Raw genomic sequence first — 110,816 nt, forward strand, 5'->3', positions numbered from 1 at the left:
CCGCCTGCCCGGACGGTAGCCGCCGATCCGCCCGCCCCGGCCCCGGATGCGCATTACCGAAGCATTACCGAGTGCTGACGTCCCCGGGCGAACCGGCCCGCCGGCCCACCCGAGCGGCCTACCGTGGCCGGCATGCGGATACTGGTCACCGGCGCCGCCGGGTTCGTCGGATCGCACGTCGTCGACCTGCTGGTCGACGGGGGACACGAGGTGGTCGGGCTGGACGCCCTGCTGCCCCAGGCGCACGGTGGCGCGCCGCCCGACCGGGCGCGCGGGCACCGGCTGGTCGTCGGCGACGTCCGTGACCCCGACCAGCTGGACCGGCTGCTGCCCGGGGTGGACGCGGTCTGCCACCAGGCGGCAATGGTGGGGCACGGCCTCGACCCGTCGGACGCCCCCGACTACGCCAGCCACAACGACTACGGCACGGCGGTGCTGCTCGCCGCGATGCACCGCGCCGGGGTGACCCGGCTGGTGCTGGCCAGCTCGATGGTGGTCTACGGCGAGGGCCGCTACCGCTGCGCCCGGCACGGCGTGGTCCGGCCCGCGCCCCGCCGGCCCGCCGACCTGGCCGCCGGGCGGTACGACCCGACCTGCCCGGACTGCGCCGGCCCGCTCACCCCGGACCGGGTGCCCGAGGACGCCCCGCTGGAGCCGCGCAGCACGTACGCGGCCAGCAAGCTGGCCCAGGAGCACCTGGCCGCCGCGTGGGCCCGGCAGACCGGGGGCGGGGTGTGGGCGCTGCGGTACCACAACGTCTACGGCCCGCGGATGCCCCGTGACACCCCGTACGCCGGGGTCGCCTCGATCTTCCGCTCGGCGCTGGCCGACGGGCGACCGCCCCGGGTCTACGAGGACGGCCGGCAGCGCCGCGACTTCGTCCACGTCACCGACGTGGCCCGGGCGAACCTGTTGGCGCTGACCGCGCCGACCCCGGCCGGGCTGGTGCCGGTGAACGTCTGCTCCGGCGAGCCGCACACCGTCGGTGAGCTGGCCGGGGCGCTGGCCCGGGCGATGGGCGGCCCGGCGCCGGAGGTGGTCGGCGGCGCCCGGGCGGCGGACGTCCGGCACGTGACCGCCGACCCGCGCCGGGCACGCGACCTGCTCGGCTACCGCGCCCGGGTGGGTTTCGGAGACGGGGTGCGCCGGTTCGCCACCGACCCGCTGCGCGAACCCGCCACCGTCGCGGCTGACCCGGCCGGGTCGCCCGGCAGACCCCGGCCACGCGTCGGCGGTTGATCCCGGCCGTGCGTCCCGGCTGACCCGGCCGCGCGTCCCCGCCGACGCCGGCCCGGCCGGTGCCGCGCGGAGGCGGCGGCGGTCAGGAGACGGTGAGCAGCAGGTGGTTGACCGCGAGCGCGGTGAGCGCCTGCCCGAGCAGCCACCACCGCCGGGCCGGCCCGGGCAGGTGCGCGGCGGCCACCAGCAGCCAGACCACGAACGGCAGCCAGATCCGCTCCACCTCGGCCTTGCTCATCCCGGACAGGTCCGCGGCCGTCACCGCCAGCGCCGCCGCCGCGGGCAGCAGCACCGTCGGCCCGAGCGCACCCACCCGTCCGGCCGCGGGCCACCACCGGTCGCCGGTTGCCGGTCGCTCGGCCGCCCGCCAGCGCGCGCGTCCCGCCGCCACCGCCCGGCGCAGCGCCGGCCCCAGCACCGGCCCGGCGGCCAGCAGCAGCGCCGCCAGGTTCGCCCACACCCAGTAGCCGTACGGGCGCTCGGCCGCCCAGCCCTGGTAGTAGCGGACCACCACCCGGTCGTACCCGGCCCACCAGTGGAACCCGGCGAGGCTGAACACCGCCACCACGGCCGCCACTCCCGCCGAGGCGGCCAGCAACGCGGCCCACCGGCGGGCCGGGCGCAGCGCCAGCACCACCAGCGCCAGCGGCGCGACCAGCACGAACCCGTACGACAGGTAGAGGGCGAAGCCGAGCAGCAGCCCGCCGGCCAGCGCCGCCCCGGGGCCGCGTACCGCCAGCAGGGCCAGGCCGGCGGCGACCACGGCGGCGAAGATGCCGTCCCCGGAGGCGCCCACCCACACCGCGCCGGGCAGCAGCACCAAAAACGGCAGCACCGCCCGGGCGGCGGCAGCGGCACCCAGCGCCCGCAACGCCACCGGCACGGAGACGGCGACCGTCGCTCCGACCAGCACGCAGGCCAGCGCGGCGGCGGTGCCACCGCCCAGGCCGACCCGGTCCAGCCCGACGAAGACCAGCAGCGCGCCCGGCGGATGCCCGGCGGTGTGCGTCGACCACGAGTCGGGCTGGAAGTCGAGGATCCGGTCGGTGAAGCCGGCCAGGGTGGCCCGGACGTCGACCACGCCCGGCACCTCGTGCAGGTATTCCGCCTGCACGGTGAGCCGCCGGGTCAGCCCCCGCGACCAGCCGTCCACCAGCGCCAGCGACAGCGTCCAGGCCACCGAGGCCAGCCAGCCGGCGCCCAGCAGCGCACCCCAGCGGGCGGTGCCGGACCAGCGCAGTCCCGGCCCGAGCACCAGCAGCACCACCACCACCGCGGCCGGGGTGCCCCAGCCCAGGTGCGGCCACCAGCTGGCGTAGAGCGGCGCGGCGTCGGCGTACAGGCCCGTCCCGCGCCGGTTCAGCACCACCCCGACCACCACGGCGGCGGCCAGCAACGCCGCCTCGACGCCCAGCACGACGAGGTCGCCCCGGTCGCGCGCCGGCCGGGCCGCGTCGGCGGGGGAGCGGGGAAGCAGGGCACCAGATCTCATGACGAGGCGGACAGTACGGCCCGACCGGCACCCACGTCAGCGGAATCACCGGTCCGTCACCGGTCGGTAAGAACTGCCGGCTCGGTAAGCGTTCCGTAAGGCCGAACGCCGCCCCGCCGGCCCCGCCGCGCCCTAGCGTCGGCCCCATGCCGACACACATCGACGTGGTGCTGCCGTGCCTCGACGAGGCCGCCGCCCTGCCCGGCGTGCTGGCCGCGCTGCCGCCCGGCTACCGGGCGCTGGTGGTGGACAACGGGTCCCGCGACGGCTCACCCGAGGTGGCCGCCCGCCATGGCGCCCGGGTGGTCCGCGAACCCCGCCGGGGATACGGCGCCGCCGTACACACCGGGATCGAGGCGGCCGACACCGAGCTGGTCTGCGTCCTCGACGCCGACGGGTCCTTCGACCCCCGGCAACTGCCCGCCCTGGTCGCCCCGGTCGCCGGGGGCGCCGCCGACCTGTCCGTGGGCCGCCGCCGACCGGTACGCCCCGGCGTCTGGCCCTGGCACGCCCGGGCCGGTACAGCGCTGGTCGCCGCGCTGCTGCGGCACCGCGGCGTGCCGCTGCGCGACCTCAGCCCGATCCGGGTGGCCCGCCGCGAGGCGCTGCTCGCCCTCGGCGTCACCGACCGTGCCTTCGGGTACCCCCTCGAACTGCTCATCCGGGCCGCCGCGGCGGGCTGGCGGATCCACGAGACCGACGTCCGCTACGCCCCGCGCGCGGCCGGCACCCGGTCCAAGGTCTCCGGCTCGGTACGCGGCACCCTGCGCGCCACCCGCGACTTCGCCGTGGTGCTGCGCACCGTGGACGGCCCCCGGTGACCGTGCTGCTGGTGCTCGCCAAGGCACCCGTGCCCGGGCGGGTGAAGACCCGGCTCTGCCCGCCGGCCACCGGAGAGCAGGCGGCCCGGATCGCCGCCGCCGCGCTGCGCGACACCCTCGACGCGGTCCGCGCCACCCCCGGGGTGGTCCCGGTGCTGGCCCTCGCCGGCCGGTTCGACGACGCCGTCGACGGGGCCGCCCTGACCGCCGCCACCGCCGGCTGGCCGATCCTGCCGCAGCGCGGCCCGGACCTGGCCGCGCGGCTGGCCCACGCGCACGCCGACGTGGCGGCCGGATACCCGGGGGCGCCGGTGTTCCAGATCGGCATGGACACCCCGCAGCTCACCCCCGCCCGGCTGGCCGCCGCGGTGCGCCGCCTCGCCGGCACCGACGCGGTGCTGGGCCGGGCCACCGACGGCGGCTGGTGGGGGCTGGGGCTGCGCGACCCGGGGCACGCCGCCGCGTTGCGTACCGTGCCCACGTCCACCCCGCAGACCTGCCGGCTCACCTGGGCCGCGCTGCGCGGACGCGGACTGCGGGTGGCGCCGCTGCCGGTGCTGCGCGACGTGGACGTCTGGGCCGACGCGCTGGCGGTGGCCGCCACCGTGCCGGCCGGCCGGTTCGCCCGGGCGGTGGCCGAGGCGCGTCCGGGCACCGCCCGGCGCAGCCTCGCCGGAGAACGGCGATGACCGGCGCGGCCTTCGGCACCGCGCTGCGCGACCGCCGGCCCGGCCCGTGCTGGCTGGTGCACCCGGACGGGCACCGCCGCCGGCTGCCGGTGGAGCGGTGGCACGGGCCGGCCGAGGCCGCCGTCGCGGCCCTCGTCGCCCGGTGCGCCGGCCCCACCCTGGACCTGGGCTGCGGTCCGGGCCGGTTCGTCGGCGCGCTCACCCGGGCCGGGGTGACCGCCCTCGGCGTCGACATCTCGGCCCGCGCCGTCGCGCTGACCCGGGCCCGCGGCGCGGCCGCGATCCGCGCCGACCTGCACGACCCGCTGCCCGCCCAGGGCCGGTGGGCGCACGTCGTGCTGCTGGACGGCAACATCGGCATCGGCGGCGATCCGGTCGCGCTGCTGCGCCGCTGCCGGGCGCTGCTGCGGGCCCGGGGCACCGTCCTGGTCGAACTCGACAGGCCCGGCGCGGGCGCCTGGCAGGGCGTGGTGCACGTGCGCTCCGGCCCGCGCCGGGGACCGGACTTCCGCTGGGCCGGGCTGGACACCCGTAGCGTGCACCGGCCGGCGCAGGCCGCCGGGCTCGACGTCCGGGAGGTGTTCCCGGTCGGTCACCGCTGGTTCGCCGAGCTGGCCCGCGCCTGACCGGCGGCGGGTCAGGCGGCCACCGGCAGCCGCACCAGGAACCGGCACCCGTCGTCGACGTTTGCCACCTCCACCCGCCCGCCGTGCGCCTCGACCAGCCCGCGCACGATGGCCAGCCCGAGCCCGCCGGAACCCGCCACCCCGCCGTCGCCCGACCGTGGGGTACGCGCCGGCTCGCCGCGGAACGCCACGTCGAAGAGCCGGGGCAGGTCGGCGTCGGGGATGCCGCCGCAGGTGTCCACCACCGCGAACCAGGCGTCGGCGCCGTCGCGGCCGGCGTCGATCCGGACCGTGCCGTCGTCGGGCGTGTAGCGGACGGCGTTGAGCAGCAGGTTGGCCACCACCCGGGCCAGTTCCCGCTCGCTGGCGGTCACCGTCGGCCAGCCCGACTCGGCGGCGACCAGCCGGATCCGGCGGGCCGCGGCCAGCGGCGCGGTGCCGGCGAGCGCGTCGGAGACCACGTCGCCCAGCGGCACCGGCGCCAGCGACAACCGCAGCGCGCCCGCGTTGATCCGGGACAGCTCGAACAGGTCGTCGACCAGCCGGGTCATCCGGTCGGTCTCCACCCGGATCCGCCGGTGGTACTCCTCGACGGTCCGCCGGTCGGCGACCACCCCGTCCTCCAGCGCCTCCGCCATCGCGCGCAGCCCGGCCAGCGGCGTACGCAGGTCGTGCGACACCCAGGCGACCAGGTCGCGGCGGCCCTTCTCGATCCGCCGTTCCCGTTCCCGGGCCTGGGCCGCCCACACCGCCGCCGCGGCGAGCCGGCGGCCGAACAGCCACCCCACGCCGAGGCTGACCACCGCCGCGGCGGCCACCGTGATCAGCACGACCTCCAGGTCGTGCGCGGACAGGAACATCGCCTCGGCGACCACCACCACCCCGGCGGCGACCGCGGCCACCGTGCCGGCCAGCAGCACCGCGATGTGCACGGTGATCGACCGCCCGCGCAACAGCCGCAACGCCGCCGCCGCGAGCACCCCGACGCAGCAGGCCGCGCCCAGCGCCACCGCGAAGATCAGCGCGAGGTCACGCATCGGTCGGCTCGTACCGGTAGCCGACGCCCCACACCGTCACGATCCGCCGCGGGTCGGCCGGGTCCGCCTCGATCTTCTCCCGCAGCCGCCGCACGTGCACCGTCACGGTGGACTGGTCGCCGAAGCGCCACCCCCAGACCCGGTCCAACAGCTCCGCCCGGTGGAACGCCCGCCCCGGGTGGCGCAGCAGGAAGGCCAGCAGGTCGAACTCGCGCAGGGTCAGCGCCAGCTCCCGGCCGTGCAGCCGGGCCACCCGGGCGCCGGTCTCCACCACCAGCCCGCCGTCGGCCAGCACCGCCGGGGCCGCCGGGGTCGGCTCCCCGCCGGCCCGGCGCAGCACCGACCGGACCCGCAGCACCAGCTCGCGCGGGGAGAACGGCTTGCTCAGGTAGTCGTCCGCGCCCAGTTGCAGGCCGAGGATCCGGTCGGCCTCGTCGCCCCGCGCGGTCAACATCACGATGGGTACGGCGTCCGGGCGTTGCCGCAACCGACGGCACACCTCCAGCCCGTCCAGGAGTGGCAGCATCACGTCCAGCACCACCAGCTGCGGGGGCGCCGCCTCGACCGCGGCCAGCGCGGCCACCCCGTCGCCGACGTGCTCGACCCGGTAGCCGGCGTGTTCCAGGTAGCGGCAGACCACATCGCTGACCGTCCGGTCGTCGTCGACGACCAGCACCCGTTGCGCCACACGTACCTCCTCGTGCCGCCAGGGTAGTCGCGGCCGGGCCGGCGGTCGGGCCCGCAAATCTTGCGATGTCCTTACCGTCGGCCGTACGGCCGTGCCGCCGACGGCCGCGCCGGCCGGCGGCGTAGGCTGACCCGGTGGATCAAGAGGACCGCATCGCCCTGTTCCTCGACTACGAGAACCTCGCCCTCGGCGCCCGCGACCACCTCGGTGGCGCGGCCTTCAACCTGCGCCCGATCGCCGACGCCCTCGCCGAGCGGGGGCGGGTCGTGGTCCGCCGCGCGTACGCCGACTGGTCGTACTTCGACGAGGACCGGCGGATGCTCACCCGCTCGCACGTCGAGCTGATCGAGATACCGCAGCGGATGGGCGCCTCCCGCAAGAACGCCGCCGACATCAAGATGGCCGTCGACGCCATCGAGCTGGCCTTCGAGCGGGACTACATCTCCACCTTCGTGATCGGCACCGGCGACAGCGACTTCACCCCGCTGGTGCACAAGCTGCGCGAGCTGAACAAGCGGGTGATCGGGGTGGGGGTGGAGCAGTCCACCTCGGCGTTGCTGCCGCCGGCCTGCGACGAGTTCCTCTACTACGACCGCCTGGAGGGCGTCGACGTGCCGCCGGCGCGGGAGCGGCGGGCCCGGCCGGCGCGCGGCGCGCAGCAGGTGGAGCGGGAGCCCGAGGCGCCGGCCGCCGAGGAGCAGCCGGCGCGGGACGTGGACAGCCTCGCCGTGCTGGTCGCCCAGACCGTGGCCGGCCTGCAGGACAGCTCCGGTGGCGAGGTCACCGCCTCCACCCTCAAGCGCGCGCTGCGCCGCAAGGATCCGACGTTCAGCGAGGCCGACTACGGCTTCCGGACCTTCGGCGAGCTGCTGCGCCACCTGGCCGGGCGCAACGTGGTCGAGCTGGGGGAGGGCCCGGCGAAGGGCGACCCGGAGGTCACCCTGCCCGAGCACGGCGACCGGGAGGCCGCCTTCGCGCTGCTGCGTTCGGTGGTGCAGGACCTGGCCGGCGCCGGCGGCACGGTGGCGCTGTCCGGCCTGAAGAACCAGCTGCGGCGGGCCCGGCCGGACTTCAGCGAGAAGAAGCTCGGCTACCGCGGCTTCCTCCAGTTCTGCCGGGCGGCGGCCACCGCCGGGGTGGTCGACCTGCGGTGGAGCGACGAGGCCGACGACTACCTGCTGTCCGTGCCGGGCTGAGGCGGCCGGCCGGCTGCTGGACACCTGAACCGGCGGCCCGTCCGCCGTTGACTTCGAGCGCACTGGAACCCCTACCGTCGGCCTCCACGGACGCGGCACGACCGTCGCGCCCGGATCGAGGGGACACGCATGCGCTACCGCACGTTGGGCGGCACCGGGATCGAGGTCAGCACGTACTGCCTCGGCGCCATGATGTTCGGCTCCGTCGGCAACCCGGACCACGACGAGTGCGGGCGGATCATCCACGCCGCGCTGGACCACGGGGTGAACGTCGTCGACACCGCCGACATGTACTCGGCGGGCGAGTCCGAGACCATCGTCGGCAAGGCCCTGCGCGGGCGCCGGGACGAGGTGGTGCTCGCCACCAAGGTGCACTTCCCGATGGGGGAGGGGCCCAACCGGGGCGGCAACTCCCGCCGGTGGATCGTCCGGGCGGTGGAGGAGAGCCTGCGCCGGCTGGGCACCGACTGGATCGACCTCTACCAGGTGCACCGGCCGGACGAGCGCACCGACATCGAGGAGACCCTCGGGGCGCTGACCGACCTGGTCCGGGCCGGCAAGATCCGGGCGTTCGGCTGCTCGACCTTTCCGGCCGCCGAGATCGTCGAGGCGCAGCACGTGGCCGAGCGGCGCGGACTCGGCCGGTTCCGCACCGAGCAGCCCCCGTACTCGCTGGTGGCCCGGGGCATCGAGGCGTCGGTGCTGCCGGTCTGCCAGCGGTACCGGATGGGCGTGCTGGTGTGGAGCCCGCTGGCCTCGGGCTTCCTCACCGGCCGGTACCGGCGGGACCGCCCGGTGGATCTGACCAGCGGGCGGCCGGCGCTCACCCCGGGCCGGTTCGACCCGGCGCTGCCGCACAACGCGGCCAAGCTCGACGCGGTGGAGCAGCTGGTCGCCCTCGCCGACGACCTCGGCCACACCCTGCCCGAGCTGGCCCTGGCGTTCACCACCGCGCATCCGGCGGTGACCTCCACCATCATCGGGCCGCGCACCATGGACCAGCTCGACGGGCTGCTCAAGGCCGCCAGCGTCGCCCTGGACGACGCGACCCTGGACCGGATCGACGAGATCGTCCCACCGGGCACCGACCTGTACCCGCCGGACGGCGCGTGGCGGCCGCCGGCGCTCGCCGACGCCACCCGCCGACGCCGTCCGCCGGGCGACCGCGCGGCGGCCTGAGCCCGCGCCGGCCGGCCTGAGCGTCCGGCGGGCCGGCCCTGACGGCCGAGGTCAACCGGCCCAATGAGCAGGAAGAACCCGTCCGACAGAGGTGGTGGCCGGGGCCGGGGGTGGTGCACCATGGGCTTCCACTGGCCCCGCAGCTCGCACCCGGATAGGTAGCCTCACCATGGTCTTGTCCCGTCGCCTCGTCCTCGCCGTCGGCGCCGCCGCAGTCGCCGTCGGGGTGGGCTCGTTCGCCGCCGTCCAACTCACCGGCGGCGAGCCCGAACAGCCGCCCCGGCCGGCGGCGGCGGACCGGATCGTCCAGCCGGGCGCGCCCGGGCAGTCCGGACGGTCGCTGTCGCCCGAGGAGCTGGCGAGCATCGCGCCGCCGGAGCACAAGGCGGCCGACCGGCGGTTCTTCCAGCAGATGATCCCGCACCACGCCCAGGCGCTGGAGATGACCGGGCTGCTGGCCGGCCGGACCACCAACCCGGACGTCACCCTGCTCGCCAAGCGGATCGAGGCCTCCCAGACCGAGGAGATCACGCTGATGAAGCAGTGGCTGACCGAGCGCGGCGAGCCGACGCCGGCCGCCCACGCCGGGCACGACCGGCCCATGCCGGGGATGCTCACCGAAGAGCAGTTCGCGCAGCTCAAGGCGGCGCGCGGCGCCGCCTTCGACCGGCTGTTCCTGGAGTCGATGATCCGTCACCACGAGGGTGCGCTGACGATGGTGCGCGAGCTGTACGCCTCCGGCGGCGGGGTCGAACCGGCGAGCGACCGGTTCGCCCGGGACGTGGACGCCGACCAGAGCATCGAGATCCAGCGGATGCGGGGCATGCTGGCCGAGATGCGCTGACCCGCTTCGACGACGAAGGAGCGCCCCGGCTCGGGTACGAGCCGGGGCGCCCCTGTTTCTCGGGGTGACTCAGCGGATCACAGGGAGGCCGCCAGGTCGCTGATCGCCTGCTTGAGCTTCTGGTGCTCGGCAGCCTTCAGCTTGTTGCCGATCGCCTGGAGCTGCGCCTTCGCGGCCGAGGTCTGGCCGTTGGCCTGGAACCGCTCGGCCCGGGCCAGGAAGTCGTCGACCTGAGACTTCAGCGGGTGACCGATGGCGTTGGCCCGGACGAGCTGGTCGTAGTGGGCACGCGCCACCGCGAAGCTCGGCGTCCAGGTGACCTTCGGCTGGTGCTGCGCGTTGAACTCGGGCAGCTGGACCTGCGCGGCGGCCGCGATCTCCGCCGCCGACAGCTCAGCGCTCGGCTTCAGCCCGAACACGTCGAGACCGCGGACGATCTCGTTGCCGTAGATCTTGCCGTTGTACCAGTACACCGACCAGAACCCGCCGAGCACCAGTCGCGTCGGGTCGACCGGGCCCCGGTCGAAGTACGCGATCTCGTGCGGGTTGGTCGAGTCGGTGAAGTCGAACACCGACAGCCCGCCCTGGTACCAGGCCTGGACCATGATGTCGCGGCCGGGGACCGGGATGAGCGAGCCGTTGTGCGCGACGCAGTTCTCCTGCAGCGACTGGGGCACCGGCAGCTTGTAGTAGCTGGCGAACTTCATCTTCCGGTCGACGATGTCGAAGATGGCGTTGGCGCCCCACTCCGGCGCGTCGGTGTCGCGGCAGCGAGCCCCGCTACCGCCACCCCACTCGTCGGTGAAGATCACCTTGGTGCCGTCGTTGTTGAACGTCGCCGAGTGCCAGTAGGCGAAGTTCGGGTCGGCGACCTCGTCGATCCGCACCGGGTTGGCGGGGTCCGAGATGTCGATCAGGATGCCGTTGCCCTGGCAGGCGCCGGCGGCCAGGCCGATCTCGGGGTACGCGGTGATGTCGTGGCAGGCGTTGGTGTTCGGCGAGGGCGACCACGTCGAACCGGACGGGTGCCGGGGGTTCACCGGCCCGTTCTGCAGGCCGTCGACCCGGCCGGTGGCCGGGTCCTGGAACAGCCGCGGCTGGTTGACCACGGCCGCCTGCTGCGGTGCCGCGAGCGGCACCTTGATCACGTCGATCCGCCACCGCGACGGGTTCGCCGCGGTCGCCGCGTCGTTGTTGCAGCCCTCCAGCGTCGTCGCCGGCCGCACGGACGTGGTGCCCGAGACGTAGACGTAGACGTTGGCGGGGTCCTTCGGGTCGGTCACCACCGTGTGCGTGTGCGAGCCGCGGCAGAGCTGGACCGCCGAGACCTGCACCGGGTTGCGCACGTCGGAGATGTCGAACACCCGCACGCCCTGGAACCGCGTGCCGACACTGGAGTTCGTGCCGCAGTCGAGGCGGCCCCGGGTCTCTTCCACGGACATGAAGAGCAGGTTGCCGTAGACCGAGACGTCGCCCTGCCCACCCGGGCACACCACGCTGGTGACGAGCTGCGGGTCGTCCGGCTGGGAGACGTCGACGATGTTGAAACCGTTGTAGTTGCCCAGGATGGCGTACTTGCCGCCGAACGCGAGGTCCGACGAGTAGTAGCTACCGTTTCCGGGGTTGGTCGGGTCGACGAAGCCGGCCGGCCGGTCGCGGTGCGCCAGCAGGTCCAGGTTGCTGCTCGCGCTCTGCGCGTCGAGCCAACCCCCGCCGAGGCCGACCCGGGGGTCGGTGTCGGCGGACGCCGTCGCGCCGGGCAGCAGGGCCGCCACCAGGACACCGGCGGCGGCCAGGCCGAGTGCTCGTAATCCCTTGCCTGACCTGTGGTTCGGTCGTTTTATCATGTAGTGCGCCTTTCCTCCGAGGCACCGGCATTGAGCTGCTCATATTCTGCGGTGACGAGTGCCACTCGGGTAACGACCGACCGGTGGCCCGTCATCGGTCAACCGGATGATGATCACGACGAATGGCTGGTCGAGACCACCGCGAAACCATCGATATCGGCGCATCACGCGCCGATGGCTTCCTTTGTGGTTCTTCCCGGCCTTTCGCATCTGACAGCCGCCTGCCTCGGCCGGACACACCCCGACACAATCCCGGCTCGGGCGGCCGACCGTCAGCCGGCCCGCTCCCGCAGCCACTCCAGGGCCGCCTCGGCCGAGTCGAGGATCGAGATGTGCCCGTCGTCCGGGCGCCGCCACCACGACGCCCCCGGAATGTGCTCGGCGAGCCAGCGGCCGTGCGCGGCGGGCACCATCCCGTCCCGGCCGCCGTGCATCAGCAGCACCGGCACCCGGAGGAGGGCCGGGTCGAAACCCCACCGCCCCACGTACGCCAGGTCGTCGTCGATCAGCCCGCCGGGGCCGTTCTCGACCGCCGGGCCGACCACCCCGCCCAGCCACGCCCACGCGCCGTCCAGGGCGGCCAGGTCGGCCTCGGTGAACTCCGGGTCGTAGTCGTGACCCGACTGCTCGAACCGTTCCTTGGCCGCGCGACCGGCCAGCGCGGCGCGCAGCGACGCCTGCCCGGACGGGATCATGCCGGCGAACCAGTCCAGCCCGGCCACCCCGTACGGCGCCAGGCCGGCGCCGCTGACCACCGCCACCACCCGGTCCGGCAACAGCGCCCCGGCGGCCAGCGCGTGCGGGCCGCCACCGGAGTGCCCCACCGCGGCGAACCGGTCGATGCCGAGCGCGTCGGCGACCGCGGCCGAGTATTCGGCGGCGGAGGCCACGTCCCGCCCCGGCCGCCGGGTGGACCCGCCGTAACCGGGCCGGTCGTAGGAGACCCAGCGCAGGCCGAGCCGGTCGGCCGCGGCGAACAACGGCGCCGGCGGGGCACCGATGTTCGGCGTGCCGTGGTGCCAGAACACGGCGAGCCGGTCGGCGCCGCCGGTGTCGTAGACGTGCAGGGTGGCGCCGTCGGGCAGCCGCAGGTCGGACTCGGTGGTCATCGGAGCAGGGTATTACCGCTGCGCCGTCGGCGAGGGTGGGGCGCTGCCGCCCTGCGGCGCCTCGGCCGCCATCAGCCGCGCGATCTCCGCCCGGTCGGCCGCCGACGGCAGTCCCCACTCCGGCCGGTAGCCGTACACCTCGCGCAGCGGGGTGGAGCCGGTGCGTCCCTGGAGGATCTCCACGGCCGAGGTGTCGATCAGCCCGGGATGCTCGACCCCGCAGGCCTCGGCGACCTTGACCAGATCGCGGCGCAGCGTCTTCAGGTAGTTGGCCGCCCGGACCGACTTCAGCCCCGGGTCCAGCCCCCGGGCCAGCCAGGCGCGCTGGGTCGCCACCCCGGTCGGACAGGTGTCGGTGTGGCACTTCTGGGCCTGGATGCAGCCGATCGCCAGCATCGCCTCCCGGCCCACGTTGACCAGGTCGCACCCGAGCGCGAACGCCACGATCGCGTTGTCCGGCAGGCCGAGCTTGCCGCCGCCGGCGAAGACCACCCGCTCGTGCAGCTCCCGCTCGGCGAACGTCCGGTACACCCGGGCGAAGCCCTGCTGGAAGGGGAGCGACACCGAGTCGGTGAAGATCAGCGGCGCGGCGCCGGTGCCGCCCTCGCCGCCGTCGACCGTCACGAAGTCGACCCCGCGGTCGGTGTCCCGCATCAGGTCGGCCAGCTCGGACCAGAAGCCCAGGTCGCCGACGGCGGACTTGATGCCCACCGGCAGCCCGGTCTCGGCGGCGAGCAGCTCCACGAAGTCCAGCAGGCTGTCGCAGTCGTCGAACTCGGCGTGCCGGGACGGGCTCACGCAGTCCCGCCCGCGCGGTATGCCCCGGGTGGCGGCGATCTCGGCGGACACCTTCGCCCCGGGCAGCAGCCCGCCGAGGCTGGGCTTGGCGCCCTGGCTGAGCTTGATCTCCAGGGCCCGCACCGGCGCGCCGGCCACCAGCTCCTTGAGTCGCGGCAGGCTGAACCGGCCGTGTTCGTCGCGGCAGCCGAAGTATGCGGTGCCGAGCTGGAACACCAGCTCCCCGCCGTTGCGGTGGTACGGCGACAGCCCACCCTCACCGGTGTTCTGCAGGCACCCGGCCAGGGCGGCGCCCCGGTTGAGCGCCTCGACCGCCCGGCCGGACAGCGAGCCGAAACTCATCCCGGAGATGTTGACCACCGACTCGGGACGGAACGCCTTGGCCCGGCCGCGGGCGCCGCCGAGCACCTTGGCGCAGGGCAGCCGCACCTCCTGCCCGGCGGTCGGGGCGGACGGCGGCACGGCCCGGCCGAACGTGCGGTGCTTGATGATCGGATAGCCGGCGGTGTACTCGATGTCGTTGTCCGTGCCGAAGCCGAAGTAGTTGTTCTCCTGCTTCGCCGAGGCGTACACCCAGCGGCGCTGGTCCCGGGTGAACGGCCGCTCCTCGTCGTTGGCCGCCACGATGTACTGCCGCAGCTCCGGCCCGATCGACTCCAGCAGGTAGCGGGCCCGGCCGAGCACCGGGAAGTTGCGGCGCAGCGCGTGGTCGCGCTGGGTCAGGTCGCGCGCGGCGAGGGCGGCGAGCGCGGCGGCGGCGAGCGGTACGGCACGGCGGGCCCAGGTCATGCCGTCAGTCTCCCCGTGATCGTCCGGGTCCGCACGGCGCGCCGGCGCGGTGCATGGTCGCCCGGCCCCGGGGGTACCAGGAACGACCGTGAACACGAACACCGGGACGGACGGCCGGGTCGGCCGGGTGGCCGTCGTCGCGCACCGCCGCAAGGTCCTCGGCGGCGGCCTGGCCGAACTGCGCGCCACCCTCGCCGACGCCGGCGTGGACAAGCCCCTCTGGTACGAGGTGCCCAAGAGCCGCAAGGCGCCGAAGAAGGTGCGCCGGGCGCTGCGCGAGGGCGCCGACCTGGTCTTCGTCTGGGGCGGGGACGGCATGGTGCAACGCTGCGCCGACGCGCTGGCCGGCTCCGGCACGGCGATGGCGATCCTGCCCGCCGGCACCGCCAACCTGTTCGCCACCAACCTGGACATCCCGCCCGACCTGACCGAGGCGGTGCGGATCGGCCTGCACGGCCGGCGGCGCGCCCTCGACCTCGGCCGGATCAACGGCGAGCACTTCGCGGTGATGGCCGGCGCCGGCTTCGACGGCGAGATGATCGCCGAGGCGGACCGGGAGATGAAGGGCCGGCTGGGCCGCCTCGCGTACGTCTGGACCGGGCTGCGGCACGTCGGCGGCCGTCCGGTGCACACCCGGATCCGGGTGGACGGCGCCGACTGGTTCGACGGCGAGGCCACCTGCGTGCTGTTCGGCAACGTCGGCACGATCACCGGCGGTATCCCGGCGTTCGACGACGCCCGCCCGGACGACGGTCGCCTGGACGTCGGGGTGAGCACCGCGGCCGGCGCCGTGCAGTGGGCCCGCACGCTGGGCCGGATGGCCACCGGCCGGTCGGCGGACTCGCCGTACGTGCGGATGACCCGGGGCCGGAAGATCAAGGTGCGGCTGGACGCGCCGATGACGTACGAGCTGGACGGCGGCGCGCGGGGCGAGACCGACCGGCTGAAGGTGCGGGTCGTCCCGCGCGCCCTGCTCGTCTGCTGCCCCGAAGCCGCCACCGGCGGCTGACCGGTGACCGCCGGTTCGCCGCGGGCCGGCTGCTCAGGCGCGGGTGCGGCCGGCGGGGCGTCGCGACAGCGAGCTGGGCGCGTCGACCCCGGCGTCGGCACTGACGCTCAGGCCCAGCCGCTCCACCAACTCGCCGCCGAGCCAGCCGGTCACCCCGACCAGGACGACGCCCACGAAGCCGAGGATCAGCGCGAACGCGCTCGGGTCCCAGTTGTCCGCGGCGCGGCGCAGCAGCCAGCTCAGCGCGAACAGCAGCACGACGACGACGTTGCCGGCGCCATGCACCGCGCCGATCCGCTTGGCCCGGGTGCCGGCCGGCACGGCCAGCCAGTCGATCAGCCCGAAGACCGCGGCGAGCAGTCCGCCGAGGATTCCGGCGGCCATCGTGTACGCCGCCGAGATCTGGAATCCGGTCCGATCGGTGATCAGATAGAGGATGTCGAAGATCACCGCGGTGACCAGCAACCCCAGCGGGAACACGATCAGCACCGGGTGGATGCCGTGTCCCATCGCCTTGGCACGACTCTCCATGGCCCCTCCCGTCTCGTCCCCAGGCGGCGGCGCATTCCCGCTATTCCGGCCGCTACACCTCCGGCGCGGGGGCGTACGCGGTGGGGGCGGCGCCGTTGACGCCCCCACCGCTGTCCGCGCGGCGGGTCAGCCCGCCCGGAACGACTGGCGCACCACCCCGCCGACCAGGGCGCACCAGGTGCTCGTGCTGACCTTGCCGGTGGGCGGGAGCCCGTGCAGGCGTTGCAGGTCCTGCAGCGCCTTCTTGGTCACGTGGTCGTACGCCCCGGTGACGGTCACCTCGGCGTAGCCCTTGGAGTTCAGCATGAACTGCACCGCGCTGACCGGGACCCCGGTGGCGTCCCGGCCCAGCTCCGGCGCGAGCGTCTCCCAGGTCGGCGCGGTCAGCGTGGCGTCCACGTCGACCGGGATGCCGTTGCGGTGCTGCCAGTCCTGCACGGCCGCCACGGTGTTGGCGTCGAAGACCCCGTTCACCGGGACCGGGTAACCCCGGTAGGCCAGCAGATACTGCGCCACCTGCACCACCGGGCCGCCGACGAAGCGCCAGATGTCCGGCCAGCGCCGGGCCGGCACGTCGGCCGGGTCGGTGCCGAGGGCGGCGAACACCCGGCGGCGCAGGGCGGGGAACTCCCGGTAGAACGTCGCGCCCGGGCAGAGCGTGGCGCGGAAGTCCCAGTGGCCGAAGATGTCGTGGGCGTGCAGCCCGTACTGCCGGCAGATGGTGGTGCAGAGCTTGACCAGCGAGTCGAGCAGCTGCGTCGGCGGGGTGTCGGTGACGTAGGTGCCCTCGTTCTCGATGCCGATGGCCCGGCCGTTCTCCCCGGGGCAGTGCGCGGAGATCATCTGCCGGTCGCCGGCGGCGAGCCGTTCCAGGCTGCCGTGCCGTCCCTCGAGGACGTACCCGCCGCGGCTGACGGTGAAGTGCTGGCCGGTGTCCGACCACTTGTTGCCGTCCAGGTGCAGGTCCTGGCAGTCCCGGGCGAGCTGCTTGGCGTGCTCCTCGGAGTAGTCGGTGACGTTGGGGAACGCCATGTGGTGCACGATGATCTTATTGGTGGCGATGGCGCTGATCGACAGCGGGTCCGCCGGGGGGCGGGCCCCCCACTCGTCGCAACTGATGATCCAGTCGAGGTCGGCGCCGGCGGCGGCCCGCGCGGCGGCCGGGAGGGCGAGCTCGCTCCCGACGACCGCGACCGCGGCGGCGCCCAGACCGGCCCGCAGCAGGGTCCGGCGGTCGAGTTCGGGATGGTCGAAGTGCATGGCGGGTCTCCTCGGTGGCCACGCGGGGCCGTCGGGGGTGAGCGGTCGGGGGTGAGCGGTCGGGGGTGAAAAGGAGCTCCAAGGAACGCGCGTGAAGTGGAGGATATTGCCACCGGTCGCCGCCGCGCCAGGGTCTGGCGGGAATTCATCGGCGTACGCCGCTGCGCCGTCCCCGCCGGGCGGGACTGGCCGGCGCTCCAGCGGGTATGCGCGGCGCCGGGAGGCGGGGGCCTCCGGGATCGAGGGGGGTCATGGGAGCCGCCGCCGTCTTCGTCGGGCTGGTCGTCGTCATCGTCGTGCTGGCGCTGCTCGCCGGGCTGAGCGTCCGCCTGGTGCAGCAGTACCAGCGCGGCGTCGTGTTCCGCTTCGGTCGGGTGCGGGAGCGCCTGCGCCAGCCCGGTTTCCACCTGATCGTCCCGGTGGCCGACCGGATGGTTCGGGTCAGCATGCAGACCACCGTGATCGGGGTGCCCGCGCAGGGGGTGATCACCCGGGACAACGTCACCCTCACCGTCGACGCCGTCGTCTACTACCGCGTCGTCGACCCGGTGAAGGTCCTGGTCAATGTGCGTGACTACTCCTCGGCGGTGCTCCAGGTCGCGCAGACCGCGCTGCGTTCGGTGATCGGCAAGGCCGACCTGGACACCCTGCTGCGCGACCGGGACTCGATCAACGCGGAGCTCAAGGCGGTGATCGACGCGCCGACCGAGAAGCCCTGGGGCCTGCTGATCGAGCGGGTGGAGGTCAAGGACGTGGCGCTGCCGGAGGAGATGAAGCGGTCCATGTCCCGCCAGGCCGAGGCGGAGCGGGAGCGCCGGGCCCGGGTGATCGCCGCCGACGGCGAGTACCAGGCGTCCCGCCGGCTGGCCGACGCCTCCCGGGCGATGGCCGACACGCCCGGCGCGTACCAGCTGCGGTTGTTGCAGACCATGGTGGACGTGGCGGCGGAGAAGAACAGCACCCTGGTGATGCCCTTCCCGGTCGAGCTGCTGCGGTTCTTCGACGAGTTCGTCAAGGGCGCACGCCCGCACCCGGCGCCCGGTGCCGAGCGGCCCGGCGAGCCGGGCGTGCCGATCGGCGCGGGTCGCGGCCCGGTCGCCGGTGGCGCGGCGGGAGCCGAGGGCGACGGCCACCGGGGCCGGCCGGCCTGACGGGGCGGCGCATATACCGGCTAGCTGTATATGCTGTCGGCATGGCAGAGAGCCCCCTGCGGGAACCCACGTTCCTGGTCCTCACCGCGCTGGCCGAGACACCCCAGCACGGTTACGCCGTCATCGAGGACGTCCAACGCATCTCCGCCGGCCGGGTCCGGCTGCGCGCCGGCACTCTCTACGCCGTGCTCGACCGGCTGCGCGCCGATGGCCTGATCGAGGTGGACCGGGAGGAGGTGGTGCAGTCCCGACTGCGCCGCTACTACCGGCTCACCGCCCTCGGCGCGACCCGGCTCGCCGACGAGGCGACCCGGTTGCGCCGGCACGCCGACGCCGCGGGCGACCGGCTGCGCCGCGCCGGCCTGCTGCTGGAAGGGGGCGCGGCGTGACCGACCTGGAACGGCGCTACCGCCGCCTGCTCGCCGTCTACCCGTGGGAACACCGCCGGGTGTACGAGGACGAGATGCTCGCCGTCCTGCTCGACGGCGCCCGGGCGGGGCAGCGCCGCCCCACCGTCGCCGAGGCGGCGAACCTGATCGGCGCCGGCCTGCGGGCCCGGCTTCGGGTGGGCGCACGGGGGCTCACCGAGCCGGCCTGGGGCGACGCGTCGACGGTGACCGCCGTGCTGGCCGCCCTGCTGCTCTGCGCCGCCGCGGTCAAGGGCCTGATCGACCAGTCGGTGGTCGATCCGGCCCTGCCGCCGCGCTGGCGTCCGGCCGGCCCCGACCTGGTCGACTGGCTGCGGGTGGCCGGCTGGGCGGGGGTCGCCGTCGCGGCCCTGGCCGGGCTGCGCCTGGTCGCCGCCGGTCTCGCCTGGGCGGCCGTCGTCGGCTGGGCGGTGCTGGTCGGGCCGCAGACCGGCACCAACCCGACGTACGTGGTGGACACCCTGCCCCAACTCGCCCTGGCCGTGGTCACCGCAATCGCCCTGAGCGTCGCCGCGCGCCGCCGCGGGCTCGCCGTGCTCGGCGTCCGCCGACTGCTCGCCCTGGTGCTGGCGGCGCTGGGCGCGGTGGCGGTGCTGGAGATCAACCGGCTGACCGCGCCCGGCTTCGACCGGGCCGGCCCGTACACCGTGTACGTCCTCTACGGCCTGGAGGCCGGCAGCGAGCTGGTGATCTGGCTCTACGTCGCCGGCCTGGCGGTCGCCGCCGCCGCGGCGCTGGCCGCCGTGCTCTCCCTGGCCCCGGCGATCCGGCGGCGGATCGCCGTGCTGCTGGCGCCCGTGGCCGCGCTGGCGCTGACCATCGACAGCACCCTCGCCGGCTGGGTGACCTCGACCGCCCACATGGGACACGCCATCCCGCTGGTGCCGGCCCAGTGGGCGGTGCTGGTGCTGGTGCCGCCGGTGACCTTCCTGGCCGGGGTGCTGCTGGTGCGCCGCCGGGAGGAGACCCTGCGGATGGTCGCCCTGGGCCGGGCGGCGGACCGGGAGCGCCCGGCGACCTGAGCCGGGACCCGGTGGTCCCGGCCCGCGCCGGGACCGCCGGGTCTCGCCGCCGTCGCTCAGTCCAGTAGGTCGATGCTGGGCAGCGGCAGGCCGGGCAGCGGCGAAAGCAGCGACCCGGTGGGCAGCGGCAGCGGCAGCTCGGGCAGCGGCAGCAGCCGATCGTCGGGGGACGGGGTCGGGGCGGCGGCGGTGGGGGAGCCGGTGGGCGCCGGCGCGCTTCCCGACCCACGCGGAGCCGGCGCGGTGGTCCGGGCGACCGGTGGGCGGGCGGCGGCGGACGGGCCGGCCGCCGGCGAGGCGGACGGCGCGGTGCCGACCGGCGGGGCCGGCCGGGCGGCGAGGCCCCGCCGCACGGCGTCGATGTCGGCGCGCAGCCGGGCCACCTCGTCCGGGTCGTCGATCCCGGCCAGCGCCGCCCCGGCCCGGTCGGCGAGCCGCCGGGCCTCGTCGTACCGGCCGGCGGCCACCGCGGCGCGGGCCTGCGCGACCAGCCGCTCGACGCCGCGCACCTCGGCCTGCTGCGGATACAGCACCTTGGTCAGCGACCACAGCGGGCTGGTCGGGCCGGCCGACCGGCTGCCCACCGCGAGCCCGGTCAGCAGCAGCACCCCGGCCACCGCCGCGGCGGCCAGCCGGACCGCCCGCCGCCGCGCCGGCAGCGGCGTGACCACGCCCCGCCGGGGCGCGAGCGGCGTCCCGGGCCGATGCGCTTCGGCCGGCGGGGCGGCGTGTTCGGTCAGCTCCGCCGGCGTCCCGGGCCGATGCGCTCCGGCCGGCGGGGTGGCGTGTTCGGTCAGCTCCGCCGGCGTCCCGGGCCGGATCGGTCCGGCCGGCGGGGCGGTGCCGCCGGTCAGCCCCGGCGCGTCCGCGTCGAGGTCGGTTCGCCAGGCGGCCAGCAGGGCCGCGACGTCGTCCCCGGCGGGCGCCGGCTCGCCCCGGCCGAGGGCGTCGAGCAGCAGGTCGTCGCCGACGAGCGGCAGCTCCCGCGCCGCGTCGCCGTGGTCCCCGCGCCCGCTCATGCCGCCACCTCGTCGAGTCCGTCCGCGGCCAGGGTACGGAGCCGGGCCAGGGCGCGGGACTGGGCCACCCGGACGGCGGCGGCCGTCATACCGACGATGGCGCCGACCTCTTCGGCGGGTAGCCCCACCGCGACGCGGAGGGTGACGATCTCCCGTTGCACCTCCGGCAGGCGGTCCAGCAGCACCGACAACCGGCGGGCCAGGTCGGTGGCGAGGGCCTGCTGCTCCGGCCCGGGGGCGCTGTCCGGCTGCTCCGGCGGGCCGTCGGTGACCGCGACCGTGGCGTCGCGTACCGCCGCCCGCTGGGCGTCGGCCACCTTGTGCGCGGCGATGGCGAAGACGAACGCGGTGAAGGGTCGGCCCTGCTCGCGGTATCCGGGCAGGGCGCGCAGCACGGCGAGGCAGACCTCCTGCGCCACGTCGTCGGCCGTGGTGTACGCCCCGCCGATGCGGCCGAGCCGGGCGCGGCAGTAGCGGACCACCCGTGGCCGGGCGTCGGTGAGCAACGCCGCCGTCGCCGCCCGGTCGCCGTCGGCGGCCCGACGCACGAGCTCGGGGTCGATCGCTGTGGTCATGGGGATGCGAGGCACCTTCGTTACCGGGCGGTTGACCGCACGTTATCGACAGCCGCGCCGATTTGCCTAGCTCACCTTGGGTGCCGTTTCGTGAACCCAAAGTAGTTGTTGCGTCTCGCGTCCCCCGCCCGATGTCCAGTGAGAGTGAGCGGAGGGGTCGATGGGTGTCGAGGTCGCGGTGCGAGGGCTGACCAAGTCCTTCGGTGGCCGGCCGGTCTGGTCGGACCTCAGCCTGACCCTGCCGGCAGGTGAGATCTCGGTGCTGCTGGGCCCCTCCGGCACCGGCAAGTCGGTCTTCCTCAAGACCCTGGTCGGGCTGCTGCGACCCGACGCCGGCTCCATCGTCATCGAGGGCAAGGATCTGCCCCGACTCTCCGAACGCGACCTCTACCAGGTGCGCAAACTGTTCGGCGTGCTGTTTCAGGACGGCGCGCTGTTCGGCTCGATGACGATCTACGACAACGTGGCCTTCCCCCTGCGGGAGCACACCCGCAGGTCCGAGTCGCAGATCCGGTCCGTGGTCACCGAGAAACTCGACATGGTCGGCCTGGTCGGCGCCGAGCGGAAGCTGCCCGGGGAGATCTCCGGCGGGATGCGCAAGCGGGCGGGGCTGGCCCGCGCGCTGGTGCTCGACCCGCGCATCGTCCTCTTCGACGAGCCGGACTCCGGGCTCGACCCGGTCCGCACGGCCTACCTCAATCAGCTCATCATCGACCTCAACCAGCGGACCGAGGCGACGTTCCTGATCGTCACCCACGACATCAACACCGCCCGGACCGTGCCGGACAACATCGGCCTGATCTACCACGGCCACCTGGCCATGTTCGGACCGCGGGAGATGTTGCTGTCCAGCACCGAGCCGGTGGTCCGGCAGTTCCTCAACGCCCAGCGGATCGGCCCGATCGGGATGGCCGAGGAGAAGGACGCCGACGAGTTGCGGGCCGAGGCGGACGCCGGGGTCGAACTGCCGCCGCTGCCACCGATCCCGTTGCAACTGCCGCCGTCGGACGGCCGGGTCCGGAAGGCGGAACGCCCACCGGGGCAGTGGTGCCGGGCCAACGGGGTCACCCCGCCGGCCGGCTCGTTCGGCGGCGTCCCCGTCGGCGAGCGACCCACCGTCGAGCCTGCCGGGCAGGGTGTCGCCGAAGGTCGGCACGGGGAGGTGACCGGATGAGCGGCCCCGTCGCCGCGGTCCGCCGCACCGGCGAGTTCTTCGCGTTCTGCCTGGACACCCTGCGCGGCATCGGTCGCCGGCCGGTGCAGGTGCGCGAGTTCGTCCAGCAGGCGTGGTTCATCAGTTCGGTGTCGATCCTGCCCGCCGCGCTGGTCGCCATCCCGTTCGGCGCGGTCATCGCGCTGCAACTCGGCTCGCTGGTCCGCCAACTCGGCGCGCAGTCGTTCACCGGCGCCGCGTCGGTGCTCGCCGTGGTGCGGGAGGCCGGGCCGATCGTGACCGCGCTGATCATCGCGGGTGCGGGTGGGTCGGCGATCTGCGCCGACCTCGGTTCGCGGAAGATCCGCGAGGAGTTGGACGCGATGCAGGTGTTGGGCATCGACCCGATCCACCGCCTGGTGGTGCCCCGGGTGCTCGCCGCCATGCTGGTCGCCGTCCTGCTCAACGGCCTGGTCAGCGTGGTCGGCGTCAGTGGCGGTTACCTGTTCAACGTGATCCTGCAGGGCGGCACGCCCGGGGCGTACGTGGCCAGCTTCCAAGCCCTGGGCCAGCTGCCCGACCTGCTGGTCGGCGAGGTCAAGGCACTGCTGTTCGGGGCCACCGCGGCACTGGTCGCCTCGTACCAGGGGATGACCGCCAAGGGCGGCCCGAAGGGTGTCGGGGACGCGGTCAACCAGAGCGTGGTGATCACGTTCATGCTGCTGTTCGCACTGAACTTCCTCGTCACGGCCGTGTACTTCCAGGTCGTACCGCAGAAGGGAAGCTGACGTGCCGGCACTGCGAATGCTCGACGACCTGGGCGGCCAGCTCGCCTTCTACCTGCGCGCCTTCGCCTGGGCGCCGCGCACCGTGCGTCGCTACCGCCGGGAGGTGCTGCGGCTGCTGGCCGAGGTCAGCTTCGGCTCCGGCGCGCTGGCCGTGCTCGGCGGCACCGTCGGCGTCATCTGCTTCCTCACCTTCTTCACCGGCACCGAGGTCGGCCTGCAGGGCTACCAGGCGCTCCACCAGATCGGCAGCAGCGCCTTCACCGGCTTCGTGTCGGCGTACTTCAACACCCGGGAGATCTCGCCGCTGGTCGCGGCACTGGCGCTGTCCGCCACCGTGGGTTGCGGATTCACCGCCCAGCTCGGCGCGATGCGGATCTCCGAAGAGGTCGACGCCCTCGAGGTGATGGCGGTGCCGTCCCTGCCGTTCCTGGTCACCACCCGCATGATCGCCGGGTTCATCGCGGTGATCCCGCTGTACGTCATCGGCCTGCTCTCCAGCTATCTCGCCACCCGGACCATCGCCGTGCACTACTTCGGACAGTCCGCCGGCACCTACGACTACTACTTCCACCTGTTCCTGCCGCCCGGCGACGTGCTCTGGTCCTTCGGCAAGGTGCTGGTGTTCAGCGTGATCGTGGTGCTGGTGCACTGCTGGTACGGCTACACCGCCAGCGGCGGACCGGCCGGGGTCGGCGTCGCGGTCGGCCGGGCCGTGCGGCTGGCCATCGTGGCGGTCAACATCGTCGACTTCTTCCTGTCGCTGGCCATCTGGGGTGCCACCACCACCGTCCGGATCGCGGGGTGATCATGAGACATCGCATGCTGGGCATCGTCTTCATCGTCGTGCTGGTCGCGGCGCTGACCGGCTCGGTGCTGCAGTACCGCAAGGCGTTCACCCCGGTCACCTGGGTCACCCTGCATGCCGCCCGCGCCGGCCTGCAGCTCAGCCCGGGCGCGGACGTCAAGGTACGCGGCGTCGTCGTCGGCGAGGTGCGCTCGGTGGGCAGCGGTGGTGCCGGGGCGATCCTGCGGCTGGCCCTGGATCCGGACAGCACGGCGCTGATCCCCGCCGACGTCACGGCCCGCCTGCTGCCCAAGACGCTCTTCGGCGAGCGGTACGTCGAGCTCGTCCCGCCCCCCGGCGGCGGCACCGGGCCGATCCGCGACGGCGCGGTCATCGACCAGGACCGCAGCCGCACGGCGATCGAGCTGGAACGGGTCCTCGACCAGGCGCTGCCGCTGCTCTCCTCGATCCGCCCCGACCAGCTCGCCGCCACCCTCGGCGCGCTGTCCACCGCCCTGGAGGGGCGGGGCGAGCGGATCGGCGCGAACATCGTCCGCCTCGACGACTACCTCAAGCAGGTCAACCCGGAGCTGCCCACGATCGCCGAGGACGTCCGCAAGCTCGCCGTCGTGCTGGACAGCTACCATGCCGCCCTGCCCGACCTGCTCGCCCTGCTGCGCGATGTCACCGTCACCGCCCGTACCGTCACCGACCAGCGGGGGCAGCTCGCGGCGTTCCTCGCCGAGACCACCGACACCGCCGATGTCACCCGGGACTTCCTCGACCGGCACGACGACCAGCTGATCCGGCTCGGCGCGGTCAGCCGACCGGTGCTGGAACTGCTGGCCAGCTACGCCCCCGAGTACCCGTGCCTGATGAGCGGCCTGGTCGACCTGCAACCCCGCGTCGAGGAGGTCTTCGCCGGCGGCCGGATGCACATCACCCTGGAGGTCACCCGCGACGGCGGCAAATACCAGCGGGGACGCGACGAACCGGTCTACGGCGCGCACAACGGCCCCCACTGCCGCGGCCTGCCCGACCCGCACCAGCCGGCCCCCGAGGTGCCGGTGCACGACGGCTACGACTACGGCGGCGACCGGCCGCGATCCCCGCTGCCGGTCGGCGTACCGGGACCCTCCGCCGCCCGCCCGGCGGGACCGGTGGCCGGCTCACCGGCGATGGGCCAGGCCGGCACCGGCGAGGAGCGCGCCCTGGTCAAGCCGCTCGTCGGCGCGGTGACCGGGACACCGCCGGCCGAGGTGCCCGACATCGCGGTCCTGCTCTGGGGGCCGCTGCTGCGCGGCGGGGTGGTGAACACCCGATGACCGTCCGGACGACGGGCCCGCTGGTGAAACTGGCGTTCTTCGCCGCGGTGACCCTGCTGCTGACCGCGCTGCTCGCGCAGACCCTGGGCGCGTTCCCGGCCGGCGGGGTCAGCTACCGCGCCCGGTTCACCGACGTCACCGGCCTGCTGCCCGGCGACGACGTGCGGGTGGCCGGCGTGAAGGTGGGCCGGGTCAGCCGGATCAGCGTCGTCGACGACCGCGTCGCCGAGGTGGCCTTCACCGTCACCGACGACGTGCCGGTCGCCACCAGCGTCCGCGCGAAGATCCGCTACCGCAACCTGGTCGGCCAGCGGTACGTGGCGTTGAGCGAGGGCCCCGGCGACGGCCGGCCGCTACGCCCCGGCGGTCTCGTCCCGCTGGCCCAGACCGCACCCGCGCTCGACCTGACCGTGCTGTTCAACGGCTTCCGGCCGCTGTTCACCGCACTCAGCCCCGACGACGTCAACAAGCTCGCCTACGAGATCATCCAGGTGCTGCAGGGAGAGGGCGGCACGGTGGCCGGCCTGCTGCGGCACACCGCTTCGCTGACCAACACCCTGGCCGACCGGGACGCGGTGATCGGTCGGGTCATCACCAACCTCAACCACGTCCTGGGCACCCTCGCCGAGCGGGACCGCAACCTCGACCAGAGCATCGCCCAGCTGCAACAGCTCGTCTCCGGCCTGGCCGCCGACCGCACCGCCATCGGCGAGTCCCTGGTCAGCATCGGCGAGCTCACCGACGCCACCTCCTCGCTGCTCGCCGACGTCCGGCCACCGCTGGCCGCGGACGTGCGCGAACTGGGCGAGCTGGCCGGAACGCTGAACCGCAACGCGGCTGTCATCGACGGCACCCTCGGCCGGCTGCCCGACCGCTACCAGCAGCTCACCCGGGTCGCCTCCTACGGCTCCTGGTTCAACTTCTACCTCTGCGACTTCGACGGCCGGGTGGCGGTCGCCGGTCGGGCACCCCTGCAACCGGCGGGCTTCAGCGCTCCGGCCGCCCGCTGCGCCACCGGAGGCGTCCAGTGAAACCGTTCCGGGAACGCAACCCCGTCGTCGTCGGCGCGGTCAGCCTGACGGTGCTCGTCGCCGCCCTGCTCGGCGCGTTCCAGCTCGACCGGGTGGCCGCCCTGACCAGCCGGTCGTATCGGGCGGCCTTCACCGACGCCAGCGGCCTGGCCGTCGGCAACGAGGTGCGGGTGGCCGGCGTCCGGGTGGGCAAGGTGACCGCCGTGGAGCTGGCCCGGGACGCCCGACCGTACGTGCGGGTCCGGTTCCGGGTCGACGACGACGGCGTACGCCTCGGTGGCGACACCGGCGCGACCATCCGGATCAAGACGGTGCTGGGGCAGAAGTACCTGGCGCTGGCCCCGGCCGGGCCCGGCCGGCTGCCCGAGGGCGGGCAGATCCCGCTGTCCCGCACTGCCGCGCCGTTCGACGTCGTGCAGGCGGTCAGCGGGCTCGCCGGCACCCTCGACAAGGTGGACACCGCGCAGCTCGCCGCCGCGTTCGACACGTTGTCCGAGACGTTCGCCGACACCCCCGGCAGCGTCAACACCTCGCTGGTCGGACTGTCCCGGCTGTCCCGTACCGTCGCCGACCGGGACGCGGAGCTGCGGGCCCTGCTCGCCCGCGCCCGCGACGTCACCAAGGTCCTCGCCGACCGCGACGAGGAGTTCCGCAAGCTGGTCGCCGACGGCGAGCGGCTGCTGGCCGAGGTGATCCGCCGCCGGGACGCCATCCACCGCCTGCTGGTCGGCACCGCCGAGCTCTCCACCCAGCTGTCCGGGCTGGTCGCCGACAACCGCGCCCAGCTCGAACCGGCGCTGCGGCAGTTGCGGGAGGTCGTCGCCATCCTGCAACGCAACCGCGACGACCTGGAGCGGACCGTGCAACGGATGGCGCCCTTCGTGACCGCCTTCGCCAACGTGGTCGGCAACGGCCGCTGGTTCGACTCGTACGTGCAGGGGCTGCTCCAGCCCTACGTGCCCACCACGGGAGGCCGCTGATGCCCGGTCCGGTCCACCGCTGGCGTCGTCCGGTCGCCGCCGCCACCGTCCTGCTGCTCGCCGTCGTCGCCGGCGTGGTCGTGCTGCGCGACGGCACCCCACCCCGGCGGGTGGTCGCCTACTTCACCCGCGCCGTCGGGGTGTACCCCGGCTCGGACGTGCGGGTGCTCGGCGTCCGGGTCGGTGAGGTGGTCGAGGTGGTCCCGCAGGGTCGGGCCGTGCGGGTGGTCCTGAGTTACGACCCCGGCATCGACCTCCCCGCCGGCGCGCAGGCGCTGATCATCCCGCCCAGTGTGGTCAGCGACCGGTACGTGCAGCTCGCACCCGCGTACGCCGGCGGCGCCGTCCTGCCCGACGGCGCGGAGATCCCGGTGGGGCGGACCGCCGCTCCGATGGAGATCGACGACATCTACCAGGCGCTCGACGAGTTCAACCGGATGCTCGGCCCCGCGGGCACCAACCGCGACGGCGCCCTGTCCGACCTGGTCGCCACCGGTCGGGCCAACCTGGAGGGCAACGGGCAGGCGCTGCACGACACCCTCGACGGGCTCTCCCGGGCGTTGACCACCCTCGCCGACGGCCGGCAGGACCTGTTCGGCTCGGTCGCCAACCTGCAACGGTTCACCACCGCGCTGGCCCGCAGCGACCAGCAGGTACGCGCCTTCAACCAGCGCCTCGCCGACGTCGCCGAGCAGCTCGCCGCCGAACGCGACGAGCTGGCCGCCGCGCTGCGCCACCTCGCCACCGCGCTGGCCGACGTCACCAGCTTCGTCAGGCAGAACCGCGCGGCGCTGACGTCGAACGTCGCCGCGCTGGCCGACGTCACCAGCGTCCTCGTCCGGCAACAGCAGGCGATCATCGACATCCTGGACGTGGCGCCGCTGGCCCTGAACAACCTCGCCCTGGCCTACAACCCGCGCTCCGGCACCCTGGACACCCGGGACAACGCGATGGGCCCGTACGACCCGGCGAGCTTCGTCTGCTCGCTGCTGGTCGACCAGGCACTCGCCCAGGTGCCCGCCACCTGCACCGCGCTGGCGCAAACGCTGCGGCAGTGCGGCCTGCCCCTGACCGACCAGCTACGCAAGCTGCTCAAGCTGCCGCCCGGCACCCCGGCGACCGGCACGGCACCACCGGGTAATCCTCGAATCAGCTCTCCCGGTGAGCCGGTGTCCGACGGGGTGCCGGGCGGCCCCACCACCACCGCCGACCCCACCCTGGGCGGCATCCTGCGGGGTGTCTCGTGACCGCCGGGCGGCTGCGGGCGCTGGCCGCCGCGGTCGTCCTGGCGCTGCTGCCCACCGGCTGCGGCCTGCCGGACCTGGCCGAGCTGCCGCTGCCCGGCGGCGCGCCGAAGGGGGACGGGTATGTGGTGACCGCCGAGTTCTCCGACGTGCTCGACCTGGTGCCGCAGGCCGCCGTCAAGGTCGACGACGTGACCGTGGGCAGCGTGCAGCGGATCTCCCTCGCCGGTTGGACCGCCCGGGTCACCCTGCGCCTCGGCCGTGACGTGCGGTTGCCCGCCAACGCGACCGCCGCCGTCCGGCAGAGCAGCCTGCTCGGCGAGAAGTACGTGACCGTGGCACCGCCCCCGGCCGGGGCGACCGGGCGGCTCGCCGACGGCGACGTGATCCCGGTGTCGCGCACCGACCGGGGCGCCGAGGTGGAGGAGGTGCTCGCCGCCCTCGCGCTGCTGCTCAACGGCGGTGGGCTGGCCCAGCTGCGGACCATCAACCGGGAACTCGGCGCGGCGCTGGCGGGTCGGGAGGCCGGTGTCCGGGACGCGCTGCGCCAGCTCGACACCTTCATCGGCGGCCTCGACCGGCAGAAGGCCGACCTGATCCGGGCGATCGAGGCGCTGGACCGGCTCAGCGAGCGGCTGGCAAGGCAGCGGCAGGTGCTCGGCGACGCGGTGGACGCCCTCGCCCCGGGCCTGACCGTGCTCGCCGGCCAGCGTGAGCAGCTCACCGCCGCGCTGACCGCCCTCGGTGACCTGGGCCGGGTCGGCACCCGGGTGGTCGAGCGCAGCCGGGACGACACCCTGGCCAGCGTCAAGGCGTTGCAACCGATCCTGACCCAGCTGGTCAAGGCGGGCGACGACCTGCCGAAGTCGCTGGACTTCATGCTGTCGTACCCGTTCCCGCCCAACGTGACCGGCGCGATCGTCGGCGACTTCGTCAACCTCTCCGTCACCGCCGACCTGGACGCGGCCACCATCCTGGCGAACCTGGTCGCCGCCGCACCCGCACCGGCCCGTCCGGCCGCCCCGCCGGAGGTGCCCGACCGGCCGAGGACGCCGAAGCCGTCCCGGCCGCCCGCGACCGGCGCCCCGACCCCCGCCCCGAGCACCGGCCCGCCCCAGCTGCCGCAGCTGCCGCAGTTGCCGGATCTGCCGGGCCTGAGCTGCCTGCCGGATCCGAAGGACTTCCCGGCGAAGTGGACCCCACCGGAGGAGTGCCAACTGCCGGCGGACTGCGCCCTGCTCAAGCCCGGCTCGCCGGTGCCCGTCGGCGGGCTGATCCTGCCCACCGGGGTGGTGCCGGCGGGCACCGCCTTCCCGGCCGGCACCGAACTGCCGCGCGACACGGTCATGACCGCGCCGTGCGTGCTGCCGGTGACCGGCGCGGTGACCGGGCAGACGGGTGGCCTGACCGACCTGTTGGGCGGGGGACGGCCGTGATCGGACGGGTGGCCAAACTGCAAGTGCTGGCGTTCGTGCTGGTCAGCGTCCTCGGTGTCGGCTACGTCGGGATCCGCTACGTGGGCCTCGGTGAGCGGCTGCTCGGCGGGGTCTACGTGGTGCACCTCGACCTCGCCCGCGCCGGCGGGATCTTCGCCAACGCCCCGGTCACCTACCGGGGTGTGCCGATCGGCCGGGTCACCGCGGTCGGGTTGCGCGCCGGTGGGGTCCGCGCCGAGCTGCGCCTGCGTCGGGGCGTACCGGTGCCGCGGGACCTGCGCGCGGTGGTGACCCAGCGGTCCGCGGTCGGCGAGCAGTACGTCGACCTGCGGCCCGAGCGCGACGGCGGGCCGTACCTCGGTGACGGCGCGGTGATCCCGGCCGACCGCACCGGCGTCCCGCTCCCCCCGGAGGCGTTGCTGACTCACCTCGACGCGCTGGTCCGCTCCCTCGACGCGGACGACCTCAACGTGCTGATCACCGAGCTGGGCACCGCGTTCGAGGGCAACGAGACCGCCCTGGCCCGGATCCTGGACTCGGGCGACGCGCTGCTGACCGAGGCCGACGCCCGGCTGCCGGAGACGCTCGCGCTGATCCGGGACGGGCGTACCGTGCTCACCACCCAGGCCGAGTCGGCGCGAGCGCTGCGCCGCTGGGCGGCCGGCCTGGCCGCGCTCGCCGCCACCGTGCGCGAGGCCGACCCGGATCTGCGCCGGCTGCTCGCCAACGGCCCGCCGGCCGGGCGGGAACTGGCCGCGCTGCTGCGCGGACTGGAACCGACGATCGGCACCCTGCTGGGCAACCTGGTGACCGTCAACGGCATCGCCGCCCGGCGGCTGCCCGGCATCGAGCAGGCCCTCGTCGTCTACCCGATCGCGGTGGCCGGCGGGTTCACCGTCACCCCGGGCGACGGCACCGCCCACCTCGGCCTCGTGGTCAACGTCGACGACCCGCCCGCCTGCGTCTACCAGGGTGGGAGCACCCGGTGCGGGGCCCGGGACCGGGCGGCCGGCGCCAGCGTACGTGGCGAGGCGAACGCGCCCCGGCCGGGCGGGCGGGACCCCGCGCCGCCGCCCGCACCCGGGCCGCCCACCGGGGCCGCCGAGGGCGGGTACGACCCGGCGACCGGCCTGGTGGTCGGCTCGGACGGCCGGCCGTTGCAGTTCGGCGGCAGCGGCGGCCAGTACGCGGTGGCGGGAGAGCAGTCGTGGAAGCAACTGCTGCTGGCCGGGGTGACCCCGTGACCGGCGACGGAGAGGGAGGACCCGTGCAGGCGCGCAAGCACCGGGCGTTGAAGGTGATCAAGGGAGCCAAGGCCGGCATCCCGGCACCGCGTCGGGGCATGGCCCGGCCGGGCCGGCCCGGGGACATCGAGAACCTGCTGGAACGGCTGGACGAGGAACCGGCCGTCGACCCGACCCACGGCCCGGACGGGGCCGTCGCCCGGGACACGACGGGGGCCGCGCAGCGTGGCCGGGCGGACCTTCGCCGGGCGGTCGACGACCCGGTGGACGACCCGATGTGGGCGGACGAGCCGGCACCCGTCGACGACCCGGCGGCGGTGGAGGGCCCGACCGATGCCGTCGGCCCCTCGGCGAGGGAGGACGGCACCGCCGACCCGGCGGTGGACGGGCCGGACGCGACCGCCGGATCGTCGGCGGGGAAGCGGATGGGCACCGCCGAACCGATGCCACCGGCCGAGCCGGCGTCCGGGGGCCGGCGGCGGATCCTGGTCGGGCTGCTCGTGGCGGTGCTCGCCGCCGCCCTCGCCGCGACCGGCGTCCACGGCCACCGCTGGTACGCCGACCGGGCGATCGAGCAGGCCCGGCAGCAGGCGATGGCCGCCGCCAAGCAGGCCAGCGTCAACTTCATCTCGGTCAGCTCGGCCAGCGTCGACCGGGACCTGCAGCGCATCTCCACCGGCGCCACCGGTGACTTCAAGGAGGAATTCACCCGGGGCCGGTCCCAGGTCCGCACGGCAGTGGTGGAGAACAAGGTCGAGTCCCGAGGGTCGGTGCTGCGCGCCGGCCTGGTCTCCGGTGACCGGGACCGTGCCGTGGTGCTGGTGGCGGTCGACGCCACCGTCAAGAACGTCAAGGCGCCCAAGGGGCGGCCGTCGCACTACCGGATCCAGGTCGACATGGTGCGGGACCAGGACTCCGGCCAGTGGCTCGTCTCCCGGCTGCAGTTCGTCGGATGACACCAGGAGGATCGATGCGTACCCTCGCCGCAATTTCCCGCTGGCGGCCCGGCCGGCCCCGGCTCGTCCCGTCCCTCGTCGTCGCGATCGTCCTCGCGGCGACCGTCGCAGGTGTCGCCTGGTGGGACGACCACCGCGCCGCGCAGCGGGACACCGCCGTCCGGCAGGCCCTGGCCACCGCGCCGGCCGCCGCCAAGGCCATCTTCTCGTACGACTACCGCACCTTCGACGACAGCGTCGCCAACGGACGGACCTTCACCACGGGCGACTTCGCCGCCGAGTACGCGCAGACCACCGGGGCGCTGCGGCAGACGGCGACGAAGCAGCAGGCCGTGGTGCTGGCGGAGGTCTCCTCGACGGGGGTGGTCACCGCCGCCGCCGATCGGGTGGAACTGCTGGTGTACCTCAACCAGTACCGGCGCAACGTCAGCACGGCGGGGGAGAAGGTCGACCAGAACCGGGTGGTGCTGGTGCTGGTGCCGGAGGGCGGGGACTGGAAGGTGTCCGGGGCGACGGCCATCTGAGCCGCCGGCCGTCCGGCGTTTCCGGATCGACCGGGTGGGGTAGCTCGGGGCGGTTCACACTGACGACGGTGTTGTGGAGGACCCATATGAATGACAGGTTCGGCGACGCGGTGGGTGACGCGTTCCGCGCGGTGATGCTCTTTCTGCCCAAGGCGCTCGCGTTCGTGGCGATCCTGGTGGTCGGCTGGTTCGTCGCCAAGGCGGTGCGGAAGATCGTGGACAAGCTCCTCGAGCGGATCCACTTCGACCGGGCGGTGGAGCGCGGCGGCATCAAGGCCTCCCTGGCCCGCTCCCGGTACGACGCCAGCGACCTGGTCGCCCAGCTCGCCTTCTACGCGGTGCTGCTGGTGACCCTGCAGCTCGCCTTCGGCATCTGGGGACCCAACCCGGTCTCCGACCTGATCGCGGGCGTCATCGCCTGGCTGCCGCGCGCCTTCGTCGCGATCGTCATCATCGTGGTCGCTGCGGCGATCGCCAAGGCCGTCAAGGACATCATCGGCAGCGCCCTCGGTGGCCTGTCGTACGGCCGGGTGCTGGCCACCATCGCCTCGGTGTTCATCCTCGGTCTGGGCGTCATCGCCGCCCTCAACCAGATCGGCGTCGCCACCGCGGTGACCACGCCGGTGCTGATCGCGGTGCTGGCCACCGTCGGTGGCATCCTCGTGGTCGGGGTCGGCGGCGGGCTGGTCCGGCCGATGCAGAGCCGCTGGGAGTCCTGGCTCAGCCGCGCCGAGCAGGAGTCGCGGACGATCGCCACGCACGCCCGCGCGTACCAGGCCGAGCGGCGCGACGTCGCGTCCCGGGTCGCCGCGCCGGCCACCACCGACGACGCCGCCGCCACCCAGCCGGTGGCCGGGTACGACGCGGCCGCCACCCAGCCGGTGGCCGGGTACGACCCGGCCGCTGCCCAGCCGGCGGCCGGGCCCGAGGTCGCCGCTGCCCAGCCGGCGGACGGTTTCGACGCCGCCGAGCGCACCCAGGTGGTGTCCCGGCCGGACGAGGCCGAGCTGACCCAGCCGGTCGGCTCGTACGACCCGGACCGGACCCAGCCCACCTCGGCCGTCGAGCCGGCCGCGCCGGCCCAGCCGACGGTGCCGCGGCAGCCGTCCGGCGACGACGTCGAGGCCACCATGGTCATCCCGCAGCAGCAGAATCCCGACGAGTTCCGCCGCTGACCATCCGCCGCCGGCGGGGACGGGACCACGGTCCCGTACCCGCCGGCGGTGTTTTACGGGGCCCCGCCGAGCCGGCGGGGCGACTACCATCGCCACCATGACCTGGCGATGTTGATTCCTGACCAGAGGTCGTAACCGCGGGCCGCCGCGGTCGCCGCATCCTGCCGGCGTCCGCTCCCGTCCCCTGGAAGGCCTCATGACCGTCGTTTCCGCGCGGGTGCCCGACACCCGCGTCCGCCGCCTGGCGCTCACCCTCTACGGCTACACGTTCCTCACCGACGTCGTCCTGCTCTACCCGCTCTACCCCCTGCTGTTCAGCGACACCGGGCTCTCCGTCGGGCAGATCTCCTCGCTCTTCGTGCTCTGGTCGGCCACCAGCATCGCGATGGAGGTGCCCTCCGGGGCGCTGGCCGACGCGGTCTCCCGCCGGCTGCTGCTCCGGTTCGCCCCGCTGCTGGCCGGGGCGGCCTTCGCCATCTGGGTGTTCCTCCCGTCGTACCCGGCGTTCGCCGTCGGCTTCGTGCTCTGGGGCGCCGGCGGCGCGCTGAGTTCGGGTTCGTTGGAGGCGCTGGTCTACACCGAACTCGACCGGCTCGGCGCGGCCGGCCGGTACGCCCGCACCATGGGCCGGGCGCGGACCGCCGGGGTGGTCGGCGCGCTGGTCGCCGCGGCGCTGGCCGGGCCGGTGCTGGCCCTCGGCGGCTACCCGGCCGTCGGCGTGGCCAGCGTGCTGGTCTGCCTGCTCGCCTCGCTGGCCGCCGGGCGTTTCCCGGAGCACCGCCGCTCGCCGGCCGACGCCGGTGACCCGGCCGACGCTGGCGACAGTGCTGACAGGGCCGACGGTGGTGACCCGGCCGACGAGGGGCCGGAGCTGGGCTGGGCGGCCAGCCTGCGGGCCGGCCTCGCCGAGGCCCGCGCCGACGGCGCCGTACGGGCGGCCGTGGTGCTCGTCGCCGTCGTCGCCGCGGTCTGGGGTGCGCTCGACGAGTTCGTCCCGCTGCTGATCCGGGAGACCGGCGTGCCGGCGGCGGCGGTGCCGGCGCTGGTCGCGCTGGTCCTGGCCGGTGTCACGGTGGGCGGGCTGCTCGCCCCGCTGGGGGAGCGGCTCGGCGCGGCCGGCAACGCGGCCCTGCTGGCCGCCTCGGCGGTGGCCCTCGCGCTGGGCGCCGGCGCCGGCCACCCGGCCGGGCTGGTCCTGGTCGCGGCGGCCCTCGGCGGGTTCCAGTTGGCCACCGTGCTGGCCGACGCGCGCCTACAGAGCCGGATCACCGGGCCGAGCCGGGCCACCGTCACCTCGCTGGCCGGGATGGCCACCGACCTGACCCTGATGGCCGTGTACGCCGGCTACGCGGTGGTCGCGACGGCGGGCGGGCACCGGTGGGCGTTCGTGGCCGCCGCGATCCCGTACCTGGCGGTGGCCGGTGTGCCGCTCGCCGCCCGGCTGCGCCGGCGGACCCGGTCGGCCCGGCTTGCAAATCACTAGTTACCGGACAAAACCTGGCCTGTCTCACGACGGTGGGGCCCAGGGCGGTCAGCGGAAGGGGTCCGGGCCAGGCGACCGCCCGCGTCGGCGCGATCAGCGAGCCTACGACTTCGTCCGCATGGCCGCCATCTCCCGGGCCGACATGGCGCTGGCCGGCTCGCACGCCGGGGTGGAGATCGGGCCGGACGGTCCCTCCCAGATGGGGCTGGAGGACCTCGCCGCGGTGCGCGCCGTGCACGGGTCCACCGTCCTGTATCCCAGCGACGCCGTCTCCTGCGCCGGCCTCGTCGCCCAGCTGGCCGACCACCCCGGACCCAGCTACCTGTAGCCGGTCAGCCGTCCCCGGTCTGCTCCCACATCGACTTCATCTCGTCGAACGCCTGCTCCATGATCCGCACCATGGCGGCGCGGGCCCGGTCGCCGTCGCGGCGCTGGATCGCCTGCGCCACGTCGGCGTGCAGTTGCAATGCCTCCTGGTGCGGGTGGTGCGGCATCAGGCGGTAGTGGTGCCGGCCGGTCAGCACCTCGGCGACCAGCTCCTGCAGCTTGCCGAACATCTCGTTCCCGGAGCCGGCGAGCACCCGCCGGTGGAACTCGATGTCCAGGCTGAGGAAACGGTCCTCGTCGCCGGCCTGCCCGGCGGCCCACATCCTGGCTGCCAGCCCGACCAGCTCGCTGGCCTCGTCGTGGCCGATCCGGCCGGCGGCCAGCCAGGCGGCGTGCGGCTCGACCGCGGTCCGCAGCTCGGTGATGGAGCGTAGCTGGGCCATCCGTCCGGCGGAGGCGAGCCGCCAGCGGATCACCTGCGGATCGAAGACATTCCACGCCGCGGCGGGCCGGATCAGCACCCCGACCCGGCGCCGGGTCTCGACGAACCCCATCGACGCGAGCACCCGCAGCACCTCGCGGATCACCGATCGGGAGACGGCGTACCGGTCGACCAGGTCGTCGATGTTCAGGACGGAGCCGGCCGGCACCTCGCCGCCGCAGATGGCGGTGCCGAGATGGTCGAGTACGCGGGCGTGCAGCCCGGCCTCGCCAGGGGCGGATTGGACGGGTGCGACCCCTGATGAGGACTGATCCACGCGCTGGATCATATCAGTTCGTGATCACCTCTTGAATAAATCCGCTTTATCGGCCTAGCATCCCGTCGTTAAGCGGACGTTACAACGGTGTGGCGCTCCACCCCCCTCTGGGCGGGGGCCACGACAGAAGGAGATGGGCGTGCGACGTCGATCGATATTCGGTACTTCCCTGGCTGTGGTTGCCGCCCTCGGCCTGTCGGCCTGTGGCGGTGGCGGCGACGACAGCGGCGCCTCGAAGACGGTCCGGGTGACCTTGGCGAACCACGTCTGGACCGAGAGCATCAAGCAGGCGCTGCCCGAGTTCGAGAAGCAGACCGGGCTCAAGGTGGAGCTCACCCAGCTCGGTGAGGATCAGCTCTCCGACCAGTACAACGTCAAGCTCAACGCCGGCTCGTCCGACATCGACGTGATGATGTACCGGCCCCTGCAGGAGGGGAAGCTGTTCGCCAAGAACAAGTACCTCGCCGACCTGTCGGAGCACGTCAAGTCCAGCAAGGACTGGGACTTCGACGACTTCCAGTCCGGCCCGGTCGAGGCCACCACGTACGAGGACAAGACGGTCGGCGTCCCGATCATCACCGAGCAGGAGGTCCTCTACTACCGCAAGGACCTGCTCGCCAAGGCGGGCCTGAGCGCCCCGCCGAAGACGCTCGACGAGCTGAAGGCCGCCGCCGCGAAGATCAAGGCGGCCGAGCCGGGCACCGCGGGCTTCGTCGCCCGGACCGGCAAGTCGCCGGCGGTCACCCAGTTCTCCAGCTTCCTGTACAGCTTCGGCGGTGACTTCGTCGACGACAGCGGCAAGGCCACCGTCAACTCCGACGCCGCCAAGCAGGCGTACGCCTTCTACGGCGGGCTGATCAAGGACGCCGGCCCGGCCAACGTCAGCACCGACATGGGCTGGCCCGAGGCGATGGCCATCTTCACCCAGGGCAAGGCCGCCTTCTACACCGAGGCCAACTCGCTCTACAAGAACGCCACCGACCCGGCCAAGTCCAAGGTCGCCGACACGGTGGGCTTCGCGCCGTTCCCGGCCGGCCCGGCCGGCTCCAAGCCGTACAACATCCCGTCCTGGGCGCTGGGCGTCAACGACAGCTCGGAGAACAAGAGCAACGCCTGGAAGTTCATCGAGTGGGCCACCGGCAAGGAGCAGACCCTCGCGCTGCAGAAGGCCGGCGTGCCGAGCGCCCGGACCTCGGTGTGGGAGAACCCGGAGGGCACCGCGGGCTACCCGAAGGACCTGGTCGAGGCGATCACCGAGAGCGGCAAGGCCGGCGTCGCCCACGACCGGCCGGTCGTGGTGAAGGTCGCCCAGGCGCGCGAGATCGTCGGCCAGCCGATCGTCGACGCGATCGCCGGCAAGGACGCCGAGGCCGCCGCCGACACGGCCAACGAGGCGTTCCAGAAGTTCCTGGACGACGAGGCCAGATAAGCCGCCACGCGGGTGGCGGGGCCGCCGGCCCCGCCACCCGCGTACCCCCCGTCGGTCCGCCCACCCCCGGAGATCTCATGTCAACCGTCACCACCCCCACCCGCGCCGCCGGCGGCGTCGGCGTCATGCCCGACACCCCGGGCTGGGCGCGCTGGGCGAACGCCCATCGCAAGTGGCTCTTCGCGGCGCCGGCCATGGCCTTCGTCGCCGTGCTGATCGTCTTTCCGTTGGCCTGGACCGGTTACCTCAGCCTCACCGACGCCGAGGGCTCGGTCCGCGCCGAGAGCGAGTTCGTCGGCTTCCGCAACTACCTGGACGTGCTCTCCGACACCGACCGGTTCTGGCCTGCCGTCGGTCGCACCGCCACCTTCACTCTGGCGGCCCTGCTGTTCGAGGTGGTCCTCGGCATGGCGATCGCGCTGCTGCTGTGGCGACCGTTCAAGGGTGAGAAGTGGGTCCGGGTAGCCATCCTGATGCCGCTGGTCGCCACCCCGGTCGCGGTCGGCATGATGTGGCGGCTCATCTTCGACCCGAACATCGGCCTGGCCAACCAGGTGCTCGGCTGGATCGGCATCGGCCCCCAGCCCTGGCTCGCCGGCCAGCACACCGCGCTGCCGACCACCATCTTCATCGACGTCTGGCAGTGGACCCCGATGGTGGTGCTGATCCTGCTCGCCGGCCTCACCTCGCTGTCCGACGAGCCGCAGGAGGCCGCGCTCATCGACGGCGCCAGCACCTGGCAGCGGTTCCGTCACGTCACCCTGCCGTTGCTGATGCCCACGGTGCTCGTGGCGATCCTGCTGCGTGGCATCGACGCGCTGAAGACCTTCGACATCCTCTACGCCACCAAGGGCCGCGGCGGCGGTTCGTTCCACGAGGTGGAGACCCTCAACGTGTACGCCTACGGCCTGAGCTTCGACTACAACGAGTACGGCGTCTCCTCTACCGTCCTCATCCTGTTCTTCCTGATCATCATCGGGTCGATGTGGGCCCTGACCGCCCGGCGCAAGGAGGCGCAGCGATGAGGCCGCGTGGCCCGTACAAGGTGTTCCGGGTGGTGGCGCTGGTCGTGGTGGTGCTGTCGCTGACGGCGCCGCTGCTCTGGATGATCGCCGCGTCGTTCAAGACCAACGTCGACATCTACGACACCGGCAAGGCGCTGGCCTTCTCACCCACCCTGGACAACTACGCCACCGTGCTCCAGCAGGCGAACTACGTCCAGTTCATCGGCAACAGCCTCTGGGTGGCCCTCGCCGCCACCGTGGCGTCGCTGATCCTGGGCGTGCCGGCGGCGTACTCGATGAGCCGGTTCAACATGCGCAAGTCGGCGCTGGTGGTCCTGATGGCCCGGGTGATCCCCGGCGTCTCGCTGCTGGTGCCCTGGTACTACGTCTTCTCCAACCTGAAGATGGTCGGCGGCTTCGGGGTGCTGATCCTCAGCCACATGTTCGTCTCACTGCCGCTGATCGTGTACATCATGATGGGCTACTTCGACGGCCTCCCCGAGGAACTGGAGGAGGCGGCGCTGGTCGACGGGCTGACTCACATCGGCGCGTTCCGCCGGATCACCCTGCCGCTGTCCGTGCCCGGTGTGGCCACCGCCGGGATCCTGTCGTTCATCTTCTCCTGGAACAACTTCATGTTCGCCCTGGTGCTCTCCGACGCCCACACCAAGACCCTGCCCGTGGCGATCTTCGACTTCGTCGGCTACGCCAGCATCGACTGGGGCGGCCTGATGGCCGCGGCCACCGTGGTCACCCTGCCGATCATGGTGATCGCCCTGTTCGTGCAGAAGTACGTGGTCTCTGGCCTCACCGCCGGCGCGACGAAGGGCTGAGTCGACGTGACCACCATCGTGCGCATCGAGACCTTCCTGGTCGCCCCCCGCTGGCTCTTCGTCCGCGTCGAGACCGACTCCGGCATCGTCGGCTGGGGCGAGGCCACCTGCGAGGGGCGTTCCGAGACCGTCCGCACCGCCGTCGAGCAACTCGCCGAGCTGCTGATCGGCCGGGACGCACTGCGGATCGAGGACCACTGGCAGGTGCTCACCAAGGGCTCCTTCTACCGGGGTGGGCCGATCCTGGCCAGCGCGGTCGCCGGCCTCGACCAGGCGCTGTGGGACGTCGCCGGCAAGCACTTCGGTGCCCCGGTGCACCAGTTGCTCGGTGGCCCGGTCCGGGACCGGATCCGGGTGTACGGCTGGGTCGGCGGCGACGAGCCCGCCGAGGTACGCGACCACATCGCCGCGCAGGTCGAAGCCGGCCTCACCGCGGTGAAGATGAACGCCTCCGGCAGGATGAGCCCGGTCGCCTCGGTAGCCGAGCTGGACGGGGTGGTGGCGCGGGTGGCCGCCGCCCGTGAGGTGCTCGGCGAGCACCGGGACGTCGCCATCGACTTCCACGGCCGGTTCACCCTGGCCAGTGCCCGCCGGGTCGCCCCGCTGCTGGAGCCGTTCCGGCCGTTCTTCCTGGAGGAGCCGGTCGTACCGGAGAACTCCCACCTGATCGGCGAGTTCGTCCGCTCCACCACCACCCCGGTCTCCACGGGCGAGCGGCTGTACAGCCGGCAGGAGTTCCTGCCGGTCCTGCAGGCCGGCATCGCGGTCGCACAGCCGGACCTCTCGCACGCCGGCGGCATCACCGAGGTACGCAAGATCGCCGCGCTCGCCGAGGTGTACGACGTCCAGCTCGCCCCGCACTGCCCGCTCGGTCCGATCGCCCTCGCGGCCTGCCTCCAGGTCGGCTTCGCCACGCCGAACTACCTGATCCAGGAGCAGAGCGTCGGCATCCACTACAACCTCGGCGCCGAGGTGCTCGACTACTGCCTCGACAAGACCCCGCTGCAGTTCGTCGACGGGTACGTCGAGCGGCTCACCGCCCCCGGCCTCGGCATCGAGGTGGACGAGCGGGCGGTCCGCGCCGCCGACCAGCGCGGCCACGCCTGGCGCAGCCCGACGTGGCGACACCGCGACGGCTCCTACGCGGAATGGTGACCAGATGACCCTCGATCTCACTGCCGAACTGACCGACACCCGCCTGCTGGCCGTCATCCGCGGCACCGACACCGCCGCCGCGGTCGCCGCCGGCACCGCCCTGCTCGCCGAGGGCGTCCGGGTGGTGGAGGTGGCCCTCACCACGCCCGGCGCCTGCGACGCCGTCGCCGCCATCCGGGCGTCCGCCCCGCCCGGCTCGCTGGTCGGCGCCGGCACCGTGCTCACCCCGGCCGACGTCGCCGACGTCGCGGCGGCCGGCGCGCAGTTCGTCGTCACCCCCGCCGTCGTCGACTCCATCGGCGCGGCGGCCGACCACGGGCTCCCGGTCGCGGCCGGCGCGCTCACCCCGACCGAGGCGTACGCGGCGGTCCGGGCCGGCGCGAGCGTGGTGAAGCTCTTCCCGGCGTCGCTGGGCGGGCCGGCCTACCTGAAGGCGCTGCGCGACCCGTTCCCGCAGATCCCATTCGTCGCGGTCGGCGGGGTGGGCCTGGCCGAGCTGCCCGGCTACCTCGCCGCCGGCGCGATCGCCGTCGGCGTCGGTGGCCCGCTGGTCGGCGACGCCGCCTCCGGCGGTGACCTCGACGCCCTGCGCGGGCGCGCCCGGGCCTACCTGGCCGCCGTGTCATGACCGCCGTCGACCTGCTCACCTTCGGCGAGGCGCTGGTCTCGCTGCGCTCGGCCGGCCCGCTGGCCACCGGCGGCGCGCTGACCATGCACCTGGCCGGCGCCGAGTCCAACGTGGCCATCGGCGTCGCCCGGCTCGGCCACCGGGCCGCCTTCGCCGGCCGGGTCAGCGACGACGAACTCGGCGGGCACCTGGTGCGGGAGCTGCGCGCCGAGGGCGTCGGCGTCGACCACGTCCGACGGGACCCGCAGCGGCCGGCCGGGCTGATGTTCGTGGAGCGGCGGACCGCGGACCTGACCCGGGTCGTGTACCAGCGGGCCGGCTCCGCCGGTTCGGCGCTGCACGTCGACGACCTGCGCCCGGCGCTCGCCGCCGGCGCCCGGGTGCTGCACCTGACCGGGATCACCCCGGCGCTCTCCGCCAGCGCCCGCGACGCCGCCGCGTGGGCGGCCGAGACCGCGTCCCGCGCCGGCGCCCTGGTCTGCCTCGACGTCAACCACCGGGCCCGGCTCTGGGACCGCGACGCCGCCCGGGTCACCCTCGCCTCGCTGGCCGCGCACGCCTCGGTCGTGGTGGCCTCCGCCGACGAACTGGACCTGGTCGGCGCGGCGGGCGCGGACGAGCCGACCGTGGTGGCCCGGCTGCTCGACCGGGGCGTGGAGACCGTGCTGGTCAAGCTCGGCGGCGACGGCGCCCGCGCGTACACCCGCGACGGGGTGTGCCACGCGCCGGCGGTGCCGGTCACCGCGGTGGACACGGTCGGCGCGGGCGACGCCTTCACCGCCGGCTACCTCTCCGGCCAGCTGGACGGACTCGACCTCGCCGGGCGGCTGCGCCGCGCGGTCACCCTCGGCGCCTTCGCCGTCGCCGGCCACGGCGACTGGGAGGCCCTCCCGCGCCGTGACGAGCTGTCCCTGCTGGACGGCCGGCAGCCCGGCGACACCCTTCGCTGACCCCGGCACGTCCCGCACCACCCCGAGAAAGGCACCTGCGTGAAGATCGTCGCAGCGGACGTCATCGTCTCCAGCCCCGACCGCAACTTCGTCACCCTCAAGATCACCACGGATGAGGGGGTCACCGGGCTGGGGGACGGCACCCTCAACGGCCGCGAACTCGCCGTCGCCTCGTACCTCGCCGACCACGTGGTCCCGCTGCTGATCGGGCGGGACCCGCACCGGATCGAGGACACCTGGCAGTTCCTCTACCGCTCGGCGTACTGGCGGCGCGGGCCGGTCACCATGGCCGCCATCGCCGCCGTGGACGTCGCGCTCTGGGACATCAAGGCCAAGGTCGCCGGCCTGCCGCTCTACCAGCTGCTGGGCGGTGCGTCCCGGACCGGCATCATGGCGTACGGGCACGCCAGCGGGCGGGACCTGCCGGAGTTGTTCGACTCGGTGCGCCGGCACCTGGAGCAGGGCTACCGGTCCATCCGGATCCAGACCTCGGTGCCCGGCATCAACGCCGTCTACGGCGTCGCGGCCCAGGCCAGCGTGGACGGCAAGCGGTACGACTACGAGCCCGCCCAGCGCATCCCGCTGCCCGCCGAGGAGGACTGGGACACCCGCGCCTACCTGCGCCACCTGCCCGGCGTCTTCGAGGCGGTACGCAACGAGTTCGGCCCCGAGCTGCCGCTGCTGCACGACGGGCACCACCGGATGACCCCGATCCAGGCGGCGCGGCTCGGCAAGGCACTGGAGCCGTACGACCTGTTCTGGCTGGAGGACTGCACGCCGGCGGAGAACCAGGAGGCGCTGCGCCTGGTCCGCCAGCACACCACCACGCCGCTGGCCATCGGCGAGGTCTTCAACACGGTGTGGGACTACCAGACGCTCATCCGGGAACAGCTCATCGACTACGTCCGGTCCGCCGTCACCCACACCGGGGGGATCACGGCCATGCGCAGGCTGCTCGACTTCGCCGCGCAGTACCAGATCAAGTCCGGCATCCACGGGCCGACCGACATCTCGCCGGTCGGGATGGCCGCGGCGCTGCACCTGGACCTGGCCATCCACAACTTCGGCATCCAGGAGTACATGCAGCACGGGCCGCTGACCAACGAGGTGTTCCGGCAGTCGTTCACCTTCACCGACGGGTACCTGCACCCGGGGGAGCAGCCGGGTATCGGCGTGGAGCTGGACGAGCAGGCGGCGGCGAAGTTCCCGTACCAGCCGGCGTACCTGCCGTTCAACCGGCTCAAGGACGGCACCGTCCATGACTGGTGACCGGCGGCCCGTCCGGCATGTCGTGGTAATGGGCGTGTCCGGGGCGGGCAAGACGACCGTGGCCCTGGGGATCAGCGAGCGGACCGGGCTGCGGTTCGCCGAGGCCGACGAGTTTCATCCGCCGGCCAACGTGGCGCGGATGCGCGGCGGCATCCCGCTGGACGACGAAGCCCGCTGGCCGTGGCTGCGCGAACTGGCCGGCTGGATGACCGACCGGCACGCCGAGGGGGTCTCCACGGTGCTGGCCTGCTCCGCGCTCAAGCGTTCCTACCGCGACGTACTGCGGCAGGGCCCGCCCGACGTGGAGTTCGTCCACCTGCACGGGCAGGCGGAGTTGATCCGGGACCGGCTGGACCGGCGGGCCGGGCACTACATGCCGGCCAGCCTGCTCGGCTCGCAGCGGGCGATCCTGGAGCACCTCGAACCGGACGAGCCGGGGGTGGTGCTGGACATCGGGCTGCCCCCCGACGAGTTGGCGGCGGCGGCCGTGGCGCGGCTCGGCCTGCCGCTGCGCACCGGGGCCGGCCAGCACTGACCCCCCCGGCCAGCCGCGGTGCTGGGGTGGGGCGGTGGCCGGGCGAGGGCCGCAGGTGCGGGCGCCCGGTCTCAGTCGGGCAGCGCCGCCAGGTAGACCCACCGGCCGTCCTCCCGGACGAAGCGGCTGCGCTCGGCCACGGTGCCCGGTCGGCCATCCTCCTTGTAGTGGGCGCGGAACTCGACGACGCCCTCGGCGTCGAACAGCTCGCCCCGTTCGGTGCCGACCACCTCCAGGCGGGTCCACCGCTGCCCGGGGTCGAGCCGGAGCCGGTCGGGCCGGGTGCGGGAGTGCCAGCTGCGCAGCAGGTAGTCCGGGTCGCCGACGGCGAAGGCACTGAACCGGGACCGCATCAGCGCCTCGGCGGTCCCGGCGGTCGCCTCGCCGCGGTGCAGCCGCCCGCAACACCCCGCGTACGGCTGGCCGGTGCCGCACGGGCAGGGCGAGGCAGGTCCGGCCGCGCCGGTGCGGGCGCCACGTCTTCCCATCCGGCCATTCTGACCGGGACGGTGGAGCACCCCGGCGGGCGGGTGGCGGGGCGCCGTCAGCCGGTGGTCCGGCGGGCGGCGCGACGCGAACCGAACGACTCCATGGTCGTCGCCTTCCTCGCCGGGGCCCGGGTGCCCGTACCCGTGTCCCGGGCCCGGGCCGCCTTGCGTGGCGCCTTCTTGTTGATCGGCTTGCTGGCCGGCGCGTTCTTCGCGGCGGTGGCCCGGGCCGTCGGCTTGCGGCTGGGCGTGGCCGTCGCCGCGGTGGCCTTCTTCCGGGCGGTCCGCGCGGTGGTCGCCCGGGGCTTCTCCGCCGCGTTCGTGGCCGCGGTCGCCCCGCTGGCCCGTCTCGTGGCGGTCGCGGTCTTCTTCGCCGCGGTCCGGTTCGGCATCGGGGCCTTGCGCGCCCCCTGGGCCTTGCGGGCGCTGCCGCCTGTGCTGGCCGCCTGGGCCATCGTCGTCCCCTCCTCGGGTGCTGCCCGCCGGTGGCGGGTCCGACCGTGGGCACCGCTCGGCCGACGCACGGGTGCGGCCCCGGCGTAGGCGCGGGCAGTCGGGTTCCCCGGATCCGGCCGACCAAACGCGGCGGATGGGCGTTGCGCCTCGTCGGCCGAATCGAGATATCTATCCGGGTCACTGCCGTTCGCGACGAAACGGCTCGATCTGACCGGACGTTTCGACGCAGCGCTTCCCAGCGGGTGTGACCTGCGTCTACAGTCCATGGACCGACGCATGGAGCTGGTGCGGCGGTCCCCGTCATCGAGGAGGTACGGCACATCGTGGTGTCTGTCCAGAGAACGCTCGCCGGTGCTGTCGCCGGCGTCGTCGTCGGATCGATGGCCCTCACGGCCCCGGTCCAGGCCGACCCCAACAACAACTCAGTCAAGAAGCTCACCAAGGCCGTCACGGTGGACGGCGTCCTGCGCCACCTTGACACCTTCCAGCGGATCGCCGACGCCAACGGCGGCACCCGCGCCTCCGGCACCCCCGGCTACACGGCCAGTGCCGACTACGTGGCCGACAAGCTGACCAAGGCCGGCTACCAGGTCACCCGGCAGTCGTTCGACTTCCCGTTCTACGAGGAGTTCGGCTCGACGTTCGCCCAGGTGGCGCCCACCCCGACCGCCTATCAGGACGGTGTCGACTACGACCTGATGGAATACTCCGGGGCGGGTGACGTCACCGGCGGCGTCGTCCCGGTGGACCTGAGCCTCGGCAACCCGGCAGCGTCCACGTCCGGCTGTGAGGCGGCGGACTTCGCCGGGCTCAACCTGGCCGGCAAGGTCGCGCTCGTGCAGCGTGGCACCTGCTCGTTCGGGCAGAAGGCGGTCAACGCCGAGGCCGCCGGCGCGGCCGGCGTGATCATCATGAACCAGGGCAACGGCACCCGGGAGACGAACCCGGACCGGTACGAGCTGTTCGCCGGCACCCTGGGTGGCCCGGTGGGCATCCCGGCGGTCTCGGTCTCGTTCGACCGGGGCGTGCAGTTCGCCACCACCGCCGGCCTGGTCGTGCGGATCACGGCCGACACCCAGTCGGAGATCCGCACCACCGAGAACGTCATCGCCCAGACCCGCACCGGCCGCACCGACAACGTGGTGATGGCCGGGGCGCACCTGGACTCGGTGCCCGAGGGCTCCGGCTACAACGACAACGGCAGCGGCAGCGCGGCGCTGCTCGAGGTCGCGTTGCAGATGGCCAAGGTGAAGCCCAACAACGCGGTGCGGTTCGCCTGGTGGGGCGCGGAGGAGGGTGGCCTGCTCGGCTCCAACCACTACGTGGCGGAGCTGACCGATGAGCAGATCGCCGACATCGCGCTCTACCTGAACTTCGACATGGTCGGCTCGCCGAACTACGTGTTCGGCGTGTACGACGGTGACGACTCGGCGCAGTCCGGGTCCGGGCCCGGCCCGGAGGGTTCGGCGCAGATCGAGGCGCTCTTCGAGCAGTTCTACGCCTCGCGCAAGCTGGCCACCGTGCCGTCCGACTTCACCGGCCGCTCCGACTACGGGCCGTTCATCGCCGCCGGCGTGGACATCCCGGCCGGTGGCCTGTTCACCGGTGCGGAGGGCGTGAAGACGGCCGAGGAGGCCAAGCTGTTCGGCGGTGTCGCGGGTGAGTCGTACGACCCGTGCTACCACCAGGCCTGCGACAGCCGCACCCCGGTCGCCGACGGTGCCGACGCCGCGCTGTACGCCAAGTTCGGCAACCTGCACGGCAACGTCAACACGTTCGCCCTGGACGTCAACGCCGACGCGATCGCCACCGCGGTGATCACGTTCGCGTACGACACCTCGGCGGTCAACGGCGTGAAGCGTTCCCCGGGCAAGTCGCACAACGCTGGTAAGAGCGCGCAGGCCACGCACCAGGGTCACGCGCTGGTCCGCTGATCCACCGCACCACACCGGCCAGGGCCGGGCTCCGTTCACCCGGGGTCCGGCCCTGTTCGTGCCCGCCGGGGCCGCCTCGCCCGTCAGCCGCGCCGCCGACGGCCGTCGGCGGCGCGGGCCGGGAACCGGCGCCACCGGCTCAGTAGCGGATCGCGGCGCCGTCGGGCCCGGGCACCGGCGGCGGCTCGGGACGCGGGGCGGACGCGGCGCGCAGCCGGTCGTAGGGGCCGAGCCACGGCGCGCGGACGATCATGTCCCACGCCAGCGTCGGATAGAAATCGCCCTCCGCCGGCTCGCCGCGCGCGCAGTCGCCGTCCGAGGTGCCCGGTGGTTTCACCCAGAGCAGCGCCGCCACCCGGTCCAGGTCCGGGCGGGTGGTCGGGGGATAGCCGAGGGCCCGGCGGGGCGGGTTGCACGACGCGTCGGCCGGCGGCGCGGTCCCGACGTTGCGGCCGGTGTCGATCACCATCTCCCGCCCGTCCACCAGGTCGGAGACGGCCAGCCCCCACAGGTGGCTGAACGGGGTCGGTTCCCGGCCGCCGACGTTCACCGCGAACCCCTCCGCCCGGTCGATGCCGGCGCGCCGCAGCCGGGCCGCCGTCTCCCGGACGTCCGACCGGTAGGGGACGCCGGCGTCCAGATAGACGTACTGCCCGGCGTCGGCCAGCCGGGCCACCGCGCCGGCCAGCAGGGCCGCCCGGGCGTCGTCGAAGCACTCGCCGGTCACCGCCCCGGGCTCCAGGATCACGGCCGCCTGGCGGTCGCCGATCGCGCGTACCACCGTGCCGACGAACGCGTCGTACGTGGCCGCGTCGGCGGCGCCGGCACCGGCGCAGTCCCGATCGGGCAGGTACCGGAGCACCAGCACGGCGAGGGTGCCGGTCTGTTCCGCGCCCTGCACCATCCGGACCAGTCCGGGCAGGTCGCCGGGGCCGTCGACCCAGCGGGCCTGGGGCCGCCGGGTGATCGGGTCGAGCCAACCGGCGTCGTGGGTCCGCTGCCACTCGGCCGCCGCCAGGCCGGGGTCCGCGGCCAGCACGGCGTCGCGGAACGGGTGGCGGGCCGGGACGGGCGCCGACCCGGAGCCGGCCCCCGAGCAGCCGAGCGTGCCGACGAGCACCGCGACGAGCGTGCCGGTGAGCAGAGCCGAGCGCATGCGGGACAACCTATCCGGCGTCCGCCGCCGGGGCGCAACGGGCTCGCCCGGCGTGGCGGGCGACAGCGCGGGGACCGTGCCGGCCCGGCCGGTCCACTAGGGTCGGACTGATGGACCAGTCAGCCGGTCGCCGGGCCCGCCGGTGAGCCCGCCCAGCCCCACCCAGCGGATCCTCGCCCCGGACGCGGTCGCCCGCTACCTGGCCGCCTCCGTCGGCCCGAGCGCCGGGGTGGCCGGCTGCGGTCCGCTGGCCGGCGGCGGGTTCGCCGCGGTCTGGTGGGTCGAGCTCACCGACGGGCGGCGGGTCGTGCTCAAGGTCGGGCCGCCGCCGGACGTGCCGCTGCTGCGGTACGAGCGCGGGATGATCGCCGCCGAGGCCCGCTACCTGCGGCGGGTCGCCGACCGGGCGCCCGCGGTGCCGGTGCCGCCGCTGCTGCACCACGGCAGCGATCCGGTGCTCGGCGACTGGCTGCTCACCGGGCTGCTGCCCGGCCGCGCCCTGCCCGAACTGACCGACGCGGGGACCGACGTCGGGCCGGTGCGGGCGGAGCTGGGCGCGGCGCTGGCCGCGCTGCACCGGGTCACCGGCGACCGGTACGGCTACGACGACGCGCACCGGACGTCCGGCCCCACCTGGCGGTCGGCCTTCCTCGCCATCGTCGACGACCTGCTCGCCGACGCCGTGGACTGGCAGGTCCCGCTGCCGGCGCCGGCCGACCGGATCCGCGCCCTGGTCGCCCGGCACGCCGACGTCCTCGACGTGGTACGCCGGCCCGCGCTGCTGCACTTCGACGGCTGGGCGGGCAACGTGCTGGCGGTGACCGGGCCGGACGGGACGCCGCGACTGACCGGCCTGGTCGACGGCGAGCGCCACCTGTACGGCGACCCGCTGATGGACCTGGTCTCGCCGCTGCTGTTCCGCCGGGCGGAGGACGAGCCACACGATGCCGTGCTGCGCGGTTACCGGGCGGCGGCGCCGCTGCCGCTGGACGCCGGGGCCCGCCGGCGGCTCGGGCTCTACCGGCTGCACCTCTACCTGCTGATGACGGTGGAGATGCCGAGCCGGGGGATGACTGCGTCGGCGCACCCGGAGCGGGCCGAGCAGCTGGCCCGGGAGCTGGCCGACCTCGAGTCCTGACCCGGCCTGTCGCGGTCAGCGGACCCGGCTGGCGAAGACCACGATGTTGTCCAGGTAGTCGCCCTGGCGCAGGTCGAAGCGGCCACCGCAGGTGATCAGCCGCAGCCGGGCGGCGGCACCGCCGCCGTACACCCGGTCGGTGGGAAACCGGTCCTTCGGGTATGAACCGACGCCGTCCACGGCGAAGGTGACCACCTCGCCGTCGGAGCGGGTGACCCGGATGGTGTCCCCGGCGCGCAGCCGGCCCAGGTTGAAGAAGACGGCGGGGCCGCGCAGCGAGTCGACGTGCCCGACGATCACCGCGTTGCCGGCCTCGCCGGGGCTGGCCCCCGGCCGGTACCAGCCGGCGACCGTGGGCCGGTCCAGTGGCGGCACCTCCAGCCGCCCGTCGGCGTCGGCGGCGACCGGGACCACCTCGGCCCGGACGCTGATCGCGGGAATCTCCACCCGTACCGGCACGGATCGGGACAGCGCGGTGCCCGGCGACACCGACCGGTCGGGCGCGGCGGTGGACCCCGGCCGGGGCGGCGGTGTCGGGGCGAGGTTCAGGCCGGCGGCGAGCAGCCCGGTCCCGGTCACCACGGCGACGGCGATCGCCGCGGCGGCCGACCGGGTACGCGAGCGGGGCGCCGACGGGTCGGCGCGGCAGGGCCGGGGCAGGGTCGCACCTCCGTGTGGCGTGGCCCGGTGCCCGTGCCGGTGTCGCCGGCACGGGCATCCGTCCAGGGCTGGTGGGTCGGGTGGCCTCAGGCCACCGCGCCGGCGTGGCGTCGACGACGCAGCAGCACGACCAGGCCGGTGGCGCCGGCCCCGAGGAGCGCGCCGCCCGCGGTGAAGGCCACCGCGGCGGTGGTGCCGCCGGCACTGCTGCCGCCGCCACCGGCGGGCGCGCCGCCGATCGGGGTCACCGTGAACTGCGCGCTGCCGGCGGAGCTGCCGTTGCCGCAGGTGGCGGCGACGGTGTAGGTGCCGAGCGTGAAGCCGGCGGTGAAGAGCTCGGCGCTCAGGCCGCCGCCCGCCGCCGCCGTGGTGGACCGGACGTTCTGGTCCCGGTTCGGGCCGGTGACGTGGAAGATCACGTCACCGTCCTTGGGGTTGCAGGTGGTGGCGGTGAGCACGACCGTCCCGCCGACCGGGGTGGTCGCGGGCGACACCGTGGTGTCCGCGAGTGCGACCGCCGGGAGCAGAAGCGTGCCGAAGCCCACGCCGACCGCCGCAGAGCCGAGAACTGCCTGTGCCTTCATACGCGTCTTCCCTCACTTTTCGTCCGCTGACCGCATGGGACGTCGTTCGGGTGGCCAACTCCGTGACTAGCACCGGTGTGGCCAACACTAGGAGGGATGCGGTGCTCAGCCGGTGTAAATGAGAAATATTCGTTGCCGTCACGTGTCCACCCCCGCGCCGGACAGCGGTGGACATGCCGGCCCTGTGCCGATCAGCCCCGGGTCACCCGGCCGGCGGCTCGGGCCGGACCAGCCCCACCTCGTACGCGAGGACCACGGCCTGGATCCGGTCGCGCAGGCCGAGCTTGGTGAGGATCGCCGAGACGTGCGTCTTCACCGTGGCGGTGCTCAGGTGCAGCCGGGCGGCGATCTCCGCGTTGGACAACGCCCGGGCGGTCAGGGTGAGCACCTCCACCTCGCGGGGGGTCAGCGCGGCCAGCCGCCGGGCCGGGGCCGCCGGGCCGGGCAGCCGGTCGGCGAACCGGTCCAGCAGCCGGCGGGTGACGGTCGGGGCGAGCAGCGCGTCACCCCGGGCCACCACCCGGATCGCCTCCGCGAGGTCACCGGGCCGGGTGTCCTTGAGCAGGAAGGCGCTCGCTCCGGCGCGCAGCGCCGCGTAGACGAACTCGTCCAGGTCGAAGGTGGTGAGCACGACGACCCGGGCCGGCTGCCCGGCGGCCACCAGCTCCCGGGTCGCCGCGATGCCGTCCATCCGGGGCATCCGGACGTCCATCAGCACCACGTCCGGGCGGGTCCGGCGCACCACCGCCACGGCCTCCGCGCCGTCGGCCGCCTCCCCGACCACGGTGAGGTCCGGCCGGGCGTCGATGATCATGCGCAGGCCGGCCCGGATCAGGTCCTGGTCGTCGGCGATCACCACCCGGACGGTCATCGGCACACCGCCACCGGGATCCGGGCGGCCACCCGGAAACCGCCGGCCGGCAGCGGACCGGCGTCGAGGGTCCCGCCCAGCAGCCGGGTCCGCTCCCGCATGCCGACGATGCCCCGGCCCTCGCCCGGCTCGGCGCGCCGTGCCGGGGCGTTGCCGTCGTCGCGTACCTCCAGGCGGAGCACGCCGTCGTCGTAGCGGACGCTGACCTCGGCGCGGGTGGCCCGGCCGTGCTTCAGCGCGTTGGTCAGCGACTCCTGCACGATCCGGTACGCCGACAGCTCCACCCCCTCGGGCAGGCCCTCGGTCCGGCCGTGCCGGTCCACGACGACCCGCAGGCCCACCGCCGTCACGGCGTCGGCCAGCGCGTCGAGCTGCGCCAGCCCGGGCTGCGGTCCGGCCGGGTCCGGCCCGGCGTCGGCGGAGAGCGCGTGCAGCATCGACCGCAGCTCGGTCAACGCCGACCGGGCGGCCACCTCGATCGCGCCGAGCGCGGCGCGGGCCTGGTCGGGGTGCTGGTCGAAGACGTCCTCGGCGGCGGCGGCCTGCACCGCGATGACGGCGACGTGGTGGGCCACCACGTCGTGCAGCTCCCGGGAGATCCGCTCCCGTTCCCGGCCGATCACCAGCCGCCGCCGCGCCCGCGCCCGCTCGGCGTGGCCGCGCTGCACCTCGCCGATCGCCCAGCCGAGGCCCACCCCGACGACCGCGAGCAGCAGGTCCCGCCAGCCACCGGTGACCAGCTTCCACGGGGTCGGCGCGAGCAGCACGGCCAGCGCCACCAGGGACACCCGCGGCGGGCGCAGCCGCGCGAAGTAGGTAAGCGGCACCGCGACCAGCCCCAGCCAGCCGACCTGCGGGCTGAGCGCCTCCAGACCCACGCCGGCCAGCGCCGCCACGGCCAGCCCGTACGCCGGGTGCCGGCGCAGCCAGAGCAGGGAGCTGGCCTGGACCACCGCCAGCCCCACCGCGAGCACCGTGCCGGCCCGGCCGGCCGGCCCCACGCCGGGGACGCTCACCATCGCCACCAGCGCGGCCAGGACCACGGCGGCGATGCCGCCGTCGATCAGCAGCAGCACCTGTCTCCTCGACCAGCCAGCCATGCCCCGGATGCTAGGCCGGCAACCGGCCCCGGCTCATCGGTCGCCAGACGGAGATTGCCGCCGCGCCGCGCCCCGCGGCGTACCCCGGAACCGGTCCGCGGCCCGATCCGCCCGGCGCCGTCGCGCGCCTAGCGTTCCGGCACGAAGCCGCGCGGGTCCGGCCCGCGCCGTCCGATCGGAGGTACGTCCCATGAAGACCGTCCGCACCGCCACACCCCGGCCCACCGCCGCCGCCCGGCCGTCGCGCCGCCGGGACCGGGCCCTCGCGGTCCTCGCCACCACCGCCGCCACGCTCACCGTCTGGGCCGTCGCCGTGCCCCTGGCCGGGGTGGACCTGGTCGCCCGGGGCGGGGGAGTGGACCGGACGGTCGGCCCGGGTGCGGTGGCCGGCACCACGCTGCTGGCCGGCCTGGCCGGCTGGGCGTCGCTGGCCCTGCTGGAGCGGTTCACCCGCCGGGCCCGGCCGGCCTGGACCGGGCTGGCGCTGGTGGTGCTGCTGCTCTCGCTGTTGCCGCCGTTGGCGCAGGGGGTGGGCGCGGGCGCGAAGCTGACCCTGGTGGCGCTGCACCTCACCGCCGGGCTGCTCGTCCCGCTGCTGCGCCGCACCGCCACCGGTCGGGGCTGAGGACGGGACCAAGGCCCCTGCCCGCCGGGCCGGCCGGGAGCGGATCGTGGTTACCGTGCCGACGACCACCTCGCCGCCCCGGCCGGGGGCCCGTTGCCCGATCCGGCCGGGGCAGCCGTGCACGCTGTGCCAGCTCGACGTGACCGGCCCGCAGGACTGCCCGCTGGTGTGGCTGGTGATGGGCGACGACGAGCTGCGCGAGGGGGTGCGCCGGGCCGGCGGCCGGCCGGAGCGAACCACCGCCCGCCGCACCCGCGCCGGCTCGTAGGGCGTCAGCCCTCGGTCGCCCCGGCCGGCTCCGGCTCGGGCAGCGGCTCGCCGGTCTCCAGCAGCGACTTGAGGCTGGCCAGCAGCTCGGGCCAGCCGCCGCCGGCGCCGAGCTGGCCGCTGACCGCCCGGTACATCTCGCTGTCGGGGGAGAAGTCGTCGTGGGTGACGGTGAGCCGGACCGCCGCGCCGTACGGGGCCAGGTCGAAGGTCACCTTGGACCGGCGCTCGGTCAGCCGGGCCGCGTACTCCTCGGGCGACCAGCCGAAGTGCTCGGCGTGCTCGGGCTGAAAGGCGTGCCAGCTGTAGCAGAGCCGGGTGTACGGCTGGCAGACCAGCACCCGCTGGCCGATGTCCTTCGGCGCGGTGTCGGGCGCGCCCTGCCACAGCACGGGGGAGCCGACCCGCCAGTCGGAGACCAGGGCGGCGCCGCCCCAGTACCGGCGGGTGAACTCCGGCTCGATCAGGGCTCGCCAGAGCTGCTCGGGCGTGGTGCGGATGTAGGTGGTGTAGACGAATGTCGGGGTCTGCACGGGTCGGGCCTCCAATGCGGTCCGCAGGTCGGCGAGGGCGCGTGCCCGCTCGCGGTCGTACCGGCTGATCCACCGGTCGGCGATGGCGTTGATCGGGGCGGCGTTGAGGTGGTGCAGCTTCTCCCGGCCGCGCCGGCTGGTGGTCACCAGGCCGGCGGACTCCAGCACGGCCAGGTGCTTGCTGACCGACTGGCGGGTCATCTCCAGCCCCGCGCACAGGTCCCGCAGGCTCTGGCCGTTGCGGGCGTTGAGGCTGTCCAGTAGCCGGCGCCGACTGGCGTCGGCCAGCGCCCGGAACACCTCGTCCACCCGCTGTCACCTCCCACATGCAGCCATCTGGTTGCCTGTCACCATAGGCAGCCGGAAGGCTGCATGTCCAGCGCCGACCTGGCTTCTCGTCCTTCCGGCTAGCCTCCTAGGACGCCCTAGCGGTGGTGACTCGCCACCGAGTCGACGCAGCCGTGCTCAACGGGAAGAAGTGACGGCCTACTTGCCGCTACGGCCGTCGCTCAGCTCGCGGACGATGTCGAGGTGGCCGGCGTGCCGGGCGTACTCCTGCAGGACGTGGAACAGGATGGCGGCCAGGGTCGGCCGGCGGGCCGGGTCGGTGAACCGGCCGCCCAGCGCGGCGGGGGTGTCCAGCGGCGTGGCCTCGACGATGGCGCGGGTCCGCCGGCCGCCCGCGCGCAGCGCGTCGACCAGGTCGGCCATGGTCCGCCCGGCCGGCGCCCGCCACCGGTCGTCGACCGTGTCGCCCCACGGGTCGGGCACCGGTTCGGCGAGGAAACCCCAGACGAACCAGCGCCGCTCCATGAAGGCGAGGTGGGTGACCAGCTCGGCGGGGGTCCAGCCGGACGGCACCCGGCTGGTGCGGGCCTGCTCGTCGGTGAGGCCGGCGACCCGGTCGGCGACGGTGTCCCGGTAGTAGTCCAGGTAGGTCAGGAACAGGGCGGGGACGTCGGCCGAGGGGCCCGGCTCGGGAAACGGCAGCCGCACGTCAGACCGGCTCGACGGGCAGCACCGCGCCGGTCCGCGCCGACCGGTGCGCCAGCTCGATCAGCTCCACCGTGGTCACCGCGTCGCCCGGGTCCACCGGCAGCGGGGCGCCGTCGCGCAGCGCCGCCGCGACGAGGGCGTAGAAGTCCTGGTAGCGGCCGGGCTCGGTGGGCACCGGGCGCAGTTCGCCCTCGGCGCCGAGCTGCCCGTACCGGTCGGGGGTGACCTCGCCCCAGCCGGGCGTGTCGGGCCGTCCGCCGTCGCGCAGCGCCGCCTCCTGCCCGTCCAGCCCGTACGTGGTGAAGGCGGCCCGGTCGCCGAGCACCCGCAGCCGGGGCCCGAGCTGGGCGGCGACGGCGCTCATCCACAGGTGGGAGCGGACCCCGCCGGTGTGGGTGAGCGCCACGAACGCGTCGTCGTCGACCCGCGCGCCGGGCCGGCGGCGGTCCACCTCCGCGTACACCCGGTCCACCGGGCCGAACAGTTGCACCGCCTGGTCGATGAGGTGGGCGCCCAGGTCGTAGAGGACACCGCCGGCCTCGTCGACGGTGCCGCTCTCCCGCCAGCCCGGCTTGATCGCCGGGCGCCACCGCTCGAACCGGGACTCGAACCGGGTCACCCGGCCCAGCTCGCCGGCCTCGACCAGCCGCCGGGCGGTCAGGAAGTCGCCGTCCCAGCGGCGGTTCTGGAACACCGTCAGCGGCACCCCCCGTTGCTGCGCCTCGTCGACCAGGGCGCGGCCGTCGGCGGCGGTGGCGGCCAGCGGCTTGTCCACCACCACGGGCAGGCCGGCGGCCACCGCGGCCCGGGCCTGCGGGACGTGCTGCCGGTTCGGGCTGGCCACCACGACCAGGTCCAGCGCGTCCGGGTCGGCCCACACCTGCGCGGCGTCGTCGAGCAGCCGGGTGTCCGGGTGCTCGCGGCGGACCTGCTCCCGCCGCTCGGTGTTGCCGGTGACCACCGCGGCCAGCCGCAGCCCGGGGGTGGCGGCGATCAGCGGGGCGTGGAACACCCGCCCGGCCACGCCGTACCCCAGCAGCCCCACCCGCAGCGGCGCGTCACCCATGGTCTTCCCCGTTCGGTCGCGGTCGGTGTCGGGTCGAACCTACCGCCGGTCCGGAGTGGGGGCGGCGCGGGCCGGTCGGGGGCGGTGTGGCAGCGTGGACGGGTGAGCGCGCCGCGGGACGTCGACCTGGCCCTCGTCGGTGGCGGCGGCGCGGGTTCGCTGGTCCTCGCCGCCCTGGACCGGCGCGAGGTGCGCGGGCTGCGGATCGCCGTGCTGGATCCGGTGCGCAAGCGTGGCCAGGACCGCACCTGGGCGTTCTGGGGGACGCCCGGCACCGACCTGGACCCGATGCTGAGCGCCAGCTGGTCGCGGGTCGACGTGGTCACGCCCGCCGGGCGCCGCGTCCTGCCGCTGGCCCCGCTGCGGTACGCGATGCTGCGCTCCGCCCCGGTGTACGCCCGCGCCGCCGAGGCGGCCGAGCGGCTCGGCGCCGTACGCATCGACGCGGCGGTGGCGGGGCTGGACGACGACGGCGCCGGGGTGACCGTGCGCGACGCCGAGGGTGGGGTGCTGGTGCGGGCCGGCTGGGTGCTCGACTCCCGGCCCCGGCCGCCGGCCCGCCCCGGCCGGACCAGCTGGTTGCAGCACTTCCGCGGCTGGTGGGTGGCCAGCGACGAGCCGTTGTTCGACCCGGACCGGGCGGTGCTGATGGACTTCCGCACCCCGCAGCCGGCCCGGGGGGTGTCGTTCGGTTACGTGCTGCCGGTCGACGAGCGGTACGCGCTGGTGGAATACACCGAGTTCTCGCCCGAGCCGCTCACCGACGCCGGTTACGACGCGGCGCTGCGCGGCTACCTGGGCCTGCTCGGCCTCGACCCGGCGGCGCTGCGGGTGCGGGAGGTGGAGAACGGGGTGATTCCGATGACCGACGCGCCGTTCCCGCGCCGGCCGTCGCCGCGGGTGGTCCGGTTGGGCACGGCGGGTGGGGCGACCCGGCCGTCCACGGGGTTCACCTTCTCCGCGATGCGGCGGCAGGCCGAGCAGGTGGCCGCGGCGCTGGCCGCGGGCCGGCCGCCGGTGCCCCGGCCGGCGTATCCGGGGCGGCACCGGTGGATGGACGCGGTGGCGTTGCGGGCGTTGGACCGGGGTCTGGTGGGCGGGCCGGAGTTCTTCCAGCGGCTGTTCGACCGTAACCCGGCCGAGCGGGTGCTGCGTTTCCTGGACGGCGAGACCTCACCGGTGGAGGACCTGGCGGTGATGCGGTCCAGCCCGCTGCTGCCGATGACCTCGGCGGTGCTCGGCGACGCCGTTGGCCGGCTGCGGGCCGGGCTCGGCCGGCGCGGGGTTTTCCGCCGGGGCCGGGGCGCGCGGTAGGTTGCCGGGCATGGTGGACGCGGCGGCCGGGCGGGTCGTGGAGATCTGGACCGACGGGGCGTGCAGCGGCAATCCGGGTCCGGGCGGGTGGGGCGCGGTGCTGCGCTACGGCGGGCACGAGCGGGAGTTGTGCGGGGGAGAGGCGACGCCGACCACCAACAACCGGATGGAGCTGATGGCCGCGATCCGGGCGCTGGAGACGTTGACCCGGCCGGTCACCGTGCACCTGCACACCGACAGCACGTACGTGCGCAACGGCATCACCGGCTGGCTGGCCGGGTGGAAGCGCAACGGCTGGCTGACCGCCGCGAAGCAGCCGGTGAAGAACGCCGACCTGTGGCAGCGGCTGGAGGCGGCGGGCCAGCGGCACCAGGTGACCTGGCTGTGGGTGAAGGGGCACAACGGGCATCCGGAGAACGAGCGGGCCGACGCGCTGGCCAACCGGGGGATGACCGAGGCGCGGGCGGCGGTGGCCGCGCGGTGAACCGGGCGGGTTGTCTCGACGGCGATCGATAGGTAACGTACCGGATCGGTACCGTCACGGACAGTCGTTCCGCTCGGAGGTGTCCCGGTGACCGTCGCGCCCCTGACCGACCTGCCACGGTGGCCGCCGCTCAATCTGGACCGGGATCCGCTGGTCCCGCTGGACGCGGGGGAGCGGCGGCGGTTCGGCGGCCCGGTCACCCGGGTCCGGCTGCCGACCGACGCGGTCGCCTGGCTGGTCACCCGGCACGCCGACGTCCGGCAGTTGTTGCGGCACCCGGCCTTCAGCGCCGACCTGAGCCGGCCGGGTTTCCCGTTGCTGCGCCGCGTGGCGCCCGGCGCGCTCAGCGACCGGCGGGGCGGGTTCATCCGGATGGACGGCGCGGAGCACGCCCGGCTGCGCCGGATGCTCACCGCCGAGTTCATGATCAAAAACGTCCGGCGGATCGAGCCGCTGATCCGGCAGAGCGTCGAGCGGGCCCTGGCCGAGCTGGCCGCCGCCGGGCCGCCCGCCGACCTGGTCACCCGGTTCGCGCTGCCGGTGCCGTCGATGGTGATCTGCCACCTGCTCGGCGTCCCGTACGCCGACCACGACTTCTTCCAGCAGCGCAGCCGGACGTTGATCGACCGGGACGCCCCGCCGGAGCGGGTGCAGCGGCACGTGCGGGAGCTGCGGGAGTTCCTGCACCGGCTGGTCGAGCGGAAGGTGGCCGCCGGGGAGCGCACCGACGACCTGCTCAGCCGGCTGGCCCGCGACCGGGTGGACACCGGGGAGTTGGCCGCCGACGAGCTGGTCGGCATGGCGGTGCTGCTGCTCATCGCCGGTCACGAGACCACCGCCAACATGATCGGCCTGAGCACCCTGCTGCTGCTGCGCCACCCGGCCCGGTATGCGGCGCTGCGCCACGACCCCGAGCACGCCGACGGTCTGGTCGACGAGTTGCTGCGTTACCTGAGCATCGTGCGCACCGGCCTGCCCCGGCTGGCCACCGCCGACGTGGAGATCGGCGGTCAGTTGATCCGCGCGGGGGAGGGGGCGATCGCGGTGCTGTCGCTGGCCAACCGGGACGCCGACGTCTTCGCCGACCCGCACGGGTTCGACCCGTACCGGGCGGCGCAGCAGCACCTCGCGTTCGGCTTCGGGGTGCACCAGTGCATCGGTCAGCCGCTGGCCCGTGCGGAGCTGCGGATCGCCCTGGTGGAGCTGGCCCGGCGCTTCCCCCGGCTGCGCGCCGCCAGCACCGGGTCGTTGCCGACCCGGGACAGCTCGATCGTCTACGGTCTCGACTCGCTGCCGGTGACTTGGTGAGCGTCCGGGTGCGGGTGGACCGGGACCGCTGCTGCGGTGCCGGCAACTGCGTGCTGACCGCCCCGGAGGTCTTCGACCAGGACGACACCGACGGGCTGGTGCTGCTGCGCCGGGCGGTGCCGCCGGCCGACGCCGTCGACCGGGTCCGGGGGGCGGTGGAGCTCTGCCCGGCCGGGGCGATCAGCCTCGACCCGTCGGCCGACCCTCCGGCGGCGGGAGCCGCTCACTCGTCGAGTGCCGCCTCCGGTCGGGCGTCGACGGTGGCGTCGGGCCGTTCCTCGACGGCCGGGTCGCCGGCGCCTGAGACGTCCGCCACGTCGTAGCCGGCCCGGCTGGTGTCCTGCGCGGAGCGCCGGTCCTCGGCGGGCAGGTCGGCGAAGTCGTCGCCGGTGTCGTCGGTGGTCCGCAGGGAGTCGCCCGGCGGGCGCAGGGACGCCTCGTACGCGGTGGCGCCGTCGGGCTCGTCGGAGGCGGCACGGCCGGTGGACTGTTCAGTGGTCATGCCGCACTCCTGCCCCGCCGGGCCGGCGACAAACCTGACGGCAGCCCGGCCGGCGACAAACCTGCCGGGCTGCCGTCAGCGGCGGCGCCGTCGCCCTGCCGACGTCGGGGTGAGGGTCAGCGACCACTGCGCCGGTCGGCGCAGGCCGGGCGGCAGCACGGTGCGGTGGTCACCGCGCGCCGCGTCGAGCTGGGTCTGGTGCACGAACAGGGCGCCGCCGAGGTCCGCCCCGCGCAGGTCCGCCCCACGCAGGTCCGCGCCGGTCAGGTCGGCGGCGCCGAGGTCCACCCCGCGCAGGTCCGCCCCGATCAGGCAGGCGCCGCGCAGGTTCGCCCCGGCCAGCGCGGTCCGGCGCAGGTCGACGCCGATCAGCATCGCGCCGCGCCGGTCGGGTCCGGCCCGGCCGGCCCGGGCCCGCTCGCCGGCCCGGGAGAGCAGCGGGTTGACCCGGCCGCGGTGGGCGTCGACGTCGAGGGCGACCAGCTGCGCCGGCCCGCTGTCGGCGAGCCGCCCGGTCTCGGCCACGGCCACCGTCAGCTCGTCGCGCAGCGGGCCGTCCGGGGTCAGCGCCACCGCCTCGGTGAGGTACCACAGCAGCTCGTGCAGCGGCCGCAGCACCGCGAAGGCGGCGAAGACCTGGCCCGCGGTGGCCGGGTCGTCCCGCCAGTCCCGGCCCGCGAAGGTCCGCTGGGTGAGCTGCTGGCCCGCCCCGAAGCAGTCGAACACGGTGCAGCCGGGGAAACCGCGCTGCCGCAGGTCGGCGTGGATGCCGCAGCGGGAGTCGGGGCGCAGGTGCGGGCAGGGCCGCCCGGCCGGCTTGTCGATGGCGAAGTCGGCGGACGCGGCGAACGCCGGGGCCACGCAGCAGATCCCGGAGCAGCGCGCGCAGTCCGCCCGCAGTTCCCGTGCCGCCGTCATCGCCCGTCCCCTCCCGACCGGGGCAGCCGCCGCCGGCAACCCCGGCCCATTGTCCGCCCGGCCCGCCCCGGGCCCCGCTCAGGGGGTGCCCCGCCGATCCGCCGCGCGGCGCCGCCCTGGGTCCGTATCGTGGGTGGAAACCTGCTCATCGCCGGAGGAATCGGGCATGGAGGACCGGGAACGGGAACAGGCCCTGCTCACCGCCCTGACCACCGAGCACTTCGTGCTGCAGACCTCGCGCAGCGCGACCATCACCGAGTCCGTCGGCCGCACGACGGTGTTCCTCTCGCTGCTGTCGGCGGGTCTGATCGGCCTCGGCTTCGTCTCGGGCCAGGGCGCGCTGATCCGGCCCTACCTGGCGGCGGTGCTGCCCACCCTGGTGATCACCGGCCTGCTCACCTTCGCCCGGCTGGTGCAGAACATGGTGGAGAACTCGCTGGACCTGCGCCGGATCCAGCAGATCCGGGCGTATTACCAGGAGCGCTACGGCGCCGGGTACGAGTTCTTCGCCGACGCGGTCGGCTCGGGTGGCCCGATGCGGGCGGCCTGGGCCGCGGTCGGCAGCCGGCCCGGTCGGCTGTCGCTGCTGCTGACCACCGCGGCGATGGTGGCCGCGGTCAACGCGCTGCTGATCGGCGTCGGCGTGGCCCTGCTGCTCGCCCTCGCCGGCGCCGGATCGACGGTGGCGATCGTGGCCGGGGTGGTGGCCGCGCTGGCCGCCTTCGTCGTCCAGTTGACGCACGTCAGGCGCGCCTCGATCTCGCAGCTGTCCTGACCGGTGTAACCGGGCCGGACCCGGGTAGCCCGGCGGGCATGGAGCTGGTCGAGGAGTCGCCCTACCGGTTCCGCATCGACCGGCGTGACCCGATGCGGGTGCCGGGCGTGGTGTTCGCGTCCCGGTCGCTGCTGCCCGACGCCGGGGCGGACCGGTCGCTGGAACAGGTGGCGAACGTGGCCACCCTGCCGGGCATCGTGGGCGCCTCCTACGCGATGCCGGACGTGCACTGGGGTTACGGCTTCCCGATCGGCGGGGTGGCCGCCACCGACGTCGAGGCCGGTGGGGTGGTCTCCCCGGGCGGCGTCGGGTTCGACATCTCCTGCGGGGTACGGCTGCTCGCCGCCGGGCTGGACCGCGCCGACCTGGGCCCCCGGCTGGACGCCCTGCTGGACGGCCTGGGCGCGGCGACCCCGCGCGGCATGGGCAAGGGGGCGGTGTGGCACCTGGCCGACCGGGCCGAACTCGACGCGGTGCTGCGCGGCGGCTCCCGGTACGCGGTGCGGCGGGGCCACGGCGTCGAGCGGGACCTGACCCGGTGCGAGGACGGCGGCGCGGTGGACGACGCCGACCCGGCGCAGGTCAGCGAGCGGGCCGTGGCGCGCGGCGCCGGGCAGGTGGGCAGCCTCGGTTCCGGCAACCACTTCCTGGAGGTGCAGGCCGTCGCGGAGGTCTACGACGCGGCGGTGGCGTCGGCGTTCGGGCTGCGCGCGGGGCAGGTCTGCGTCATGATCCACTGCGGGTCGCGGGGGCTGGGACACCAGATCTGCACCGACCACGTACGGGCGATGGAGCAGGTGATGCCCGCCCACGGCATCCGGGTGCCGGACCGGCAGCTCGCCTGCGCGCCGGTCGACTCGGCGGCGGGCCGGGCCTACCTCGGCGCGATGGCCGCCGCCGCGAACTACGCCCGCGCCAACCGGCAGCTGCTCGCCCAGGCCGCCCGCCAGGTCTTCACCAGGATCACCGGCGCCGAGCTGGACCTGGTGTACGACATCTCGCACAACCTCGCCAAGATCGAGACGCACCGGCTGGACGGCGCCGCGCGGCGGCTCTGCGTGCACCGCAAGGGCGCCACCCGCGCCCTGCCGCCCGGGCACCACGACCTCCCCGACGACCTGCGCCCGGTGGGGCAGCCGGTGCTGATCCCCGGCTCGATGGGCACCGGCTCGTACGTCCTCACCGGGGTGGCCGGCTCGCCGGCGTTCGCCTCGACCTGCCACGGCGCGGGCCGGGTGCAGAGCCGCAAGCAGGCCACCAGGGCGGTACGCGGACAGGACCCGCGCCGGGAACTGGAGGCGCGGGGCGTCGCGGTGCGCGGGGCGTCGCGCCGCGGGCTGGCCGAGGAGATGCCCGCCGCGTACAAGGACATCACGGCCGTGATCGAGGCGGCCGAGGGTGCCGGGCTGTGCCGGCGGGTGGCCCGGCTGGTGCCGCTGGGCGTGGTGAAGGGCTGACCGGTCAGACGTCCAGCGTCACCGCGCAGGACCAGCCGTCCGTGTCGGGCCCGAAGCGCAGCTCGTGCAGGGCGACCGCCTTGGGCACCGCCCCGACCAGCTCCACCGCGTCGGTGTCCGCCGTGCGCCAGCGCACCCGCAGCCCGCCGTCCGGCGCCGGGTCGACCCGGGTCGTCAGCGGCAGGGTGCCCGCCGTCTCCAGCCGGAAGATCACCTCGTCCAGCACGGCCACCAGCAGGTCGGGGTCCGGGCCGGCCGGCACGCCGAAGCCGCTCTCCGCGCCCGGGCTCACCCCCTCGGTGTCGACGAACGTCGCCACCAGCGCGGTCACCGCCTCCGCCACGCAGTCCTCCCGGGTCGACGCCCACGCCTCGATCCGGACGTCGGCGGTGTGCGGCACGGCCCGGTGGCCGCGCGCCGGTCGTCGCTGCATGCCCTGATCATGCCGGCCCCCACGCGGGCGCGCGGCGCGGTTAGGGTCCTCCGATGCGGATCACCAAGTTCACCCACGCCTGCGTCCGGATCGAGAACGCCGGGCGGGTGCTGGTCGTCGACCCGGGCACCTGGAGCGAGCCGGCCGCCCTGACCGGCGCCGACGCGGTCCTGGTCACCCACGAGCACGCCGACCACGTCGACGTGCTGCGGCTGGCCGGGGCGGGGATTCCGGTGTTCCTGCCGGCGGACGCCGTCCTGCCGGCCGGGCCCGCCCTGCCGGTGACCCGGGTCCGGGCCGGCGAACGGTTCACCGCCGGCGGCTTCACGGTGCGCGCGGTCGGCGGGCGGCACGCCACCATCCACGGCGGGCAGCCGGACTGCGCCAACCTCGGCTACCTGGTCGAGGACGCGGTCTACCACCCGGGCGACGCGCTGCACCCGCCGGGCACGCCGGTGGACACCCTGCTGGTCCCCGCGCACGGCTCCTGGCTGAAGCTGACCGAGGCGATCGACTTCGCCACCGCGGTCGACGCCCGCCGGGTCTTCCCGATCCACGACGCCCAGCTCAACGACCGCGGCCTGGCCAGCGTCAACGGCTGGTTCGGTGAGACGCTCGGCGACCGCTACCGCTACCTCGCGCCGGGCCAGCCCGGCTGAGTCGCGTCCGGTCCGCCGGACCCGCGCCCTGGCCTGGCCGGCGGCTCAGCCGGCGTACCGGAACGACGGCGCGGACGCGCTCAGCACGGCGGTACGGGTGCGCGCCGGCCAGGCCCGCTCCAGCTCCGTGGTCAGCTCCGCCACCAGCCGCGGCACGTCCCCGGCGGCGTCGGCGTGCAGGCCCTCGACCACGATCAGCACCTCGTCGGTGCCGTCGCGCACCGCCGAGTGCCCGCTCTGCCGGCCCGCCCACCGGCGGGACTGCGCCCGGACCCGGTCGGCGAAGATCACCTCGTCCGGGTCGGGCCGTTCGGTCGTCCCGGCGAAGGTCAGGTACTCCTCGTCGCCGAGGGCGTGCCGCACCTCCAGGTCACCGTCGATGCGGGCGACGTCGAAGACGCCCACCGGGATCGCGTACGCCAGCGAGAACGCGTTGCAGAGGTCCACCAGCGGATGCAGCCGGGGCAGCGCGGCCTCGCGGCGGAACCGGCGCAGCAGCGACTCCGCCGCGCAGCGGTGGCGGGTCGGGGACGAGCCCATCGCCGCGTACGCCCGGCGCCAGGCCTGGATCTCGGCGAGTGCGCTCTCCGGTCCGGCCGCGAGCCGGGCCGCGGCCCGCGCGGTGAGGCGGTCGACCGCCGGGGTCGCCGCGCCCGGCCCGCCGACCCCGCCGGCGGCGACCACCCCGGCGACCAGCTGCGGGTACGCCGACCAGACGCGCGGCGAATGACGGAAGTACACGAACACTCCTATCCGTTGGTGAGGGCGAGCGCGACGCCCAGGGGGAGGAAGGACGCGGCGAACCCCCGACGCAGCCAGGTGGCGGTCCGGGGCCGCTCCAGCAGCCGCCCGCGCAGCCGGGCGGCGGCCACCGCGTACCCGGCGAAGACGACGAGGGTGAGCAGCATGAACACCGCGCCGGCGGTGAGCATCCGGCCGGCGGCCCCGGGCGCGTCGGCGGCGACGAACTGCGGCAGGAAGGCCGCGAGGAACAGGGTCGGCTTGGGATTGAGCAGGTTGACCAGCACCGCGTCGAGGATCACCCGACCGGCGGGCCGGGCCGGGGCCGCCGCGTCCAGCGCCAGCCCGCCCCGCTCCCGCCAGGTGCGCCAGGCCAGGTACAGCAGGTAGCCCAGGCCCAGCACCTGCACCACCCGGAACGCCGGGCCGCCGGCGCCGAGCAGGACGGCGAGCCCGGCCATCGCCGCCACCAGGTGCGGCACGGTGCCGAGGGTGCAGCCGAGCGCCGCGACCAGGCCGGCCCGCCGCCCGTGCGACAGCGCGGCCGAGAGCGTGTAGAGCACCCCGGTGCCCGGGGTGACGACCACGACCAGCGTGGCGAGGAGGAACGTGATACCCACGGGTTCCACCCTCGGCCCACAATGGTCCGATGGGCAGAGCCAAAGACGACCGGCCGGACGGGACCATAACCGCCGGCTCGGACTTCCTGCACCTCGACATCGGCGAGGCGCCCGCCGGCGGCCGGTCCGACTGGCTCGCCGCCCGGCTGCGCGACGCCGTCGCCGACGGCCGGATCCCCGTCGGCACCCGGCTGCCCGCCAGCCGGGTGCTCGCCGACGAACTGGGCGTCTCCCGGGGCGTGGTCACCGAGGCGTACCGGCGGCTGGCCGAGGACGGGCAGGTCGCCGGCCGGGGCCGGGCCGGCACCGTGGTGCTCGCCGCGCCCACGCCACCCCCGGGCCCGCCGCCGCCCGCCGCCGCGCCGCCCGCCGACCGGTTCGCCGCCCCGCCCGACGTCTTCGCCGCTCCGCCCGGCGCCGAGGTCTTCGACGAGCTGCGTACCGCGCCGGCCGAGGTCGACCTGACGCCGGGCCGACCCGACCTGACCGCCTTCCCGCGCGCGGCGTGGCTGCGCGCCGAACGGGCGGTGCTGCACCGGCTCACCCCCGACGCGTTCGGCTACGGCGATCCCGAGGGCACCCCGGCGCTGCGCCGGGCCGTCGCCACCTGGCTGGGCCGGCGCCGGGGCATCCGGGTCGACCCCGCCGAGGTCGTGGTGGTGGCCGGGGTGTCCCAGGCGCTCGGCCTGCTCGCCCAGGTGCTGCACGCCGACGGGGTGCACACCGTGGCGGTCGAGGACCCGAGCTCCCTCGGTGTACGCCAGTTGCTGCGGCACTGGCGGCTGGACACCCCGCCGGTGGCGGTCGACGCGCACGGCGTACGGGTCGACGACCTGGCCGCCGGCGGCGCGCCGGCGGTGGCGCTGACCCCGGCGCACCAGTTCCCGACCGGCGTGGTGCTCGACGGCGACCGCCGCCGCCGGCTGGTCGACTGGGCCCGGCGCGGCGGGCTGGTGATCGAGGACGACTACGACGCCGAGCACCGCTACGACCGCCCGCCGGTGCCCGCGCTGCGGGCCCTGCTGCCCGATCGGGTCTGCTACACCGGCAGCGTCTCCAAGCTGCTCGCCCCGGCGCTGCGCACCGGCTGGCTGCTGGTGCCGCCCCGGCTGCACGACGCGGTGGTGGAGGCCAAGCGGATGGCCGATCTGGGCAACGCGGCGCTGCCGCAACTGGTGCTCGCCGAGCTGATGGACTCCGGCGCGCTGGAACGGCACCTGCGGCTGCTGCGCCGCCGGCACGTCCGCCGCCGCGACGCCATGATCCGCGCGGTGCGCGCCCACCTGCCCGGGGCCGTCGTGCACGGCGCCGCCGCCGGCCTGCACCTCATGGTCACCCTCGCCGGGGACGTCTCCGACGTGGCGCTCGCCGGGGCCGCGCTGCGCCGCGGCGTCAAGGTGCAACCGCTGTCCTGGCACGGGCAGCGCCCGCAGCCGCCCGGCCTGGTCCTCGGCTACGCCGCCAACCCGACCGGCGACATCGAGCGGGGCGTGGCCGCCCTCGGCGCCGCCCTCCGCGAGTCGCGCTGACCGCCCGAGGTGTTAGGAGGGGGCCCTTCCTATACCGGAGGCGTTAACAAGGGGCCCTTCCTTACCTCCGGTAGAGCGCGGCGAGGGCCGCGGCGGTGCCGGCGAGCCGGTCGCGCAGCGCGGCGGGGGAGAGCACCTCCACCTCCGCGCCGAGCCGCAGCAGGTCACCGTGCGCGTGGGTCAGCGACTCGATGGGTACGACCGCGTGCACCCAGCCCGCCGCGTCGGGCGGCCCCGCCGTGCGGTCCACCGCGGCCACCACCACGTCGCCGGCGATCTCGCCCAGCCGCTCCCGCCCCCGGGGCGAGAGCCGGACGGTGGCCTGGTCGCGGTGCAGCCGGGACCGGAAGTCCGCCACGTGTGCCTGCCACCAGCTCGGCAGGTCGAAGTCCCCGGGCCGGTCGAAGGGCTCGTCGAGGGGCGCCAGCGCCAGGATCTGGTTCACCCGGTAGGTCGCCGGTTCGCGCCGGTCGGGGCGGGCGGCCACCACGTACCAGCGGCCGCCCTTGAGCACCAGGCCGTACGGTTCGAGGACCCGGGTCACCTCGCCGGTCCAGCTGCGGTAGGTGACCCGGACCCGGCGCTGCCGCCAGACCGCGTCGGCGGTGGCCGGCAGGTGCGCCGAGGCGTCGCCGTCGGCGTACCAGCCGGCCGGGTCGAGGTGGAAGCGCTGCCGCAGCTCGGCGACCCGGTCGGCGAGCGGGCCCGGCAGCGCGGCGTGCAGCTTGTGCTGGACCGTGGCGACCACGGCGTCGTAGCCCAGCTCGGCGGCGGGCCCCGGCAGCCCGGCGAAGACGAGGCGTTCGGCCTCCTCGGCGGTGAGGCCGGTCAGCCGGGTCCGCCAGCCGTCGACCAGCCGGTAGCCGCCGGCGTGCCCGGCCTCCCCGTAGAGCGGGATGCCGGCGGCGTGCAGCGCCTCCACGTCCCGGTAGACGGTGCGCACCGACACCGTCAGCCGCTGCGCCAGGTCGGCGGCGGTCAGCCGGCCGTGGGCCTGGAGCAGCAACATGATCGACAGCAGCCGACTGGCGCGCATCTGCTGACAGTAGCTGTCAGGGAAGCGGCCGTACCGTACCGGCATGGCCTTCCACGACAAGGAGCTGACCGTGCCCGGGACCGTCGAGGTCGCCGGCCGGCACGTCAAGCGCTACCACATCGACCAGCCGGAACGCCGGCTCGAACCCGCCGTCGTCGAGGCGGCGTACGGGTACCTGCCGAAGCTGCTGCCGGACCCGGACGGCGGCACCCCGCCGGCGAGCTGGGTGGTGCTGCACCGGGGCGCGGACACCGGGGCGTACCTGCTGGCGTACAGCTGGTTCTTCGACAACGTGGTGGAGTGCCGGATCGCGATCGCCGGCCAGCCCGCACTGGACTGCCCGGACGACGACCCGGCGCACTTCGTGCCGCTGGAGCGACCCGGAGTGGGCTGCGTCTGGGAGTTGGGGGTGCTGGAGCACGAGCGGACCGCCTGGGTACGGCACGTGCTCGCCCCGGACCGGCCGGACCTGGCCGGCTACCTGGCCGACGCGCGCGCCGAGGGGCCGGTGGGATCCTGATGGGCGACTTCGACTTCCTCGTCGGCACCTGGGACGTGACCAACCGGCGGCTGCGCGAGCGGCACGTGGGCGCCGACGACTGGGACGTCTTCCCCGCCAGCCACGTCGCCCACTCGTTCTTCGACGGGGCCGGCAGCTTCGACGAGATGCGCTGCCCCACCCAGGGCTTCTCCGGCTCGACCGTACGGATCCTCGACCCGGCCACCGGGCTCTGGTCGATCTACTGGATGAACAGCCGCCGCGGCGTCCTCGAACTGCCGCCGGTGGTGGGGCGGTTCGTCGACGGGGTGGGCACCTTCTACGCCGACGACAGCGACGCGGGGCGGCCGGTGCGCTGCCGGTTCATCTGGTCGGAGATCACCCCCACCTCCTGCCGCTGGGAGCAGGCGTTCTCCACCGACGGCGAACGCACCTGGGAGACGAACTGGATCATGGAGTTCACCCGGACCGGGTGACGCTCAGCGGGGCGGGGGGTAGGGTCCGGGACACCACCCCGTCCCGCCGGGAGACGCCCATGCCCACCGACCACGTCGACGTGCTGATCGTCGGTGCCGGGCTGTCCGGCATCGGCGCCGCGGTCCACCTGACCCGCGACTGCCCCGACCGGACGTACGCGGTGCTGGAGGCGCGCGGCGCGGTCGGCGGCACCTGGGACCTGTTCCGGTACCCGGGCGTGCGCTCCGACTCGGACATGTACACCCTCGGCTACTCGTTCAAGCCGTGGACCGACCCGAAGGCCATCGCCGACGGCGACGCCATCCGCGACTACGTGCGCCAGACCGCCCGCGAGTACGGCGTGGACCGGCACATCCGCTTCCACCACCGGGCGGTCCGCGCCGAGTGGGACAGCGCCACCGCCCGCTGGACCGTGCACGCCCACCGCGACGACACCGGCGCCGACACCGTGCTGACCTGCTCCTTCCTGTTCACCAACTCCGGCTACTACCGCTACGACGCCGGCTACACCCCGGAGTTGCCCGGCGTCGAGCGCTACGCCGGCCGGCTGGTGCACCCGCAGCACTGGCCGGCGGACCTCGACCACACCGGCCAGCGGGTGGTGGTGATCGGCAGCGGCGCCACCGCGGTCACCCTGGTCCCGGCGATGGCCGAGCGGGCCGCCCACGTCACCATGCTCCAGCGCTCACCGACGTACGTCATCGCGCTGCCCTCGCGCGACCGGCTCGCCGAGGCGTTGCGGCGCCGGCTGCCGGCGGCGGCCGCCTACGCCGTGGTGCGGTGGAAGAACGTGCTGCTCGGGGTGGCCAACTTCCAGCTCAGCCGGCGCGCCCCGGGCCTGGTGAAGCGGTTCCTGCGCCGGGCCGCGCGCGGCCGGCTGCCGGCCGGCTACGACGTCGACCGGCACTTCGCCCCCCGCTACGACCCGTGGGACCAGCGGCTGTGCGTGGTGCCCGACGGCGACCTGTTCGACGCGCTGCGCGCCGGCCGGGCCGCGGTGGTCACCGACACCATCGACACGTTCACCGAGCGCGGCATCCGGCTGGCCTCCGGGGAGGAGCTGCCCGCCGACATCGTGGTCACCGCCACCGGGCTGAACCTGCTCGCCCTCGGCGGGATGACCCTCGCCGTCGACGGCCGGCAGGTCGACCTGGCCCGGACCGTGGCCTACAAGGGCATGATGCTCTCCGGCGTGCCGAACTTCGCGATGACCATCGGCTACACCAACGCCTCCTGGACGCTCAAGGCCGACCTGGTCGCCACGTACGTCTGCCGGCTGCTGCGCCACCTCGACGCCACCGGCCAGCAGGTCGTCACCCCGCTCGCCCCGGACACCGACGACCTGGCACCGATCATCGACCTGAAGTCCGGGTACGTGCTGCGCGCCGTCGACCAACTGCCCAAGCAGGGGCCGGCCGCGCCCTGGCGGCTGCACCAGAACTACCCCCGCGACGTGCTGCTGATGCGACACGGCCGGCTCACCGACGCCGGGGTCCGCTTCTCCCGCGCCACCGCCACCCCGCCCACCGCCACGGGCGGACGCGCCCACCCCGCCGACACCCCCGTCGGCTGACCGGCCCGGTCCACCCGACCGGCGGAAAGGAGCCGTACCCATGCGCGACTTCGTCTTCCCCGGCGGGACCGCCGTGGTCACCGGCGCCGCCAGCGGCATCGGCGAGGCCCTCGCCCACGGCCTGGCCCGCCGCGGCGCCGACCTGGTCCTGCTCGACCGGGACGGGCCCCGCCTCGACGCGGTGGTCACGGCGATCCGCGCCGCGCACCCCGACCGCCGGGTCGACACCCTGGTCGTCGACCTGGCCGACCCGGCCGCCACCGACCGGGCCGGCGCCGAGCTGCGCGCCCGCCACCCGCGGCTCCGGCTGCTGGTCAACAACGCCGGCGTGGCGCTCGGCGGCCGCTTCGACCAGGTCACCCTGGACGAGTTCGAGTGGGTGGTCGACATCAACTTCCGGGCCGTGGTGCGGTTGACCCACGCGCTGCTGCCCGCGCTCAAGGCCGAGCCCGGCGCACACCTGGTCACCATCTCCAGCCTCTTCGGGCTGATCGCCCCGGCCGGGCAGGCCGCCTACTCGGCGAGCAAGTTCGCGGTGCGCGGCTTCACCGAGGCGCTGCGGCACGAGCTGGTCGACGACGGCATCGGCGTCACCTCCGTGCACCCCGGCGGCATCGCCACCCGGATCGCGGCCAGCGCCCGGGTCGGCAGCGGCGTGGACACCGAGGAGTACGAGGCGGGCCGCCGGCAGTTCGAGAAGCTGCTGTCCATCCCGCCCGCCACCGCGGCCGAGGTGATCCTGCGCGGGGTGGCCCGCCGGCGCGGCCGGGTGCTGATCGGCTGGTCGGCGAAGCTGCCCGACCTGCTGGCCCGGGTCGCACCCGCGTCGTACGGGCGGGTGCTGGCGCTCGGGCTCAACCGGGCCGGCGGATCGGCCCTCCGGTCCACCGCCCGCCCGGCACCCGCCGACCCGGCCGCCGTCGACTGACTCGCCTCACGGCGGGTTCGCGCCACGCTTCTCCTCCTGGGCCAGCACCGCCTCCCGGCGCTGCGGGTCGTCCCGGTCGGCCAGCTCGGCCGCCAGCCGCGGGTCGCCGGCCAGCCGCTCCCGGTTGCGGTGCAGGAACGCCTCGAACCCCCCGGAGTACGGGCAGGCCGCGTCGCCGAGCACCCGTTCCGGCTGGTAGCGGCAGCCGGCGCAGTAGTCGCTGACCTCGTCGATGTAGCTGCCGTCCACCGCGTACGGCCGGGTGTCCACCCGGGCCAGGTCGGCGTACTGGCTCATGCCGATCACGGTCGCGTTCATCACCCAGTCCGTGCCGTCGACGAAGCAGTCGCGGAACCAGTCCACCAGCGCGGCCGGCCGCCAGCCCCGCTGCAACGCGTAGTTGCCCAGCACCAGCAACCGCTGCGGCTGGTGCACCCAGGCCCGGTCCCGCACCCCGGCCAGCGCGTCGGCCAGGCACCGCGCCTCCACCGCGTCGGCGTCCAGCTCCCGGAACCACTCCGGCACCGGCTCGGTGGCGGCCAGCCAGCCCTGCCCCCGGAAGCGCGGCGCGAGATACCAGTACAGCTGCCAGAGGAACTCCCGCCAGCCGAACAGCTGCCGGACGAACGGCTCCACCGAGGACAACGGGACGCTGCCGTCCCGCCAGGCACGCTCGGCCGCCCGGATCGCCGGCTCCGGGTCGAGCAGCCCGAGGTTGAACGAGGAGGAGAGCAGGCTGTGCGCCAGCAGCGGGTCGTCGGCGCTCATCACCCCGCCGTACCGGCCGTGCTCGGGCAGCCGGTGCCGCAGGAAGTGCGTCAGCCGGGCCTGCGCCTCGGCGTGCGTGGCCGGATATCGGCGGGGCCCGTCCCGACCGACGAACCGCACCCCGTCGGCGGCCCAGCGGTCCAGGTCGCGGCGCACCTCGGCGTCGATCTCGTCCTCCACCACCGCCGGCGGCGGTGGCACGTCCAGCGGCTCGGCGCGACCGCCCGGCCGGCCCCGGCCCGGGCCGTCCACCAGCACCCCGTGCCGCCGGCAGGCGTGCCGGTACCAGTCGGTCATCCGCAGCGGACCGCGCCGCCGGTCCGCCCAGTCGGCGAACTCCGCCAGGTCGGTGACGAAGCCGCGCGGCGGCAGCACCGTCAACTCCGGCACCGAGCGGGCCAGCTCAAGCAGGTCGCGGGAGGTCGGGTGGCAGACCTCGACCGGGCCGGGCACCCGGGCCAGCGCCTCCCGTACCGTGCCGGCGCGCAGCACCAGTGCCCGGTCGCCCAGCTCGGCGGCGCGGTGCCGCAGCGCGGAGAGGAGCAGGTGGGCCTTCTGCCGGTGCAGCGGCGCCCGCGCGAACGCCTCCCGCGCCTCGATCAGCAGCACCGGCTGCCGGTCGTCGTCGAGGAAATGCGGACCGAGCTGGTCGGCGAGCAGCCACCGGCGAGCAGTCATCCATCGATTCTGCCCACTCCGGCCGGTGCCGTCGCGGCGACCGGGGGTGTGTCCCGGGGGTGATCCGGGTGACGCTCGGCACTTTCCCGCGCACGCACCGCCTGTTCCACCTCGGCCGGCACCGCTGCCGGTGGGGGTGGGCCGGCGGGTCGCCGCCCGGCCTGCCGGGCCGCTCAGCGGCGGCGGGTGAGCGAGTCCAGCACCAGGGTGAGCCCGGCGCCGACCAGCCAGACGTCCTTGGCCAGACCGATGCCGGCCTGGCTGGGCCGGAGGCTGGTGCCCTCCCGCATGCCCGGTGTCCTGAGGTAGAGCTGGACCAGCCCGGCGCCGAAGGCGGCCAGCCCCGCCCCGGCCAGCAGCGACGGCACGAACGGCGCGATCAGCGCCGCGCCCAGCGCGATCTCGGCCCGGGACAGCAGCTTGGCGAACCGGTCGGGATCGTACTGTTCCAGCTGGGGGATCGCGCCCACCGCCATGCCGTGCATGGCCGCCGCGGCCTGCCCTTCCAGGGTGCGCTTGCCGAGCCCGGAATTCAGGATGAACGCGCCGATGCTGACCCGCAGCGGCGCATGCGCCAACCTCATGATCACTCCCGTCGGACGGTGCAGAGCCGGGCCCCGGGTACCCGGGGAGGCGGGGGATAACCGCTCCCGCGCCCAGCTGGGCCGGCGGCGCTGATCGGCGGTAGGTTCGCGGGAGAGCGGCATCGACCAGCAGGGGGGCACAGTGAGCCAGGAAGTCCGGGGAGTCGTCTCGCGGCGCAAGGGCGCGCCGGTCGAGGTCACCACCATCGTCGTGCCCGACCCGGGGCCGGGCGAGGCGGTGGTCCGCGTCCAGTCGTGCGGGGTCTGCCACACCGACCTGCACTACCGCGAGGGCGGCATCAACGACGACTACCCGTTCCTGCTCGGCCACGAGGCCGCCGGCATCGTCGAGCAGGTGGGGGAGGGGGTCACCGACGTCGCCCCCGGCGACTTCGTGGTGCTGAACTGGCGCGCGGTCTGCGGCCGGTGCCGGGCCTGCCGGCGGGGCCGGCCGTGGTACTGCTTCAACACCCACAACGCCGCCCGCAAGATGACCCTCACCGACGGCACCGAGCTGTCGCCGGCGCTGGGCATCGGCGCCTTCGCCGAGAAGACCCTCGTGCACGCCGGGCAGTGCACCAAGGTCGACCCGTCCGCCCGGGCGGCGGCGGTGGGCCTGCTGGGCTGCGGCGTCATGGCCGGCCTGGGCGCGGCCATGAACACCGGCCAGGTCACCCGGGGCGACTCGGTCGCGGTGATCGGCTGCGGCGGGGTCGGCGACGCCGCGGTCGCCGGCGCGGCCCTGGCCGGGGCGACCACGATCATCGCGGTGGACACCGACGCCCGCAAGCTCGACTGGGCGCGCAGGTTCGGCGCCACCCACACCGTCAACGCCTCCGCCGAGGACCCGGTCGAGGCGATCCGGGCCGCCACCGGCGGGTTCGGCGCCGACGTGGTGATCGACGCGGTGGGCCGCCCGGAGACCTGGAAGCAGGCGTTCTACGCCCGCGACCTGGCCGGCACGGTGGTGCTGGTGGGCGTGCCCACCCCGGAGATGACCGTCGAGCTGCCGCTGCTGGACGTCTTCGGTCGCGGCGGCGCGCTCAAGTCCAGCTGGTACGGCGACTGCCTGCCCAGCCGGGACTTCCCGATGCTCACCGAGCTGTACCGGCAGGGCCGCCTCGACCTGGACGCGTTCGTCACCGAGGAGATCGCCCTGGACCAGGTGGAGGAGGCGTTCACCCGGATGCACCACGGCGACGTGCTGCGCTCGGTGGTGGTGTTCCCGTGACCGTCCGCGTCGACCACACCGTCACCTCCGGCACCTTCTCCCTCGACGGGCAGACCTTCGACGTCGACAACAACGTCTGGGTGGTCGGCGACGACCACGAGTGCGTCGTCGTCGACGCGCCGCACGACGTGCCGGCCATCCTGCGCGCCGTCGGCGACCGCCGGGTCGTCGCCATCCTGGCCACCCACGCCCACGACGACCACGTACGCGTCGCGCCGGAGCTGGCCCGGGCCACCGGCGCGCCGGTGCTGCTGCACCCCGCCGACCGGGTGCTGTGGGACCTGGTCCACCCCGACACCGCCCCCGACGGGGAGCTGACCGACGGCCAGTCGGTCGAGGTCGCCGGCACCACGCTGCGGGTGCTGCACACCCCCGGGCACAGCCCCGGCGCGGTCAGCCTGCACGCCCCCGAGCTCGCGGCGGTGTTCACCGGCGACACCCTCTTCGCCGGCGGGCCCGGCGCCACCGGCCGCTCGTACAGCGACTTCGGCACCATCATCGACTCGATCCGGGGCCGGCTGCTCACCCTGCCGCCGGAGACGGTCGTCCACACCGGACACGGCGACGACACCAGCATCGGCGCCGAGGCGCCGCACCTCGACGAGTGGATCGCCCGGGGGCACTGACCCCGGCCGGCCGGTCCGCGGTCGCGGCCGGCCCGCCCGCCGGTGGCGGCCGGCGTCAACGCTCGCCGTCGAGCACCGGCTTGACGTCGAGCACGGGCGTGCCGTCCAGCGCCTCCAGGTCGGCCACCCGCACCCGCACGCCGTCGACCTCGAGCACCCGGACCCGGTGCAGGCCCACCGGGTTCGGGCGGTGCGGGGAGCGGGTGGCGAAGACCCCGGTCTGCGGGCGGGACGCGTCGCCACGCGGGTGCACCACCAGCACGTCCCGCCGGGCCCGGTCCAACCAGGTCAGCACCAGCACGTCCGCGCCGGGGGCCAGGCCGCGCAGCGCCGGTGCGTACGCCTCGTCGAAGACCAGCCACGCCGGCGGCGCGCCCTCGTCGCCCTGTTTCGGCGCGGTCGCCGGGTCGGTCAGCGGGGACACCACCCGGCCGACGGGGCGCAGCGGGACGTCGCCGGTCATGCCGACACCTGCCCCGGGTGGCCCGGCCCGGTCGCCCGCGCCAGGTCCAGCAGCCGCCGCAGCCGCGGTCGGCAGCCGACCAGCCGTACGCCGTCGTCGCCGAGCCCGGCCAGCACGTGCGCCGTGTCGACGTCGGCGAAGGTCAGCTCCGACAGGTCCAGCACCGCCGGCCGTCCGGCCAGTTCGGCCAGCACCGCCCGGACCGCGAGCCGGTTGCTCTGGTCGACCTGCCCCACCAGCCGCAGGCCCGGCGGCTCGTCCGTGCGGTACGCCCGCAGCGCCGGCCGCCACCCCCGGCCGAGGTGCGGGCCGCCGGTCGACGGGTGGGCGGCGCCGATCGTCCGCAGCTGACCCGGCGGGAACAGCCGCCGGTCGTACAGGCAGAGCCCGGTGGCCCGGCGGTCCAGGAACAGCCGGTTGACGTCGGCCTCGTACCGGCTCAGCTCCCGAAGCCCCACCCCGACGCGCACCGCCCACCCCATGTCGGCGGCGATCCGCAGGCCCGGGTAGCGCTCCTCGCGGGCCCGGTCGATCTCGGCGGCGAAGGCGGCGCGCACGTCGCCGGCCCGGAACGGCCCGCCCGCGAGGTAGCTCTCCACCGCCGGCAGGATCCGCAGCCGCCCGCTCGCCAGCGCCTCCTCCGTGGGCACGCCGGCGCGGTCGAGGCGCTCCCGCATGGCGGCCGGGGCGGTCGTGCCGGTGTAACAGATGACCTTCTGCCCGAGCCGCAGGCCGGTCGCGGCGAAGGCGTCGGCGGCGTCGAGACCGGCGGCCTCGTCGTCGTACGCCCAACAGACGTGGTCACCCAGCCGCACCTGGTCGACCGCCGCGCTTGCCGTCACCGTCGTCGCCTTCCGATTGACGCGACCTCACTGTAGCGCCGGGGGCACCCGGGTCACGAGCGTCGCGGCGGCCGGCGCGTCCATGGTGCCGACTAGGATCGGCGGGCATGACGCAGGATCAGCACACCGCGCGGCCGGCCGTACGTCAGCTGCGTCTCGTGGTCGAGGCCGAGGACTACGACGCGGCCGTGCGCTTCTTCCGGGACGTGCTCGGCCTGCCCGAGCAGGCCGCCTTCTCCGGCGGTGACGGGGCCCGGGTGGTGATCCTCGACGCCGGCCGGGCGACGCTGGAGCTCGCCAATCCGGCGCAGAAGCGCATGATCGACGAGGTGGAGGTCGGGCGTCAGGTCGCGCCGCGGATCCGGGTGGCGTTCGAGGTGGACGACGCCACCACGGTCACCGGGCGGCTCGTCGAGGCCGGCGCCACCGAGGTCGCCCCGCCGACCGTCACCCCGTGGCAGTCGCTCAACTCGCGCCTCGATGCGCCGGCCGGTCTGCAGATCACCGTCTTCCAGGAGCTGACCGACCTCGACGGGCGGTCCACGCTGGACGGTTTCGGCACCGACGGTTGACCGGCGAAACTCCGGTGCGGGCCGGTGAAGGGTCACCGATACTCGGCCCTGTGCCGGGCCCCACCCTCACCGCCGCCCAGTCCGCCGCCCTGCGCCACGTCCGCGGCGCGGCGCGGCGCGACCGGCCGGCCGCGCTCGCCGTCATCGCTGCCCACCTCGCCGGCTCCGGCGCCGCGTACCGGCCGGCGGAGGTGATCGCGGCGGTGGCCGCGCACGGCCGGCTGACCCTCAACTTCCACCCGGACCGGGTGCTGGCCGACGGACGTACGGTGGCCGAGGCGCTCGACCGGGACGGCGTCTACCGCAGCCAGTTCGAGACCGGCATCTCCAACGGCGGTCTGACCGCGTTCCCCGGCGGCGACCGCGACCGCTGGGAGCAGCGGCTGTTCGGCGGCGCGTACCAGAGGGTCGGTGTGCCGCTCGCCGCGCGCCCGAAGTACGGCGGCCTCAACCTGCTGGATCACCCGGACGGCGCCTGCCCCCGGTTCGGCTCCTGCCACCTGCGGCTGCGCCCCGACGTCCTGGCCCGGGCCACGTTCAGCTTCGGCGACACGCATACCCAGCCCACGGAGCTGGGCACCATCGACGTCTTCGAACCGGTGCTCGCCGCGCTGCTGACCGCCACCGCCGGCACCGGGATCAGCCTCGGTCTGTCCGGCATGGACACCGGGACGCTGCTGCGCACCCTGCTGCGTCGCCGCGAGCGGGCGTCCGCCGCGGCGGGCCGGGCGTTGGACGACTACATCGAGGCGCAGATCCACGGCGAGCTGAGCCTCGCCCGGGACGTCGAGGCCGTCGTCGTCGACCCCTCGTTCCGGGGCACCCCGGTGGCCCGGACCCTCGCCGCGCTCGCCGACCGGCACGGCTTCCCCCTGCTCTGGCACGCCGGGTTCGCGCTGCCCGTCGACGCGATCGACCCGGAGTTCCGCGGCCCGGCGATCCCGCCGCTGGCGGCCCGGGTGCACGCCGAGTTCGCCCGCCCCGGCCAGGCCGTCGACGCCGAGCTGATCGGCCGGGCCGCCGCGTCGGTGGTCCGGGAGCCGGCGCGCTGGGCGGACCGGGGGCCGACCGCGCTCACCCTCCAGCACCTCAAGCAGCTCTGGCACGTCCTGGTCTGGTTCGGCGCCCCGGCGACCGGTTCGTCCGGGACCGGCCCACCGCCCGCCTGAGTGGCCGGCGAGGTCCCTGCGGTCGGCGTTTCGGCGTGGTCGCCCTCGGCTGTCCGGTACCCCGGGTGACCTGGGCCGCAGCCTCCGGCCCGACCGGCATTTCCGGAATGACCGACACGGCGAGCCGGTTGTGTCCCCCGTACCGCCGGGACCTAAACCCGTACCCGGCCGGTCGTCCCCCAGGGGCGCTCACCTCGGAGCGCGTCGTAACGATCGAAAGGGCAACCATCGTGAAGCAGCACTTCACTCGATGGCTCCCCGCCATCGCGAAGACCGCCGTCGACAACACCCGGACCGCGGTCGCGACCACCAGGACTGCCGCCGCGAACAGCCCGAACCGCCGGACCGCGCTGACCGTCGCCGGCGTCGCCGCCATCGGCGGGCTGGCGTTCGGTCCCACCGCCGTCGCCGCGCCGATCACCAGCGGCCCGCACACCGGCGCGGTGGCCGCCATCGACCTGGCCACCGGCAAGAAGGCCACCACGGTCGAGTCCGGCCTGACCATCGGCAACGACAAGGTACCGAGCAAGGGCGAGCGGCCCAGCCGGGACGAGCTGATCCCGCACGGCCTCGAGGGCGCGCAGTCGCGCATCCCGCTCGACAACGCCCAGGTCGCCAACGCCAAGGCCATCGTGAAGGCGGCCAAGGACACCGGCGTGGGTGAGCGGGGCGCCGTCATCGGCGTCGCCACCTCGCTGCAGGAGTCGAAGCTGTACAACCTCGGCCACCTCGGCGCGTACAACGACCACGACTCGGAGGGGCTGTTCCAGCAGCGCCCGTCGTCCGGTTGGGGCACGTCCGAGCAGATCACCGACCCGGACTACTCGTCCAAGGCGTTCTTCAACGCGCTCAAGAACGTCGGTGGCTGGCAGGAGCTGCCGCTGACCACCGCCGCGCAGACCGTGCAGGTGTCGGCCTACCCGTACGCGTACGCGCAGTGGGAGGAGCAGGCGGCGGACATCGTCGCCCAGGTCTGGTAACACCTCACACCCGTGACCGGCCGGCCCCACCCGGGGCCGGCCGGTCACGCATCTGCACCACAGCCCCCCTGTTGATCATGGAGTTAGCGGCGTATTTGATCTTCTATCCACCCGCTAACTCCATGATCAACGGAGTTCGGGGGCCAGCCTCAGCCGGTCCGCCGGGGCGCAGTGGTTTCACCGTCCGGCGCAGCGCCGGGCTGTTGTCGCCCCACGGCCGACGCGTTCGCCCCCAACCATCCGGCCCCGTCCGGGACGGCCGCCCCGCAGCGCCCAGCCCGGCCCGGCCAGACCTTTCCCGACACCTATCAACTTGACCTCACAAACGAGTCGCCGGCCGCCGTCGAACCCCATGGCCCCGTCGACCAGTGGGACGACCGGGGTTTGCTCTGGGGCCGGTGGGCGGTTGAGGCCCGGGGGTGGGGTCGGGCAATGGGGTGGCTGGGTGGTGTGGGGCTGGTTGTCGGGTTTGGGGGTGTGACCGGGGGCATCCGGTCGGTGGAATGGCTGGCGGGCGGGGGTCGTTACACCATCCGGACGACCGCAGCAGGACCGCATCGCCTGGCCCGGCCACCCCGGCCGTGCCGGGGCCCCGGGCCGGGGAATGATGGTGGGCCGGTGGTCGTTACACATGGTCCGGCACCGTGTAGAGGCCCCGTGCCTCCGCGAGCCGCCGGACCCCCCCCAAAGACTTTTGAGCGCCTGACGTGGTGCTTGCCCGTGACCCGAACCCCCCTTTTGGGTTGCGTGCCGACCCCCGAATGGAGCTACCCCCATGAACACGATCATTCGTAAGAGCGTCCTGGGTGTTGCCGGTCTGGCTTTCGCCGGTGGTGTGTTCGCCGGCCCGATCGCCGCTCACGCCGACGAGGCGCATGCCGCCACGGCCGGTAAGCCGGTCGCGGTCAGTGTGCAGGGCGCCCAGTCGACCATCGACCTGAACGACGAGCAGACCGCCAACGCCAAGGCGATCATCGCCGCGACGAAGAAGGCCGGCCTGCCCGAGCGGGCCGCGGTGATCTCGATCGCCACCAGCCTGCAGGAGTCGAAGCTGGAGAACCTGGGCCACCTCGGCGACAAGAATGACCACGACTCGCTGGGCCTGTTCCAGCAGCGCCCGAGCTCGGGTTGGGGTACGCCGGAGCAGATCACCGACCCCGAGTACTCCACCCTCGCGTTCCTCAAGGGCCTGAAGCAGGTCGACGGCTGGCAGGACATGCCCCTGACCAAGGCCGCCCAGACCGTCCAGGTCTCCGCCTACCCCGACGCGTACGCGCAGTGGGAGAAGCAGGCCACCGACCTGGTCAACCAGCACTGGAACAGCTGACCCAAACCTGAAGGCCGGCACCCGACAACGGGGTGCCGGCCTTCGGCATGTCCAGGGCAGGGTGGGTCAACCGCAGCGGCTGGTGATCCACCCGGTGACCGCCCCGGTCACCGACGGGTCGACGGGCTGCCGTGCCTCCCGCCGGTAGGCCCGCAGCGACGGCGGCCCAGGCTGGCGGCGCAGGATGTGCGTGATGTCCGGCAGCAGGCAGGTCTCGGCCGGGCGGCCGGCCGACTCGGCGATGATCGGGAGATCCCCCGGGTCGACCTGCAGGTCCTTGTCGCCGGTGAGCGCGAGGACGGGGGCGTGGACCCGGGCGAGGTCGGGGCGCGGGTCGTAGCGGAGGAACTGCCGCATCCACTTCGCGTTGAGCCGCTGCCCGCCGATCCACGCCACGTCCCCGCTGCTGGCGAGGATCTTCTCGTGGTTGCGGGACACCTTTGTCACCAGGTCGGTGCGGGTCAGCCGCAGCAGCAGGCGCACCGGGGCGGGCAGGTCGGGAAGCAGCCGGGCGGCCTGCCACCGCAGCACCTCCGCGCCGGGCCGGCCGGTGCCCGCGAGCAGGACCAGCCCGGCCACCGGGACCCCGCGGGCGGCCAGCGCGACCGAGGTGAGGGCGCCCTCGCTGTGCCCGACGAGGAACAGGCGCCCGGAGTCCACCTCGGGTGCCGCGCCGAGCGCGTCGAGGGCCGCCCGGGCGTCGTCGACGTTGTCGTGGAAGCCGGTACGCGGGAAGCTGCCGGAGCTGGCGCCCACGCCGCGGCGGTCGTACCGGAGGGTCGCGACGCCCGCGCCGACCAGCGCGGCGGCGAGGGCCCGCTGGATGCCCAGCGGCAGCCGGCGGTGGTCGCCGTCGCGGTTCAGCGGTCCCGACCCGGGCAGCAGCAGCGCGGCGGGGTGCGGGCCGGCGCCGGCGGGCAGGGTGAGGGTGCCGACCAGCCGCTGCCCGGCGGAGGCGACCGCGATCTCCCGCTCGGTGCTCATCCGCGCACCGCCCGGGCGAGGTCCTCGGGCTGGTCGGCGCCGACGAGCACCGAGTTGTACCACTGGCCGTCGAGGGTGATCCGGACGGCGGGCTGGCCGGCGCGGACGCTGACGAGTTCGCGCCCGCCGCGCCGCCGCCAGGTGCCGACCTTGCGCACTCCGGGCAGCCCGAGGCCGGGGGCGCGCAGGCCGCGGGTGGCGGCCAGGCCGTCGGGTTCCACCGTCACCTCCCGTACGGCGGAGCGGGGGAAGGTGAGGTCACCGCGGAGGGCCCAGAGCTTCTCGGCGCGGCTGAGCCGCACCCGGATCCGGTCGGTGCCGACGTCGATGGTGGCCACGGCGTCCTCCTCAGGTCGTTATACTCTCACCGGAGATAACGTTATCACCGATGAGAATGAAAAGGTGACCGATGTGGCACTCGACACCGCGGAGCTGCTCCTGCACCCGATCCGGCTGCGCATCGTGCAGGCGTTCCTCGGCGGCCGGACGCTGACCACGGCCGACCTGCGCGCCACGCTGCCGGACGTGCCGCCGGCCACCCTCTACCGGCAGGTGGCCACCCTCGCCGAGCACGGCGTCCTGGTCCCGGCGGGGGAGCGGCGGGTCCGCGGCGCGGTGGAGCGCCGCTACCGGCTGGACGAGGCAGCAGCCAGTGTGGACGCGGACGCGGCCCGGGCGATGAGTCCCGAGCAGCACCGCCGGGCGTTCCTCACCTTCGTCGCCGGGCTGCTCGCCGACTTCGACCGCTATCTCGACGGCGGCGGCGGCGACCTGGCCCGCGATCTGGGCGGCTACCGGCAGAACGCCCTGCACACCACGGACGCCGAGACCGCCGAGTTCCTCAGCCGCTGGCGCGCGCTCTTCGCCGAGTACGCGGCCCTCGGTCCCGGTCCGGGCCGCACCCGGCGGCTGCTCACCACCGTCCTGCTCCCGGCCGCCGACCCGCACCCTGGCGCCGACCCGCGCCCTGGCGACGAGCCGGGCCCCGCCGACGAGCCGGGCCGGGAGCCGCACCCGGGAGTGCCGGCGGGCCGGTGACCGGAGGCGGCCCGGTCAGGAGGACGAACCGGCGTGCTGGCGGCCGGCCACGATGTCCACCACGGCGGCGGCCAGGGCCAGCGCGACGATCCCGGCGGCCAGCAGCAGCGAGTGCCGGAACGCCACCGCCCAGTCGCCCTGGTGCTCGGCGAGGGTCGAGAAGAACAGCGCGCCCACTGCGGCGATGCCGGCCGCCGAGCCGATCCGCTGCCCGGTCTGCAGCATGCCGGCACCGCTGCCGGCCATCGGCACCGGCACCTGGGAGAGGGTGAGGGTCTGGTTGGGCGCGATCACCAGGCCGCTGCCCAGCCCGGCGACGAGCAGCGGCAGCGCGGTACGCAGCGGGACGTCGTGGTGCGGCCCCCCGGTCAGCACCAGGTCCGTCGCGACCAGGCCGACCACCACGCCCAGCAGCCCGATGGCGACCAGCGGCCGGCCGTACCGGGTGACCACCCGCCCGCCGAGCGCCGAGGCGACCGCCGAGCCGAGCGCGAACGGGGTGATCGCCAGGCCGGCGACCAGCGCGCTGTAGCCCAGGCCGATCTGCAGGTAGAGGGTGAAGATGAAGAAGATCGCGGTGAAGCCGCCGAAGTAGATCAGGCCGATCAGCGAGCCCAGCGTGTACGAGCGCAACCCGAACAGCCGCAGGTCGAACAGGGGCTGGGTGTGCCGGGCGTACCGGCGTTCCCAGAGCGCGAAGCCGGCCAGCAGCAGCAGGCCGAGCGGGATCAGCAGCCACTTGGCCGACCCCTGCCACTGCTCCCGCTGCACCAGTGGCAGCAGGATCACGGTCACCCCGGAGCCGAGCAGCAGCACGCCCACCGGGTCGAGCCGGTGCCGGCAGGGGCCGCCGGTGGGGCGGGCGGGGATCAGCCGCCAGGCGAGCAGCATCGCCACGATGCCGACCGGGATGTTCACGAAGAACACCCACCGCCAGCCGTGCTCCTCGCCGCCGAGCTGGATGAGCAGCCCGCCCAGCAGCGGCCCGACCGCGGTGGAGATGCCGATGGTGGCGCCGAGCAGCCCGAACGCGCGACCCCGGTCGGCGCCCCGGAACAGTTGCTGGATCATGCCGCTGACCTGTGGGTTCACCACGCCGGCGGCGGCGCCCTGCACGAGGCGGGCGACGATCAGCCAGGTCGCGGAGGTGGCCAGGCCGGCCAGCGCGCTGGTCAGCGTGAACAGTCCCACCCCGACCACGAACGCCGTCCGCCGCCCGCGCGCGTCACCGAACCGCCCGGCCGGCACCAGCACCAGGCCGAACGTCAACGCGTACCCGGACAGCACCCACTGCAGGTCGCTCGGGGTGGCGTGCAAAGCCCGGTCGATCGACGGCACGGCGACGTTGACGATGCTGACGTCGAGCAGCGTCATGAACGCCGCCACCAGGCCCACGCCCAGCGCCTGCCAGCGCCGCCGGTCGTCGTACCCCGGGGTGTCCGTCCCGGCCGACGACCGGTCCGTGCTCATGGGCTGCCCTCCGACCGCCGTCGATCACGCCTCCCCGGTCGCTACCCGGCCTCCGCCGGGGCAAACGAGTCAGGCCGGCTGGCGGGCACACCACCGGGGACCGAAGTCCAGCCCGGCCATCGGGGAGTCCTCCCGGTGCAGCAGGCCGCGCTCGGTGAGCAGGTGCAGCGGCTCGTGCACCTCTTCCTCGGTCATCTGGGTCTCCCGGGCGATCAGGTCGGGATAGGGGACGTCGCCCCGGGCCTCCAGCGCGGCCACCGCCTGGTAAACCCGTTCCTCGGTCTCCGACAGCCGTACCTGCGGCATGACGTTCCTCCTCGCGGTGGACCGCCCGACCGACGGGCGGTCTGCGCCGGGCGGTTACCCCACGAGCGGCCGATGATGCCCACCCGATCGGGGGGTCCGCGGCGACGCGTCGCGGGCGCCGCCGCCGGGGTCTGCCCTAGGCTGCACCGGTGGTCGTCTGGGATCTCGCGGTCGTCGGCGGCGGGCCCGCCGGCCTCGCCGCGGCGCACGCCGCCGCCCGCGCCGGGCTGCGCACCCTGGTCGTCGAGCGGGCCACCCATCCCCGGTACAAGACCTGCGGCGGCGGGCTGATCGGGACCTCGCTGGCCGAGGTGGCCGACCGGATCGACGTGCCGGCGCACGACCGGGTCGACCGGGTCACCTTCACCCGGGACGGGCGGGCCGGCTTCACCCGCCGCCACGCCGACGGCCCGCTGGTGGCCATGGTCCGCCGGGAGGAGTTCGACGACCGGCTGCGGGCCGCCGCCCTGGCCGCCGGCGCCGAGATCCGCGAGGGCGTCGCGGTCCGCGCGCTGACCCAGGACCCCGACGGGGTACGCCTGCGGCTGGCCGACGGCGCGCAGGTACGCGCCCGGTGGGTGATCGGCGCCGACGGCTCCTCCGGTGTCACCGCCCGCCACGTCGACGTCCGGTTCCGGCAGGTGGATCTCGGGTTGGAACTGGAGCTGCCGGTGCCGGTCGCCGAGCAGGACCGCTGGCGCGGCCGGGTGCTGCTGGACTGGGGGCCGCTGCCCGGGTCGTACGGATGGGTCTTCCCGAAGGGCGACCGGCTGACGGTCGGGGTGATCGCCGCCCGGGGCGCCGGCGAGCGGACCCGCGGCTACCTGCGCGACTTCGTCGACCGGCTGGGCCTCTCCGGCGTGCCGCCGGAGCACGACTCCGGGCACCTGACCCGGTGCCGGACGGCCGACTCGCCGCTGCGCCGGGACCGGGTCCTGGTCGCCGGGGACGCCGCCGGCCTGCTCGAGCCGTGGAGCCGGGAGGGGATCAGCTACGCGCTGCGCTCCGGCCGGCTGGCCGGTGCGGCGGTCGCCGCCGGCGACCCGGCCGGCTACGAGCGGGCCGTACGGGACCGGCTGGGGCCGGAGATGCGGGCCGGGCACCGGCTGCTGGAGGTCTTCGAGCGCCGGCCGGACGTCTTCCACGCGCTGCTCGCCACCCCGCCCGGCTGGCGGATGTTCGTCCGGTTCTGCCAGGGCCGGGCCAGCTTCGACCGGACCCTGTCCCGGCGGCCGGTACGGGCCGCGCTCGCCCTGCTGGACCGGCTGCCCCGGACGCGGGCCGCCCCCCGCGCGCCGGTGGGGCGCGGCTGACTCCCGGCCCGACGGTCGATCCCACCGGTCGCGCCGGGGGCGCACAATGCGGTCATGAGCGAGCCCCGCGAGTCGTTCACCGACGAGGAGTACGCCTTCCTGCGGCACGTCCGCTTCGGCGAGCTGCCGCCCCGGGTGGCCCCGGAGGACCGGGCCACGTCGACCGAGACCGAGCCGCCTCGGGACCGGCCGGAGCCGGTCGGCGAGCAGGAGTGGAACCTGCGCGCCGGCGGCTGACGACGGCGACGGGCCGCGAACCTCACCGGTCCGCGGCCCGTCGCTGCCCGGGTGCCGGTCAGAAGACCGGCACGCCCTCGCGGACCAGCCGCCAGTTCGGCACGAAGAAGTCGGCCGGGTCGATGACCCCCTTGGCCTGCGCCCAGTCGATCAGCAGCTGGCGGATCTCCTGCTGCTCGTTGTAGACCTGGGTCTTCACGATGCCGGGGAAGTTGCCGCCGCCGCTGCGCCGGTAGTTGTTCACCGCGACGACGAACTGCGCGTCCGCGGCGACCGGGGTGTCGGTGCCCGGCAGCACCAGCCGGGTGATCCGCTGGCCGACCGGCTTCGAGACGTCGATGTCGTAGTCGACGCCGGAGAACACGTCGTAGTTGTAGTCCGGCACGTTCAGGTCGTTGATGTTCGCCACGTCGACCGGGGTGCCGACCGGGAAGGTCTTGAAGTACTTCGCCGAGTACTCCAGGTACGCCCTCACCTCGGCGCCGGTCAGCACGACCGCCTCCAGGGTGTTGTCGTAGACGTAGAGCCCGGCCACGTCGCGGATGCGCACGTCGCCCTGCGGGAAGACCGCGGTGCGGCTGAACGGCGCGGCCAGCGACAGCACCGGCAGGCCCGCGTACGCGGTGCCGGCCAGGGCGGCGGTGACCACCTCGGTCTGCACGTGGTTGATGAAGTCCAGGATCGGGGTGTCCTTGTACCGCGACTCCACGGCGGACAGCTCGACGCTCGACTGCGCGACGACCTCGTTGACGTAGTCGACGGTCTTGACGTGCTGACCGCGCACGGCCGCGAGCACCGCCGGGTCCTCGACCACGGTGTTGCTGTTCAGCGTGGTGGCGCCCTTGCCGATCACCTTCCAGCGGCCCTTCTCCCGGGTCAGGGTGAAGTCCATCCGGGTCAGCCGCTGGCCCCACTTCGACGGCTCCGAGGTGAGCACCTGCTCGCCGGTGGTCAGGTTGGTGACGAACTTTTCCTGCACCTCGTTGTGGGCGTGGCCGAACAGGATCGCGTCGATGCCGGGGACCTGCTCGGCGATCAGCGCCACCGGGTTCTCGTTGGGCAGCTCCGGCCCGTAGCTGGAGGTGCCGCTGTCGCCGCCGTGGGCGGAGATGATCACTACGTCGGCGCCGCGCTGCCGCATGACCGGCACCCACTTGGCGGCGGTCTCGACCATGCCCGGGAAGACCAGCTTGCCCTCGACGTTGCCCTTGTCCCAGATGGCCACGCCCGGGTTGGTGAGGCCGAGGATGCCGACCTTCAGCTTCGGCGCGCCGTGCCCGCCGAGGTCGACCTCCTTGATCACGTACGGCAGGAAGGCCGGCTTGCCGGTCTTCTCGTTCACCGCGTTCGCGGCCAGCGCCGGGAAACCGAGCTGCTCGATCCAGGTGGCCAGCAGCGGCAGCCCGTAGTTGAACTCGTGGTTGCCCAGCGTCACCGCGTCGTACTTCAACACGTTCATCGCGTTGGCCATCGGGTGCGTCTCGCCGGTGGCGGTGATCGGCTCCTGCTTGGCGTAGTACGTCGCCAGCGGAGTGCCCTGGATGGTGTCGCCGGCGTCGAGCACCAGGGTGGCCCTGCCCCGACGCTCGGCCCGGATCTGGTTGACCAGGGTGGCGAGCTTCGCGACGCCGACGTCGTTGTGGTCCTTGTCGTCGAACTCGGCGTCCTTGTAGTAGTCCCAGTTGTAGACGTTGCCGTGGGTGTCCGAGGTGCCCAGGACCGTCAGGTCCCACGTCTTCGGCGCCGGCTTGCCCGCCGCCCGGGCCGGCGCGCCGGCGATCAGCGGGACGGACGCCGCGGCGGCCGCGACGGCGAGCACCTGGCGGCGCGAGGCGCCGGAGGAGGAGGTCATGAGGTGCCTTTCCATGGGGGTCGCGGCGCCCTACGGGCGCCGTTGCGCACCATAGACGAGCAGTTGTCACTTCTGCCACAGCTCCGCGCGGTATTTCACTTAACCGCGCCCCCGCGGCACTCTGGTGTAACACTTCGGCTACCTCCGACGCCGCGCCCAGCTGTTTCCGCCGCCCCCGCCGGGGTAGCCCAGAAGGGGACCAGGGCGGACGAAACGTGCGAGGAGACCCCCGTGACCGAGGATCAGTACACCCCGCAGCACCCCACCGAGCAGTACGGGCAGCGGCAGGGCCAGCCGGGCCAGCAGCAGTCGGCGCCGGGCACCGAACGGCGGATGGGCCCGCAGCCGGACCACGGCGAGGAGTCGTACCGGGGCAGCGACCGGCTCTCCGGCAAGCGCGCCCTGATCACCGGCGGCGACTCGGGCATCGGCCGGGCCGTCGCCGTCGCCTACGCCCGTGAGGGCGCCGACGTGCTGATCTCCTACCTGGGCGAGGAGGAGGAGCCCGACGCCCGGGAGACCGTGCGGCTGGTCGAGGAGGCCGGCCGCAGGGGCGTGGCGGTCCGCTGCGACATCCGGGACGAGGCCAACTGCCGGGACCTGGTCGACCGGACCCTGTCCGACCTGGGCGGCATCGACATCCTGGTGAACAACGCGGCCTACCAGATGGCCCAGGACAAGGGCCTCTTCGAGATCAGCACCGAGCAGTTCGACCGGGTCTTCAAGACCAATGTGTACGCGATGTTCTGGCTCTGCCGGCTGGCCGTGCCGCACATGGCCGAGGGGTCCACCATCATCAACACCTCCTCGGTCCAGGCGTTCAACCCGTCACCGGAGCTGCTGGACTACGCCACCACCAAGGCGGCGATCGCCAACTTCACCAAGGCGCTCGCGCTCAACCTGGCCGACCACGGCATCCGGGTCAACGCGGTGGCGCCCGGTCCGATCTGGACGCCGCTGATCCCGGCCACCATGCCCGAGGAGAAGGTGAAGCAGTTCGGCACCGACACCCCGGTCGGCCGCCCCGGGCAGCCGGCCGAGCTGGCGCCGGCGTACGTCTTCTTCGCCTCCCAGGAGTCCAGCTACGTCACCGGCGAGATCCTGGGCGTGACGGGCGGCAAGTTGACCAGGTGACGCACGGCCGCGGGCCGACGCGGGCCGCGTCAGCGGGGCCAGTCGGCCAGCCGCTCCCGCAGCCGGGCCACCTGCGCGGCGTCCAGCCCGTACCGGGCGAACCGGCGGTCCGGCACCCGGTCCAGGTAGCGGCCCGCCGCCCGGACGTCCGCCGGGTCCAGCGCCGGATCGACCTGCCGGGCCAGCTCCAGCAGCTCCCCGACCCGGTAGTGGTCCAGCGCCGCCGCGACGTCGATGTAGTCCCGCACCTCCCGCCGGTTGACCAGCGCGGCGGTCTTGTTCGCGACCAGGTCGCGCACGTCCATCACCGGCCCGAGATCCATCACCACCGGGCTGCGGTACCGGTCCAGCCGGGCCAGGCTCAGCCGGATCTGCCGGCCGTCGCGGCCCACCACGAAGTCGCGTACGTCCCGGTCGAAACCCGGGAACAGCTCACCCAGCTCGCTGTCCGGGTCGGCGGTGACCACCGCGAAGCCGGCCCGCTCCAGCGCGGCGCGCACCTCGCTGGCCGCCGCGGCCGCCGCGCCCTCCACGTCGGCGAAGAGGTCGACGTCCTCGGTCGGTCGGGTCACCAGCCCGTGCGCCGCCCAGGCCACCCCGCCGCCGAGCACGAACCGGTGCGGGCCGGCCGCGGACAGCGCCACCCGGGCCACCTCGCGGTAGAACTCGTGCAGATGCGGCCCGCTCACGCCGTACGCAGGCCCCGGTGCCGGCTCTCCCAGGCCTGCCGCACGCCGTGCGGCAGGTTGAGCCGGCGCCACACCCGGCGCAGCGTGCGCCCGTCGATCAGCTGCCGGAGGTCGTCGACCCGGATGCTCTCCCGCAGCACGTTCTCGTACATCCAGAGCAGGTCGTCCGGGTGCCCGAGGTCGAAGGTGCGCTCGCTGCTCCACATCAGCCGGACCGGGAGCTCCACCACCCCCCGGGTCGGGCCGGCCAGCTCGGCCAGCGTCCGCGCCACCACGGCGGGGCGACCCGGACGGGCCAGGAAGGCCACGCCGGTCGTGGTGGGGGAGAGCACCTGCACGCCATCAGCGTAACGCCCACCCCACCCCCCGCGCCGCTGGCGCGGAAGGAGGGGCCCCCTGTTAACGCATTCGGTAGAGGAAGGGGCCCTTATTAACACTCCGGAAGATCGAACCCGTCCATCCGCGCCGCCCCGCCCGGCACACCCCCAGCCGGCACCCCCGCGCGCCGGCTGGCTCGTTGATCATGGAGTTAGCGCCGTATTTGATCTCCTATCCACCCACTAACTCCATGATCAACAGGATTGGGTTGTCGGCACGGGGCGGGGTTCAGGGCGGGGTGGGTGATTCGTTTGTGAGGTCAAATTGGTAGGTGTCGGGAGAGGGATGGTGCTGTCGGCCGGGGTGATCGGCTGGGGGTGCTGTCGGGTCGGCCGTTTCGGGCGGGCCGGGCGGTTGGGCGACGGGCCCGACGGTGGGTGACGACGGCCCAGCGCTGGGGGGCTGGGGTGGGGGCGGCCGAGGCCGGCCTCTGGGGCGGCTGGGGTCGGGTGGGCGGTTGGGGCCCGGGGGTGGGGTCGGGCGAAGGGGTGACTGGGTGGTGTGGGGCTGGTTGTCGGGTTTGGGGGTGTGACCGGGGGGATCCGGTCGGTGGAATGGCTGGCGGGCGGGGGTCGTTACACCATCCGGACGACCGCAGTAGGACCGCATCGCCTGGCCCGGCCACCTGGCCGTGCCCGGGGCCCCGGGTCGGGGAATGATGGTGGGCCGGTGGTCGTTACACATGGTCCGGCACCGTGTAGAGGCCCCGTGCTTCCGCGAGCCGCCGGAACCCCCCGAAGACTTTTGAGCGCCTGACGTGGTGCTTGCACCCGCGTGCGGTTGACCCCCTTTTCGACCGCCGGGTGCCGACCCCCGAATGGAGCTACCCCCATGAACACGATTATTCGTAAGAGCGTCCTGGGTGTTGCTGGTCTGGCTTTCGCCGGTGGTGTGGTCGCCGGCCCGATCGCCGCTCACGCCGACGAGGCGCATGCCGCCACGGCGGGTAAGCCGGTCGCGGTGAGTGTGCAGGGCGCCCAGTCGACCATCGACCTGAACGCCGAGCAGACCGCCAACGCCAAGGCGATCATCGCCGCGACGAAGAAGGCCGGCCTGCCCGAGCGGGCCGCGGTGATCTCGATCGCCACCAGCCTGCAGGAGTCGAAGCTGGAGAACCTGGGCCACCTCGGCGACAAGAATGACCACGACTCGCTGGGCCTGTTCCAGCAGCGCCCGAGCTCGGGTTGGGGTACGCCGGAGCAGATCACCGACCCCGAGTACTCCACCCTCGCGTTCCTGAAGGGCCTGAAGCAGGTCGACGGCTGGCAGGACATGCCCCTGACCAAGGCCGCCCAGACCGTGCAGGTCTCGGCCTACCCGGATGCGTACGCGCAGTGGGAGAAGCAGGCCACCGACCTGGCCAACCAGCACTGGAACAGCTGACCCGAAACCGAAGGCCGGCACCCGATCAACGGGTGCCGGCCTTCGGCATGTCCGGCGCCCGAGAAGGAGTGGTCGGGGTCACGCGCACAGCGGAACAACGGGGGGCCGAGGTAGGTTGAGTGAGGTGTCGGTGTGTCCAGTGTCCCCGGGCCTCACCTAAATTGCCTTCGCGGAATACCGTTCGGCTGGAGCCGCGTCGCGCCACTCGCCGAGAGGCGACCTGCACACCGACGCCCGTTCCGCCCCCGGCCACCGGCCGGGGGCGGAACTGCATCCACCGCCGGAAAATGATCGCCACTCGGCTCGCGGACCCGTGCCCCCTGTCCTATGTTCAGGTGGTCAGCTTCCGACGGTGCGGAGGAGGTGTCCGGTATGGGGCTGCGTACCTTCATCGAAGGTTGGCCGGTGTACCGGCAACTCACCGGGACCGACCCGCTCGGCCGCGGCGCCGCCGCCCAGTCCGGTCACAGCGCGGCGCTCACCGCGCGCACCGAGACCGCCGACAGCATGGCCCGCTCGATCTGCCCGTACTGCGCGGTGGGCTGCGGGCAGCGGGTGTACGTCAAGGACGGCCAGGTCAGCCAGATCGAGGGCGACCCGGACAGCCCGATCTCCCGGGGCCGGCTCTGCCCGAAGGGCTCGGCCAGCAAGAGTCTGGTCACCAGCCCGCTGCGGCAGACCAAGGTGCGCTACCGCCGGCCGTACGGGACGGAGTGGGAGGATCTCGACCTCGACGTCGCGCTCGACATGATCGCCGACCGGATTCTCGCCGCCCGCGACGAGACCTGGGAGGACGTCGACGACAAGGGCCGGCCGCTCAACCGCACGCTGGGCATCTCCAGCCTGGGCGGGGCGACGCTGGACAACGAGGAGAACTACCTCATCAAGAAGCTGTTCACGGCGATGGGGGCACTCCAGATCGAGAACCAGGCCCGCATTTGACACTCCGCCACCGTCCCCGGTCTGGGGGCCAGCTTCGGTCGCGGTGGTGCGACGGACTTCCAGCAGGACGTCGCCAACGCTGACGTCATCGTCATCCAGGGCTCGAACATGGCCGAGGCCCACCCGGTGGGCTTCCAGTGGGTGATGGAGGCCAAGCGCCGCGGCGCCAAGGTCTTCCACGTCGACCCCCGGTTCACCCGGACCAGCGCGGTCGCCGACACCTACCTGCCGATCCGGGCCGGTACGGACATCGCGCTGCTCGGTGGGGTGGTCAACTACATCCTCAGCAACGAGCTCGACTTCCGGGAGTACGTGCTGGCGTACACCAACGCCGCCACGATCATCAGCGAGAAGTTCGTCGACGCCGACGACGGCGACGGCTTCTTCTCCGGCTTCGACCCGGAGACCGCCAGCTACGTGCAGGACAGCTGGCAGTACGAGGGGCACGAGGGGGATTCCGGCAGCGGGCACACCGCGAAGGAACGGGAGACCGCGGCCGGCCTGCGGCACGAGTCGCACGGCGCCCAGGTGCACGGGGAGACCCAACGCGACGAGACGCTGCAGCACCCGCGCTGCGTCTACCAGATCCTCAAGCGGCACTTCGCCCGCTACACCCCGGAGATGGTGGAGCGGGTCTGCGGCATCCCGCAGGACAAGTTCCTGGAGCTGGCCCGCGCCTGGACGGAGAACTCCGGGCGGGAGCGCACCGGGGTGCTGATCTACTCGGTGGGCTGGACCCAGCACTCCGTCGGTGTGCAGTACATCCGCACCGGCGCGATCATCCAGTTGCTGCTGGGCAACATGGGTCGCCCCGGCGGCGGCGTGCTGGCGCTGCGCGGGCACGCCAGCATCCAGGGTTCGACCGACATCCCGACCCTGTTCAACCTGCTGCCCGGCTACCTGCCCATGCCGCACCACGCCGACCACCCGACCCTCGACGACTGGGTCAACAGCATCCGCCACCCGGGGCACAAGGGTTTCTGGGGCAACGCCCGGTCGTACGCGGCCAGCCTGCTCAAGGCGTACTGGGGGGACGCGGCGACGCCGGAGAACGACTTCTGTTACGGCTACCTGCCGCGGATGACCGGCGACCACGGCACCTACCAGCAGGTGCTGAACATGATCGACGACAAGGTCAAGGGTTACTTCCTGCTCGGCCAGAACCCGGCGGTCGGCTCGGCGCACGGCCGGGCCCAACGGCTGGGCATGGCCAACCTCGACTGGCTGGTCGTCCGAGACCTGTTCATGATCGAGAGCGCCACGTTCTGGCAGAACGGCCCGGAGGTGGAAACGGGCGAGATCGTCCCGCGGGAGTGCCGGACGGAGGTGTTCTTCCTGCCCGCCGCCTCGCACGTGGAGAAGGAGGGCACGTTCACCCAGACCCAGCGGCTGCTGCAGTGGCGGGAGAAGGCCGTCGACCCGCCGGGCGACGCCCGCTCCGAGTTGTGGTTCTTCTATCACCTCGGGCTCAAGCTGCGGGAGAAGCTGGCGCGCTCCGACAAGCCGCGCGACCGGGCGCTGCTCGACCTGGCCTGGGACTACCCCACGCACGGTCCGCTCGCCGAGCCGAGCGCCGAGGCGGTGCTGCGCGAGATCAACGGGTACGACGTGACCACCGGCCGGCCGCTGGCCTCGTTCGCCGAGGCGAAGGACGACGGCTCGACCGCCGTGGGCTGCTGGATCTACTCCGGGGTGTACGCCGAGGGCGTCAACCAGGCGGCCCGCCGCAAGTCGCGGCACGAGCAGGACTGGGTCGCCGCCGAGTGGGGCTGGGCCTGGCCGGCGAACCGGCGCATCCTGTACAACCGCGCCTCCGCCGACCCGCAGGGCCGGCCGTGGAGCGACCGGAAGAAGTACATCTGGTGGGACGACGAGAAGGGCGAGTGGACCGGCTACGACGTGCCGGACTTCGAGAAGACGAAGCCGCCGTCGTACCGCCCGCCGCCGGACGCCTCCGGCCCGGCGGCCCTCGCCGGGGACGACCCGTTCGTCATGCAGGCCGACGGGAAGGGCTGGCTGTACGCGCCCAGCGGCGTGCTCGACGGCCCGCTGCCGACCCACTACGAGCCGGCCGAGTCGCCGGTGCGTAACCCGCTGTACGGGCAGCAGGCCAACCCCACCCGCAAGGTGTACGACCACCCGGTGAACTCGGTGAACCCGAGCCCGCCGCAGCAGCACAGTGCGGTCTACCCGTACGTGTTCACGGTCAGCCGGCTCACCGAGCACCACACCGCCGGCGGCATGAGCCGGACGGTGCGGCCGCTGGCCGAGTTGCAGCCGGAGATGTTCGTCGAGGTGTCACCGGAGTTGGCCGCCGAGGCGGGGCTGGCCCACCTGGGCTGGGCGCACCTGATCAGCGGGCGGGCGGTGATCGAGGCGAAGGTGCTGGTCACCGACCGGCTCACCCCGCTGCGGGTCGACGGGCGGGTGATCCACCAGCTCTGGCTGCCGTACCACTTCGGCTTCGAGGGCCTGGTCACCGGCGACTCCGCCAACGACCTGTTCGGCATCACCCTCGACCCGAACGTGCTGATCCAGGAGAGCAAGGTCGGCACCTGTGACATCCGCCCGGGCCGCCGGCCGACCGGGGCGGGGTTGGTGGACCTGGTCGACGACTACCGGCGTCGCGCCGGGATCCCGCCCGGCCACGGGACGCCACCGCAGCTCACCACCGAGGTCCGCCATCCGGCCGGGCCGAGCGACGACGGGCCGAGGGAGCAGCCACGATGATTCCCGACGCCAACAGCCTGTACGGTCCCCTCGACCCGGCGCCGGACGCCGGCTGGGCCGAGGCCGGGCCCCGGATGGGCTTCTTCACCGACACCAGCGTCTGCATCGGCTGCAAGGCGTGCGAGGTGGCCTGCAAGGAGTGGAACGGCGTCCCGGACGCCGGCTTCGACCTGCTGGGCATGTCCTACGACAACACCGGCGCGCTGACCGCCAACTCGTGGCGGCACGTGGCGTTCATCGAGCAGCCCCGGCCGGCCGGGCACCGTACCCCGCCGTTCGCCGGCAATCCGACCGGCGCCCCGGTCAGCGCCGACGCGGCGGCGGTGGGTGCGGGCACGGGCGGCCCGAGCGGCACCGTGCCGGGCGTCCCGCCGGGGGACCCGGACGCCGCCGCCCGGATGGTCACCGGCCCGACCGCCCCGACCACCGGGAACGGCACCGTGGGGGCACCGGCGGGCGCGAACGGCACCGCGGCCGTTGGGAACGGCACACCGGAAGCGCCGGCCAACGCGATCGGCGCACCCCCGGCCGGCACGGCGGGCAACGGCGCGAACGGCAGCCAGTTCCTCGGCATGCCCGGCGCCCAGCCGCCCGGGCGGGGCACCGGCGCGGAGGGCCGGGCCGACTTCCGCTGGCTGATGATGTCCGACGTGTGCAAGCACTGCACCCACGCGGCCTGCCTGGACGTCTGCCCGACCGGTTCGCTGTTCCGGACCGAGTTCGGCACCGTCGTGGTGCAGGAGGACATCTGCAACGGCTGCGGCTACTGCATCTCCGCCTGCCCGTACGGGGTGATCGACCAGCGCAAGGGGGACGGCCGGGCGTGGAAGTGCACGCTCTGCTACGACCGGCTGGGCGCCGGGCAGACCCCGGCGTGCGCGCAGGCCTGCCCCACCGAGTCCATCCAGTACGGCCCGCTCGACGAGTTGCGCGAACGCGCCGCCCAGCGGGTCGCCACGCTGCACGAGCGGGGCGTGCCGGAGGCCCGGCTCTACGGCCACGACCCGACCGACGGGGTGGGCGGCGACGGCGCGTTCTTCCTGCTGCTCGACGAGCCCGAGGTGTACGGCCTGCCCCCGGACCCGGTGGTCACCACCCGGGACCTGCCGAAGATGTACAAGCGGGCCGGGTTGGCCGCGCTGGCCATGGTGGCGGCTGCCGTCGCCGCGTTCGTCGGAGGTAACTCGTGAGTCCGGACCGCCCACCGGTCGGCGCCCTGTTCCGCCGGTTCCGGGAGCGGCTCGCCGCCGGGGCCGACCGCGCCCCGGACGACCGGGCCGCCGAGGAGGACGCCGCCGGCAGCCGGGCCGCCGCGGACCGCCACGCCGACCGGGCCACCGGCAGCGGGGCGGGCGTGGCCCGCTCCGACGCCGGTGCGGCCCGGGCAGGCCTGGCGCAGCCGCCCCGGGACGTCGCGCCGACCGACCGGCGACGCGGTGGTGGGCGGCGAAAGGGCGGCGGCGAGCAGCTCACGGTGCCACCCGCCGAGTTCACCTCCTACTACGGGCGGCCGGTGCTGAAGGCACCGGTGTGGCAGTGGGACATCGCCGCGTACCTGTTCACCGGTGGCCTCGCCGCCGGCTCGTCGCTGCTGGCCGCCGGCGGGCAGCTCACCGACCGGCCGGCGCTGCGCCGCGCCGGCCGGGTCACCTCGCTGGCGGCGGTGGGCGCCAGCGCCGTCTTCCTGGTCCATGACCTGGGCCGGCCGTCCCGGTTCCACCACATGCTGCGGGTGGCGAAGCTGACCTCCCCGATGTCGGTGGGCACCTGGATCCTCAGCGCCTTCGGTCCGGCCGCCGGCGTGGCCGCGATCGCCGAGGCGGCGCCGTGGCTCCCCGAGCGGGGCGTGCTCGGCGTGGGCCGGCGGCTGCTGCCCCCGGTGGGGCACGCCGCCGGGCTGGTCGCCGCCGCCACCGCGCCGGCGCTGGCCACGTACACCGGGGTGCTGCTCGCCGACACCGCCGTGCCGTCCTGGCACGAGGCGTACCCGGAGCTGCCGGTCATCTTCGCGGGCAGCGCGCTGGCCAGCGGCGCCGGCGTGGGCCTGATCGCCGCGCCGGCCGACCAGGCCGGGCCGGCCCGCCGCCTCGCCGTGGCCGGCGCGGCCCTGGAGTTGTGGGGTGCGCACCGGGTGGAGAACCGGCTGGGCCTGCTCAGCGAGCCCTACACGACCGGCCGGGCGGGGCGGCTGCTGCGGGCCGGGCGGGCGCTCACCGCGGCCGGCGTGGCCGGGGCGCTGGTCGGCCGGCGCAGCCGGGTGCTGTCCGTGCTTTCCGGCGGCGCGCTGCTCGCCGCGTCGGTCTGCACCCGGTTCGGCATCTTCCACGGCGGGGTCGCCTCGGCGAAGGACCCGAAGTACACGGTCGTGCCGCAGCGGGAGCGCGTCGAGCGGCGGCGTTCCCACCCGGAGGAGTCCGTCTCCTGACCCTCACCGCAGCGGGCGGTGATCGCATGTGGTTAAGTGCGGGGTGGAGGCGTTCGGGCGGCTGGTGCCCCTCCCGGTCTTCAAAACCGGTGTGGTCCGGAATCCGGGCCAGGCGGGTTCGATTCCCGTCCGTCTCCGCCAGGCAACCTGTGGAGTTGACGCGATGCCCGACGGCACGGCCGACCCTCGGCGGCGCGTCCCGCGCACCGACACGCTGCTCGCCGACCCCACCCTCGCCGCCGCCGTGGCCGCGCTCGGCCGCGACCGGGTGAAGGCCGCGATCACCGCGGCCCAGGACCGGGCCCGGCGCGCCGAGATCACCCCGGAGCAGGTACGCGACGCCGCCGTCGCCGCCCTGCCCGGAAGTACGCCCCGGGCGGTGCTCAACGCCACCGGCGTCGTGCTGCACACCAACCTCGGCCGGGCCGCCCTGTCGGCCACCGCCGTGGACGCGGTGGTGGCCGCCGCCGGGCACACCGACGTGGAACTCGACCTGGCCACCGGCCGCCGGGCCCGGCGCGGCCGGGACGCGCTCGCCGCGCTCGCCGCCGCCGTGCCCGACGCCGGGGCGGTGCACGTGGTCAACAACGGCGCCGCCGCCCTGGTCCTCGCCGCCACCGCCCTCGCCGTGGACCGCGAGATCGTGGTCAGTCGGGGCGAGCTGGTCGAGATCGGCGACGGGTTCCGCCTGCCCGACCTGCTGGCCAGCACCGGCGCCCGGCTGCGCGAGGTCGGCACCACCAACCGCACCACCCTCGACGACTACGCTGCGGCGATCGGCCCGCGCACCGGCTTCGTGCTCAAGGTGCACCCGTCGAACTTCCTGGTCACCGGCTTCACCTCGGCGGTGCCGGTACGCCGGCTCGCCACCCTCGGCGTGCCCGTGGTGGCCGACATCGGCTCCGGGCTGCTCGCCCCGGACCCGCTGCTGCCCGACGAGCCGGACGCGGCGGGCACGCTGCGCGCCGGCGCGCATCTGGTGACCGCCAGCGGTGACAAGCTGCTCGGCGGACCCCAGGCCGGTCTGCTGCTCGGCACGGCGGAGCTGGTCGAGCGGCTGCGCCGGCACCCCCTGGCGCGGGCGCTGCGGGTGGACAAGCTCACCCTGGCGGCGCTGGCCGGCACCCTGCACGGGGCGGACACCCCCACCCGGGTCGCCCTGCACGCCGATCCCGCGACGCTGCGCGAGCGGGCCGAGCGGCTGCGCGACGCGCTCGGCGACGACGGCCGCAAGGCGGAGGTGACCCCGTGCGCGTCCGTGGTCGGCGGCGGCGGCGCCCCCGGCGTCGAGCTGGACTCGTGGGCGCTGAGCCTGCCCGCCCGGTACGCCGAGCCGCTGCGCGTCGGCGCGCCGCCGGTGCTCGGCCGGGTGGTCCGCGGCCGGCTCCTGCTCGACCTGCGCTGCGTGCCGCCGGCCGCCGACGACCTGCTGCGGGCGGCGGTGCTGCGGGTGCCGGGGGAGGGCTGAGCCGTGTGGGTCGTCGCCACCGCCGGGCACGTCGACCACGGCAAGTCGACGCTGGTCCGGGCGCTGACCGGGATGGAACCGGACCGGTGGGCGGAGGAACGCCGCCGGGGCATGACCATCGACCTCGGTTTCGCCTGGACCGCGCTGCCCTCCGGCGGCACCGTGGCCTTCGTCGACGTGCCGGGGCACGAGCGGTTCGTGCCGAACATGCTCGCCGGGGTCGGCCCGGTGCCGGCCGCGATGCTGGTGGTCGCCGCGGACGAGGGCTGGATGCCGCAGTCCGCCGAGCACCTGGCCGCGCTGCACGCCCTGGGTGTCGCGCACGGGCTGCTGGTGGTGACCCGCGCCGACCTGGCCGACCCGGCGCCGGCGCTGGCCCAGGCCCGCGCGGAGATCGCCGCGACCTCCCTCGGTGAGGTGCCGGCGGTGGCGGTGAGCGGCGTCACCGGTGCCGGCCTGCCCGAGCTGCGGGCCGCCCTGGACCGGCTGGTCGCCGGGCTGCCCGACCCGGCCCGGGACGCGCCGGTGCGGCTCTGGGTGGACCGGGCGTTCACCATCCGGGGCAGCGGCACGGTGGTCACCGGCACCCTCGGCGGCGGCCGGCTGCGCGTCGGCGACCAGTTGGACCTGGCCGGCACCGGCGAGCCGGTCCGGGTCCGTGGCCTGCACTGCCTGGGCACCGCCCGCGACGAGGTGGCCGCGGTGGCCCGGGTGGCGGTGAACCTGCGGGGGGTGTCCCGGGACCGGCTGGCCCGCGGGGAGGCGCTGCTGACCCCCGGCCGGTTCCACCGCACCGACCTGCTGGACGTGCGGCTCGCCGGCGATCCGGCCGCCGACCTGCCCGCCACGCTGACCCTGCACGTCGGCGCGGCCGCCGTCGCGGCCCGGGTCCGCCCGCTGGGCCCGGACACCGTACGGCTGCGCCTGGCCCGGCCGCTGCCGCTGCTCATCGGCGACCGGGCGGTGCTGCGCGACCCCGGCCGGCACCACGTGGCCGGCGGGGTGACCGTGCTGGACGTGGCCCCACCGCCGCTGGCCCGGCGCGGCGCGGCCGTCGCCCGCGCGAAGGCCCTCGCGGAGCTGGACGGCCGCCCCGACCTGGCCGGTGAGCTGCGCCGCCGGCTCCTGGTCCGGGCCGGCGACCTGACCCGGATGGGCGTGCCGGTGAGCACGCCACCGGTGGCCGGTGACTGGCTGGCCGACCCGACGCACTGGCGGCGGCTCGCCGGCCGGCTCACCGCGGAGGTCAGCCGGTACGCCCGCGAGCACCCGCTGGAGCCCGGCGTCCCGGTGGAGGCGCTGCGGCACCGCCTCGACCTGCCCGACCGGGCCCTGGTGGCGGCGCTGCTCACCCCGCCGCTGCGGCTGCGCGCCGGCCGGGTCACCGCCGCGGCGGTGGACGCGCTGCCCGAGCCGGTGTCCCGGGCCGTCGCCCGGTTACGCGCCGAGTTCGGCGACCGCCCGTTCCGCGCGCCGGAGGCCGAGCGCCTGGCCGACCTCGGCCTGGGGCCCCGGGAGATCGGCGCGGCGGTCCGGGCGGGCGCGCTGCTGCGGCTGGCGGAGAACGTGGTGCTGCTGCCCGGGGCGGTCGACGACGCGGTGCGGGTGCTGGCCCGGCTGCCGCAGCCGTTCACGCTCAGCGCCGCCCGGCAGGCCCTGGACACCACCCGCCGGGTGGCGGTGCCGCTGCTGGAGCTGCTGGACCGGCGCGGCGCTACCCGCCGGCTGCCCGACGACGCCCGCGAGGTGGTCACCGGCCCGTCGGCGTGATGCCGTCGCCGGCAAGCCGCCCGCGCCGGCCCGGACGATCACCTACCGTGACGCCATGGATCCTTCGGCGGTATGGCGGGACAAGAACCACCGCTGGCGGATCGAGGCGTACCGGGCGCCGGACCTGCGGTTCGCCATCTTCGCCACGAACGGGCCGACGGAGTCGGCGCCGCTGTGGCTGTTCGGCATGGCGGCGCTGGCCCGCTGGCTGATGACGCACGCCATCTCGCTGGACGACCTGGAGAGCGACTGACCCGGTCGGGTGAACGGGTGCCGAAAAACCGGCGGGCCCGGCGGGTGCGCTCGTACGGTCCGGGGCGTGAGGGACCGAGGCACACGAAAAGTCCTGGCCGTGCTCGCCGGCCTCGCGGTGATCTACTTCGCCGTCACCGGCCGCAGCAGCGACGAGCGGGGGATCTCCGGTGGCGTGGTGGTGCTCGCCCTGCTGGCGTCGCTGCTGGTGTGGCACCTGACCAAGCCGGGGAACAAGCCGGTCGACTAGGCCCTGTCCTGCCGATCATTGCCGGGCTGCGGCGGGCCCAGACGGCGACCGGCGGCGTTGTCGGTTCGTCCGGATACACCACCGGTATCCGGACGAACCGCCGCCTTGCCGGACCGCCGCCTGGACCGCGCCTCGCACCGACATGATCGACAGGACAGGGCCTAGGTCGCGGCGGCGGAGCGGTTCACCTCGCCCGCCGACTCCTCGCCGAGCGCCACCCGGACCAGGGCGGAGGCGAGCCGGCCGAACTCGCCGTCGGGCACCAGGCCGGCCAGGCCGCGCGGGTTGGCCGGCAGGCCGAGCCGCCGCGCCCCGGCCAACGCCCGCCGGTCGGCGTACGGGCGCACGTCCGGCCAGACCGACTGCACCTCGCGCAGGAAGATGTCCGCGCCGGTGGGACCGATCCCGGGGAACTCGGTCAACAGCCGGCGCAGCACGGTCGGCTCGCCGTCGGCCGCCCGGTGCAGCCGGCGCAGGTCACCGTGCCACCGGTCCAGGCAGAGCCGGGCCCCGGTGCCGAGCATCGTCGAGGTCCGCTCGTCGTAGCGGCGGTAGTGCCCGCGGCCCAGCGCGTCGACCCGCTGCTGCCAGCTCGCCGCCTCCATCGCCTGCGGGGTGCGGCAGCCCGCCGCGAACAGCTCCCGGGCGGCGGCCACCGCCACCGAGGCCCGGATCCGGGTGCTCAGCAGCGTGGTCAGCACCAGCAACTGGTACAGCGGGGCCGGTCGGTCGGTGAGGCTGATCCCGGCCTCCTCGGCGTACGTGCGGCCCTGCCGCGTCAACAGCGTCCGGGCCACCCGGCGGTCGTCCCCCATGCCGACGCAGTACCCGTCCTGACCCGGATCACCCCCGGCGGCCGGCGGTCGAATGCGTCCCCCGGTGGCGGGTAACCCGAGCTGGTGCGCGGCGGATCCGCCGCGCGCTCCCACCGGGAAGGAGACGCTGTTCATGCAACCGCAGCAGGAGGAGTTCCGCCGCAACGACAGGGGCGCGACCAGCCAGGACAGCAAGGGCCCCGGCCCGTCCGGCCATCCGGTGGGCGGCCGCTCGACCGGCGACCGGGGCCGGCCCGTCCCGAAGGGGCAGACCTCCCCGTACGGTCCGGGCGGGGACACCGCCGACGACGACAGCGACCGCGGCTGAGCGGACGCTCAACGGGGTGGCCGCAGCCGGTTCCAGGTGGCTGCGGCCGCCATCCCGTACGCCAGGTGCGGCACCAGGTCGGCGACCCAGTCGGTGCGTCGCCAGGTGCGTGGATCGGTCACCCCGAGCACGGTCATCGAGCCGTCCGAGGCGGCCATCACCCCGCCGCCGAGCAGCGCGACGGCCAACGGGGTGGGCAGCCGACGGTGACCGGCGAGGACGGCGAACGCGGCGCCCGCGGCGATGCCCAGGCCGTACCCGAGCAGTGGCCCGAGGCCCGAGCGGCGGTTGTCCGCCTGGTCCTCGGGCCCCAGGTCCACGTCCGCCAGCCCGGCCAGCCGCCCGGCGCTGGCCTGCGGCGTGCTGCTCGCCGGCCGGGCCCGCACCACCATGTCCAGGTAGCTGACCACGTCGAGGGCGACGCTGCCGACCGCACCGGCGACGGCGCCGTCCAGCAGGCGCCCCCTCACTTCGGGTCGCCGGGTTCGCGTTCGCCCTTGGGGCCGTAGGTGCGTTCCCCACGGACCACCCCACGCTGGCCCCGATCCTCCTGGAGGATCCGGTTGGCGACCTGATTCGCCTCCTGGTCGGCTGCGCGACCGGAATTCTCGATCAGGTCCCGCAGTCGCGCCCGTTCCTTGTCGTAGGCGTTGCTGCCCGGCCGTGGTCCTGGCATCGCTGCCTCCTCCGGTCGTCGTCACCGTTGTGGCGTGCCCACCGCGTCTACCCGTTCTGGCCGGCGCGCAACGTGCCCGGGTCACTCGGGTGCGCGCACCACCGCCACCGGGCAGTCGGCGTGGTGCAACGCCCCCTGGCTCACCGAGCCGAGCAGCAGCCCGCTCAGCTCACCGCGGCCCTGGCCGCCGACGACCAGCAGCTGCGCCCGCCGGGACGCCTCGGTGAGCACGCGCACCGGCCGTCCCCGGGTCGCCTCCCGGCTGACCGACAGCTCCGGGTGCCGGTCGGCCAGCCCGGCCAGCGCCTCGGCCAGCACCCGGTCCTCCTCGCCGCGCAACTGGCTCTCCTCGTACACCAGGGGTTGCATGTCCCCGGGACCGCTGGAGGCCGGATGCCGGTAGGCGTGCACGGCGTGCAGCGCGGTGCCGCGCAGCGCGGCCTCCTCGGCCGCGAAGGCGACGGCCTCGCGCGAGCGCGCGGAGCCGTCCACCCCCACCACGACCGGCCCGTCCGCCCGGTCCGCGCCGCGCGCCACCAGCACCGGACATTCGGCGTACGTGGCCACCTGGATCGCCACCGAGCCGACCACCAGGGCCGAGAACCCGCCCAGACCGCGGCTGCCGAGCACGATCATGACCGCGGTCGGCGCCTCCCCGAGCAGCGCCGCCGACGCCTCACCGTCGATGATCTCGCCGGTCACCCGCAGGCCCGGCGCCGCCGCCTCGGCCTCGGCCACGGCCGCCTCGACCAGGGCCTCGGCCCGGTGGCGCAGCCCGCCCCCGGGCGGCCCCTCGGCGGCCGGCTCGACCGACACCCGTAGCAGCGGCCAGATGAAGCCGTGCACCACCCGTAGTGGCCGGGCGCGCCGGGCGGCCTCCGCCGCGGCCAGGCGGACGGCCCGGAGTGCCGCCGCGGACCCGTCCACGCCGACCACCACGGCCGCGCCGTTCGCCGAGTTCACCGCACACCTCCTGGCCGTGGGACGCCCGGTGCCAGTATTCCGGCCGGCGCCCGGCCCTCGGGCCGATACCGGCGCAGGCCACCCGGGGTGCGCCGGGTGGGGCGGCCGCAGCCCGGGTTCGTATGATGCTTGCCCTGATGCAAGAATCTGCCCCGGAGGACGACATGCCGCACGCGCCCGGACCGGTGTCGCGCGCTCTCCGCGAGGCTCCACCCGACCAGCTGGTGGAGGCCGCCGACCGCGCCGTCCGGTCCGCGTTGGACGCGTCGCGGACGGACGTGTTCATCGCCGACTACCGGATCAGCGGGCTGTGGCCGGTGCTCGACCCGGAACTGCCCGACGCCGGCTTCCTGGCCTGCCACACCGTGGCCCAGCGCTGCTTCAGCAGTCAGCAGCCGGTGGCCGACACCGACGAGCGGGGCCGCTGCCGGCTCTACCTGCCGTTGACCGTCTGGGGGGAGCGGCTCGGGGTGATGCTGATCGAGCTCGACCGGACGCCGGACGCGGGCACGGTCGAGCGGGCGTCCGACGTGGCCGGTGACCTGGCGGTGGCGCTGCGCGCGGCGGACCGGGAGACCGACCGGTACCGGCGGGTGCGGCGCCGGGAGCGGCTGACCATGGCCGCCGAGATGCAGTGGGACCTGCTGCCCGGGCGCAGCGTCACGCACGCGGCGTTCCTGCTCGCCGGGCAGCTGGAACCGGCGTACACCGTGGGCGGTGACCACTTCGACTGGTCGGTCGACGGCGACCGGCTGACCGTGACCGTCCTCAACGGTGCGGGCAGTGGGCTGGCCGCGTCGCTGCTGACCGCGGTCACGGTGAACGCGATGCGCAACGCCCGGCGCTCCGGCGGCAGCCTGACCGAGCAGGCTGAGCTGGCCTCGGACACCATCTTCTACCAGCACCGCGGTGCCCGGCACGTGCCCACGCTGCTGCTGGAGTTGGACACCCGCACCGGCCGGGCGCGGGCCGTGGACGCCGGCTCCCCGCACCTGTTGCGGCTGCGCGCCGGGGCGGTCGACCGGATCGAGCTGGAGCAGCAGCTGCCACTGGGGATGTTCGCCGAGATCCGGTACGCGGCACAGGAGTTCGAGGTGGCGCCCGGTGACCGGCTCTTCGTGGTCAGCGACGGGGTGTACGCCGCCGAGCCGGCGGGCCGGGAGGCGTACGGGGGGCGGGCGATGGCGCGCGCGATGCGGTCGACTCGGCTGCAACCGGCGACCGAGGCAGTTGGTACGGTGATGCGGGAACTGCATGCCTACCATGCCGACGCCGATCTGCGCGACGACGCGGTGATCGTCTGTCTGGACTGGCGCGGTTCCGCTGGTCACGACGGCGGATGACACCGATTGCCGCCGTCGCGGCAGGACAAGAGCGGGACGATCGCAGGGGACATCGGGTGGAGCGACCGCCGAATCTGGCCGAGGCGATCGACGCTGCTGCCGAGGCGCTGCTCGGGGTGCTGGAGGGCGCGGCGTCGCGCCACTCCGTGCCGGTCTCGCCGACCCAGCTGCGGGTGCTCTCGTTGGTCAGCGGCCGGCCGGACGTCAACGTGAACCGGCTGGCGGAGCTGCTGGACGTGGTGCCGTCGTCGGCCAGCCGGCTCTGCGACCGGCTGGAGGCGACCGGGCTGCTGCGCCGGGTGGCGGATCCGCGGGACCGGCGGGAGGTGCGGCTGGTGCCGACCGCCGCCGCGGAGGCCCTGCTGCGCGAGCTGAGGGAGCGCCGGCACCGGGCGGTGCAGGCGGTGCTGGACCGGATGCCCGCACGGGGCCAGCACGAGCTGTTGCTGGCCCTGCTGGCGTTCGGCCAGGCGGCGGCGATGGCGACCACCACGGCGGCCGGCTCCGAGTCGGACCCGCCGGCCCGGACGGCCTGAGACCGGCCTCGGCGCCACCCTTCCCACCCTGCTCCACTAGTGTCCTAGGATGCCTTACGCGTGGTGACCACCGCCACTCGCCACGCCCGCGACACCAGCACGACGGGCACCGAGGCCCAGACGTGAGCCGGATATAGTGGCAACGCAATTGGCCGGTCCGCGATCACCGAATCGCCGGGCCGTCGGGGAGGGTCCGGGGCCCGGGAGGGCGGCGGACGCCGGCGGACGACCGGCCCGGTTACGCGCACGTCCCACGCAGCGCCCGGCACTGCCGGGCGTCGGAGGGTGCTGCGAGGGGAGGTTCGGTGTCGCGTCGACCGGCTCGGGAGGAGCAGGCAACGTCGCTGGCGGATGCCGCGCGGGACCGGGTGCTCACCCTGCCCAACGTGATCAGTTTCGTCCGGCTGCTGGGCGTGCCGCTGTTCCTCTGGCTCTTCCTGGTCGTCCGGGCGGACGTCGCCGCCGTGGTGGTGCTGGCCATCGGCGGCACCACCGACTGGGTGGACGGCTGGATCGCCCGCCGACTCGGGCAGGTCAGCCGCCTCGGTGAGCTGCTGGACCCGCTCGCCGACCGGCTCTACATCCTGGCCACGCTGCTGGCGTTCACCGCCCGCGAGGTGGTGCCGTGGCAGTTCACCGGCGCCCTGCTGGCGCGGGAGCTGCTGCTGCTCGGGTCGTTGGCGGTGCTGCGCCGCTACGGCTACGGGCCGCCGCCGGTGCACTACGTCGGCAAGACCGCGACCTTCCTGCTGCTGGCGGCGTTCCCGATCCTGCTGCTGGCCGCGTCGGTGCCGGCGGCGGCGACCGCGGCGGGCGCGATCGGCTGGGGGCTGGCCTGGTGGGGGCTGGTGCTCTACTGGGCGGCCGGCGCGATGTACGTGGTGCAGGCGAGCCGCCTGGTGCGGGCGGTCCGACAACGATCCGGGGGGTTGACGGCGTGAGCGGCACGTCCGGGGAGGAGCGGAGTCCGGCGGGGCGGGCGTACGCGCCGGACTTCCTGACCGAGCTGTTCCGCAACCCGTTGGACCCGGGATATTCGGACGCGGCGGCGGCCCGCCGGCGTCGCCCGCCGGGGCGGGCACCCGGCTGGCGGGGCGCCTCGGTGCGGGTGGTGAGCCTGGTCGTGACGGTGGCGTTGGGTTTCCTGTTCGCGGTGGCGTACCGGCAGACCGCGGCGGCGGAGCCGGAGCGCGGCAAGACCCGCGCGGGTCTGGTCGAGCAGATCCGGCAGCGGGCGGGGGAGACCGACCGGTTGTCGGAGCGGGCGGACCAGTTGCGCGAGGAGGTCAGCCGGCAGCGGGCCGCGGCGTTGGGTGGTTCGCAGGCGGCGCGGTTGCGGGACCTGGAGGCGGGCACCGGGCTGGGCCGGGTGCGCGGCGACGGTGTGGTGGTGCGGTTGGCGGACCCGGCGCAGGACAAGGACGCGGTGACCGGCGCGGGTGCCGGTCCGGCGCAGGTGTTGTACACGGATCTGCAGCGGGTGGCGAACGACCTGTGGGGCGCGGGGGCGGAGGCGGTGGCGATCAACGGGCAGCGGTTGACGGCGACGTCGACGATCCGGCAGGCCGGTGAGGCGATCCTGGTGGACTTCCGTCCGGTGACCGGCCCGTACGAGGTGTCGGCGATCGGGCCGGATTCGATGTTGCGGCGGTTCCGGGACAGTCGGGCGGCGTTGTTGATGCGTGAGGTGGCCGCCACCACGGGGGTGTCGTTCGGGGTTCGGGAGGCGGAGGGCCTCACCCTGCCGGCCGCTCCGGAGCCGCAGCTACGCTACGCCAAGCCGTCGGTGAGTCCGAGTCCGTCCGTGTCGGGTGCCGGTCGGTCTGCCGGTCCCGGGCCGTCCGGTCCGGGTGTGTCTTCCAGCCCCTCCGGAGGTGGCCGATGATCGCGGTGCTGGCGTTGCTCGCCGGGGTGATCCTCGGGGTGTATCTGGACCCCACGGTGCCGGTGGCGTTGCAGCCGTACCTGCCGATCGCCGTGGTGGCCGCGCTCGACGCCGTGTTCGGCGGGGTGCGGGCGAAGCTCGACCGGATCTTCGACGACAAGCAGTTCGTGGTGTCGTTCATTTCGAACGTGCTGGTCGCGGGTCTGATCGTGTATCTGGGTGACCAGTTGGGCGTGGGTGGTCAGCTCTCCACGGGGGTGGTGGTCGTGCTGGGTGTGCGTATCTTCGGCAACGTGGCGGCGATCCGTCGTCACCTGTTCCGGGCGTAGGTTCGCAGGATGAGCGAGGACGAGCGCAGCGGGACCGGCTGGCCGGAGCCGGCGGGGCCGACGCGGCCGGAGGGGCCGGCGGGTGAGCCGGATCCGCGCCCGGAGGCGCCGGACGCCGACGAGTTGAGTCCGTTGGCGCCGGCGGAGTCGGACGGGCCGGGTGGTGATCCGGCGGAGTCTTCCGTTGCTGGCTCGTCCGGTGGTGACGAGGGCGGCGAGGGCGACGTGGCGCCGGCGGCGGGCACGGAGCGGGCCGGTTGGCGGCAGCAGCTCAGTGGCGCCTCGGTGATGATCGGTGTGTTGCTGGCGTTGCTCGGGTTCACGCTGGTGGTGCAGCTGCGTACGACGTCGACGGATCCGACCGCGGGGGCGACCCGGCAGGAGGACCTGGTGCGGATCCTGTCGGATCTGGGGCAGCGGGAGGCGCGGCTGCGGCAGGACATCGCGTCGTTGGAGGAGAGCCAGCGGCAGTTGCGGTCGGGTGAGCAGGGTCGGCAGGCGGCGCTGGAGGAGGCGACGCGGCGGGCGGACGAGTTGGGCATCCTGGCGGGGACGTTGCCGGCGCGGGGGCCGGGGTTGACGGTGCGGTTCGAGGCGGGGTCGAAGCCGATCGAGGCGAACCGGGTGCTGGACGCGGTGCAGGAGTTGCGGGGCGCGGGCGCGGAGGCGATGCAGATCTCCGGTGGGGGTGGCACGCCGGCGCGGATCATCGCGTCGACGTATTTCCTGGACGGGGAGAACGGCGGGCTGGTGGTGGACGGGCGCCGGCTGTCGGGTCCGTTTACGATCACGGTGATCGGTGATCCGGCGACGATGCGCACGGCGCTCAACATTCCTGGTGGGGTGGTCGCGTCGGTTCAGGGTGGCGGCGGTAACGTGATCGTTGAGGATCGTGGGACTGTCGAGGTTTCGGCGCTGCATGGTCCGTTGAAGCTGGAACACGCCCGTCCGGTCTCGTGACCGGCGCGGCCGCGCCGGTTGTCCGGTGCACCGATGGATGAAGGACGCGTCTGGTGATTCCTGAGGATCTGCGTTACACCGCCGAGCACGAGTGGGTGGTGGGTGACGGCGCCGGCAAGGTGCGGGTCGGTATCACCCACTTCGCTCAGGATGCGCTGGGCGACATCGTGTACGTCCAGTTGCCGGACGAGGGCGCGGTGGTGGCGGCGGGTGAGTCGCTGGGTGAGATCGAGTCGACGAAGTCGGTGTCGGAGATCTACGCGCCGTTGAGCGGTACGGTGGCGGCGCGCAACGAGGCGCTCGGTGACACCCCTGAGGTGATCAACACTGATCCGTACGGTGCGGGTTGGTTGGTGGAGATCACGCCGGATGATCCGGCGGCGGTGGACGGTCTGTTGTCCGCCGGCGCGTACCGTGAGCTCATCGAGAGCTGAGAGTTGTCCTGGCCGGGGCGGGAGTTGACTCCGCGCGTCCGGTTGCCCTGCATTTCGGTGCTGGCTAGGCTCGCCCAGTCGACCGAGAATCCAAATAGTTGAGCGTTGGTGCAAGTGCCTTCGTGGCACGGGGGAGCCAGCCGCCGGGTGGTGGTGTTGCCCGGCGGCCAGTCCCGCCATCGCCCGACGCCGACCGATCTGATCCGTGAGGTGGTCCCATGACGCGCCCAGGCGACGAGTTCCCCCCGCTCGACGTCACTTCGACGCTCAATCTCGGCTCGCTCGACGAAGTGCTGGAGGGGCCGGACACCGATGTGGTGCCGAGCCGGATGTCCGGTTCGTTGCCGCCGGGGATGGCGCTGCTGGTGGTGCGTCGTGGTCCGAACGCGGGTGCCCGGTTCCTGTTGGACCATGATGTGACGACCAGTGGCCGGCATCCGGACAGTGACATCTTCCTGGACGATGTGACGGTGTCGCGGCGGCACGCGGAGTTCCATCGGGACGGTGGCACGTTCACGGTGCGGGACGTGGGGAGCTTGAACGGCACCTACGTGAACCGGGAGCGGGTCGAGGCTGCCACGTTGAGCAATGGCGACGAGGTGCAGATCGGTAAGTTCCGGGTGGTGTTCATCGCCGGTCCGCGTCCGGAGGAGGAGGCCGGCCGGGGGTGAACGAGCCTGCGGCTTCGACGCCGCCCGGGGCGGCGCGGTCCCAACCGCTGATGAGTATCGGCGAGGTGTTGGCGCAGTTGCGGGTGGATTTTCCGGACGTGACGATTTCGAAGTTGCGGTTCCTCGAGGCGGAGGGCCTGGTGGAGCCGCAGCGGACGGCGGCGGGTTACCGGAAGTACAGCTGGGACGACGTGTCGCGGTTGCGGTTCGTGCTGGCGGCGCAGCGGGATCAGTATCTGCCGTTGCGGGTGATCCGGGAGCAGTTGGCGGATCGGGATGCGGCTGGTGCGTCGTCGGGTCGGCAGCGGCCGGCGTTGGTGGCGGTGGGTCCCGGTGGTGAGGTGCCGGGGCGTGCTGCGCCGGAGCAGCCGGTCGAGTCGGCGCAGGTGCGGCTGGGCCGGGTGGATCTGGTCGCGCGCAGCGGGATCGCCGAGTCGACGTTGGTCGAGTTGGAGCGGCTCGGGGTGGTGGTGTCGGATCCGCCGGGTTGGTATGACGGGGATGCGTTGATCATCGCGCGGGCGGTGG

117 protein-coding genes, 1 tRNA gene and 2 pseudogenes (1 of these 120 running past the window's edge) are annotated in these 110,816 nt (G+C 74.5%); 79 read left to right on the forward strand and 41 right to left on the reverse strand.

Features of this window, described 5'->3' with window-relative positions; genetic code table 11:
- The first annotated feature begins 132 nt into the window (after positions 1-132).
- Positions 133-1,239, forward strand: a complete 1,107-nt coding sequence (locus K7640_RS23840; RefSeq protein WP_222957135.1) for an NAD(P)-dependent oxidoreductase — start codon at positions 133-135, stop codon at positions 1,237-1,239.
- An 82-nt stretch (positions 1,240-1,321) separates the two neighbouring features.
- On the opposite strand, the gene K7640_RS23845 is transcribed toward K7640_RS23840, so the two are convergent.
- Positions 1,322-2,731 carry a hypothetical protein gene (locus tag K7640_RS23845; protein ID WP_222957136.1) on the reverse strand — a complete coding sequence of 470 codons (1,410 nt, stop codon included), beginning with the start codon at positions 2,729-2,731 and terminating at the stop codon, positions 1,322-1,324.
- 146 nt (positions 2,732-2,877) lie between these two features.
- Between K7640_RS23845 and K7640_RS23850 the strand changes: the two genes are divergently transcribed.
- Genes K7640_RS23850 through K7640_RS23860 form a run of 3 tightly spaced genes read left to right on the forward strand, consistent with a single transcriptional unit; the run spans position 2,878 to position 4,867 of the window.
- Positions 2,878-3,552: a glycosyltransferase family 2 protein gene (locus K7640_RS23850; protein ID WP_222957137.1), complete on the forward strand. Its 675-nt coding sequence runs from the start codon at positions 2,878-2,880 to the stop codon at positions 3,550-3,552.
- Complete coding sequence (locus tag K7640_RS23855) at positions 3,549-4,241, forward strand: DUF2064 domain-containing protein (protein WP_222957138.1); 693 nt, start codon at positions 3,549-3,551, stop codon at positions 4,239-4,241. The genes K7640_RS23850 and K7640_RS23855 overlap by 4 nt, the downstream gene beginning before the upstream one ends.
- Positions 4,238-4,867: a methyltransferase domain-containing protein gene (locus K7640_RS23860; RefSeq protein ID WP_222957139.1), complete on the forward strand. Its 630-nt coding sequence runs from the start codon at positions 4,238-4,240 to the stop codon at positions 4,865-4,867. Before K7640_RS23855 ends, K7640_RS23860 begins: the two co-directional genes overlap by 4 nt.
- 11 nt (positions 4,868-4,878) lie before the next feature.
- On the opposite strand, the gene K7640_RS23865 is transcribed toward K7640_RS23860, so the two are convergent.
- Positions 4,879-5,904, reverse strand: a complete 1,026-nt coding sequence (locus tag K7640_RS23865) for a sensor histidine kinase KdpD (RefSeq protein WP_222957140.1) — start codon at positions 5,902-5,904, stop codon at positions 4,879-4,881.
- Positions 5,897-6,592, reverse strand: coding sequence for a response regulator transcription factor (locus K7640_RS23870; protein ID WP_222957141.1), 696 nt, complete (start codon positions 6,590-6,592; stop codon positions 5,897-5,899). The genes K7640_RS23865 and K7640_RS23870 overlap by 8 nt, the downstream gene beginning before the upstream one ends.
- A 134-nt stretch (positions 6,593-6,726) precedes the next feature.
- On the opposite strand from K7640_RS23870, the gene K7640_RS23875 reads away from it, so the two are divergent.
- From K7640_RS23875 to K7640_RS23885, 3 genes are all read left to right on the forward strand, one after another.
- Positions 6,727-7,788 carry an NYN domain-containing protein gene (locus K7640_RS23875; protein ID WP_222957142.1) on the forward strand — a complete coding sequence of 354 codons (1,062 nt, stop codon included), beginning with the start codon at positions 6,727-6,729 and terminating at the stop codon, positions 7,786-7,788.
- A 129-nt stretch (positions 7,789-7,917) separates the two neighbouring features.
- Positions 7,918-8,967: an aldo/keto reductase gene (locus K7640_RS23880; RefSeq protein ID WP_222957143.1), complete on the forward strand. Its 1,050-nt coding sequence runs from the start codon at positions 7,918-7,920 to the stop codon at positions 8,965-8,967.
- A 169-nt stretch (positions 8,968-9,136) separates the two neighbouring features.
- Positions 9,137-9,811, forward strand: coding sequence for a DUF305 domain-containing protein (locus tag K7640_RS23885; RefSeq protein WP_222957144.1), 675 nt, complete (start codon positions 9,137-9,139; stop codon positions 9,809-9,811).
- A gap of 77 nt (positions 9,812-9,888) precedes the next feature.
- On the opposite strand, the gene K7640_RS23890 is transcribed toward K7640_RS23885, so the two are convergent.
- The 3 genes from K7640_RS23890 to K7640_RS23900 form a co-directional block, all read right to left on the reverse strand.
- Positions 9,889-11,658: a hypothetical protein gene (locus K7640_RS23890; RefSeq protein ID WP_255609845.1), complete on the reverse strand. Its 1,770-nt coding sequence runs from the start codon at positions 11,656-11,658 to the stop codon at positions 9,889-9,891.
- Between the two features lie 272 nt (positions 11,659-11,930).
- Positions 11,931-12,767, reverse strand: coding sequence for an alpha/beta fold hydrolase (locus K7640_RS23895; protein WP_222957145.1), 837 nt, complete (start codon positions 12,765-12,767; stop codon positions 11,931-11,933).
- Positions 12,768-12,779: 12 nt separating this feature from the next.
- Complete coding sequence (locus K7640_RS23900; RefSeq protein ID WP_222957146.1) at positions 12,780-14,354, reverse strand: FMN-binding glutamate synthase family protein; 1,575 nt, start codon at positions 14,352-14,354, stop codon at positions 12,780-12,782.
- Positions 14,355-14,442: 88 nt separating this feature from the next.
- Here K7640_RS23900 and K7640_RS23905 point away from each other — a divergent pair, with 88 nt between their 5' ends.
- Positions 14,443-15,363 (forward strand): diacylglycerol kinase family protein, encoded by a 921-nt coding sequence (locus K7640_RS23905; RefSeq protein WP_222957147.1) that lies wholly within the window; start codon positions 14,443-14,445, stop codon positions 15,361-15,363.
- Positions 15,364-15,396: 33 nt separating this feature from the next.
- Here K7640_RS23905 and K7640_RS23910 read toward each other — a convergent pair whose 3' ends face one another.
- Entirely contained in the window at positions 15,397-15,894 is a 498-nt protein-coding gene (locus tag K7640_RS23910) for a DUF2231 domain-containing protein (protein WP_222957148.1), read from the reverse strand.
- Between the two features lie 126 nt (positions 15,895-16,020).
- Positions 16,021-17,154: an N-acetylmuramoyl-L-alanine amidase gene (locus tag K7640_RS23915; RefSeq protein ID WP_222957149.1), complete on the reverse strand. Its 1,134-nt coding sequence runs from the start codon at positions 17,152-17,154 to the stop codon at positions 16,021-16,023.
- 251 nt (positions 17,155-17,405) lie between these two features.
- Here K7640_RS23915 and K7640_RS23920 point away from each other — a divergent pair, with 251 nt between their 5' ends.
- From K7640_RS23920 to K7640_RS23930, 3 genes are read left to right on the forward strand one after another with little or no spacing between them, the layout of a single operon-like run.
- Positions 17,406-18,305, forward strand: coding sequence for an SPFH domain-containing protein (locus K7640_RS23920; protein ID WP_222957150.1), 900 nt, complete (start codon positions 17,406-17,408; stop codon positions 18,303-18,305).
- 41 nt (positions 18,306-18,346) lie between these two features.
- Positions 18,347-18,694, forward strand: coding sequence for a PadR family transcriptional regulator (locus K7640_RS23925; RefSeq protein ID WP_222957151.1), 348 nt, complete (start codon positions 18,347-18,349; stop codon positions 18,692-18,694).
- A complete protein-coding gene (locus K7640_RS23930; protein WP_222957152.1) occupies positions 18,691-19,755 on the forward strand; it encodes a hypothetical protein in 1,065 nt (354 codons plus the stop codon). Before K7640_RS23925 ends, K7640_RS23930 begins: the two co-directional genes overlap by 4 nt.
- A 56-nt stretch (positions 19,756-19,811) precedes the next feature.
- Here K7640_RS23930 and K7640_RS23935 read toward each other — a convergent pair whose 3' ends face one another.
- Together K7640_RS23935 and shbA are read right to left on the reverse strand one after the other, a co-directional pair.
- A complete protein-coding gene (locus K7640_RS23935; protein WP_222957153.1) occupies positions 19,812-20,774 on the reverse strand; it encodes a hypothetical protein in 963 nt (320 codons plus the stop codon).
- Positions 20,771-21,349, reverse strand: a complete 579-nt coding sequence (shbA, locus tag K7640_RS23940; RefSeq protein WP_222957154.1) for an RNA polymerase sigma factor ShbA — start codon at positions 21,347-21,349, stop codon at positions 20,771-20,773. Before shbA ends, K7640_RS23935 begins: the two co-directional genes overlap by 4 nt.
- 160 nt (positions 21,350-21,509) lie before the next feature.
- Here shbA and K7640_RS23945 point away from each other — a divergent pair, with 160 nt between their 5' ends.
- From K7640_RS23945 to K7640_RS24010, 14 genes and pseudogenes are all read left to right on the forward strand, one after another.
- Positions 21,510-22,523, forward strand: coding sequence for an ABC transporter ATP-binding protein (locus tag K7640_RS23945; RefSeq protein WP_222957155.1), 1,014 nt, complete (start codon positions 21,510-21,512; stop codon positions 22,521-22,523).
- Positions 22,520-23,290, forward strand: a complete 771-nt coding sequence (locus tag K7640_RS23950) for an ABC transporter permease (RefSeq protein ID WP_222957156.1) — start codon at positions 22,520-22,522, stop codon at positions 23,288-23,290. The genes K7640_RS23945 and K7640_RS23950 overlap by 4 nt, the downstream gene beginning before the upstream one ends.
- Positions 23,291-23,306: 16 nt before the next feature.
- Positions 23,307-24,095, forward strand: a complete 789-nt coding sequence (locus K7640_RS23955) for an ABC transporter permease (RefSeq protein WP_222957267.1) — start codon at positions 23,307-23,309, stop codon at positions 24,093-24,095.
- Between the two features lie 2 nt (positions 24,096-24,097).
- Positions 24,098-25,399, forward strand: coding sequence for an MCE family protein (locus K7640_RS23960; protein ID WP_222957157.1), 1,302 nt, complete (start codon positions 24,098-24,100; stop codon positions 25,397-25,399).
- Positions 25,396-26,430 (forward strand): MCE family protein, encoded by a 1,035-nt coding sequence (locus K7640_RS23965; RefSeq protein ID WP_222957158.1) that lies wholly within the window; start codon positions 25,396-25,398, stop codon positions 26,428-26,430. Before K7640_RS23960 ends, K7640_RS23965 begins: the two co-directional genes overlap by 4 nt.
- Positions 26,427-27,410, forward strand: a complete 984-nt coding sequence (locus tag K7640_RS23970; protein WP_308042662.1) for an MCE family protein — start codon at positions 26,427-26,429, stop codon at positions 27,408-27,410. The genes K7640_RS23965 and K7640_RS23970 overlap by 4 nt, the downstream gene beginning before the upstream one ends.
- The gene (locus K7640_RS23975) at positions 27,410-28,657 is read left to right on the forward strand and encodes an MCE family protein (RefSeq protein ID WP_222957159.1); all 1,248 of its coding nucleotides are present in this window, start codon (positions 27,410-27,412) and stop codon (positions 28,655-28,657) included. Before K7640_RS23970 ends, K7640_RS23975 begins: the two co-directional genes overlap by 1 nt.
- The gene (locus K7640_RS23980) at positions 28,654-30,090 is read left to right on the forward strand and encodes an MCE family protein (protein ID WP_308042663.1); all 1,437 of its coding nucleotides are present in this window, start codon (positions 28,654-28,656) and stop codon (positions 30,088-30,090) included. The genes K7640_RS23975 and K7640_RS23980 overlap by 4 nt, the downstream gene beginning before the upstream one ends.
- An 8-nt stretch (positions 30,091-30,098) precedes the next feature.
- Positions 30,099-31,334, forward strand: a complete 1,236-nt coding sequence (locus K7640_RS23985) for an MCE family protein (protein WP_222957160.1) — start codon at positions 30,099-30,101, stop codon at positions 31,332-31,334.
- Between the two features lie 23 nt (positions 31,335-31,357).
- On the forward strand, positions 31,358-32,290 hold the full coding sequence (locus K7640_RS23990) for a hypothetical protein (RefSeq protein ID WP_222957161.1): 933 nt from the start codon (positions 31,358-31,360) through the stop codon (positions 32,288-32,290).
- A gap of 14 nt (positions 32,291-32,304) precedes the next feature.
- Complete coding sequence (locus K7640_RS23995; RefSeq protein WP_222957162.1) at positions 32,305-32,814, forward strand: hypothetical protein; 510 nt, start codon at positions 32,305-32,307, stop codon at positions 32,812-32,814.
- An 86-nt stretch (positions 32,815-32,900) separates the two neighbouring features.
- A pseudogene (locus K7640_RS24000) lies at positions 32,901-33,623 on the forward strand (hypothetical protein); the annotation flags it as partial.
- A gap of 562 nt (positions 33,624-34,185) precedes the next feature.
- Positions 34,186-35,472 carry an MFS transporter gene (locus K7640_RS24005; RefSeq protein WP_222957164.1) on the forward strand — a complete coding sequence of 429 codons (1,287 nt, stop codon included), beginning with the start codon at positions 34,186-34,188 and terminating at the stop codon, positions 35,470-35,472.
- Positions 35,411-35,800, forward strand: coding sequence for a hypothetical protein (locus tag K7640_RS24010; protein WP_308042664.1), 390 nt, complete (start codon positions 35,411-35,413; stop codon positions 35,798-35,800). The genes K7640_RS24005 and K7640_RS24010 overlap by 62 nt, the downstream gene beginning before the upstream one ends.
- Positions 35,801-35,804: 4 nt before the next feature.
- Here K7640_RS24010 and K7640_RS24015 read toward each other — a convergent pair whose 3' ends face one another.
- Positions 35,805-36,557: an FCD domain-containing protein gene (locus K7640_RS24015; RefSeq protein ID WP_308042665.1), complete on the reverse strand. Its 753-nt coding sequence runs from the start codon at positions 36,555-36,557 to the stop codon at positions 35,805-35,807.
- A 175-nt stretch (positions 36,558-36,732) separates the two neighbouring features.
- Between K7640_RS24015 and K7640_RS24020 the strand changes: the two genes are divergently transcribed.
- From K7640_RS24020 to K7640_RS24055, 8 genes are all read left to right on the forward strand, one after another.
- Positions 36,733-37,986 (forward strand): sugar ABC transporter substrate-binding protein, encoded by a 1,254-nt coding sequence (locus tag K7640_RS24020; protein ID WP_222957166.1) that lies wholly within the window; start codon positions 36,733-36,735, stop codon positions 37,984-37,986.
- 77 nt (positions 37,987-38,063) lie between these two features.
- The gene (locus tag K7640_RS24025) at positions 38,064-39,011 is read left to right on the forward strand and encodes a carbohydrate ABC transporter permease (protein WP_255609848.1); all 948 of its coding nucleotides are present in this window, start codon (positions 38,064-38,066) and stop codon (positions 39,009-39,011) included.
- Positions 39,008-39,823 (forward strand): carbohydrate ABC transporter permease, encoded by an 816-nt coding sequence (locus tag K7640_RS24030; protein ID WP_222957167.1) that lies wholly within the window; start codon positions 39,008-39,010, stop codon positions 39,821-39,823. The genes K7640_RS24025 and K7640_RS24030 overlap by 4 nt, the downstream gene beginning before the upstream one ends.
- A 6-nt stretch (positions 39,824-39,829) precedes the next feature.
- Positions 39,830-40,978: a galactonate dehydratase gene (gene dgoD / locus K7640_RS24035; protein WP_222957168.1), complete on the forward strand. Its 1,149-nt coding sequence runs from the start codon at positions 39,830-39,832 to the stop codon at positions 40,976-40,978.
- Positions 40,979-40,982: 4 nt separating this feature from the next.
- Positions 40,983-41,606, forward strand: a complete 624-nt coding sequence (locus K7640_RS24040) for a bifunctional 4-hydroxy-2-oxoglutarate aldolase/2-dehydro-3-deoxy-phosphogluconate aldolase (protein WP_222957169.1) — start codon at positions 40,983-40,985, stop codon at positions 41,604-41,606.
- Positions 41,603-42,556, forward strand: coding sequence for a sugar kinase (locus tag K7640_RS24045; protein WP_222957170.1), 954 nt, complete (start codon positions 41,603-41,605; stop codon positions 42,554-42,556). Before K7640_RS24040 ends, K7640_RS24045 begins: the two co-directional genes overlap by 4 nt.
- Positions 42,557-42,595: 39 nt before the next feature.
- Positions 42,596-43,825: a D-mannonate dehydratase ManD gene (gene manD, locus K7640_RS24050; RefSeq protein ID WP_222957171.1), complete on the forward strand. Its 1,230-nt coding sequence runs from the start codon at positions 42,596-42,598 to the stop codon at positions 43,823-43,825.
- Positions 43,815-44,360 carry a gluconokinase gene (locus K7640_RS24055; RefSeq protein ID WP_222957172.1) on the forward strand — a complete coding sequence of 182 codons (546 nt, stop codon included), beginning with the start codon at positions 43,815-43,817 and terminating at the stop codon, positions 44,358-44,360. The genes manD and K7640_RS24055 overlap by 11 nt, the downstream gene beginning before the upstream one ends.
- A 71-nt stretch (positions 44,361-44,431) precedes the next feature.
- On the opposite strand, the gene K7640_RS24060 is transcribed toward K7640_RS24055, so the two are convergent.
- Entirely contained in the window at positions 44,432-44,848 is a 417-nt protein-coding gene (locus K7640_RS24060) for a YchJ family protein (protein WP_222957173.1), read from the reverse strand.
- A 21-nt stretch (positions 44,849-44,869) separates the two neighbouring features.
- Between K7640_RS24060 and K7640_RS24065 the strand changes: the two genes are divergently transcribed.
- Complete coding sequence (locus K7640_RS24065) at positions 44,870-45,391, forward strand: hypothetical protein (protein WP_222957174.1); 522 nt, start codon at positions 44,870-44,872, stop codon at positions 45,389-45,391.
- Between the two features lie 293 nt (positions 45,392-45,684).
- Entirely contained in the window at positions 45,685-47,238 is a 1,554-nt protein-coding gene (locus tag K7640_RS24070) for a M28 family metallopeptidase (protein ID WP_255609849.1), read from the forward strand.
- 139 nt (positions 47,239-47,377) lie between these two features.
- Here K7640_RS24070 and K7640_RS24075 read toward each other — a convergent pair whose 3' ends face one another.
- On the reverse strand, positions 47,378-48,394 hold the full coding sequence (locus K7640_RS24075) for a glycoside hydrolase family 6 protein (RefSeq protein ID WP_222957175.1): 1,017 nt from the start codon (positions 48,392-48,394) through the stop codon (positions 47,378-47,380).
- Between the two features lie 142 nt (positions 48,395-48,536).
- On the opposite strand from K7640_RS24075, the gene K7640_RS24080 reads away from it, so the two are divergent.
- Positions 48,537-49,532, forward strand: a complete 996-nt coding sequence (locus K7640_RS24080) for a phosphotransferase family protein (RefSeq protein ID WP_222957176.1) — start codon at positions 48,537-48,539, stop codon at positions 49,530-49,532.
- A gap of 15 nt (positions 49,533-49,547) precedes the next feature.
- Here the strand turns inward: K7640_RS24080 and K7640_RS24085 are convergent, their stop codons facing one another.
- The 4 genes from K7640_RS24085 to K7640_RS24100 all read right to left on the reverse strand — a co-directional run bounded on the left by K7640_RS24085 (position 49,548) and on the right by K7640_RS24100 (position 52,747).
- Positions 49,548-50,114 carry a class F sortase gene (locus K7640_RS24085; protein WP_308042667.1) on the reverse strand — a complete coding sequence of 189 codons (567 nt, stop codon included), beginning with the start codon at positions 50,112-50,114 and terminating at the stop codon, positions 49,548-49,550.
- Positions 50,115-50,278: 164 nt separating this feature from the next.
- Positions 50,279-50,776, reverse strand: a complete 498-nt coding sequence (locus tag K7640_RS24090; protein WP_222957177.1) for a hypothetical protein — start codon at positions 50,774-50,776, stop codon at positions 50,279-50,281.
- A gap of 202 nt (positions 50,777-50,978) precedes the next feature.
- Positions 50,979-51,647 carry a response regulator transcription factor gene (locus K7640_RS24095; RefSeq protein ID WP_222957178.1) on the reverse strand — a complete coding sequence of 223 codons (669 nt, stop codon included), beginning with the start codon at positions 51,645-51,647 and terminating at the stop codon, positions 50,979-50,981.
- Positions 51,644-52,747, reverse strand: coding sequence for a sensor histidine kinase (locus K7640_RS24100; RefSeq protein WP_222957179.1), 1,104 nt, complete (start codon positions 52,745-52,747; stop codon positions 51,644-51,646). Before K7640_RS24100 ends, K7640_RS24095 begins: the two co-directional genes overlap by 4 nt.
- Before the next feature lie 190 nt (positions 52,748-52,937).
- Between K7640_RS24100 and K7640_RS24105 the strand changes: the two genes are divergently transcribed.
- Both K7640_RS24105 and K7640_RS24110 read left to right on the forward strand, forming a co-directional pair.
- A complete protein-coding gene (locus tag K7640_RS24105; RefSeq protein ID WP_222957180.1) occupies positions 52,938-53,372 on the forward strand; it encodes a DUF6069 family protein in 435 nt (144 codons plus the stop codon).
- Positions 53,373-53,427: 55 nt separating this feature from the next.
- On the forward strand, positions 53,428-53,640 hold the full coding sequence (locus K7640_RS24110; protein WP_222957181.1) for a DUF6767 domain-containing protein: 213 nt from the start codon (positions 53,428-53,430) through the stop codon (positions 53,638-53,640).
- A gap of 4 nt (positions 53,641-53,644) precedes the next feature.
- Here the strand turns inward: K7640_RS24110 and K7640_RS30895 are convergent, their stop codons facing one another.
- The 3 genes from K7640_RS30895 to K7640_RS24125 all read right to left on the reverse strand — a co-directional run bounded on the left by K7640_RS30895 (position 53,645) and on the right by K7640_RS24125 (position 56,234).
- The gene (locus tag K7640_RS30895) at positions 53,645-54,481 is read right to left on the reverse strand and encodes a metalloregulator ArsR/SmtB family transcription factor (protein ID WP_222957182.1); all 837 of its coding nucleotides are present in this window, start codon (positions 54,479-54,481) and stop codon (positions 53,645-53,647) included.
- 177 nt (positions 54,482-54,658) lie between these two features.
- Positions 54,659-55,168: a DinB family protein gene (locus tag K7640_RS24120; RefSeq protein WP_222957183.1), complete on the reverse strand. Its 510-nt coding sequence runs from the start codon at positions 55,166-55,168 to the stop codon at positions 54,659-54,661.
- Between the two features lies 1 nt (position 55,169).
- Positions 55,170-56,234 (reverse strand): Gfo/Idh/MocA family oxidoreductase, encoded by a 1,065-nt coding sequence (locus K7640_RS24125; protein ID WP_222957184.1) that lies wholly within the window; start codon positions 56,232-56,234, stop codon positions 55,170-55,172.
- A gap of 84 nt (positions 56,235-56,318) precedes the next feature.
- Here K7640_RS24125 and K7640_RS24130 point away from each other — a divergent pair, with 84 nt between their 5' ends.
- The 4 genes from K7640_RS24130 (at position 56,319) to K7640_RS31030 (ending at position 59,663) form a co-directional block, all read left to right on the forward strand.
- The gene (locus K7640_RS24130) at positions 56,319-57,548 is read left to right on the forward strand and encodes a lycopene cyclase family protein (RefSeq protein ID WP_222957185.1); all 1,230 of its coding nucleotides are present in this window, start codon (positions 56,319-56,321) and stop codon (positions 57,546-57,548) included.
- A 10-nt stretch (positions 57,549-57,558) separates the two neighbouring features.
- Positions 57,559-58,032, forward strand: coding sequence for a ribonuclease HI (gene rnhA, locus K7640_RS24135; RefSeq protein WP_222957186.1), 474 nt, complete (start codon positions 57,559-57,561; stop codon positions 58,030-58,032).
- Between the two features lie 87 nt (positions 58,033-58,119).
- Positions 58,120-59,340 carry a cytochrome P450 gene (locus K7640_RS24140; protein ID WP_222957187.1) on the forward strand — a complete coding sequence of 407 codons (1,221 nt, stop codon included), beginning with the start codon at positions 58,120-58,122 and terminating at the stop codon, positions 59,338-59,340.
- A 14-nt stretch (positions 59,341-59,354) separates the two neighbouring features.
- Positions 59,355-59,663 (forward strand): ferredoxin, encoded by a 309-nt coding sequence (locus K7640_RS31030; RefSeq protein ID WP_374198121.1) that lies wholly within the window; start codon positions 59,355-59,357, stop codon positions 59,661-59,663.
- On the opposite strand, the gene K7640_RS24150 is transcribed toward K7640_RS31030, so the two are convergent.
- Entirely contained in the window at positions 59,564-59,842 is a 279-nt protein-coding gene (locus tag K7640_RS24150; protein WP_222957189.1) for a hypothetical protein, read from the reverse strand. The two genes, K7640_RS31030 and K7640_RS24150, sit on opposite strands and share 100 nt — an antisense overlap.
- A 75-nt stretch (positions 59,843-59,917) precedes the next feature.
- Complete coding sequence (locus K7640_RS24155) at positions 59,918-60,760, reverse strand: pentapeptide repeat-containing protein (protein WP_222957190.1); 843 nt, start codon at positions 60,758-60,760, stop codon at positions 59,918-59,920.
- A 166-nt stretch (positions 60,761-60,926) separates the two neighbouring features.
- Between K7640_RS24155 and K7640_RS24160 the strand changes: the two genes are divergently transcribed.
- Positions 60,927-61,535 (forward strand): hypothetical protein, encoded by a 609-nt coding sequence (locus K7640_RS24160; protein WP_222957191.1) that lies wholly within the window; start codon positions 60,927-60,929, stop codon positions 61,533-61,535.
- Between the two features lie 38 nt (positions 61,536-61,573).
- Positions 61,574-62,992: an RtcB family protein gene (locus K7640_RS24165; RefSeq protein WP_222957192.1), complete on the forward strand. Its 1,419-nt coding sequence runs from the start codon at positions 61,574-61,576 to the stop codon at positions 62,990-62,992.
- A gap of 4 nt (positions 62,993-62,996) precedes the next feature.
- Here the strand turns inward: K7640_RS24165 and K7640_RS24170 are convergent, their stop codons facing one another.
- On the reverse strand, positions 62,997-63,425 hold the full coding sequence (locus K7640_RS24170; RefSeq protein WP_222957193.1) for an archease: 429 nt from the start codon (positions 63,423-63,425) through the stop codon (positions 62,997-62,999).
- Positions 63,426-63,478: 53 nt separating this feature from the next.
- Here K7640_RS24170 and K7640_RS24175 point away from each other — a divergent pair, with 53 nt between their 5' ends.
- Entirely contained in the window at positions 63,479-64,084 is a 606-nt protein-coding gene (locus tag K7640_RS24175; RefSeq protein WP_222957194.1) for an MBL fold metallo-hydrolase, read from the forward strand.
- Between the two features lie 45 nt (positions 64,085-64,129).
- Here the strand turns inward: K7640_RS24175 and K7640_RS24180 are convergent, their stop codons facing one another.
- Positions 64,130-64,825, reverse strand: a complete 696-nt coding sequence (locus K7640_RS24180; RefSeq protein WP_222957195.1) for a B3/4 domain-containing protein — start codon at positions 64,823-64,825, stop codon at positions 64,130-64,132.
- A gap of 8 nt (positions 64,826-64,833) precedes the next feature.
- Positions 64,834-65,445: a LysE family translocator gene (locus tag K7640_RS24185; protein WP_222957196.1), complete on the reverse strand. Its 612-nt coding sequence runs from the start codon at positions 65,443-65,445 to the stop codon at positions 64,834-64,836.
- Between the two features lie 29 nt (positions 65,446-65,474).
- Between K7640_RS24185 and K7640_RS24190 the strand changes: the two genes are divergently transcribed.
- Positions 65,475-66,974 (forward strand): PLP-dependent aminotransferase family protein, encoded by a 1,500-nt coding sequence (locus K7640_RS24190; protein WP_222957197.1) that lies wholly within the window; start codon positions 65,475-65,477, stop codon positions 66,972-66,974.
- A gap of 61 nt (positions 66,975-67,035) precedes the next feature.
- Here the strand turns inward: K7640_RS24190 and K7640_RS24195 are convergent, their stop codons facing one another.
- Positions 67,036-68,010: a YafY family protein gene (locus tag K7640_RS24195; RefSeq protein WP_222957198.1), complete on the reverse strand. Its 975-nt coding sequence runs from the start codon at positions 68,008-68,010 to the stop codon at positions 67,036-67,038.
- Between the two features lie 43 nt (positions 68,011-68,053).
- Here K7640_RS24195 and K7640_RS24200 point away from each other — a divergent pair, with 43 nt between their 5' ends.
- From K7640_RS24200 to K7640_RS24215, 4 genes and pseudogenes are all read left to right on the forward strand, one after another.
- Positions 68,054-68,530, forward strand: a complete 477-nt coding sequence (locus K7640_RS24200) for a hypothetical protein (protein WP_222957199.1) — start codon at positions 68,054-68,056, stop codon at positions 68,528-68,530.
- Positions 68,530-68,985, forward strand: coding sequence for a hypothetical protein (locus tag K7640_RS24205; protein ID WP_222957200.1), 456 nt, complete (start codon positions 68,530-68,532; stop codon positions 68,983-68,985). The genes K7640_RS24200 and K7640_RS24205 overlap by 1 nt, the downstream gene beginning before the upstream one ends.
- Positions 68,986-69,044: 59 nt before the next feature.
- A pseudogene (locus K7640_RS24210) lies at positions 69,045-70,524 on the forward strand (flavin-containing monooxygenase); the annotation flags it as partial.
- 75 nt (positions 70,525-70,599) lie between these two features.
- On the forward strand, positions 70,600-71,487 hold the full coding sequence (locus K7640_RS24215) for an SDR family oxidoreductase (protein ID WP_222957202.1): 888 nt from the start codon (positions 70,600-70,602) through the stop codon (positions 71,485-71,487).
- 6 nt (positions 71,488-71,493) lie between these two features.
- Here the strand turns inward: K7640_RS24215 and K7640_RS24220 are convergent, their stop codons facing one another.
- Both K7640_RS24220 and K7640_RS24225 read right to left on the reverse strand, forming a co-directional pair.
- Positions 71,494-72,933: a cryptochrome/photolyase family protein gene (locus K7640_RS24220; RefSeq protein ID WP_222957203.1), complete on the reverse strand. Its 1,440-nt coding sequence runs from the start codon at positions 72,931-72,933 to the stop codon at positions 71,494-71,496.
- A gap of 173 nt (positions 72,934-73,106) precedes the next feature.
- Positions 73,107-73,517 carry a hypothetical protein gene (locus tag K7640_RS24225; RefSeq protein WP_222957204.1) on the reverse strand — a complete coding sequence of 137 codons (411 nt, stop codon included), beginning with the start codon at positions 73,515-73,517 and terminating at the stop codon, positions 73,107-73,109.
- Between the two features lie 142 nt (positions 73,518-73,659).
- Between K7640_RS24225 and K7640_RS24230 the strand changes: the two genes are divergently transcribed.
- A complete protein-coding gene (locus K7640_RS24230; RefSeq protein WP_222957205.1) occupies positions 73,660-74,748 on the forward strand; it encodes an S-(hydroxymethyl)mycothiol dehydrogenase in 1,089 nt (362 codons plus the stop codon).
- Positions 74,745-75,374 (forward strand): MBL fold metallo-hydrolase, encoded by a 630-nt coding sequence (locus tag K7640_RS24235; protein ID WP_222957206.1) that lies wholly within the window; start codon positions 74,745-74,747, stop codon positions 75,372-75,374. The genes K7640_RS24230 and K7640_RS24235 overlap by 4 nt, the downstream gene beginning before the upstream one ends.
- 55 nt (positions 75,375-75,429) lie before the next feature.
- On the opposite strand, the gene tsaA is transcribed toward K7640_RS24235, so the two are convergent.
- Positions 75,430-75,837: a tRNA (N6-threonylcarbamoyladenosine(37)-N6)-methyltransferase TrmO gene (gene tsaA, locus K7640_RS24240; RefSeq protein WP_222957207.1), complete on the reverse strand. Its 408-nt coding sequence runs from the start codon at positions 75,835-75,837 to the stop codon at positions 75,430-75,432.
- Positions 75,834-76,679, reverse strand: a complete 846-nt coding sequence (locus K7640_RS24245) for an MEDS domain-containing protein (RefSeq protein ID WP_222957208.1) — start codon at positions 76,677-76,679, stop codon at positions 75,834-75,836. Before K7640_RS24245 ends, tsaA begins: the two co-directional genes overlap by 4 nt.
- A gap of 107 nt (positions 76,680-76,786) precedes the next feature.
- On the opposite strand from K7640_RS24245, the gene K7640_RS24250 reads away from it, so the two are divergent.
- From K7640_RS24250 to K7640_RS24265, 4 genes are all read left to right on the forward strand, one after another.
- Positions 76,787-77,251: a VOC family protein gene (locus tag K7640_RS24250; RefSeq protein WP_222957209.1), complete on the forward strand. Its 465-nt coding sequence runs from the start codon at positions 76,787-76,789 to the stop codon at positions 77,249-77,251.
- Between the two features lie 50 nt (positions 77,252-77,301).
- Positions 77,302-78,420 (forward strand): DUF3626 domain-containing protein, encoded by a 1,119-nt coding sequence (locus K7640_RS24255; protein ID WP_222957210.1) that lies wholly within the window; start codon positions 77,302-77,304, stop codon positions 78,418-78,420.
- Positions 78,421-78,650: 230 nt separating this feature from the next.
- A complete protein-coding gene (locus K7640_RS24260; protein ID WP_222957211.1) occupies positions 78,651-79,400 on the forward strand; it encodes a hypothetical protein in 750 nt (249 codons plus the stop codon).
- A gap of 775 nt (positions 79,401-80,175) precedes the next feature.
- Entirely contained in the window at positions 80,176-80,727 is a 552-nt protein-coding gene (locus K7640_RS24265) for a hypothetical protein (RefSeq protein WP_222957212.1), read from the forward strand.
- A 66-nt stretch (positions 80,728-80,793) separates the two neighbouring features.
- Here K7640_RS24265 and K7640_RS24270 read toward each other — a convergent pair whose 3' ends face one another.
- On the reverse strand, positions 80,794-81,711 hold the full coding sequence (locus K7640_RS24270; protein WP_222957213.1) for a S9 family peptidase: 918 nt from the start codon (positions 81,709-81,711) through the stop codon (positions 80,794-80,796).
- Entirely contained in the window at positions 81,708-82,049 is a 342-nt protein-coding gene (locus tag K7640_RS24275) for a hypothetical protein (protein WP_222957214.1), read from the reverse strand. Before K7640_RS24275 ends, K7640_RS24270 begins: the two co-directional genes overlap by 4 nt.
- Before the next feature lie 64 nt (positions 82,050-82,113).
- Between K7640_RS24275 and K7640_RS24280 the strand changes: the two genes are divergently transcribed.
- The gene (locus K7640_RS24280; protein ID WP_308042671.1) at positions 82,114-82,749 is read left to right on the forward strand and encodes a helix-turn-helix domain-containing protein; all 636 of its coding nucleotides are present in this window, start codon (positions 82,114-82,116) and stop codon (positions 82,747-82,749) included.
- A gap of 15 nt (positions 82,750-82,764) precedes the next feature.
- Here K7640_RS24280 and K7640_RS24285 read toward each other — a convergent pair whose 3' ends face one another.
- Together K7640_RS24285 and K7640_RS24290 are read right to left on the reverse strand one after the other, a co-directional pair.
- Positions 82,765-84,219 carry an MFS transporter gene (locus K7640_RS24285; RefSeq protein WP_222957215.1) on the reverse strand — a complete coding sequence of 485 codons (1,455 nt, stop codon included), beginning with the start codon at positions 84,217-84,219 and terminating at the stop codon, positions 82,765-82,767.
- Between the two features lie 69 nt (positions 84,220-84,288).
- Complete coding sequence (locus tag K7640_RS24290) at positions 84,289-84,525, reverse strand: hypothetical protein (protein ID WP_222957216.1); 237 nt, start codon at positions 84,523-84,525, stop codon at positions 84,289-84,291.
- A gap of 149 nt (positions 84,526-84,674) precedes the next feature.
- On the opposite strand from K7640_RS24290, the gene K7640_RS24295 reads away from it, so the two are divergent.
- Both K7640_RS24295 and K7640_RS24300 read left to right on the forward strand, forming a co-directional pair.
- Positions 84,675-85,838, forward strand: a complete 1,164-nt coding sequence (locus tag K7640_RS24295) for a geranylgeranyl reductase family protein (protein WP_222957217.1) — start codon at positions 84,675-84,677, stop codon at positions 85,836-85,838.
- A 54-nt stretch (positions 85,839-85,892) separates the two neighbouring features.
- Positions 85,893-86,075 carry a hypothetical protein gene (locus K7640_RS24300; RefSeq protein WP_222957218.1) on the forward strand — a complete coding sequence of 61 codons (183 nt, stop codon included), beginning with the start codon at positions 85,893-85,895 and terminating at the stop codon, positions 86,073-86,075.
- Between the two features lie 58 nt (positions 86,076-86,133).
- Here the strand turns inward: K7640_RS24300 and K7640_RS24305 are convergent, their stop codons facing one another.
- Complete coding sequence (locus K7640_RS24305; RefSeq protein ID WP_222957219.1) at positions 86,134-87,927, reverse strand: bifunctional UDP-sugar hydrolase/5'-nucleotidase; 1,794 nt, start codon at positions 87,925-87,927, stop codon at positions 86,134-86,136.
- A gap of 231 nt (positions 87,928-88,158) precedes the next feature.
- Between K7640_RS24305 and K7640_RS24310 the strand changes: the two genes are divergently transcribed.
- On the forward strand, positions 88,159-89,061 hold the full coding sequence (locus tag K7640_RS24310) for an SDR family oxidoreductase (protein ID WP_308042673.1): 903 nt from the start codon (positions 88,159-88,161) through the stop codon (positions 89,059-89,061).
- A 29-nt stretch (positions 89,062-89,090) separates the two neighbouring features.
- On the opposite strand, the gene K7640_RS24315 is transcribed toward K7640_RS24310, so the two are convergent.
- A complete protein-coding gene (locus K7640_RS24315; protein ID WP_308042674.1) occupies positions 89,091-89,750 on the reverse strand; it encodes a nucleotidyl transferase AbiEii/AbiGii toxin family protein in 660 nt (219 codons plus the stop codon).
- The gene (locus tag K7640_RS24320; RefSeq protein ID WP_222957220.1) at positions 89,747-90,088 is read right to left on the reverse strand and encodes a hypothetical protein; all 342 of its coding nucleotides are present in this window, start codon (positions 90,086-90,088) and stop codon (positions 89,747-89,749) included. Before K7640_RS24320 ends, K7640_RS24315 begins: the two co-directional genes overlap by 4 nt.
- Before the next feature lie 871 nt (positions 90,089-90,959).
- Between K7640_RS24320 and K7640_RS24325 the strand changes: the two genes are divergently transcribed.
- From K7640_RS24325 to K7640_RS24370, 9 genes are all read left to right on the forward strand, one after another.
- On the forward strand, positions 90,960-91,511 hold the full coding sequence (locus K7640_RS24325) for a hypothetical protein (RefSeq protein ID WP_222957221.1): 552 nt from the start codon (positions 90,960-90,962) through the stop codon (positions 91,509-91,511).
- Between the two features lie 372 nt (positions 91,512-91,883).
- Positions 91,884-95,183: a formate dehydrogenase gene (gene fdh, locus K7640_RS24335; RefSeq protein WP_255609851.1), complete on the forward strand. Its 3,300-nt coding sequence runs from the start codon at positions 91,884-91,886 to the stop codon at positions 95,181-95,183.
- Positions 95,183-96,373 carry a 4Fe-4S dicluster domain-containing protein gene (locus tag K7640_RS24340; protein ID WP_374198122.1) on the forward strand — a complete coding sequence of 397 codons (1,191 nt, stop codon included), beginning with the start codon at positions 95,183-95,185 and terminating at the stop codon, positions 96,371-96,373. Before fdh ends, K7640_RS24340 begins: the two co-directional genes overlap by 1 nt.
- Positions 96,370-97,608: an NrfD/PsrC family molybdoenzyme membrane anchor subunit gene (nrfD, locus tag K7640_RS24345; protein WP_222957224.1), complete on the forward strand. Its 1,239-nt coding sequence runs from the start codon at positions 96,370-96,372 to the stop codon at positions 97,606-97,608. The genes K7640_RS24340 and nrfD overlap by 4 nt, the downstream gene beginning before the upstream one ends.
- 45 nt (positions 97,609-97,653) lie before the next feature.
- Positions 97,654-97,749: transfer RNA gene (locus K7640_RS24350), tRNA-Sec, on the forward strand.
- 22 nt (positions 97,750-97,771) lie between these two features.
- Positions 97,772-99,076, forward strand: coding sequence for an L-seryl-tRNA(Sec) selenium transferase (selA, locus tag K7640_RS24355; protein WP_222957225.1), 1,305 nt, complete (start codon positions 97,772-97,774; stop codon positions 99,074-99,076).
- Between the two features lie 3 nt (positions 99,077-99,079).
- Positions 99,080-100,846, forward strand: coding sequence for a selenocysteine-specific translation elongation factor (gene selB / locus K7640_RS24360; RefSeq protein ID WP_222957226.1), 1,767 nt, complete (start codon positions 99,080-99,082; stop codon positions 100,844-100,846).
- A 55-nt stretch (positions 100,847-100,901) separates the two neighbouring features.
- Positions 100,902-101,099 (forward strand): hypothetical protein, encoded by a 198-nt coding sequence (locus K7640_RS24365; protein ID WP_222957227.1) that lies wholly within the window; start codon positions 100,902-100,904, stop codon positions 101,097-101,099.
- 66 nt (positions 101,100-101,165) lie between these two features.
- The gene (locus tag K7640_RS24370) at positions 101,166-101,348 is read left to right on the forward strand and encodes a hypothetical protein (RefSeq protein WP_222957279.1); all 183 of its coding nucleotides are present in this window, start codon (positions 101,166-101,168) and stop codon (positions 101,346-101,348) included.
- Between the two features lie 161 nt (positions 101,349-101,509).
- Here K7640_RS24370 and K7640_RS24375 read toward each other — a convergent pair whose 3' ends face one another.
- Complete coding sequence (locus K7640_RS24375) at positions 101,510-102,163, reverse strand: hypothetical protein (RefSeq protein WP_222957228.1); 654 nt, start codon at positions 102,161-102,163, stop codon at positions 101,510-101,512.
- A 133-nt stretch (positions 102,164-102,296) separates the two neighbouring features.
- On the opposite strand from K7640_RS24375, the gene K7640_RS24380 reads away from it, so the two are divergent.
- Positions 102,297-102,491, forward strand: coding sequence for a hypothetical protein (locus K7640_RS24380; RefSeq protein WP_222957229.1), 195 nt, complete (start codon positions 102,297-102,299; stop codon positions 102,489-102,491).
- An 8-nt stretch (positions 102,492-102,499) separates the two neighbouring features.
- Here the strand turns inward: K7640_RS24380 and K7640_RS24385 are convergent, their stop codons facing one another.
- The 3 genes from K7640_RS24385 to K7640_RS24395 all read right to left on the reverse strand — a co-directional run bounded on the left by K7640_RS24385 (position 102,500) and on the right by K7640_RS24395 (position 104,130).
- Complete coding sequence (locus K7640_RS24385; protein WP_222957230.1) at positions 102,500-102,961, reverse strand: hypothetical protein; 462 nt, start codon at positions 102,959-102,961, stop codon at positions 102,500-102,502.
- Positions 102,958-103,167, reverse strand: a complete 210-nt coding sequence (locus K7640_RS24390) for a phosphatidylethanolamine-binding protein (RefSeq protein WP_091609202.1) — start codon at positions 103,165-103,167, stop codon at positions 102,958-102,960. Before K7640_RS24390 ends, K7640_RS24385 begins: the two co-directional genes overlap by 4 nt.
- Before the next feature lie 81 nt (positions 103,168-103,248).
- On the reverse strand, positions 103,249-104,130 hold the full coding sequence (locus K7640_RS24395) for a universal stress protein (protein WP_222957231.1): 882 nt from the start codon (positions 104,128-104,130) through the stop codon (positions 103,249-103,251).
- Between the two features lie 164 nt (positions 104,131-104,294).
- Here K7640_RS24395 and K7640_RS24400 point away from each other — a divergent pair, with 164 nt between their 5' ends.
- The 9 genes from K7640_RS24400 to K7640_RS24440 form a co-directional block, all read left to right on the forward strand.
- Positions 104,295-105,473 (forward strand): PP2C family protein-serine/threonine phosphatase, encoded by a 1,179-nt coding sequence (locus K7640_RS24400; protein ID WP_222957277.1) that lies wholly within the window; start codon positions 104,295-104,297, stop codon positions 105,471-105,473.
- Between the two features lie 56 nt (positions 105,474-105,529).
- Positions 105,530-106,009, forward strand: a complete 480-nt coding sequence (locus K7640_RS24405) for a MarR family winged helix-turn-helix transcriptional regulator (protein ID WP_222957232.1) — start codon at positions 105,530-105,532, stop codon at positions 106,007-106,009.
- A 305-nt stretch (positions 106,010-106,314) separates the two neighbouring features.
- Positions 106,315-106,950, forward strand: coding sequence for a CDP-alcohol phosphatidyltransferase family protein (locus tag K7640_RS24410; protein ID WP_222957233.1), 636 nt, complete (start codon positions 106,315-106,317; stop codon positions 106,948-106,950).
- Positions 106,947-107,894, forward strand: coding sequence for a DUF881 domain-containing protein (locus K7640_RS24415; protein ID WP_222957234.1), 948 nt, complete (start codon positions 106,947-106,949; stop codon positions 107,892-107,894). Before K7640_RS24410 ends, K7640_RS24415 begins: the two co-directional genes overlap by 4 nt.
- Complete coding sequence (locus K7640_RS24420; protein WP_222957235.1) at positions 107,891-108,223, forward strand: small basic family protein; 333 nt, start codon at positions 107,891-107,893, stop codon at positions 108,221-108,223. Before K7640_RS24415 ends, K7640_RS24420 begins: the two co-directional genes overlap by 4 nt.
- A 9-nt stretch (positions 108,224-108,232) precedes the next feature.
- Positions 108,233-109,183, forward strand: a complete 951-nt coding sequence (locus K7640_RS24425; RefSeq protein ID WP_222957236.1) for a DUF881 domain-containing protein — start codon at positions 108,233-108,235, stop codon at positions 109,181-109,183.
- A gap of 53 nt (positions 109,184-109,236) precedes the next feature.
- On the forward strand, positions 109,237-109,617 hold the full coding sequence (gene gcvH / locus K7640_RS24430; RefSeq protein WP_222957237.1) for a glycine cleavage system protein GcvH: 381 nt from the start codon (positions 109,237-109,239) through the stop codon (positions 109,615-109,617).
- Positions 109,618-109,835: 218 nt separating this feature from the next.
- A complete protein-coding gene (locus K7640_RS24435) occupies positions 109,836-110,288 on the forward strand; it encodes an FHA domain-containing protein (RefSeq protein ID WP_088962138.1) in 453 nt (150 codons plus the stop codon).
- 50 nt (positions 110,289-110,338) lie between these two features.
- Positions 110,339-110,816 carry the 5' portion of a MerR family transcriptional regulator gene (locus tag K7640_RS24440; protein WP_222957238.1) on the forward strand. It continues 227 nt past the right edge of the window, so 478 of the gene's 705 nt are visible here — the first part of the coding sequence; it begins with the start codon at positions 110,339-110,341; its stop codon lies off the right edge, out of view.

Origin of the sequence: Micromonospora sp. PLK6-60 (genome assembly GCF_019890675.1) — a bacterium.
In the GTDB taxonomy this organism is placed as follows: domain Bacteria; phylum Actinomycetota; class Actinomycetes; order Mycobacteriales; family Micromonosporaceae; genus Micromonospora.

What these genes read in the sequence shown, in the direction of transcription:
- K7640_RS23840 (WP_222957135.1), top strand. Translation starts at nt 133, where the DNA reads ATGCGGATACTGGTCACCGGCGCCGCCGGGTTCGTCGGATCGCACGTC.
- K7640_RS23845 (WP_222957136.1), bottom strand. Translation starts at nt 2,731, where the DNA reads ATGAGATCTGGTGCCCTGCTTCCCCGCTCCCCCGCCGACGCGGCCCGG.
- K7640_RS23850 (WP_222957137.1), top strand. Translation starts at nt 2,878, where the DNA reads ATGCCGACACACATCGACGTGGTGCTGCCGTGCCTCGACGAGGCCGCC.
- K7640_RS23860 (WP_222957139.1), top strand. Translation starts at nt 4,238, where the DNA reads ATGACCGGCGCGGCCTTCGGCACCGCGCTGCGCGACCGCCGGCCCGGC.
- K7640_RS23865 (WP_222957140.1), bottom strand. Translation starts at nt 5,904, where the DNA reads ATGCGTGACCTCGCGCTGATCTTCGCGGTGGCGCTGGGCGCGGCCTGC.
- K7640_RS23880 (WP_222957143.1), top strand. Translation starts at nt 7,918, where the DNA reads ATGCGCTACCGCACGTTGGGCGGCACCGGGATCGAGGTCAGCACGTAC.
- K7640_RS23885 (WP_222957144.1), top strand. Translation starts at nt 9,137, where the DNA reads ATGGTCTTGTCCCGTCGCCTCGTCCTCGCCGTCGGCGCCGCCGCAGTC.
- K7640_RS23890 (WP_255609845.1), bottom strand. Translation starts at nt 11,658, where the DNA reads ATGATAAAACGACCGAACCACAGGTCAGGCAAGGGATTACGAGCACTC.
- K7640_RS23895 (WP_222957145.1), bottom strand. Translation starts at nt 12,767, where the DNA reads ATGACCACCGAGTCCGACCTGCGGCTGCCCGACGGCGCCACCCTGCAC.
- K7640_RS23900 (WP_222957146.1), bottom strand. Translation starts at nt 14,354, where the DNA reads ATGACCTGGGCCCGCCGTGCCGTACCGCTCGCCGCCGCCGCGCTCGCC.
- K7640_RS23910 (WP_222957148.1), bottom strand. Translation starts at nt 15,894, where the DNA reads ATGGAGAGTCGTGCCAAGGCGATGGGACACGGCATCCACCCGGTGCTG.
- K7640_RS23915 (WP_222957149.1), bottom strand. Translation starts at nt 17,154, where the DNA reads ATGCACTTCGACCATCCCGAACTCGACCGCCGGACCCTGCTGCGGGCC.
- K7640_RS23920 (WP_222957150.1), top strand. Translation starts at nt 17,406, where the DNA reads ATGGGAGCCGCCGCCGTCTTCGTCGGGCTGGTCGTCGTCATCGTCGTG.
- K7640_RS23925 (WP_222957151.1), top strand. Translation starts at nt 18,347, where the DNA reads ATGGCAGAGAGCCCCCTGCGGGAACCCACGTTCCTGGTCCTCACCGCG.
- K7640_RS23935 (WP_222957153.1), bottom strand. Translation starts at nt 20,774, where the DNA reads ATGAGCGGGCGCGGGGACCACGGCGACGCGGCGCGGGAGCTGCCGCTC.
- shbA (WP_222957154.1), bottom strand. Translation starts at nt 21,349, where the DNA reads ATGACCACAGCGATCGACCCCGAGCTCGTGCGTCGGGCCGCCGACGGC.
- K7640_RS23945 (WP_222957155.1), top strand. Translation starts at nt 21,510, where the DNA reads ATGGGTGTCGAGGTCGCGGTGCGAGGGCTGACCAAGTCCTTCGGTGGC.
- K7640_RS23950 (WP_222957156.1), top strand. Translation starts at nt 22,520, where the DNA reads ATGAGCGGCCCCGTCGCCGCGGTCCGCCGCACCGGCGAGTTCTTCGCG.
- K7640_RS23955 (WP_222957267.1), top strand. Translation starts at nt 23,307, where the DNA reads ATGCTCGACGACCTGGGCGGCCAGCTCGCCTTCTACCTGCGCGCCTTC.
- K7640_RS23960 (WP_222957157.1), top strand. Translation starts at nt 24,098, where the DNA reads ATGAGACATCGCATGCTGGGCATCGTCTTCATCGTCGTGCTGGTCGCG.
- K7640_RS23965 (WP_222957158.1), top strand. Translation starts at nt 25,396, where the DNA reads ATGACCGTCCGGACGACGGGCCCGCTGGTGAAACTGGCGTTCTTCGCC.
- K7640_RS23975 (WP_222957159.1), top strand. Translation starts at nt 27,410, where the DNA reads ATGCCCGGTCCGGTCCACCGCTGGCGTCGTCCGGTCGCCGCCGCCACC.
- K7640_RS23995 (WP_222957162.1), top strand. Translation starts at nt 32,305, where the DNA reads ATGCGTACCCTCGCCGCAATTTCCCGCTGGCGGCCCGGCCGGCCCCGG.
- K7640_RS24005 (WP_222957164.1), top strand. Translation starts at nt 34,186, where the DNA reads ATGACCGTCGTTTCCGCGCGGGTGCCCGACACCCGCGTCCGCCGCCTG.
- K7640_RS24025 (WP_255609848.1), top strand. Translation starts at nt 38,064, where the DNA reads ATGTCAACCGTCACCACCCCCACCCGCGCCGCCGGCGGCGTCGGCGTC.
- K7640_RS24030 (WP_222957167.1), top strand. Translation starts at nt 39,008, where the DNA reads ATGAGGCCGCGTGGCCCGTACAAGGTGTTCCGGGTGGTGGCGCTGGTC.
- K7640_RS24040 (WP_222957169.1), top strand. Translation starts at nt 40,983, where the DNA reads ATGACCCTCGATCTCACTGCCGAACTGACCGACACCCGCCTGCTGGCC.
- K7640_RS24045 (WP_222957170.1), top strand. Translation starts at nt 41,603, where the DNA reads ATGACCGCCGTCGACCTGCTCACCTTCGGCGAGGCGCTGGTCTCGCTG.
- K7640_RS24055 (WP_222957172.1), top strand. Translation starts at nt 43,815, where the DNA reads ATGACTGGTGACCGGCGGCCCGTCCGGCATGTCGTGGTAATGGGCGTG.
- K7640_RS24060 (WP_222957173.1), bottom strand. Translation starts at nt 44,848, where the DNA reads ATGGGAAGACGTGGCGCCCGCACCGGCGCGGCCGGACCTGCCTCGCCC.
- K7640_RS24070 (WP_255609849.1), top strand. Translation starts at nt 45,685, where the DNA reads ATGGCCCTCACGGCCCCGGTCCAGGCCGACCCCAACAACAACTCAGTC.
- K7640_RS24075 (WP_222957175.1), bottom strand. Translation starts at nt 48,394, where the DNA reads ATGCGCTCGGCTCTGCTCACCGGCACGCTCGTCGCGGTGCTCGTCGGC.
- K7640_RS24090 (WP_222957177.1), bottom strand. Translation starts at nt 50,776, where the DNA reads ATGAAGGCACAGGCAGTTCTCGGCTCTGCGGCGGTCGGCGTGGGCTTC.
- K7640_RS24095 (WP_222957178.1), bottom strand. Translation starts at nt 51,647, where the DNA reads ATGACCGTCCGGGTGGTGATCGCCGACGACCAGGACCTGATCCGGGCC.
- K7640_RS24100 (WP_222957179.1), bottom strand. Translation starts at nt 52,747, where the DNA reads ATGGCTGGCTGGTCGAGGAGACAGGTGCTGCTGCTGATCGACGGCGGC.
- K7640_RS24105 (WP_222957180.1), top strand. Translation starts at nt 52,938, where the DNA reads ATGAAGACCGTCCGCACCGCCACACCCCGGCCCACCGCCGCCGCCCGG.
- K7640_RS24125 (WP_222957184.1), bottom strand. Translation starts at nt 56,234, where the DNA reads ATGGGTGACGCGCCGCTGCGGGTGGGGCTGCTGGGGTACGGCGTGGCC.
- rnhA (WP_222957186.1), top strand. Translation starts at nt 57,559, where the DNA reads ATGGTGGACGCGGCGGCCGGGCGGGTCGTGGAGATCTGGACCGACGGG.
- K7640_RS24150 (WP_222957189.1), bottom strand. Translation starts at nt 59,842, where the DNA reads ATGACCACTGAACAGTCCACCGGCCGTGCCGCCTCCGACGAGCCCGAC.
- K7640_RS24155 (WP_222957190.1), bottom strand. Translation starts at nt 60,760, where the DNA reads ATGACGGCGGCACGGGAACTGCGGGCGGACTGCGCGCGCTGCTCCGGG.
- K7640_RS24160 (WP_222957191.1), top strand. Translation starts at nt 60,927, where the DNA reads ATGGAGGACCGGGAACGGGAACAGGCCCTGCTCACCGCCCTGACCACC.
- K7640_RS24165 (WP_222957192.1), top strand. Translation starts at nt 61,574, where the DNA reads ATGGAGCTGGTCGAGGAGTCGCCCTACCGGTTCCGCATCGACCGGCGT.
- K7640_RS24170 (WP_222957193.1), bottom strand. Translation starts at nt 63,425, where the DNA reads ATGCAGCGACGACCGGCGCGCGGCCACCGGGCCGTGCCGCACACCGCC.
- K7640_RS24175 (WP_222957194.1), top strand. Translation starts at nt 63,479, where the DNA reads ATGCGGATCACCAAGTTCACCCACGCCTGCGTCCGGATCGAGAACGCC.
- K7640_RS24190 (WP_222957197.1), top strand. Translation starts at nt 65,475, where the DNA reads ATGGGCAGAGCCAAAGACGACCGGCCGGACGGGACCATAACCGCCGGC.
- K7640_RS24195 (WP_222957198.1), bottom strand. Translation starts at nt 68,010, where the DNA reads ATGCGCGCCAGTCGGCTGCTGTCGATCATGTTGCTGCTCCAGGCCCAC.
- K7640_RS24200 (WP_222957199.1), top strand. Translation starts at nt 68,054, where the DNA reads ATGGCCTTCCACGACAAGGAGCTGACCGTGCCCGGGACCGTCGAGGTC.
- K7640_RS24205 (WP_222957200.1), top strand. Translation starts at nt 68,530, where the DNA reads ATGGGCGACTTCGACTTCCTCGTCGGCACCTGGGACGTGACCAACCGG.
- K7640_RS24215 (WP_222957202.1), top strand. Translation starts at nt 70,600, where the DNA reads ATGCGCGACTTCGTCTTCCCCGGCGGGACCGCCGTGGTCACCGGCGCC.
- K7640_RS24220 (WP_222957203.1), bottom strand. Translation starts at nt 72,933, where the DNA reads ATGACTGCTCGCCGGTGGCTGCTCGCCGACCAGCTCGGTCCGCATTTC.
- K7640_RS24225 (WP_222957204.1), bottom strand. Translation starts at nt 73,517, where the DNA reads ATGAGGTTGGCGCATGCGCCGCTGCGGGTCAGCATCGGCGCGTTCATC.
- tsaA (WP_222957207.1), bottom strand. Translation starts at nt 75,837, where the DNA reads ATGACCGGCGACGTCCCGCTGCGCCCCGTCGGCCGGGTGGTGTCCCCG.
- K7640_RS24250 (WP_222957209.1), top strand. Translation starts at nt 76,787, where the DNA reads ATGACGCAGGATCAGCACACCGCGCGGCCGGCCGTACGTCAGCTGCGT.
- K7640_RS24265 (WP_222957212.1), top strand. Translation starts at nt 80,176, where the DNA reads ATGAACACGATCATTCGTAAGAGCGTCCTGGGTGTTGCCGGTCTGGCT.
- K7640_RS24270 (WP_222957213.1), bottom strand. Translation starts at nt 81,711, where the DNA reads ATGAGCACCGAGCGGGAGATCGCGGTCGCCTCCGCCGGGCAGCGGCTG.
- K7640_RS24285 (WP_222957215.1), bottom strand. Translation starts at nt 84,219, where the DNA reads ATGAGCACGGACCGGTCGTCGGCCGGGACGGACACCCCGGGGTACGAC.
- K7640_RS24290 (WP_222957216.1), bottom strand. Translation starts at nt 84,525, where the DNA reads ATGCCGCAGGTACGGCTGTCGGAGACCGAGGAACGGGTTTACCAGGCG.
- K7640_RS24300 (WP_222957218.1), top strand. Translation starts at nt 85,893, where the DNA reads ATGAGCGAGCCCCGCGAGTCGTTCACCGACGAGGAGTACGCCTTCCTG.
- K7640_RS24305 (WP_222957219.1), bottom strand. Translation starts at nt 87,927, where the DNA reads ATGACCTCCTCCTCCGGCGCCTCGCGCCGCCAGGTGCTCGCCGTCGCG.
- K7640_RS24325 (WP_222957221.1), top strand. Translation starts at nt 90,960, where the DNA reads ATGAACACGATTATTCGTAAGAGCGTCCTGGGTGTTGCTGGTCTGGCT.
- selA (WP_222957225.1), top strand. Translation starts at nt 97,772, where the DNA reads ATGCCCGACGGCACGGCCGACCCTCGGCGGCGCGTCCCGCGCACCGAC.
- K7640_RS24365 (WP_222957227.1), top strand. Translation starts at nt 100,902, where the DNA reads ATGGATCCTTCGGCGGTATGGCGGGACAAGAACCACCGCTGGCGGATC.
- K7640_RS24375 (WP_222957228.1), bottom strand. Translation starts at nt 102,163, where the DNA reads ATGGGGGACGACCGCCGGGTGGCCCGGACGCTGTTGACGCGGCAGGGC.
- K7640_RS24380 (WP_222957229.1), top strand. Translation starts at nt 102,297, where the DNA reads ATGCAACCGCAGCAGGAGGAGTTCCGCCGCAACGACAGGGGCGCGACC.
- K7640_RS24390 (WP_091609202.1), bottom strand. Translation starts at nt 103,167, where the DNA reads ATGCCAGGACCACGGCCGGGCAGCAACGCCTACGACAAGGAACGGGCG.
- K7640_RS24400 (WP_222957277.1), top strand. Translation starts at nt 104,295, where the DNA reads ATGCCGCACGCGCCCGGACCGGTGTCGCGCGCTCTCCGCGAGGCTCCA.
- K7640_RS24420 (WP_222957235.1), top strand. Translation starts at nt 107,891, where the DNA reads ATGATCGCGGTGCTGGCGTTGCTCGCCGGGGTGATCCTCGGGGTGTAT.
- K7640_RS24425 (WP_222957236.1), top strand. Translation starts at nt 108,233, where the DNA reads ATGAGCGAGGACGAGCGCAGCGGGACCGGCTGGCCGGAGCCGGCGGGG.
- K7640_RS24435 (WP_088962138.1), top strand. Translation starts at nt 109,836, where the DNA reads ATGACGCGCCCAGGCGACGAGTTCCCCCCGCTCGACGTCACTTCGACG.